At 41.5% G+C, this 115,343-nt stretch carries 107 protein-coding genes, 1 pseudogene and 1 riboswitch (2 of these 109 cut by a window edge); of the genes and pseudogenes, 52 read left to right on the top strand and 56 right to left on the bottom strand.

Features of this window, described 5'->3' with window-relative positions:
- The 11 genes from J3P37_RS05580 to J3P37_RS05530 all read right to left on the bottom strand — a co-directional run.
- Positions 1-285: the start of an O-antigen ligase family protein gene (locus tag J3P37_RS05580; protein ID WP_256010055.1), read on the bottom strand. It extends 558 nt beyond the left edge of the window; 285 of the gene's 843 nt are visible here — the first part of the coding sequence; it begins with the start codon at positions 283-285; its stop codon lies off the left edge, out of view.
- 404 nt (positions 286-689) lie between these two features.
- Positions 690-1,553: a glycosyltransferase gene (locus J3P37_RS05575; protein WP_256010054.1), complete on the bottom strand. Its 864-nt coding sequence runs from the start codon at positions 1,551-1,553 to the stop codon at positions 690-692.
- A 41-nt stretch (positions 1,554-1,594) separates the two neighbouring features.
- A complete protein-coding gene (locus J3P37_RS05570; protein ID WP_256010053.1) occupies positions 1,595-2,761 on the bottom strand; it encodes a DegT/DnrJ/EryC1/StrS family aminotransferase in 1,167 nt (388 codons plus the stop codon).
- The gene (locus tag J3P37_RS05565; protein WP_256010052.1) at positions 2,758-4,200 is read right to left on the bottom strand and encodes a lipopolysaccharide biosynthesis protein; all 1,443 of its coding nucleotides are present in this window, start codon (positions 4,198-4,200) and stop codon (positions 2,758-2,760) included. Before J3P37_RS05565 ends, J3P37_RS05570 begins: the two co-directional genes overlap by 4 nt.
- The gene (locus J3P37_RS05560) at positions 4,197-5,255 is read right to left on the bottom strand and encodes an SDR family oxidoreductase (RefSeq protein ID WP_256010051.1); all 1,059 of its coding nucleotides are present in this window, start codon (positions 5,253-5,255) and stop codon (positions 4,197-4,199) included. The genes J3P37_RS05565 and J3P37_RS05560 overlap by 4 nt, the downstream gene beginning before the upstream one ends.
- Positions 5,256-5,290: 35 nt before the next feature.
- Complete coding sequence (tviB, locus tag J3P37_RS05555; RefSeq protein WP_256010050.1) at positions 5,291-6,589, bottom strand: Vi polysaccharide biosynthesis UDP-N-acetylglucosamine C-6 dehydrogenase TviB; 1,299 nt, start codon at positions 6,587-6,589, stop codon at positions 5,291-5,293.
- 4 nt (positions 6,590-6,593) lie between these two features.
- Complete coding sequence (locus J3P37_RS05550; protein ID WP_256010049.1) at positions 6,594-7,124, bottom strand: UpxY family transcription antiterminator; 531 nt, start codon at positions 7,122-7,124, stop codon at positions 6,594-6,596.
- A 326-nt stretch (positions 7,125-7,450) separates the two neighbouring features.
- Complete coding sequence (locus J3P37_RS05545) at positions 7,451-9,697, bottom strand: GumC family protein (protein ID WP_256010048.1); 2,247 nt, start codon at positions 9,695-9,697, stop codon at positions 7,451-7,453.
- A 38-nt stretch (positions 9,698-9,735) separates the two neighbouring features.
- Positions 9,736-10,515 (bottom strand): polysaccharide biosynthesis/export family protein, encoded by a 780-nt coding sequence (locus J3P37_RS05540; protein WP_256010047.1) that lies wholly within the window; start codon positions 10,513-10,515, stop codon positions 9,736-9,738.
- Between the two features lie 570 nt (positions 10,516-11,085).
- Positions 11,086-11,451 carry an HTH domain-containing protein gene (locus tag J3P37_RS05535; protein ID WP_256010046.1) on the bottom strand — a complete coding sequence of 122 codons (366 nt, stop codon included), beginning with the start codon at positions 11,449-11,451 and terminating at the stop codon, positions 11,086-11,088.
- Positions 11,452-12,247: 796 nt separating this feature from the next.
- Entirely contained in the window at positions 12,248-15,616 is a 3,369-nt protein-coding gene (locus J3P37_RS05530) for a DEAD/DEAH box helicase (protein ID WP_256010045.1), read from the bottom strand.
- Between the two features lie 203 nt (positions 15,617-15,819).
- Between J3P37_RS05530 and J3P37_RS05525 the strand changes: the two genes are divergently transcribed.
- Positions 15,820-16,038 (top strand): hypothetical protein, encoded by a 219-nt coding sequence (locus J3P37_RS05525; protein WP_256010044.1) that lies wholly within the window; start codon positions 15,820-15,822, stop codon positions 16,036-16,038.
- 37 nt (positions 16,039-16,075) lie between these two features.
- On the opposite strand, the gene prmC is transcribed toward J3P37_RS05525, so the two are convergent.
- Positions 16,076-16,933, bottom strand: a complete 858-nt coding sequence (prmC, locus tag J3P37_RS05520; protein WP_256010043.1) for a peptide chain release factor N(5)-glutamine methyltransferase — start codon at positions 16,931-16,933, stop codon at positions 16,076-16,078.
- A gap of 133 nt (positions 16,934-17,066) precedes the next feature.
- On the opposite strand from prmC, the gene ribD reads away from it, so the two are divergent.
- The 5 genes from ribD to J3P37_RS05495 all read left to right on the top strand — a co-directional run bounded on the left by ribD (position 17,067) and on the right by J3P37_RS05495 (position 20,840).
- On the top strand, positions 17,067-18,095 hold the full coding sequence (gene ribD / locus J3P37_RS05515; RefSeq protein ID WP_439648953.1) for a bifunctional diaminohydroxyphosphoribosylaminopyrimidine deaminase/5-amino-6-(5-phosphoribosylamino)uracil reductase RibD: 1,029 nt from the start codon (positions 17,067-17,069) through the stop codon (positions 18,093-18,095).
- A 10-nt stretch (positions 18,096-18,105) separates the two neighbouring features.
- Positions 18,106-18,447 carry a cupin domain-containing protein gene (locus J3P37_RS05510; protein ID WP_256010041.1) on the top strand — a complete coding sequence of 114 codons (342 nt, stop codon included), beginning with the start codon at positions 18,106-18,108 and terminating at the stop codon, positions 18,445-18,447.
- A 321-nt stretch (positions 18,448-18,768) separates the two neighbouring features.
- Positions 18,769-19,059, top strand: a complete 291-nt coding sequence (locus J3P37_RS05505; protein WP_256010040.1) for a hypothetical protein — start codon at positions 18,769-18,771, stop codon at positions 19,057-19,059.
- A 14-nt stretch (positions 19,060-19,073) separates the two neighbouring features.
- Positions 19,074-20,234 carry an App1 family protein phosphatidate phosphatase gene (locus J3P37_RS23060; RefSeq protein WP_256010039.1) on the top strand — a complete coding sequence of 387 codons (1,161 nt, stop codon included), beginning with the start codon at positions 19,074-19,076 and terminating at the stop codon, positions 20,232-20,234.
- Positions 20,235-20,294: 60 nt separating this feature from the next.
- Positions 20,295-20,840, top strand: a complete 546-nt coding sequence (locus J3P37_RS05495; RefSeq protein WP_256010038.1) for an ExbD/TolR family protein — start codon at positions 20,295-20,297, stop codon at positions 20,838-20,840.
- A gap of 412 nt (positions 20,841-21,252) precedes the next feature.
- Here J3P37_RS05495 and J3P37_RS05490 read toward each other — a convergent pair whose 3' ends face one another.
- From J3P37_RS05490 to J3P37_RS05455, 8 genes and pseudogenes are all read right to left on the bottom strand, one after another.
- Positions 21,253-21,450: a cold-shock protein gene (locus J3P37_RS05490; RefSeq protein WP_256010037.1), complete on the bottom strand. Its 198-nt coding sequence runs from the start codon at positions 21,448-21,450 to the stop codon at positions 21,253-21,255.
- 226 nt (positions 21,451-21,676) lie between these two features.
- Positions 21,677-22,312, bottom strand: a complete 636-nt coding sequence (locus tag J3P37_RS05485; protein WP_256010036.1) for a peroxiredoxin — start codon at positions 22,310-22,312, stop codon at positions 21,677-21,679.
- Between the two features lie 87 nt (positions 22,313-22,399).
- On the bottom strand, positions 22,400-23,320 hold the full coding sequence (locus J3P37_RS05480) for a DUF72 domain-containing protein (RefSeq protein WP_256010035.1): 921 nt from the start codon (positions 23,318-23,320) through the stop codon (positions 22,400-22,402).
- Between the two features lie 115 nt (positions 23,321-23,435).
- Positions 23,436-23,780: a 50S ribosomal protein L20 gene (rplT, locus tag J3P37_RS05475; protein ID WP_256010034.1), complete on the bottom strand. Its 345-nt coding sequence runs from the start codon at positions 23,778-23,780 to the stop codon at positions 23,436-23,438.
- 125 nt (positions 23,781-23,905) lie between these two features.
- Positions 23,906-24,106, bottom strand: a complete 201-nt coding sequence (gene rpmI / locus J3P37_RS05470) for a 50S ribosomal protein L35 (RefSeq protein WP_256010033.1) — start codon at positions 24,104-24,106, stop codon at positions 23,906-23,908.
- Between the two features lie 24 nt (positions 24,107-24,130).
- Positions 24,131-24,700: a translation initiation factor IF-3 gene (gene infC / locus J3P37_RS05465; protein WP_256010032.1), complete on the bottom strand. Its 570-nt coding sequence runs from the start codon at positions 24,698-24,700 to the stop codon at positions 24,131-24,133.
- Between the two features lie 13 nt (positions 24,701-24,713).
- Complete coding sequence (gene thrS, locus J3P37_RS05460) at positions 24,714-26,639, bottom strand: threonine--tRNA ligase (protein WP_256010030.1); 1,926 nt, start codon at positions 26,637-26,639, stop codon at positions 24,714-24,716.
- Positions 26,640-26,803: 164 nt separating this feature from the next.
- Positions 26,804-27,794 (bottom strand): annotated as a pseudogene (locus J3P37_RS05455) (aldehyde dehydrogenase family protein); the annotation flags it as partial.
- 285 nt (positions 27,795-28,079) lie between these two features.
- Here J3P37_RS05455 and J3P37_RS05450 point away from each other — a divergent pair.
- Positions 28,080-29,054: a polyprenyl synthetase family protein gene (locus J3P37_RS05450; protein ID WP_256010029.1), complete on the top strand. Its 975-nt coding sequence runs from the start codon at positions 28,080-28,082 to the stop codon at positions 29,052-29,054.
- A 380-nt stretch (positions 29,055-29,434) separates the two neighbouring features.
- Here J3P37_RS05450 and rpmA read toward each other — a convergent pair whose 3' ends face one another.
- The gene (rpmA, locus tag J3P37_RS05445) at positions 29,435-29,704 is read right to left on the bottom strand and encodes a 50S ribosomal protein L27 (RefSeq protein ID WP_256010028.1); all 270 of its coding nucleotides are present in this window, start codon (positions 29,702-29,704) and stop codon (positions 29,435-29,437) included.
- Positions 29,705-29,781: 77 nt separating this feature from the next.
- Entirely contained in the window at positions 29,782-30,093 is a 312-nt protein-coding gene (gene rplU, locus J3P37_RS05440) for a 50S ribosomal protein L21 (RefSeq protein ID WP_256010027.1), read from the bottom strand.
- A 188-nt stretch (positions 30,094-30,281) separates the two neighbouring features.
- Here rplU and J3P37_RS05435 point away from each other — a divergent pair, with 188 nt between their 5' ends.
- A complete protein-coding gene (locus tag J3P37_RS05435; RefSeq protein WP_256010024.1) occupies positions 30,282-31,460 on the top strand; it encodes an acyltransferase family protein in 1,179 nt (392 codons plus the stop codon).
- A 328-nt stretch (positions 31,461-31,788) separates the two neighbouring features.
- Here the strand turns inward: J3P37_RS05435 and J3P37_RS05430 are convergent, their stop codons facing one another.
- From J3P37_RS05430 to J3P37_RS05420, 3 genes are all read right to left on the bottom strand, one after another.
- Complete coding sequence (locus J3P37_RS05430) at positions 31,789-32,109, bottom strand: 2Fe-2S iron-sulfur cluster-binding protein (protein WP_256010023.1); 321 nt, start codon at positions 32,107-32,109, stop codon at positions 31,789-31,791.
- A 3-nt stretch (positions 32,110-32,112) separates the two neighbouring features.
- The gene (locus J3P37_RS05425; RefSeq protein WP_256010022.1) at positions 32,113-33,123 is read right to left on the bottom strand and encodes an NAD(P)/FAD-dependent oxidoreductase; all 1,011 of its coding nucleotides are present in this window, start codon (positions 33,121-33,123) and stop codon (positions 32,113-32,115) included.
- A gap of 638 nt (positions 33,124-33,761) precedes the next feature.
- Positions 33,762-33,983: a hypothetical protein gene (locus tag J3P37_RS05420; protein WP_256010021.1), complete on the bottom strand. Its 222-nt coding sequence runs from the start codon at positions 33,981-33,983 to the stop codon at positions 33,762-33,764.
- Positions 33,984-34,277: 294 nt separating this feature from the next.
- On the opposite strand from J3P37_RS05420, the gene J3P37_RS05415 reads away from it, so the two are divergent.
- Positions 34,278-35,729 (top strand): MBOAT family O-acyltransferase, encoded by a 1,452-nt coding sequence (locus tag J3P37_RS05415; RefSeq protein WP_256010020.1) that lies wholly within the window; start codon positions 34,278-34,280, stop codon positions 35,727-35,729.
- 4 nt (positions 35,730-35,733) lie between these two features.
- Entirely contained in the window at positions 35,734-36,711 is a 978-nt protein-coding gene (locus J3P37_RS05410; protein WP_256010018.1) for a DUF1574 domain-containing protein, read from the top strand.
- Between the two features lie 197 nt (positions 36,712-36,908).
- Here the strand turns inward: J3P37_RS05410 and alaS are convergent, their stop codons facing one another.
- Entirely contained in the window at positions 36,909-39,542 is a 2,634-nt protein-coding gene (gene alaS, locus J3P37_RS05405) for an alanine--tRNA ligase (RefSeq protein WP_256010016.1), read from the bottom strand.
- A gap of 171 nt (positions 39,543-39,713) precedes the next feature.
- Here alaS and J3P37_RS05400 point away from each other — a divergent pair, with 171 nt between their 5' ends.
- From J3P37_RS05400 to J3P37_RS05385, 4 genes are all read left to right on the top strand, one after another.
- Positions 39,714-40,049: a MerR family transcriptional regulator gene (locus tag J3P37_RS05400; protein WP_256010015.1), complete on the top strand. Its 336-nt coding sequence runs from the start codon at positions 39,714-39,716 to the stop codon at positions 40,047-40,049.
- A gap of 26 nt (positions 40,050-40,075) precedes the next feature.
- Positions 40,076-40,954, top strand: a complete 879-nt coding sequence (locus J3P37_RS05395; RefSeq protein ID WP_256010014.1) for a diacylglycerol/lipid kinase family protein — start codon at positions 40,076-40,078, stop codon at positions 40,952-40,954.
- A gap of 275 nt (positions 40,955-41,229) precedes the next feature.
- On the top strand, positions 41,230-41,457 hold the full coding sequence (locus J3P37_RS05390; protein ID WP_256010013.1) for a hypothetical protein: 228 nt from the start codon (positions 41,230-41,232) through the stop codon (positions 41,455-41,457).
- Positions 41,458-41,468: 11 nt separating this feature from the next.
- Positions 41,469-42,641 (top strand): baeRF7 domain-containing protein, encoded by a 1,173-nt coding sequence (locus J3P37_RS05385; RefSeq protein WP_256010012.1) that lies wholly within the window; start codon positions 41,469-41,471, stop codon positions 42,639-42,641.
- A 104-nt stretch (positions 42,642-42,745) separates the two neighbouring features.
- On the opposite strand, the gene J3P37_RS05380 is transcribed toward J3P37_RS05385, so the two are convergent.
- Complete coding sequence (locus J3P37_RS05380) at positions 42,746-44,185, bottom strand: right-handed parallel beta-helix repeat-containing protein (protein WP_256010011.1); 1,440 nt, start codon at positions 44,183-44,185, stop codon at positions 42,746-42,748.
- Between the two features lie 492 nt (positions 44,186-44,677).
- On the opposite strand from J3P37_RS05380, the gene J3P37_RS05375 reads away from it, so the two are divergent.
- From J3P37_RS05375 to J3P37_RS05320, 12 genes are all read left to right on the top strand, one after another.
- Positions 44,678-45,448, top strand: coding sequence for a polysaccharide biosynthesis/export family protein (locus J3P37_RS05375; RefSeq protein WP_256010010.1), 771 nt, complete (start codon positions 44,678-44,680; stop codon positions 45,446-45,448).
- A 15-nt stretch (positions 45,449-45,463) separates the two neighbouring features.
- Positions 45,464-47,818: a GumC family protein gene (locus J3P37_RS05370; protein WP_256010009.1), complete on the top strand. Its 2,355-nt coding sequence runs from the start codon at positions 45,464-45,466 to the stop codon at positions 47,816-47,818.
- A gap of 62 nt (positions 47,819-47,880) precedes the next feature.
- Positions 47,881-49,233, top strand: coding sequence for a flippase (locus J3P37_RS05365; protein ID WP_256010008.1), 1,353 nt, complete (start codon positions 47,881-47,883; stop codon positions 49,231-49,233).
- Between the two features lie 65 nt (positions 49,234-49,298).
- The gene (locus tag J3P37_RS05360) at positions 49,299-50,201 is read left to right on the top strand and encodes a glycosyltransferase family 2 protein (RefSeq protein WP_256010007.1); all 903 of its coding nucleotides are present in this window, start codon (positions 49,299-49,301) and stop codon (positions 50,199-50,201) included.
- Between the two features lie 21 nt (positions 50,202-50,222).
- Positions 50,223-51,194 (top strand): GT-D fold domain-containing protein, encoded by a 972-nt coding sequence (locus J3P37_RS05355; RefSeq protein WP_256010006.1) that lies wholly within the window; start codon positions 50,223-50,225, stop codon positions 51,192-51,194.
- A 131-nt stretch (positions 51,195-51,325) separates the two neighbouring features.
- Positions 51,326-52,603, top strand: coding sequence for an O-antigen ligase family protein (locus J3P37_RS05350; RefSeq protein ID WP_256010005.1), 1,278 nt, complete (start codon positions 51,326-51,328; stop codon positions 52,601-52,603).
- A gap of 51 nt (positions 52,604-52,654) precedes the next feature.
- Positions 52,655-53,713, top strand: a complete 1,059-nt coding sequence (locus J3P37_RS05345) for a hypothetical protein (protein ID WP_256010004.1) — start codon at positions 52,655-52,657, stop codon at positions 53,711-53,713.
- Between the two features lie 25 nt (positions 53,714-53,738).
- Entirely contained in the window at positions 53,739-54,575 is an 837-nt protein-coding gene (locus J3P37_RS05340) for a glycosyltransferase family 2 protein (RefSeq protein ID WP_256010002.1), read from the top strand.
- A 25-nt stretch (positions 54,576-54,600) separates the two neighbouring features.
- A complete protein-coding gene (locus J3P37_RS05335; protein WP_256010001.1) occupies positions 54,601-55,503 on the top strand; it encodes a sugar transferase in 903 nt (300 codons plus the stop codon).
- A gap of 59 nt (positions 55,504-55,562) precedes the next feature.
- Entirely contained in the window at positions 55,563-56,759 is a 1,197-nt protein-coding gene (locus J3P37_RS05330; RefSeq protein ID WP_256010000.1) for a glycosyltransferase family 4 protein, read from the top strand.
- A gap of 32 nt (positions 56,760-56,791) precedes the next feature.
- Entirely contained in the window at positions 56,792-57,541 is a 750-nt protein-coding gene (locus J3P37_RS05325) for a WecB/TagA/CpsF family glycosyltransferase (RefSeq protein ID WP_256009999.1), read from the top strand.
- A gap of 251 nt (positions 57,542-57,792) precedes the next feature.
- Positions 57,793-59,181: an undecaprenyl-phosphate glucose phosphotransferase gene (locus tag J3P37_RS05320; protein ID WP_256009998.1), complete on the top strand. Its 1,389-nt coding sequence runs from the start codon at positions 57,793-57,795 to the stop codon at positions 59,179-59,181.
- Positions 59,182-59,185: 4 nt separating this feature from the next.
- On the opposite strand, the gene J3P37_RS05315 is transcribed toward J3P37_RS05320, so the two are convergent.
- Both J3P37_RS05315 and J3P37_RS05310 read right to left on the bottom strand, forming a co-directional pair.
- The gene (locus tag J3P37_RS05315) at positions 59,186-59,308 is read right to left on the bottom strand and encodes a hypothetical protein (protein WP_256009997.1); all 123 of its coding nucleotides are present in this window, start codon (positions 59,306-59,308) and stop codon (positions 59,186-59,188) included.
- A gap of 237 nt (positions 59,309-59,545) precedes the next feature.
- Positions 59,546-60,139, bottom strand: a complete 594-nt coding sequence (locus J3P37_RS05310; RefSeq protein ID WP_256009995.1) for a DUF4202 domain-containing protein — start codon at positions 60,137-60,139, stop codon at positions 59,546-59,548.
- Positions 60,140-60,334: 195 nt separating this feature from the next.
- Here J3P37_RS05310 and J3P37_RS05305 point away from each other — a divergent pair, with 195 nt between their 5' ends.
- Together J3P37_RS05305 and J3P37_RS05300 are read left to right on the top strand one after the other, a co-directional pair.
- Complete coding sequence (locus J3P37_RS05305; protein ID WP_256009993.1) at positions 60,335-61,900, top strand: malate:quinone oxidoreductase; 1,566 nt, start codon at positions 60,335-60,337, stop codon at positions 61,898-61,900.
- 455 nt (positions 61,901-62,355) lie between these two features.
- Positions 62,356-62,910, top strand: a complete 555-nt coding sequence (locus J3P37_RS05300) for a DUF6580 family putative transport protein (RefSeq protein ID WP_256009991.1) — start codon at positions 62,356-62,358, stop codon at positions 62,908-62,910.
- A 115-nt stretch (positions 62,911-63,025) separates the two neighbouring features.
- Here J3P37_RS05300 and J3P37_RS05295 read toward each other — a convergent pair whose 3' ends face one another.
- Positions 63,026-64,276 (bottom strand): glutamate-5-semialdehyde dehydrogenase, encoded by a 1,251-nt coding sequence (locus J3P37_RS05295; protein ID WP_256009989.1) that lies wholly within the window; start codon positions 64,274-64,276, stop codon positions 63,026-63,028.
- Between the two features lies 1 nt (position 64,277).
- Positions 64,278-65,366, bottom strand: coding sequence for a glutamate 5-kinase (gene proB, locus J3P37_RS05290; protein ID WP_256009988.1), 1,089 nt, complete (start codon positions 65,364-65,366; stop codon positions 64,278-64,280).
- Between the two features lie 168 nt (positions 65,367-65,534).
- Between proB and J3P37_RS05285 the strand changes: the two genes are divergently transcribed.
- Entirely contained in the window at positions 65,535-66,674 is a 1,140-nt protein-coding gene (locus J3P37_RS05285; RefSeq protein ID WP_305121123.1) for a putative sensor domain DACNV-containing protein, read from the top strand.
- 71 nt (positions 66,675-66,745) lie between these two features.
- Positions 66,746-67,489 (top strand): PRC-barrel domain-containing protein, encoded by a 744-nt coding sequence (locus J3P37_RS05280; RefSeq protein WP_256009987.1) that lies wholly within the window; start codon positions 66,746-66,748, stop codon positions 67,487-67,489.
- Positions 67,490-67,791: 302 nt separating this feature from the next.
- On the opposite strand, the gene J3P37_RS23055 is transcribed toward J3P37_RS05280, so the two are convergent.
- The 4 genes from J3P37_RS23055 to J3P37_RS05260 all read right to left on the bottom strand — a co-directional run bounded on the left by J3P37_RS23055 (position 67,792) and on the right by J3P37_RS05260 (position 74,105).
- Positions 67,792-68,592, bottom strand: coding sequence for a response regulator (locus tag J3P37_RS23055; RefSeq protein ID WP_369414053.1), 801 nt, complete (start codon positions 68,590-68,592; stop codon positions 67,792-67,794).
- Between the two features lie 119 nt (positions 68,593-68,711).
- The gene (locus J3P37_RS05270) at positions 68,712-71,453 is read right to left on the bottom strand and encodes a carboxypeptidase-like regulatory domain-containing protein (protein ID WP_256009986.1); all 2,742 of its coding nucleotides are present in this window, start codon (positions 71,451-71,453) and stop codon (positions 68,712-68,714) included.
- Positions 71,454-71,505: 52 nt separating this feature from the next.
- On the bottom strand, positions 71,506-73,413 hold the full coding sequence (locus tag J3P37_RS05265; protein ID WP_256009985.1) for a DUF294 nucleotidyltransferase-like domain-containing protein: 1,908 nt from the start codon (positions 73,411-73,413) through the stop codon (positions 71,506-71,508).
- The gene (locus J3P37_RS05260; RefSeq protein WP_256009984.1) at positions 73,410-74,105 is read right to left on the bottom strand and encodes a 3'-5' exonuclease; all 696 of its coding nucleotides are present in this window, start codon (positions 74,103-74,105) and stop codon (positions 73,410-73,412) included. The genes J3P37_RS05265 and J3P37_RS05260 overlap by 4 nt, the downstream gene beginning before the upstream one ends.
- A 559-nt stretch (positions 74,106-74,664) precedes the next feature.
- Between J3P37_RS05260 and J3P37_RS05255 the strand changes: the two genes are divergently transcribed.
- Together J3P37_RS05255 and J3P37_RS05250 are read left to right on the top strand one after the other, a co-directional pair.
- Positions 74,665-74,880: a hypothetical protein gene (locus J3P37_RS05255; RefSeq protein WP_256009982.1), complete on the top strand. Its 216-nt coding sequence runs from the start codon at positions 74,665-74,667 to the stop codon at positions 74,878-74,880.
- A 419-nt stretch (positions 74,881-75,299) separates the two neighbouring features.
- The gene (locus J3P37_RS05250; RefSeq protein ID WP_256009979.1) at positions 75,300-77,111 is read left to right on the top strand and encodes a beta-N-acetylhexosaminidase; all 1,812 of its coding nucleotides are present in this window, start codon (positions 75,300-75,302) and stop codon (positions 77,109-77,111) included.
- 84 nt (positions 77,112-77,195) lie between these two features.
- On the opposite strand, the gene J3P37_RS05245 is transcribed toward J3P37_RS05250, so the two are convergent.
- From J3P37_RS05245 to J3P37_RS05235, 3 genes are all read right to left on the bottom strand, one after another.
- Positions 77,196-78,251 (bottom strand): nucleoid-associated protein, encoded by a 1,056-nt coding sequence (locus tag J3P37_RS05245; protein ID WP_256009977.1) that lies wholly within the window; start codon positions 78,249-78,251, stop codon positions 77,196-77,198.
- An 86-nt stretch (positions 78,252-78,337) separates the two neighbouring features.
- Entirely contained in the window at positions 78,338-79,276 is a 939-nt protein-coding gene (locus J3P37_RS05240; protein ID WP_256009976.1) for a PRC-barrel domain-containing protein, read from the bottom strand.
- Between the two features lie 35 nt (positions 79,277-79,311).
- Positions 79,312-79,539 carry a hypothetical protein gene (locus J3P37_RS05235; protein ID WP_256009975.1) on the bottom strand — a complete coding sequence of 76 codons (228 nt, stop codon included), beginning with the start codon at positions 79,537-79,539 and terminating at the stop codon, positions 79,312-79,314.
- Between the two features lie 88 nt (positions 79,540-79,627).
- Between J3P37_RS05235 and J3P37_RS05230 the strand changes: the two genes are divergently transcribed.
- A complete protein-coding gene (locus J3P37_RS05230) occupies positions 79,628-80,092 on the top strand; it encodes a response regulator (RefSeq protein ID WP_256009974.1) in 465 nt (154 codons plus the stop codon).
- A 45-nt stretch (positions 80,093-80,137) separates the two neighbouring features.
- Here J3P37_RS05230 and J3P37_RS05225 read toward each other — a convergent pair whose 3' ends face one another.
- Genes J3P37_RS05225 through J3P37_RS05205 form a run of 5 tightly spaced genes read right to left on the bottom strand, consistent with a single transcriptional unit; the run spans position 80,138 to position 85,427 of the window.
- A complete protein-coding gene (locus tag J3P37_RS05225; RefSeq protein ID WP_256009973.1) occupies positions 80,138-80,530 on the bottom strand; it encodes a response regulator in 393 nt (130 codons plus the stop codon).
- 3 nt (positions 80,531-80,533) lie between these two features.
- Complete coding sequence (locus tag J3P37_RS05220) at positions 80,534-81,619, bottom strand: hybrid sensor histidine kinase/response regulator (RefSeq protein ID WP_256009972.1); 1,086 nt, start codon at positions 81,617-81,619, stop codon at positions 80,534-80,536.
- 41 nt (positions 81,620-81,660) lie between these two features.
- Entirely contained in the window at positions 81,661-83,820 is a 2,160-nt protein-coding gene (locus J3P37_RS05215; protein WP_256009971.1) for a sensor histidine kinase, read from the bottom strand.
- 7 nt (positions 83,821-83,827) lie between these two features.
- Complete coding sequence (locus J3P37_RS05210) at positions 83,828-84,595, bottom strand: methyltransferase domain-containing protein (protein WP_256009970.1); 768 nt, start codon at positions 84,593-84,595, stop codon at positions 83,828-83,830.
- 22 nt (positions 84,596-84,617) lie between these two features.
- Positions 84,618-85,427: a hypothetical protein gene (locus tag J3P37_RS05205; RefSeq protein ID WP_256009969.1), complete on the bottom strand. Its 810-nt coding sequence runs from the start codon at positions 85,425-85,427 to the stop codon at positions 84,618-84,620.
- Between the two features lie 225 nt (positions 85,428-85,652).
- Between J3P37_RS05205 and J3P37_RS05200 the strand changes: the two genes are divergently transcribed.
- Positions 85,653-86,180: a DUF8685 domain-containing protein gene (locus J3P37_RS05200; protein ID WP_256009968.1), complete on the top strand. Its 528-nt coding sequence runs from the start codon at positions 85,653-85,655 to the stop codon at positions 86,178-86,180.
- A gap of 51 nt (positions 86,181-86,231) precedes the next feature.
- Here the strand turns inward: J3P37_RS05200 and J3P37_RS05195 are convergent, their stop codons facing one another.
- The 4 genes from J3P37_RS05195 to J3P37_RS05180 all read right to left on the bottom strand — a co-directional run bounded on the left by J3P37_RS05195 (position 86,232) and on the right by J3P37_RS05180 (position 88,885).
- Complete coding sequence (locus J3P37_RS05195) at positions 86,232-86,561, bottom strand: YtxH domain-containing protein (RefSeq protein WP_256009967.1); 330 nt, start codon at positions 86,559-86,561, stop codon at positions 86,232-86,234.
- 37 nt (positions 86,562-86,598) lie between these two features.
- On the bottom strand, positions 86,599-87,288 hold the full coding sequence (locus tag J3P37_RS05190; protein WP_256009966.1) for a DsbA family protein: 690 nt from the start codon (positions 87,286-87,288) through the stop codon (positions 86,599-86,601).
- 4 nt (positions 87,289-87,292) lie between these two features.
- Positions 87,293-88,252, bottom strand: coding sequence for a manganese catalase family protein (locus J3P37_RS05185; RefSeq protein WP_256009965.1), 960 nt, complete (start codon positions 88,250-88,252; stop codon positions 87,293-87,295).
- Positions 88,253-88,321: 69 nt separating this feature from the next.
- Positions 88,322-88,885, bottom strand: a complete 564-nt coding sequence (locus J3P37_RS05180; RefSeq protein ID WP_256009964.1) for a YciE/YciF ferroxidase family protein — start codon at positions 88,883-88,885, stop codon at positions 88,322-88,324.
- A 396-nt stretch (positions 88,886-89,281) separates the two neighbouring features.
- On the opposite strand from J3P37_RS05180, the gene J3P37_RS05175 reads away from it, so the two are divergent.
- On the top strand, positions 89,282-90,589 hold the full coding sequence (locus tag J3P37_RS05175; protein ID WP_256009963.1) for an OmpA family protein: 1,308 nt from the start codon (positions 89,282-89,284) through the stop codon (positions 90,587-90,589).
- Positions 90,590-90,693: 104 nt separating this feature from the next.
- Here the strand turns inward: J3P37_RS05175 and J3P37_RS05170 are convergent, their stop codons facing one another.
- From J3P37_RS05170 to J3P37_RS05160, 3 genes are read right to left on the bottom strand one after another with little or no spacing between them, the layout of a single operon-like run.
- Positions 90,694-91,428 carry a DNA-formamidopyrimidine glycosylase family protein gene (locus J3P37_RS05170; protein WP_256009962.1) on the bottom strand — a complete coding sequence of 245 codons (735 nt, stop codon included), beginning with the start codon at positions 91,426-91,428 and terminating at the stop codon, positions 90,694-90,696.
- Between the two features lie 32 nt (positions 91,429-91,460).
- Positions 91,461-92,336: a polyphosphate kinase 2 family protein gene (locus tag J3P37_RS05165; protein ID WP_256009961.1), complete on the bottom strand. Its 876-nt coding sequence runs from the start codon at positions 92,334-92,336 to the stop codon at positions 91,461-91,463.
- 22 nt (positions 92,337-92,358) lie between these two features.
- Positions 92,359-94,131, bottom strand: coding sequence for an aromatic amino acid hydroxylase (locus J3P37_RS05160; RefSeq protein ID WP_256009960.1), 1,773 nt, complete (start codon positions 94,129-94,131; stop codon positions 92,359-92,361).
- Between the two features lie 197 nt (positions 94,132-94,328).
- Positions 94,329-94,422, top strand: a riboswitch (TPP riboswitch).
- A 59-nt stretch (positions 94,423-94,481) separates the two neighbouring features.
- Here J3P37_RS05160 and thiS point away from each other — a divergent pair.
- The 8 genes from thiS (at position 94,482) to moeB (ending at position 102,056) form a co-directional block, all read left to right on the top strand.
- A complete protein-coding gene (thiS, locus tag J3P37_RS05155) occupies positions 94,482-94,685 on the top strand; it encodes a sulfur carrier protein ThiS (RefSeq protein WP_256009959.1) in 204 nt (67 codons plus the stop codon).
- Between the two features lie 241 nt (positions 94,686-94,926).
- Positions 94,927-96,810, top strand: a complete 1,884-nt coding sequence (thiC, locus tag J3P37_RS05150) for a phosphomethylpyrimidine synthase ThiC (protein ID WP_256009958.1) — start codon at positions 94,927-94,929, stop codon at positions 96,808-96,810.
- 1 nt (position 96,811) lies between these two features.
- Positions 96,812-97,450, top strand: coding sequence for a thiamine phosphate synthase (locus J3P37_RS05145; RefSeq protein WP_256009957.1), 639 nt, complete (start codon positions 96,812-96,814; stop codon positions 97,448-97,450).
- Between the two features lie 9 nt (positions 97,451-97,459).
- Entirely contained in the window at positions 97,460-98,206 is a 747-nt protein-coding gene (locus J3P37_RS05140; RefSeq protein ID WP_256009956.1) for a hydroxymethylpyrimidine/phosphomethylpyrimidine kinase, read from the top strand.
- Positions 98,196-98,840, top strand: coding sequence for a thiamine phosphate synthase (locus J3P37_RS05135; RefSeq protein WP_256009954.1), 645 nt, complete (start codon positions 98,196-98,198; stop codon positions 98,838-98,840). Before J3P37_RS05140 ends, J3P37_RS05135 begins: the two co-directional genes overlap by 11 nt.
- 11 nt (positions 98,841-98,851) lie before the next feature.
- Positions 98,852-99,616, top strand: coding sequence for a thiazole synthase (locus tag J3P37_RS05130; RefSeq protein ID WP_256009953.1), 765 nt, complete (start codon positions 98,852-98,854; stop codon positions 99,614-99,616).
- Positions 99,609-100,727 carry a 2-iminoacetate synthase ThiH gene (gene thiH / locus J3P37_RS05125; RefSeq protein WP_256009952.1) on the top strand — a complete coding sequence of 373 codons (1,119 nt, stop codon included), beginning with the start codon at positions 99,609-99,611 and terminating at the stop codon, positions 100,725-100,727. The genes J3P37_RS05130 and thiH overlap by 8 nt, the downstream gene beginning before the upstream one ends.
- A 294-nt stretch (positions 100,728-101,021) precedes the next feature.
- Entirely contained in the window at positions 101,022-102,056 is a 1,035-nt protein-coding gene (moeB, locus tag J3P37_RS05120; RefSeq protein ID WP_256009951.1) for a HesA/MoeB/ThiF family protein, read from the top strand.
- 211 nt (positions 102,057-102,267) lie between these two features.
- Here moeB and J3P37_RS05115 read toward each other — a convergent pair whose 3' ends face one another.
- From J3P37_RS05115 to J3P37_RS05105, 3 genes are read right to left on the bottom strand one after another with little or no spacing between them, the layout of a single operon-like run.
- Positions 102,268-103,299, bottom strand: coding sequence for an aldo/keto reductase (locus J3P37_RS05115; protein WP_256009950.1), 1,032 nt, complete (start codon positions 103,297-103,299; stop codon positions 102,268-102,270).
- 29 nt (positions 103,300-103,328) lie between these two features.
- Positions 103,329-103,622, bottom strand: a complete 294-nt coding sequence (gene gatC / locus J3P37_RS05110; RefSeq protein ID WP_256009949.1) for an Asp-tRNA(Asn)/Glu-tRNA(Gln) amidotransferase subunit GatC — start codon at positions 103,620-103,622, stop codon at positions 103,329-103,331.
- Positions 103,612-104,349, bottom strand: a complete 738-nt coding sequence (locus J3P37_RS05105) for a lysophospholipid acyltransferase family protein (RefSeq protein WP_256009947.1) — start codon at positions 104,347-104,349, stop codon at positions 103,612-103,614. Before J3P37_RS05105 ends, gatC begins: the two co-directional genes overlap by 11 nt.
- 40 nt (positions 104,350-104,389) lie before the next feature.
- Between J3P37_RS05105 and trpS the strand changes: the two genes are divergently transcribed.
- The 3 genes from trpS to kdsB all read left to right on the top strand — a co-directional run bounded on the left by trpS (position 104,390) and on the right by kdsB (position 106,886).
- A complete protein-coding gene (trpS, locus tag J3P37_RS05100; protein ID WP_256009946.1) occupies positions 104,390-105,385 on the top strand; it encodes a tryptophan--tRNA ligase in 996 nt (331 codons plus the stop codon).
- A gap of 84 nt (positions 105,386-105,469) precedes the next feature.
- Positions 105,470-106,084: a deoxynucleoside kinase gene (locus J3P37_RS05095; protein ID WP_256009945.1), complete on the top strand. Its 615-nt coding sequence runs from the start codon at positions 105,470-105,472 to the stop codon at positions 106,082-106,084.
- A 16-nt stretch (positions 106,085-106,100) separates the two neighbouring features.
- Positions 106,101-106,886 (top strand): 3-deoxy-manno-octulosonate cytidylyltransferase, encoded by a 786-nt coding sequence (gene kdsB / locus J3P37_RS05090; RefSeq protein ID WP_256009944.1) that lies wholly within the window; start codon positions 106,101-106,103, stop codon positions 106,884-106,886.
- Between the two features lie 270 nt (positions 106,887-107,156).
- Here the strand turns inward: kdsB and J3P37_RS05085 are convergent, their stop codons facing one another.
- Entirely contained in the window at positions 107,157-109,790 is a 2,634-nt protein-coding gene (locus J3P37_RS05085; RefSeq protein WP_256009943.1) for a TonB-dependent receptor, read from the bottom strand.
- Between the two features lie 187 nt (positions 109,791-109,977).
- Between J3P37_RS05085 and J3P37_RS05080 the strand changes: the two genes are divergently transcribed.
- On the top strand, positions 109,978-110,169 hold the full coding sequence (locus J3P37_RS05080) for a hypothetical protein (RefSeq protein ID WP_256009942.1): 192 nt from the start codon (positions 109,978-109,980) through the stop codon (positions 110,167-110,169).
- Positions 110,170-110,314: 145 nt separating this feature from the next.
- On the opposite strand, the gene J3P37_RS05075 is transcribed toward J3P37_RS05080, so the two are convergent.
- Entirely contained in the window at positions 110,315-111,133 is an 819-nt protein-coding gene (locus J3P37_RS05075; protein ID WP_256009941.1) for an MBL fold metallo-hydrolase, read from the bottom strand.
- Between the two features lie 262 nt (positions 111,134-111,395).
- A complete protein-coding gene (locus J3P37_RS05070; RefSeq protein WP_256009940.1) occupies positions 111,396-111,644 on the bottom strand; it encodes a hypothetical protein in 249 nt (82 codons plus the stop codon).
- Positions 111,645-111,833: 189 nt separating this feature from the next.
- On the opposite strand from J3P37_RS05070, the gene J3P37_RS05065 reads away from it, so the two are divergent.
- The 5 genes from J3P37_RS05065 to J3P37_RS05045 form a co-directional block, all read left to right on the top strand.
- A complete protein-coding gene (locus J3P37_RS05065) occupies positions 111,834-112,400 on the top strand; it encodes an NADPH-dependent FMN reductase (RefSeq protein WP_256009939.1) in 567 nt (188 codons plus the stop codon).
- Positions 112,401-112,402: 2 nt separating this feature from the next.
- Positions 112,403-113,113: a pirin family protein gene (locus J3P37_RS05060; protein ID WP_256009937.1), complete on the top strand. Its 711-nt coding sequence runs from the start codon at positions 112,403-112,405 to the stop codon at positions 113,111-113,113.
- Positions 113,114-113,176: 63 nt separating this feature from the next.
- On the top strand, positions 113,177-113,764 hold the full coding sequence (locus J3P37_RS05055; RefSeq protein ID WP_256009936.1) for a Crp/Fnr family transcriptional regulator: 588 nt from the start codon (positions 113,177-113,179) through the stop codon (positions 113,762-113,764).
- 102 nt (positions 113,765-113,866) lie between these two features.
- A complete protein-coding gene (locus J3P37_RS05050; RefSeq protein ID WP_256009935.1) occupies positions 113,867-114,802 on the top strand; it encodes a ring-cleaving dioxygenase in 936 nt (311 codons plus the stop codon).
- Between the two features lies 1 nt (position 114,803).
- Positions 114,804-115,343 carry the 5' portion of an alpha/beta hydrolase gene (locus J3P37_RS05045; protein ID WP_256009934.1) on the top strand. 84 nt of this gene lie beyond the right edge of the window, so 540 of the gene's 624 nt are visible here — the first part of the coding sequence; it begins with the start codon at positions 114,804-114,806; its stop codon lies off the right edge, out of view.

Here is a 115,343-nt window from a genome sequence, read left to right as displayed (position 1 = left end):
CCAGAAAGTGCCAACTGACAACGCAAGAACAACCAGCACCGACCGACTCATTCCCCAGAATATCAGCAATACACAAAATATAAATACTAGCAGCTGAATAAGAAGATTCTTTCTAAAAACAGCGACAGACACTATCCCAAATGAGGTGAGGGCTGCTATTTGATAGCCGAAAGTAAAAATAAAAGCAGATATTCCAGAAGGACTTTGCAGGATTTTTACCGACTCACCTGTCAACAACGCTCTTAATTGATTAATCTGACTGGTATAAACATGATTAAGCAACATTATCATCGAAGAAAATATCAATAAAGCATAAAATATAAAAATGGCGAGTTTCATCCTATTCAAATTATCTCCTATGAAATAATTATAGAACAGGCTGCAACAGGTAATAATGATAATGACTACAAAAAACGATTTTACATCTTCGTATCCAACGAGATAATGAAAAATTGCTGCAATATAAAAGACCAATAATTCCCGTCTATAGGAAAAAGCAATTTGTTTAATCTTGCCGAATAAAAAAATTAAGGGTAAACCGAATAAAAGAGGAGTTGGGATTCTAAAGACAGATGTCATAAACACATTAAACGATAACGTGTATAAATACAAGAGAACGATCCCAAATATGGTTAGCTTTTTAAACATGGCTATAGGAATTAACCGTGAATTCCTGCTTATGTCAGAAATTACAATAGGGTAGACAACGTATGAAGAACACTATTCAGCCGAAAGTTTCGAATCTCGAAGAAGAAGTATTTTTTCATGTAGATTTTCAGCAATTCTCTTTTTTGAAAGGAAGAATACTTGAAATTATTTATCACTATTTTAAAATCACTAAGCATTTTTTTCTTTTTCACTTTTGAATTGATCATACTCCAGACACCACCGGCATGTATACGATAACAACTCATCACTTCGGGCAGAACAAATCCCTTACCCCCGGTAACAGCAGTTGCATAAAGCTTGAAGATCGCATCGGTTCCATTAGTGGTATAGTACCAGTCGTTTTTACTAATGTTTCTTACTTCCTCGGAGTTAACAACCATCATAGTGCCAATTCTGGTTTCATCTCTCCTGCCTATTAAGAAATCTTTATAGGTATAACTAAGCGGTTTGGGACATTGAGAAACATATATGGTTTTTTCAAAACTGTCAACTACTTCTGAATAGTGGAAGCATAATGTATAATCCAGGTTATTTTCGAGAAAATCGACCTGTTTTTGAATTTTGAGGGGGTCCGTCCAATAGTCGTCTCCGTCACAAAATGCAATGTATTTACCCTGTACTTCGGCAAAAACCCTGACCAGATTTCTTATAGATCCTATATTTTTATCTCCGGTAATCAGTTTGATCTGACCGGGAAATCTTTTTATATAATCGTTGATCACAGCTAAAGTATTATCTGTTGAACAATCTTCGCCTATTAGGATTTCATACTTAAAAGATGTCTTTTGATTCAAGAATCCTTCAATTGCCTTTGCTATATATTTTTCGTGATTATAGGTGATACAGCAAATACTAACTTTAATGTCGGAGGTATGGTTTTCCATTAAACAGATATGTTTGATTTTGAAATGATTGAGTTATAGCTCTAAGGATTCTTGTGCGCGTTGATTTCAAACACAACTTCTTTTTCAACCAATATTGGAGAACGACTGGTATTTAATTGTTGTGGTTTATAATAGTTTTGAACACGAAGCAACACTCTGCTAATCAATTCAAGATCTGAAAACGTGAGAGAATGATAAAGAGGCAGGCATACAATCCTATTTGCGATTGACTCGCAGATAGGAACAAACTGTTTATTAACATAAGGTAAACTTGATAAAGAGGGATAAAAGTATCGCCGTGCGTAAATCTTTTCCGCCGCTAATGCTTCAAGTGACTTAAGCATCAGATCTTCAGACTCAAACACTACCGGAAAATAGGCATAATTGTAGTCGAGATCATCATTTAACTTTGGATAGGTCGCTTCCAATTCCTCTAAATGCTTCCAATAATAAAATGATAAGGACTTCCTTTTTTCCAGTATTTCATCGACATAATTCAAATTACATAAACCCATGGCTGCATGGAATTCGCAGTTCTTTGCGTTTATACCCAGCTCAGCAAAACTTTCAGGCCCATTATGACCGAAATTTCTCATATAAGACATCTTCTTCAACAATTCCGGATCCATGGTGAAAACAGCCCCACCTTCTATCGTGTGAAAAAGTTTTGTCGCATGAAAGCTGGTTGTGCTGATATCCCCGTATTCAAATACAGATTTATTCTTGTAGGTGGTGCCGAAACAATGAGCCGCATCGTAGATCACTTTTAAATCATACCGGTCGGCAATCTCCTGAATGGCATCAATATCGCAAGGGTTACCGAATACATGTGTTGCTACTATTGCAGACGTTTGGGGTGTGATAGCAGCTTCAATTTTTGCTGGATCGATGTTAAATGTATCCTTGTCTATGTCGACATAAACAGGTGTGCATCCCTCCCATACAATGCTGCTGCTGGTTGCCACATAAGAAAAAGGTGTTGTGATAATTTCGCCTCTTAAATCAAGCGCCTTTATGGCGATTTGCAGTGCAATCGTTCCGTTCGAAACAAAAAGCAAATGCTGAATTTTAAGATAGCGTTTAAGTTTTAACTCGAATTCATTCACCAATGGGCCATTGTTGGTTAACCATTGCCGCTCCCAGATACTGTTCAAATAATCTTCATATTCATGAACATTAGGGAGATAGGGTTTAGTAACAGGTATCATTTTTTCAAGATTAGATGTTTAAAATCAGTTATAGCAGTAAGTCTGATCATGTTACTGCAGCTTAAGTAAGCTAAAAGATAGAGAAGGCTGATAATTAGAATGCGATCTATGTCAACAGAATTGAACTGTTTAACCATCTGTATGTCGACATACCTGCATAAGAGCCCGGTAATGGCAGACAATCCAATGGTTGGAAATATATCTCCAATTTGCTCGCTCACCGGATAACTTATTATTTTCCCGCTATAAACGGAGTTTATAAAATAGAACAGGAAGCTGCATCCAAGCTGAAAATACAATAGTCCGAAGATTTCGAATGGGATTACCATAAGTATTCCGGCAACGCTGATGGTCTTTTTAATAAACTCCAATTTTAGCAGCAGATCGCTCCTGCCCTTAACCTTTAAAATATTAAGGTTGTATGCATGCAGAGGATACATTATTCCTGCTATACATAGTATCTGAAAATATGGGACGGCGGGCAACCACTTTTCAGTCAGCAGAAATGCAAACAGCGGTTCGGCAATGACACATAACAGTACCAGGCAGGGTGCATTCCAGAACAATACCTGCTGGAGAACCCTTTTATATACAACTTTTAATTTTTCATTATCATGGGTTATAGAAGCAAACATGGGATACGTTACTTTGCCTAAGGCAATCGATATATTGGTAGATGGCAACTGGCTTAGCGACTCAGCACGAGAGTAAAACCCTAATTGTGTTGCCGAATAATACTTCCCTATGATTATGACAAAGGTGTTCCTATAGATATTTTCCAGAATTCCGGACAAAGTCATCTTATAACCAAAAGAAAAGTGCTTTTTGAAACTGTTTGTATTAAAGGTCAGCATTGGACGCCAGTCTGAGTAAATCCAGTACATCAGCGTTGATATAGAGGAGCTGCATAACATCATCCACACTAAACTCCAGACTCCATAACCCGCATAAGCCAGGGTTAAACCAGTTATCCCCCCTCCGATCACCGATGGAATGTTAATAAGTGTTTGAATCTTAAAATTCATCGCCTTCGTTAGCCTTGCACTTTGAACAGTGAAAAGTGCATTGATAATAAAGGAAATGCCGTAAACGCGGATAATATTTATTAGTTGTTCCTGTCTATAGAACAAAGCGATATAAGGGGTACTAAAAAAAAGTATCCCATAAATGATGATACTACCGAAAAGGTTAAAGAAAAAAACGGTTGAAAAATCTTCATTTGTTGGATTATCTGTTCGTATCAGTGATGAAGTTAATCCACTTTCTATCAGAGAATTCCCAATTGAAATAAACACCGAAAGCATGGCGATCAAACCAAACTCCGCCGGCGCCAATATTCTGGCAAGGAAAATAGATATTAAAATCCCTATCAGTTTGGAACTGAATTGTTCGGTAATAGACCATAGCAAGCCCGCGATTGTTTTTTCACGCAAAGTCATGAATAGGCACTTTGGTGTTCAGACGCAGCTACTGTGAACCGGTTGTCTGAAACGTATGATTTTACTGTTTCCTTAAGCCCCTCCTGGAAGGAGAACCGCGGCTTATAGTCCAAGAGCTGTATAGCCTTGTTTATTGAAGCCAGGGAATGCGGAATGTCGCCTGCTCTTTCCGGTCCATATAAGACAGGAACATCTGCTATCAATTCATCGGTTTCTGCAAGGTCCTCTTTCAGATACATGGCAAGTTCATTCAGGTTCGTTTGCTCGCCATAAGCCACATTATACACCTGGTTAACAGCCCGGTCATTTGTGGTAAGCGCAGCCTTTATATTCATCTGGACCACGTTGTCGATAAACGTGAAATCGCGGGAATACTCTCCGGTGCCATTGATCAGCGGACTCTCATGAGCTAAAAGCTTCAGTATGAACTTCGGTATAACAGCTGCGTAGGCGCCATTCGGGTTCTGACGGGGTCCAAATACATTAAAATAGCGCAGGCCAATTAATTTTAATCCGTAAGTACGTGCAAAAACATCGGCATAGATTTCATTAACATATTTAGTGACAGCATAGGGAGATAAAGGCTTGCCTATTTTATCTTCCTCTTTTGGCAGCTCTTTACTATCACCGTAAGTTGAAGAAGACGCTGCATAGACCATTCTGGCCACTCCTGCATCTCTTACGGCTATCAGCATATTTAAAAAGCCATTGATATTAACCTCATTTGTTGTAGACGGGTCCTCTATTGACCGGGGAACGGAACCTAAGGCGGCCTGATGCAGCACGATGTTGATTCCTTCACAGGCTTTTTTGCATGCAGACAGATCACGGATGTCACCCTCAAGCAGTTCAAATGAAGGATGATTAACAAACTGTGTTATATTCGCTTTAAAACCGGTTGAAAAGTTATCAAGCACCCGCACTTTAGCTGCACCATATTTCAACAGGTACTCTACCAGGTGCGATCCTATGAATCCGGCACCGCCGGTTACCAGGAAATTGAGGTTAGCCAGATCAACGCCGTTATGGTATGGAATGTTATACATGATAGTCATAAGAGATTTTTTTTTTAGATAATGAACAGATAATACTAAAGGCGCGCGTCTACAACGGAAGCCGGCAATACCGACTTGATATCATAAACAACCGCATTTGTTTTACACAAGCTCTGAATATCCAGGTCTTTGAATTCATGGTGAGCTACTGCAAGTAATATGGCGTCGTATTTTCTCTGTTTGGATTCTCCATTTTGGCAGATCACTCCGTATTCATGCTTTACCTGGGTGGCATCTGCCCATGGGTCATGAATACATACATTTATTTTGTATTCCTCAAGACGTTTAACTATATCTATCACTTTTGTATTTCTTACGTCAGGGCAGTTTTCTTTGAAGGTAAAACCTAGCACCAGGACATCACTATTGGCAACGTTTGTTCCTTTAGAAAGCATCCGTTTAACTAACTGATCAGCGACATATCCACCCATTCCATCATTCACCCGCCTGCCGGCAAGTATGATTTCCGGGTGATAACCCACTTCCTGCGCTTTTTGCGCCAGGTAATAGGGATCTACTCCTATGCAGTGCCCTCCGACCAAGCCAGGTTGAAATTTCAGGAAGTTCCATTTAGTGCCTGCTGCATCAAGCACGTCCTGCGTATCGATTCCCATTTTATTGAAAATCATAGCTAGTTCATTAACGAAAGCAATGTTTATATCTCTTTGAGCATTCTCGATAACTTTAGCAGCTTCGGCAACCTTAATAGAGGTAGCTTTATGAGTACCTGCCCCAATTACCGACCTGTATAGATTGTCTACTATAGCTGCAGCCTCAGGAGTTGAACCTGAAGTGATTTTAAGGATCTTGGAAACGGTGTGCAGCTTATCACCGGGATTGATCCGCTCAGGGGAATATCCGGCAAAAAAATCTGTATTAAATTTGAGGCCTGAGTGTTTTTCAAGGACCGGAACACATTCATCTTCGGTTACACCGGGATATACCGTTGATTCGTAAACTACAATGTCTCCTTTCTTTAACACCTTTCCGACAGTAGTGCTGGCCTTAAAAAGAGGAATCAGATCCGGGCGCTTATTTTTATCTACGGGTGTAGGTACGGTAATGATATAAACATTGCATTGTTTCAGTAACTCAGCATCGCTGGTACAGAACAAACCGGTCGGCTCCGTGCAATCCTGAGTAATGACATCTTTCAGATCTGCTTCAGAAACCTCCAGAGTATGATCATGGCCAGATTTTAACTGTTCCACCCTTTCTGAATGAATATCAAAGCCAAAGACCTTATATCTTTTAGAAAATTCGACAGCGAGAGGCAGGCCTACATAACCCAAGCCTACTACAGCGATCTTTACGTTTTCAACAATGTTCCTCATGGATTTAGTTGTTTATTAATGACAGGTTATATGCATCTACTTTGGTGACCAGTGCACAACTCAGGTTATCGAAAACCATCAGCACATTTTTTCCCTGAATTTCGATGATCTGTCCGGATTGATTAAGAAAAGCACCACTTTTAATACTTACACGGTCGCCAATACTTAAGTCTTGTAAGTTCACCACTTCAAGATCAGGTGCTTCTTGCAGGAAGTGCCTTACCTCATCTATCTCATTATCTCTTATTATTGCAGGCCTACCCATGTAATACACAAAGTTCAGCACCCCTAAGGTTTGCCTTACCTTATGCTCCTCTTTCCAGTTAATCTTTACAAAAACATACGAATTGAAAAGCGGTAGTTCAACCATCTTTTTTCTATCGGCCCACTGGCTCTCCACTTTTCGCACCGGACAGTAAGAATCAATTCCTTGTGCCTGCAAAAGCTGGTCAACCTTTTTCTCCCACCGTGGCCGGGTGTAAATTACCTGCCAGCGTTTCGTTAATGAAGGCCTTATGGGGATATTCTTTTCCATTTGTGAACGTGATTAGTTTATGATCAGGATACTATGCGGGCGGGCAGAGCTTCGCTACCTCACTTACATGACTAATTTTCTTTAATATTAATGTTGTTTTGACGCTAGCGTCTTTTGAAGTGTTTAGCCGGGTCTCTAAATGGCAGAGCTTCGCTATCTCACTTACATGATTATCTTTTTGGCTTCAGATCATTTGCAGATCTCGACCGTTAAATGCACCGCGAGCGGCTTAATTGTTGTGATTGGCTTTGTTGAGAACTGAGAGTAGAGCTCAGCTCTAACAAAGCGATTGTTGAATACAGGTAGATGATAAAATTTTGAGCCGTCTATGAATAAGCGTATTTGCCATATCCATAAGTATATTTATTTTCACTTTTTGCGTCGTTAAACACAACCAGAGGATTCCTTAAGCTCTTATTTTCATAGATATCATGCAGTATTTTCAGCTGATATTTATTGGTAAAATTGTAACGTACAAGGTATATGCTGGCATCAGAATGCAGTCCAAGACTGAATGCATCTGCCACCATACCTACCGGTGGAGTGTCGATAATGATATAATCGAATGATTTTCTTAGATTTTCAAATAAAAGATGTACCCTGTGAGTAGTTAGAAGCTCTGAAGGGTCCTCCGGAAGTGAACCGCATCCTATCACTGATAAGTTAGGAGAAACATTTGAAGAGAGGATAATATCATTCAGCAGAACATCGTCAGAAGTAAGATAATCAGAAAGCCCCGCCTCACATTTAAGCTTCAAACTGTTTAACAAGTCAGGCTTACGAAGATCAAACTCCAGCAATACTACTTTTTTATCCACCATAGAAAGAGTAATTCCAAGGTTAATGCTAAAGAATGTTTTACCCTCCCCTTTTGTACTTGATGTTACCAGGAGGACCTGGTTCTGGTTGTTTGGGTTCATAAAACTCAGATTGCTTCTGATATATCTGAACAGCTCGGAGATAGTTGTTCTACTGCCTCTCTGTATAACTACCGATCCTTTCATTCCCTTATGACTCAGCTCGCCCAGAATCCGCGCTCCGGGGATCATTTCGACTTCGGATGAGTTTTGGACCTTAGTGTTCAGCAGATCCTTGCAAAAGATAAACCCGGCTGGTAAAATAAATCCAAATATTACAGAGCATAAGTAGATGAGTTGCGTTTTTGGGGATTGGGGGACACTATTATACGACGGACGGTCAACCACTTGCGATGTAGGCACTGTTGCGGATAAAGATAATTCCGTCTCTTCCCTCTTCTGTAAGAGATAATGATACAAGCTTTGCTTCACGCTTTGTTCCCTGGTACGTTCCAGAAGCCCCCGCTCTATCACCGGAACGTTCCTTACCTTCGACTCAAAGAACGATGATCTTGCAAGGAGGTTGTTTCTTTCTAGAAGCAATCCCTTTCTGATGTTTCTTAAGTTTTCCATCATACTTGTTTTTAAGCTCGCAAGATGATCGTTTACGTTCAGCACCAAAGGGTTTTGAGAATTGGCAGAACGAAGTAATTGCTGCCGTTCCAGTTGAAGGTCATTATAACGGGTTGTCAGATCAACCAATGTCTGATCTTTTAAGCCCAGGGTGCTGGGAACCAAACCGAAACTCTGGTCTGTCTGACTTAAATAGTTCTCCAGCGATCTTACAATATTGAGTTGAACTCCAAGGTCGGCCAATTGCTGATTGGAACCGCCAGAATTTTCAAGATTAATTTGGGCATCAGCAGAAATATTAGTGACCCGGTTTACTCGTTTATAATTCTCTACATCCTGTTCTACCATCGCCAGATCCGCAGTAAGATATTTTAACCGGTTATCTATAAACTTAATGGTATTCCTGGCTATAACACTCTTATTATTGACATTTTGAAGATTGTATTCATCAATAAGTTTATTCAATATATCAATCCCTCTTTGAGGAATCTCGTCAACCAAACTTAGAATGATAGTATTTGCATCTTTGATAATAGGTGTAATACTTAATTTGGACAGGCTGTATGCTTCAGTAAGCCCTTTTAAACTGCGAAACTTTACCGATATTTTTGTCTTGTTATTTGAAAAGGCCGGGCCTTTTTCCACATGAACAACGTAAGCAGGATTGGTGATAGTTTGTCCATATCTATAGATAACTTTTTTAGCTGAATCCTGCCATAAAAAGGTCTTATCATCAATAGGTTTCAAAGTTATCTCCCGGGTATATGCAGAGCGGTTGAGTTTATGTATAACTACTTTTACAGGCAAATCTTCACCATACAACTCTTTCGTCATAAAAGGATGTTTGATAGAATATTTAGTCTCCATGGATAAGCTTTTTAACACATTGTAGACAAGGTCACGGGACCTTAGAACTTCTATTTCATTATCAACAGTTCTTGTTGTCTGAAACATTTGAAGATCACTGAATGCGGTCCCCTTTAACATACCGTCGCCTTTCTTATCATCCTGAATTAGAAGAGTACTTGTGATCTTATATTCAGGGGTAGCATAGCGCAGATAAAAGAATGCAAGAGTCACACTAATAGCCACTGTTATAATAAATATATACCAATACTTGAGGTATTTCATTATCTCATTCATAACAAATATTTTTATTTGGGATATTGTCAGTTAGTATACTAGCGTCTTAAAAAGGTTGTAGCAATAACAGCAGCCGCGGATATCGAAGCCACAATTAAAGGCATCAACCGGTTATTTCGGCTAATTTCCATGGATTTTGCTTTATCCGGCTCTACATATACTACGTCATTCTGCTTCAGATAGAAATAGGGTGAGCTCAGAACATCCTTTTTGTTTAGATTTACCCTGACCATCGTACGTTTTGCATTATTCTCCCGGATGATCAGCACATTCTCCCTTTTACCATAAGCAGTCATATCTCCAGCCATACCCAGAGCTTCGAGTAGAGTGATCTTATCGTTTGTAACAGTAAAAGTTGAGGGATTATTTACTTCCCCAATAACCGTCACCTTAAAATTCAGAAATTGAATATTGACGATGGGATTTTTAACATAGTTTTTCAACTCACGTGTCAGTTCTTGCTGAGCTTGTTCTATTGTAAATCCTTCCAGCTTTACATTACCAAGAACAGGAAAATTTATATTTCCGTTTTTGTTTACCCGGTAACCCACCAGCTCGTAATCACCGTTTCCTGCCGGTGTATTATAATTGGCGGCAAACAATACATTCGATTCAGCACTAGGCGAATTAACCGTAATATTTAACAAGTCGCTCGATTGAATCCTGGGTTCAATACTATTAATTATTATATCATTTCCAGCCCCTTTTTTAGTCATATCGCTGAAGTAAACCAGGTCCCTTTGAGGAGCACAGGCGGAGATAGAAAGTATGGAAAGAACTCCTATTTTTTTTAATGCTTTCAAGTAAATGTCTTTCATGTTTTTCAAATTGGCAGATTCAGAATTCGCTTTACTGAACACTCAAATGTATGTACATATGAGAAATAAAAACACTGATTTTTTAACTTGTAAATTGAAATGTATAAGCTTTACAAAGGGAATACGAACCTGTAAAAGCAATATTTACAGCGCAAAAAGAAATCGCCTTTTATATAGTACATGGCCATATTCCTGGCAACAAGAGAGTGTATAAGTGGAAGTAACAGCTTTGAAATATCCCGAAAAAAGTACTATTAGCGGTGTAGTTTTTGATAAAAAAAACGTCATGTCGAAATATTACAATATTGTAAAGATTTCTTAACACAACAAGAAACTATAGCTGGCAGAAACGGTGGTAAATCAATGATTAAAATTTGCAAGATTCAGCGTACGGAATGAGAAAAAAGAAGCCCCCTGGTCAGTAAGCTTATTCCACAAAAAAGCCTTTATCCGGGTCTTGGGTTTCCGGATAAAGGCTACATAATATCTGCTTAAACTGATTGGGAGTATATGTATATTCAATAGATCTGATTATAAATGGATCCAGTTTAACAGGATATTTTTGAAAGATTAATAACTTAACATTGATGATAGCGATGTATTTCGGCTTAAAAAGTCGTTGTGTTTCTCAAGCAGATCTATATACTTATCCCGCCAGTATTGCACTGAATTAAGCGAGGCTTCATCATTAATTTCTCCATCTCTGAAGTTATAGCCGCTGATCTTCCTGGCAGAGGTGTTCGCCAACTCTGGAAAATCCGTCGAAAAATCATGGTCCAGGACTTCTCCGATTTTGCTTATAATGTTTAGACTTAGATTTTCCTGCGTAAACCAGTTGTAAACTGATCTTCTACTGACGTTTAGTCGTCGGGAAAGTTCGCTGATACTAATGTTATCACGACGAATTACAAGTTCTACAATTTCTCCGTTATGCATATCGGTAAATTAAATGATTAAAGAAATGTTTTTAATAGCTTGTAAAAGAGTCCTCTCTCTCTTACAGTTAATCCTTGTTTGTTGATGTCTAATTAAAATAACCTATTGAAAGCTGAATGTAAAGACGTCCCTCCCCGGCGCATCTTTTTAATTCTCATTTTCTAATAAATGCTGTAATAAAAAAACACAGTTAATGTATTCAAATAAGTAAGCTGCTTACTAACATACGATATAGGAGAAAACAGATGTTTTGGAGAAATATGTAATTTTACTTTATTCATTTTCTAAAGGCTGTTATTGTCCGTATCCTGTTAGTTAACTCTGGAAAGCTAAGGGCACCCTGGGGGCCTTGCCTGGTCGTTGTAAAATGTTCTCATAGTTTGGTAGATTTGATTTTTATTACCGTAAATGTAATTAACTTTTAAGATACAAAGCAAAAATTTTACAAATTTGTAAAATATGTGAAGTTATTATACATTTATTAATGATACACGCATTCTAGTTTTAACAGATGTTTATAATATAGGTTAAGACAACACATCGTTAACACACAGCTAACTTTGTTCCTAAACTGCAAGTAAATTAATTTATGCTAGCTCTGCAACGTATGTTTTCTGAAAATCCTGTTGGTACAACGAATTACACGTGTTAAGAACTTCCAAAATTAAAACTTTGCCTAAACTTTCCTTAAAATTAAATTTAATATATTACAAATGCAACAGTTTGAAAAAATAGTGTGAAGTTTAAAATGATAAAAAAGCGGACAAAAGGATTGAAGTGGTCAGCAAAGAAATATTTATTTCAACGGATTTAACAGAAACATTAAATCTTCTCTGCTGAATAATTTAAGGTCAGACACTTCCCGGCTAAGCAAAACGTTGTGCAGATCTTTTTTACGCTGTTGTAATTGCAGCATTTTGTCTTCTATCGTACCCGGGCATATCAGGCGCACAGCAATTACTTTTTTGTCCTGCCCAATTCGGTAACTGCGATCGATTGCCTGGTTTTCAACAGCCGGATTCCACCAGGGATCAACCAGGAAAACATAATTCGCTTCAGTAAGATTTAAGCCTGTCCCTCCAGCTTTTAAACTGATCAGGAACACCCTTACTTCCTCATTATCTTGAAATCCGTTTACCGCTGCCTCCCGATCCCTTGTACTGCCCGTCAGATAAGAAAACCCGATCTCTCTGTTCAAAAGTTCTGTCCTTATAAGGTCGAGCATCGACACAAACTGGGAGAACACCAGTATTTTATGCGATACGGCCTTGTCCATTATCTGCTCTATCAATGTACTGATCTTTGAAGAAGAATAATCAGGCAGATTCTCTTCATTTAACAATAGCGGAGAATTGCATATCTGGCGCAAACGTGTCAATCCTTTCAAGACATGAATGGAACTCCTGGGTAGATCCTCGTTGCTTTGGGCGGAAATAAAGTCTCGGAATTCTTTTTCATAGGCATCATATACCTTTCGCTGTCCGGCGGACATTTCACAATAGAGAACCATTTCGGTCTTGTCAGGAAGTTCCAGAGCGACCTGAGCTTTCGTTCGTCTCAAAATAAACGGCCTGATCCGGTTCTGAAGCTCCTCTGTTCTCCTCCTGTCCTGGAATTTATCTATAGGTATCAAAAAGATATCTTTGAAATACCGTAAACTTCCCAATAAGCCAGGGCAGGCGAAAGATAACTGGCCATAAAGATCCAGGGTGTTATTTTCAAAAGGTGTACCGCTGATCACAATTTTATTCCTCGACTTTAACATAGCAGCCGCCCCGTAGCGCAGCGAATTCGGATTCTTTATGTTCTGCGATTCATCGAGGAATATATAATTAAATCTATAGCTCTTCAAAAATGCACTATCCGACAAGAGAGTTCCGTACGAGGTAAGGATCACCTCGTAGTTTTCAAACGAGCTCGTATCCTTTATGCGGCTTGAACCATAAAATGTAAGCACTCTGATTGAAGGAGCTAACTTTTCAATCTCCGCCTGCCAGTTAAAGATCAGCGAGGTAGGAACGACCAGTAAATTAGTATTTCTCCCTGCTTTTTGTCTTTGCAATAATATAAAAGCAATGATCTGTAGTGATTTACCCAATCCCATATCATCGGCCAGGCAGCCACCAAAGTTAAATTCATCAAGAAAATTCATCCAGTTTAATCCTTCTTTCTGGTAAGGACGAAGTACAGCATTTAGCCCTGTAGGCACTTCCACACTTTCGATCGACTTGAAGTTGCTCAATTTGGACCGGATTACAGCCAGTTCATCTTTAACGGCTTCATCCAGCACTCCATCCTCCCCCATCTCCTCTATAAGCTGGAAATTAATTTTGGGGATCTTCAGACTCGTCTCACCTCTGATCTCACCGGCCTGCAGGCAAGCGCTTAGTTTTTCAATCCACTCTGCCGGCAGTATACCAAAAGTTCCGTCATCCAGCTGAACATATTTATGTTTGTTCCTGACGGCTTTCTGAACCTGCTTTAAGGAGGCTTTCTTCTGCCCATACCTCAGCGTTAACTCTGCATTGAACCAGTCCAGACCACTTACTACGTTAATCGAAATCTTCGCTTTGTTAGGGTTTATTCTGCTACCTTTTAACTCATTGTACCCAAGAACGGTAATACCTTGTCCCAGCCATTCATCAAAAGCCGTCAAAAACCAATCTTCCTTCAGAAAACGGTCCTTGTGAAGGTAGAAATATAGCAGGCCGTCGTCAAGTTGTTCCTGGAAAAAGGGATGCTGCCTTATCAGCAGGGAAGTAAATTCGTCTTCATATTCGTTATTTCTCGTTATGGCGATGATGTCGCCCCTGCTACCCGGAGCATAAACCTGGCGCCGGCTCAAAACGGGCACTTCAACATCCCCATATTTCACTACCGGATTGATCAGCACATAGCTTTCCGAGTCTGACAGGTAAATGATCCTTTCAGGCTCCACTTCTTTCCCTGCACCTTCCGTTTTTGGCGCTTCCTGCTTAACCCAGGAGTACGAAATAGAAATACGGTCTTCAAGTTTATCGAGGATATCTTCCTTGAATCCAGTGAACTTCGACTTATGGATAATCAGGACCGAACCATTTTGCCTGAAAAAATCAAAGACATTAAGTAGCTGCAGATCTCCGACCAGGTGGAGCCTACCTCCCATCTGAATAAAGTAGCCATGCTTGAAAACCAGATCCTGGAGCAAATACAGCTGCTTGTCTATCTGTACTTCAACATGGATATGATACAAGCCCGACTTCTCACAAACCGATGCCCTTGCATCGGTAATAACGGAGCCTAAGGTAATGGGACTTAAGCTGGCTGCGTTTACTTTTTCGGAGATTTCCGGATCGTGCTGATAAAACTTAAGTGCAAGCGGGTTTTTAAAAACTGATTTCAAAGCATGAATGTCGGATTCCGACCTTTCCCGGGTGTGATTGTTCTGAAACCAGGTAACTCCTGTATAGAACTTCAGTTCTTCCTGTCCCTGTGTTTTCCAGATCTGCGTCTGAGGATCTACCAGGGTCAGTGGATTTTTCAGTTTTCCAGCCAGGCTGGTACCTCCCTCATAAATATCCATGTTAAGATGCCTGTAAAACCTGTGCTGCCGGACCACGACAAATGGTTGCAGCCCCAGCTTCAGCTTGAATTTCAAAGGGATGTCAGTATTATCCCTTACAAAAAGGTTTTCCTTTAGGATTGACGTAGACTCTTTAGTAACCGGAAATAAACCTTGCAGCCTGGGCTTGATAACGGCCCTGCTATCAATATATTCAACCTGGAAAAAATCATCCGGCTGCTCTTCGTGCTGCAAACCATAAGATTCTGCTAACTTCCTTATTTTTTCCTGCCTGAATGCATCATCAAAAAACAACAGGTAATCTTTATTTTTCCGGATTGAATGAAGGGTTAACACCTGGTATCGGCACAACTTTTCATGCATACTGTTGCAGGTGCAGGAAAGCCCGATACTACCTTCTTGCTGGCAAACGCTTACTAAGGTACCTGAGGACGCCGAATGACTAAACGTAGCAAGGTTCAGCTGCATGGACACCACTTCGATGTCGTAGAATTTAAGTGGCGCGTAAACAATTTCGGCCGAATGATTCTGAATAAGCACTTCATCTAAAGAAGAAACGCGTACATTATTAAGTATATAAGTTTTAGCTTCTTTCTGGCTCATCTGTTCTTCTTATCATTCGCCCCGGATACAAAATCAAAGGCAAATTAAAACTAAAAGATCCAAAGTTTTAATTATACATCTTCAGTTTTTTTTAAACTTTTAGCAGAGATTATCTGGATATAGCAGAATGTAGATAAGAGTTTATTGAATTAAATAAAACTTTTTCGTATTTCCTTTGCTTTATCAATTCTATCTAATGACCTATGAACTTAGTACCAGTAAAGTATACCTACAACGATTTTATGGAGTTGGCAATCTTCTCCGATCTGACAACTGCGCTAAAACGTAATGATCGTATCCTGACTTCGAGGGATTCAGAATTTCTAAGCGTAAAAGAACTTTTGGAAGACCATAACATATCTTTCACTGCAAAATCAAAACGCGAAATTCAAATCATTCCAAAAGAAGAGCAGGTTAAATAAATCAGGATAAATAATATTGCGTGAAAATAAAAGCCTGCTAGTTAAGCCAGGCTTTTATCATTCTATCTTTTCCGTTTATATCCTTTTTATGCTCCGTGTTAAATCCTTTACTATGAAGCATATTCTCTGCCTCCCTGCCCATCGCCTCATTGATCTCCAAAAACAACAATCCTTTTGAGCTGAGGTGCTTTGCAGCGAAGTCGGCTATTGAATTGTAAAATAGAAGTGGATTATCGTCTGGAACAAAGAGCGCAGTATGCGGCTCATGCTCTAAAACATTTTTATGCATCTGCCTTTTTTCTGAATCCGTAATGTAAGGAGGATTGCTTATAATAAGGTTGAATGTAAGAGGCAGCAAAGTAAAGCGGGGACTCAAAATATCCGCATGAAAAAAATGCACCTCTGTCTGGTTTAACACCGCATTATTTATAGCGACCTCTATTGCTTCATGGGAGATATCGCATGCACTCACTTCCGCCTCAGGCAGGTTCTTTTTAATAGCAATAGGTATACAGCCGCTGCCGGTGCCAATATCGATCACATTGATCCCGAGCTCAGGATCCCTTTTCACGCTATCCAGCGCCCAGAACACCAGTTCCTCAGTTTCCGGCCGGGGAATTAACACACTGGAATTTACCTTAAAACGCAACCCGTAAAAATCAGCTTCCCCAAGTACGTATTGCAGAGGCACTCCAAACCGAAGTTCATCCAGTATCCTGATGAGCGAAGTTTCCTCCTTGAGTGTTATTTCATGACTTTTATGAAGAAGAATGTAATTCTTGGTAAGGTCACATACATGCTGTACAGCCAGAAGGGCAAGCGATTTTGCCTCGTCCTTATCGTACATCGGTGGCAACTGGTCGGTATAAATACTCTCTATTGCGGAAATTGTCATAGTGTGATAAGTAATAAATGTCTGCTTTATTTTAGTACAAGCTTAAGTAATAATCGGAAATGGCATTTAAAAAACATATTTTTTTACACTTTTGTTTAACATTAAAGAAAAAGATTTGGATCCCGAAAAATATATGCGCCGCTGCCTCGACCTGGCTCAGCTTGGCGCCGGCAGCGTGAGTCCGAACCCGATGGTGGGAGCTGTGATCGTGCACAAGGGCTTAATTATTGGCGAGGCTTATCACGAAACCTATGGGCACCCTCATGCAGAGGCGAATGCCATCAATGCAGTGCTTTCTAAGTATGGAGCCGCGGCTGCGACACTGCTTAGCGAATCGACCTTGTACGTAAGTCTGGAACCTTGCGCTCATCAGGGAAAGACCCCGCCCTGTGCCGATCTTATTATCCGTCATAACATTCCAAAGGTTGTGATCGGCTGCGCGGACCCCTTCGAGCATGTAAACGGACGCGGTGTTCAGAAGCTGCGCCATGCGGGTATTGAAGTTGTTGAAAATGTATCGGAGCATGATTGCAGGCACATGAACAGGCGTTTTTTTACACGTATAAGTAAAGAACGGCCTTACATTATTCTCAAATGGGCACAAACTGCCGATGCTTATTTCGCACCCCTCAATGGAGAGCAAAAATGGATCAGCTCCGCCAGTTCAAAAATACTTTCTCATCGTTGGCGCACCGAAGAAGATGCCATTTTAATAGGAAAAAACACAGCGCATGTTGATAATCCCAGGCTTAACGCGCGGGAATGGGCTGGCCGAAATCCTAAACGGATAGTTATTGACAGAAACCTGGAACTCTCATCCAGTCTGAACTTATTCGACGGAAGCCAGGAAACAATCGTTTTTAACGCTATCAAAACAGAGATCAGCAACAACATTAAATACTTGCAGCTTGAAGATTTTGACCATTACCTGCCCCAATTGATCTGCTACCAGCTATATTTAATGGACGTGCAGTCGCTGATCGTCGAAGGAGGAGTTAAAACACTGGACTTGTTCATTAAAGCAGGTTTATGGGACGAAGCCAGGATATTCATCAGCGGCGACTATTGGAATGAAGGCCTTAAAGCACCAGAAGTTAAAGGCAGCCGGAGATCAGAAACTAAAGTTGGTGCAGATATCCTGCGAATATTTACTAATAACTAAATAGCTAGACATGCCTGTATTACATTATGGTACCGCGGAGGTACAAAAGCCAGCCGAAGGACTTGAACGAAGATTGGTGAGCCTGGAAAAGCTCATGACAGCGGTTCTGGATTTCAGTAACGGACCACAAGCGGAGCCCGATCCAATGCATTCTCACCCTCACGAACAAACCTGCTATATTGCAGCAGGAGAAGTCCTGTTCTTCATAGAAGACGAAGCTCCTGTCCATCTTAAAGCCGGAGACATGTTTTATGTTCCATCCGGAAAACAACACGCCATACAGCTGCTTACCCAAACAGCAAGGTTAGTAGATAGCTTTTCGCCGGTGCGGGAAGATTTTTTAATTTCTTAGTAACCACAGAGCGCAGAGACGACACGCGCTGTCCTTATTCCGTAGCTTGGGTCCAAGCGCGCCAGGGACTAAGGATTAAACAATAAAGAGAGTCTCTGACTCGTTAGGCAATAAACATAGCGCTTTATCGAGTCTGAGACTCTTTCTCATTTCTGAATCCTTAGTGATCCTGCGGAACACTTAAGACAGACGGAGCATATCGACTCCTTGCTAGCACACGCGTGCCGCGTGTGCTAAATTACCACCCATCTCAATTTCCCTCCATCGTTAACAAACCTTACTTGCAGAACTTTGTCTATTAGAAAAACTATTATAATACATATGCCTGCATTCAAAACCCATTTCCCTGTAAAAGGTGTACGCACAGACGTCACCGTTACCCAGGTAGAAGATAATCTTTTCGCAATAGAGCTCGAAAGCGCCAACGCTTTCGACGAAGACAAAGACCCTAAAAATGAAACAGTTGTAAGCCAAAAGGAACCCAACCTTATCGTGCAGAAAACTAAAACCAGCGGATGGGTTATTTTAGACGAAGGCTCCTTTGACCTTGACCACAACGACTTACAGGAACTTGGCAAGGCGATCGAAAACGATTATCCCGGATTACTTTAAACCAAAGGAGGCCTGTGAACTGGAAAAAGCTTTTTAAAGATTCGGTATCAAACATTGAAGAACAGTTTGACGACATCACCTTCAAACTTAGGCGACGACTCAAACTAAACGACCCAGTCCAGATCGTCCCTTACAGAAGCTACGGCACAACAAACCGTTTATATCTAAAAGGTCGCGTTTTGGAAGACAAACTTCTCAAAAGTGCCTCAGATAAGGACACCATCTTCACGAATCTCTTAAACATGTACAAGCGCTTCGAAAGCGACGAAGTTCCGGGCGCCTTATTAAAAGTATCTTTTCAGGACCAGACACATCAGGTCATAACCGACGAAGAGGGCTACTTCTTGTTAAATCTGGCCCCGTCGCAAGTTCTTCACCTGGATGATATCTGGCACAACATTGAAATCGAGCTGGAACACGCCCCCATTCCTTTTGAAACAAATATAAAAACCAGTGCAGAAGTGCTGATCCCTCCCTTCGATGCAGAATATGGAATTATCAGCGATATCGACGATACTATCGTAGAAACTTCAGCCACCAACGCACTGAGAATGGCCAGGACTGTTTTCCTGAATAATGCCAGGACCAGGCTTCCCTTTGCAGGCGTCTCCGAATTTTATAAATCCCTGCAACTGGGACGAAACGGAAAACGAAACAACCCTTTCTTTTACGTTTCCAGCAGTCCCTGGAACTTATACGATCTCCTGAAAGACTACCTGGACCTGAATGAAATACCCGCAGGACCCCTGCTGCTGAGAGATTTTGGGCTGGAAGAAAATAAATTTATCAGCAGCGGCCATATGGGCCATAAGTTTAAAGAGATCGAAAATATACTCCTCACCTATCCACACCTCAACTTTGTGCTAATCGGTGATAGCGGACAGGAAGATCCGACCATTTACCAGGAAGTTGCAAAACAATATCCCGGAAGAGTTCTGGCCATTTACATCCGCGATGTGCAGCTGGCACATAGAGAGAAGATCGCCCTTGAAATAGCCGAAAAGACGCGTACAGAAGACCTGGAAATGCTGATCATAGACAATGCCGCCCAGGCAGCGGAACATGCAGCAAAGATCGGACTTATATATACAGAAGCACTGCCTGCAATTGAAACGGAGAAAGAGCTGGATAAAGGTACTCTACCTGGTAAAGAAGAAGCAAGCTTGCTAGAGTAATTCAGAACCTTTATGGAAATTCGGTCCTGGCTGCATCAGGTTATTATAATCCTTAAAGCAATGGCCGAATTAAAATCATCCGGAGGAAGCCTTAGAGGCCGAAACCAATCCAGAAATGTATCGCTATCTCCAAGGGTAGACATGACTCCGATGGTCGATCTGATGTTCCTGCTCATCACTTTTTTCATGCTGACTACCACCTTATCTAAACCAGTGGCTATGCCCCTGGCAATGCCGGTTAATCCGGAAAGCGAACCAAACACCAGGGTCCCCGAAGACCGCACCATGACAATATATATTGGCAAAGAAAACAAACTGCACTGGCTGGTTGGCAACAGCGCTAAGCCGCTCGAAAGCTCCTCAAATGATGGATTTCAACGCAACACTATCCGGAACACTCTTCGCGCCAAAAATATTGAAGCAATTAAACGAACCGGGGATTCCAGCAAAGGATTGATCGTAATTATCAAACCCAGCGACAAATCAAACTATAAGAACCTGGTTGATCTGCTAGATGAATTGAATATAAGCCAGATCAAGAGCTATTACATTGTAGATCTGGTTCCGGGGGACACAGAGATCATGAAAAAAGCGAGGGTGTATTAAGGGGAGTATTGTTATGAAGCGTAAAAATTGGGAGATTGGACAGAAATTGCTGTCTAGCCTGTATCCGGTTTCTTGGCACATAAAGCTTTTCATAATCAACGTAGATTCTTGAAAGAAGCCTCCCAAGGATAAAGCGGAAATTTGGGGGATGTTCTTTCCTTCGTCATCCTGAACTTGTTTCAGGACCTCTTGCTTAAGCATGTCCTTTATAATCCTGGAGTTGCCGAATCCTGAACTTGATTCAGGATCGGCATGACGACCGTTTTAAAAAGTTTGGCATTAATGCGCTTAGCCGACCCGAACTTTCCACTTGATCCCCTCCCAACTTTTTCAGCTTGATTCGATGTTAAACAAAAAAACCTATAAGGATTTCAACTCCTTATAGGTTTTCGTGAGTAGGTTCAAATTGAACTTATGCTTTCTTCACATTTACAGCCTGTAAGCCTTTGCGACCTTCAGCAACTTCAAATTCAACACTGTCGTTATCACGAAGTGCGTTTACCCCACCCTGAATATCTTTAAAATGTACAAAGATTTCTTTTCCGTCTTCCTGCGTGATAAAGCCATAACCTTTTTCGGCATTGAACCATTTAACTTTTCCAGTTTTCATAAAATATTATAATAAAATTAGCATTAAATCACCGTTATAAAAGTATACTGAAAAAGAAAGGGTATTTATAATTCAGGTTATATTTAAAAACTGGAGATTTATATCAAACATAGATATTTTTTTTACAAAAGCAATTATTCATTGTATAAAAATTTCCTCCGGTTTGACAATGATTAAACTCAGATTTACGGTTGATATAAACAACCGTAAATCACAAGATTCTTATTTATTTATCCGGTTGAGGAGTAAAACGCAGATATGGTTTCACTATACGGTGCCCCTTCGGAAAACGCGCCGGAATATCTTCCGTCTTGATTGCCGGAGTAACTACCACATCTTCGCCTTCTTTCCAATCCGCAGGTGTTGCCACACTGTAATTTGCTGTTAACTGCAGAGAATCGATCACACGAAGGATCTCCTGGAAGTTACGACCCGTAGAGGCAGGATAAGATATGATCAGTTTAATCTTCTTATCAGGCGCAATGATAAAAAGCGACCTTACTGTAGCTGTTTCAGAAGCATTTGGGTGGATCATGCCATAGGCTTCAGAAATTTCCTTGTTTTCATCTGCAATAAGCGGGAAGTCGACTTCTACACCCTGGGTTTCGTTGATGTCCTGAATCCATCCCTGATGTTTATCGATAGGATCCACGCTCAGGGCTAAGACCTTTACATTTCGTTTTTTAAATTCGTTATTTAATGCAGCGGTCCTGCCTAATTCAGTAGTACATACCGGCGTGTAATCTGCAGGGTGTGAAAATAACACTGCCCAGCTATCACCAAGATATTCGTAAAAATCAATTTCACCTAAGGATGTTTGTGCTTTAAAGTTGGGGGCGGTATCGCCTAATCGTAAGCTCATAGTATAAATCTTTTTAAGTTTAAGAAAATATCTAACTCTACTAAAGTAATAGGTTTTATTCTTATTCTGGCATACAATTTATAAAACTTATGTAAAAAGTTGTGGGCTTTGATTTACAAAAATGGGAGCGGCCAAACTACCGGAAAGCTTTTCATTGAACTTCCTCACTGTGTAGTCGCCGAGGACAGGAGTATCCTTCTCGTCGTGCTGGTGTAGAAAAAAATAGACCTCCTGCAGCCCCTTGTCCACCCAGCTGCTAATTCTGTCAACCCATGCATCGATCCTGACATAATCTGTGGGATGCAGGCCGTTGCCCACGAAGCGAATGAAGGCCTGAGGTGTGGTTAGTTCCATATGTACGCAATCCCTTCTGCCGCTGGCATCTGTAATAATAGCGCCTTTTTTTAAGTCTTTCAACATGCCGAAGAAGTCGTTCCTGGCAGCGGCGTCTTCAAACCATGCACTATGCCGAACTTCCACGAAGATCTCAAAATCATGAGGCAGGTACTGCAGGTACGCTCTCAATACCTCAAAATTAGCAGGACCAAAATTATCAGCCAACTGCAAAAATGAAGCACCTAAATATGGTCCAAATTCATAAATACTTTCAAGATAACGGTTAGTATCCTCCTCCGCATTTTTTAAACGGCGTATATGGCTGATACCCCGCGTAAACTTGGGGCAGAACTTAAAATCGGTCCTTACCGCCTCTGCCTTTTCTCTCCAGGTTCTGATCTGCTCCTTTTTAGGCATGTTATAGAAAACAGCATTCAGCTCAATAGAGTTAAAATGCTTTACATACTCATCTAAAAAAGTAGCCTCTTTCGTTTTTGGAGGATAAATAAGGCCCACCCACTCTTTTCTTCCCCACTTTGCGCAACCTATATAGATCTGTGGTTGTGCAGGCTTACCCGCCTGTTTCAAAACCTCATTTGTAAATAGAGAATCGGCGGGAAGAGCAAACTGAACCTCTGGCAACTGCTCTTCGGGTATCTTTCCAAAATCCATAGATAAAATTAAGTAGTAATATTAAACAATACTAAAGAATATTAAAGCTACGAATACAAAGTGCACAAAAAAAGGGAACCGTTTTGGGTTCCCTTTTTAATTTTTTATTGCTGGTTTATTTTACTGCATCAACAATTGCTTTGAAAGCTGCAGGCTCATTCATCGCTAAATCAGCTAATACCTTACGGTTTAAACCGATTTCTTTAGCAGCTAACTTTCCAATTAATTGTGAGTAAGATAATCCGTTCTGACGAGCAGCAGCGTTAATACGCTGAATCCATAATGCTCTGAACTCTCTCTTTTTGGTTTTACGGTCACGGTAAGCATATTGCAAACCTTTTTCAACCGTGTTTTTAGCAATAGTGTAAACTTTGCTTCTTGATCCGTAATAACCCTTGGCTAATTTTAAGATCTTTTTTCTTCTGCGTCTTGACGCAACTGCGTTAACCGAACGTGGCATTTGTTTTGATTTTTGGCGGGCGGCGCTGCGTTTCTCAGCAAACTTACAACCGAAGGCCGGGTTAAAATTTAATTAATTGTCTGAATCCTTAATTTAATTCAGACATAACCTGAATAATGCAGGTCTTACTTTCCGATGCAAAGCATACGTTTTACGTTACCCATGTCACCATCTGATACCAGACTTGATTGACCTAAGGCACGCTTACGCTTAGTAGACATCTTAGTTAAGATGTGACTCATGAATGCATTCTTCCTCTTAACTTTACCTGTTCCAGTAAGCTTAAAACGCTTTTTAGCACTGGAATTGGTTTTCATTTTTGGCATAACCTATTTATTTTGACCTGTTAATTATTTCTTACCTGTTTTGGGACCAACGATTAAAAACATTCGTTTTCCCTCTAATTTCGGCAACTGCTCTACTTTTCCCACCTCTTCAAGTGCTTGTGCAAACTTCAGCAAAAGAATTTCCCCTTGCTCTTTATACACAATGGCACGGCCTTTAAAGTGAACATAAGCCCGAACCTTTTCACCATCTTCCAAAAAGCTGATCGCATGCTTCAGTTTAAACTGGAAATCGTGCTCATTGGTGTTAGGCCCAAAACGGATCTCCTTTATCACCGTTTGTTTAGCATTTGCTTTTATCTCTTTAAGCTTCTTCTTTTGCTCGTAGATAAACTTGTTATAGTCAATTACTTTACAAACCGGAGGATTCGCGTTTGGAGAGATTTCAACCAAATCAAGTTCCTGTTCTTCAGCTATTGCACGTGCTTCGCTCAAAGAAAACACACCTTGTTCAACATTCTCACCGACCAGACGTACCTGCGGTGCCCTGATGAACTCGTTAATATTGTGTTCAGCCTCTTTTTTCTTAAACGGAGGTCTTGGCCCTCTGTTAAAACCTGGTCTTCCTAATGCCAAATTTGTTTTTTATTTAAACGGTTATTTCTGTAATTAATTGACTCTTAAATTGTTCTGCTGTCATACTTCCTAAATCGCCCTGGCCATGTTTCCGTAGTGAAACTACTCCTTCCGCCATTTCTTTTTCACCAATGATCAGCATATACGGGATCTTTTTGACCTCCGCATCCCTGATTTTCCTGCCGATTTTTTCATCCCGCAAGTCAATCAGCCCGCGAATATCGGAATTATTAAGGGATTCCAAAACTTTTTTTGCATAATCTTCGTACTTTTCAGAAATAGGAAGAACGATAAATTGCTCCGGACTTAACCACAGAGGGAAGTTTCCGGCACAATGCTCTATCAGCACCGCTACGAAACGCTCGAGGGAACCAAAAGGCGCTCTGTGTATCATTACCGGACGATGTTTCTGGTTATCACTTCCGGTATACTCCAGTTCAAAGCGCTCAGGTAAGTTATAATCCACCTGGATAGTTCCAAGCTGCCATTTTCTGCCTAAGGCGTCCTTTACCATAAAGTCTAGTTTGGGCCCATAAAATGCAGCTTCTCCGAATTCAACCACTGTCGGCAGCCCTTTTTCAGCGGCTGCTTCAATAATGGCAGTCTCGGCAAGCCTCCAGTTTTCATCCGATCCAATATACTTAATAGTGTTTTCAGGATCACGCAAAGACACCTGTGCTATATAGTCATCAAAGCCCAGGGATTTGAAAACGTATAATACCAGGTCAATTACTTTTTTAAATTCTTCTTTTACCTGATCCGGACGGCAGAATAAATGCGCATCGTCCTGAGTAAAACCACGAACCCGGGTTAAACCATGCAGCTCCCCACTTTGCTCATAGCGGTAAACAGTACCAAATTCAGCAAAACGGACCGGCAGGTCCTTGTAAGAACGGGGTTTAGTCTTATAGATCTCGCAATGGTGAGGGCAGTTCATCGGCTTTAAGAAAAACTCCTCTCCTTCCTGCGGCGTCTTTATTGGCTGGAAAGAATCCGCACCATATTTATCATAATGGCCGGAAGTGATGTATAAGTTTTTATGGGCGATATGCGGGGTAATTACCTGCTCGTAACCTGCTTTTTCCTGGGCCTTCTGAAGGAACCTTACCAGTTTTTCCCGCAGAGCAGTTCCTTTAGGCAACCATAATGGCAGCCCCATTCCCACCTTCTCAGAAAAAGCAAACAACTCAAGCTCTTTTCCAAGCTTGCGGTGATCACGCTTTTTAGCTTCTTCGATCATCTTAAGATAATCTGTTAGCTCACTTTGTTTTGGAAAAGTTACGCCATAGATACGGGTCAGCTGCTTGCGGCTCTCATCGCCACGCCAGTAAGCCCCGGCCACGTTCATTAGTTTTACAGCTTTGACGAATCCTGTATTCGGGATATGCGGTCCCCGGCAGAGATCCGTAAACTTACCTTGTGTATAGAAAGTTATAGAACCATCAGGAAGATCCTTGATCAGGTCCAGTTTGTATTCATCGCCCTTTTCATTGAAGTAAGCTTCAGCATCTGCTTTGCTCACCGGTTTTCTCACAAACTCTGACTTCGTTTTTGCCAGCTCCATGATCTTATCCTCTATTTTCTTGAAATCGTCGGAAGAAAAGTCGCGGTCGCCGAAATCTACATCATAGTAGAAACCGGTCTCGATAGCGGGCCCGATACCGAACTTCGTTCCGGGATATAAAGCCTCTAGGGCTTCGGCCATGAGGTGAGCCGATGAATGCCAGAAAGTTGATTTGCCCTGGGTATCATTCCAGGTCAGCAATTTAACGGTCGAATCCGTTTCGATCGGACGTGCAGCATCCCAAACTTCGCCGTTCACTTCGGCAGCTAGTACGTTTCTTGCTAATCCTTCGGATATTGATAATGCAATTTGATAGGATGAAGTTCCTTTTTCATATTCACGAACAGAACCATCAGGAAGTGTAATATTAATCATCTACAACTATGATTTAATTAATGTTGAACAACCGGTACTATTCCGGCTGGCTGGCAAAAATAGGATTTTTTTTCAAGCCTGCAGTAGATTCTGTCAACTAAGGCACACGCAAACATGCCTCCGTGTCTCTCTGTATCCTCCGCGTTCTCTGTGTTGAAACTATACTACTCAATTTCAAACCTGATCCCCTGCGCCAGCGGAATACCCCTTCCATAATTGATAGTAGTCGTCTGCCTCCGCATATACACTTTCCAGGCATCCGACCCTGATTCCCTGCCTCCGCCCGTTTCACGTTAGCTATCCCACAATCAGAGCCCGCAGCCGATAAAAACAACTCTGTCTCTCTCATATTTAAAGACATAATTGAAGAAGCAAGCCCCTGGGAAACCGAATTCTGCATAGCTATCGCTTCCTCAATAGAGTCATACTTCATAATATAAAGTAGCAGCGCAAAAGTTTCCATATCTACAATAGGCAAACCACTGCTCACTTCTGCAATACAGGGTTTAACATAACAACCACTCTCAAAACCCTCACCTTCCAAAACACCTCCGTCAACAATAAATTTCCCTCCCTGCAGTTTACATGCTTCAATCGCATCAAGGTAGGTTTTCACCGCATCCTGGTCTATGAGCGGCCCCATATGAATATTTTCATCCAGGGGATCGCCCACTTTCAATTGCCGATAAGCATGGACAAGTTTTTCGCTAACTCTGAATATACGGAAGAATGAATGATCAGGCGACGCGTAGAAGTGCAGCGTTGACCTGCAGTCCCCACAGCGCCGAACACCGAGGCCTGCAAAGCCATATCCAGATCTGCATCAGCAGAAATCATTATAGCATTATTACTGCCGAGTTCAAGCAGGCTACGTCCCAGTCGATGTGCAACAAGCCCGGCCACACTCTTTCCCATAGCCGTTGATCCCGTGGCAGACACTAATGCGACCCGAGCGTCCTTCGCCAGCCACTCGCCAACATGCCTGTCGCCGTTAACAATCGACGAAATTCCTTCGGGCATGTTATTTTGCTTAAATACATCAGCTACGATCATCTGGCAGGCAACAGCAGTAAGAGGTGTTTTATGGGAAGGCTTCCACATGCATACATCGCCGCAAACCAGGGCAATCATAGCATTCCAGGCCCAAACCGAGATTCGGATGAATCCAACCATTTTTAGCTCCTGTCCCAACGCCCGGATTTATATGTTCCAGTTCTAAGCCTGTTAAAAAGTCCATTTTTTATCCTCAAAACTAAATTTAGCAAAAAATTTGCCCCAATAGCAAGGAACTCTTATGTTGGTGATGCGATAAACCTTTTTGTTAAAACACGGTTATTAAACCGTATAATTTCAAGTCCAAAGGTAATTAATCAATTAAATGAAGGCAGATAAAAGATATATCTTATAACTTCGCCTCATTAGTCTATTGGCAAATAATATATGTACTCAATCCCTCAATTACAAGATTTGATCAATAAGCAAATCGCAGAAAGCCGGTATCCTTCAGCTCCTGACGAGCTATACGAGCCAATACGCTATATCATGTCACTTGGCGGCAAGCGTATGCGACCTGTGCTCCTGTTAATGGCCTGCGATTTATTCGACGGCAGTATCATCAAAGCCCTGGATCCTGCAGTAGCCATTGAAGTGTTCCATAATTTCACATTGCTGCATGATGATATTATGGACAAAGCACCGCTTAGGAGAGGCAAGCAAACGGTGCACACGAAATGGAATGATAGCGTAGCTATTTTATCCGGAGATGTGATGCTGGTAAAAGCCTATGAACTTATAGCCAGGGTCGACGATAAAATTCTAAGGGAAGTATTGAGCATTTTCAACAATACGGCAACAGGTGTCTGCGAGGGCCAGCAAACCGACATGAACTTCGAGGCGCTTGATAGTGTTACCGTCCAGGAATACCTCGAAATGATCAGGCTTAAAACGGCCGTATTGCTAGCGGGCAGTTTGAAGATCGGAGCCCTGATCGGGAATGCATCACCCGAAGATGCTGAACATCTTTACACGTTTGGTGAAAACCTCGGTCTCGCTTTTCAGCTGCAGGATGACCTGCTGGATGTATATGGGAACCCAGAAAAGTTCGGAAAACAGGTAGGCGGCGATATTCTTGCCAATAAAAAAACCTTTTTGCTAATTAAAGCGCTCGAGCTTGCAGAGAACCTGGAAGAGGAAGAGCTTCATTACTGGCTAAATGAGGAGAACGCCGATCCTGAAACTAAAGTAAGGTCGGTAACCGATATCTATAACCGCCTGGGAGTGCGCCAGCTGGCTGACGAACAAATGAATGAATTTGCCGAGAAGGCCTTATCGGCACTCGAAAAAGTAAATGCCGGCGATGATAAGAAAAAAGCGCTGCGACACTTTGCCGAAGAGCTCCTGGTAAGGGAAAACTAGGACCTGTCACCCTTAAACTGGATCAAGCGGAAAAGTTGGGGGCGGCTAAGCGCATTAGTGCCAAACTTTTTAAAACGGTCGTCATGCTGATCCTGAATCAAGTTCAGGATTCGGCAACTCTTGGACTATAAAAGACATGCTTAAGCAAGAGGTCCTGAAACAAGTTCAGGATGACGAAAGAAAGAACATCCCCCAACTTTTCCACTTGATCCCTTAAACTGGAGACTAAGCGATTCTGTCCGCGAGAGTTAGCAGAGCGCTCTCCGGATCTATCAATGAAAAGAGTCTCTGACTCGCTAAAGCATCAAAATTTTCCTTCAAACAAGAAAAGCCCCGTTATCTAACGAGGCTTTCTTTATCTATTAAATTCTTAGTACTTACTATTCTGCAACAGCAGCTACCGGAAGAACCGATACGTAAGACTTGTTATCTGCTTTCTTTTTGAAAACGACTTGTCCGTCGATCAACGCAAATAAAGTATGATCTTTACCTAAACCAACGTTTTTATCCGGATGATGTTTAGTACCACGCTGACGTACGATAATGTTTCCTGCAATAGCATTCTGACCACCGAAAATCTTGATACCTAAACGTTTGCTATGCGACTCGCGACCGTTCTTCGAACTACCGGCTCCTTTTTTGTGTGCCATTTTATTTTATTTTTAAGGGAATATCCCAAAATGTTTAACAATCTGTTTTAAATAAGTCTGCTGAAACAGACCTCCTACTATAAAGAGATACCAGTGATCTCAATTTTAGTGAATTGCTGACGGTGACCGTTTTTCTTTTTATAACCTTTACGGCGTTTTTTCTTGAAAACGATTACTTTATCTCCCTTTAAATGAGACACGATCTTAGCGGAAACCTTAGCGCCTTGCAATGCCGGAGCACCTACCTGGATATCACTACCATTTGCTGCTAATAATACATTGTCAAATTCAATACTAGCGCCCTCATCACCTTGTAATCTGTGTACAAAGATCTGCTGGTCTTTTGCAACCTTAAATTGTTGCCCTGCTATATTTACTATTGCGTACATTATTATGTATTTTTTTAAATGAGGTGCAAATATAGAGTTTTACTTTTTCAAACACAACCGCTTGCTGAATAAATATTTAGAAAATTAGCATATCTTTCCTGTAAACCAACCTGTACATCCGTTTACAATCTGATTTTCACAGATCTAAGCCACCAAATTAAAAATTATTTTTAGAAAAAATCTCTCATATGGCTCACATCTACCGACCCAAAATAGAATCCATCCAATGTTTAAGAGCACTTGCAGTTGCCCTTGTGGTATACACTCATATCATGGACAGTCCTTATAGTAACAACTCTATCCAAAAAAGCTATATGTTCCTTGAAAACTGGGGCGCTATCGGGCTTGATCTTTTTTATATCATCAGCGGTTTCATCATGACCATGGTAAGCGCTGCCTACATTGAGTCGGGAAACTGGAAAGATTTCATCACAAAAAGGATATTGAGGGTAATTCCCCTGTACTGGATATTGTCGGTCCTCTCCCTCAGTCTTTCTGCGTTCAAAGGGACGGCCCTGCATGCAGAAAAAATATGGAAGACCATATTCTTCTTCCCGGTATCCGGAAGCGAGTTTATATTTCCTGTGATTCCGGTTGGATGGTCCTTATCCCTTGAAGTCTATTTCTATATGCTTATAGCGATCCTTTTGAAAACTGCCGGCAAGAATATGTATCATTATCTTGTGGGTATATTACTCCTGCTTGCCCTGGCAGGAAACTTTAGCAATCCGCACGATCAATTGCTCAAATTTCTGTTATCTCCGCTGTTAATCGAATTTGCTTTCGGTATCATGGCAGGCCTCATATTTAAACAAATTACGTCCGAAAATTCCCCTGCGGACATTAAAACCAAGATCAGTGTTGCCCTACTGACTGCTGGGGGATTCGCCCTCATGCTTTGCTCTATCTTTACTGATTGCCATACCATCAGTGACGCAGCCATGGTGTCAGAAAACAGCAAGCTTGCTTTTCTAAGAGTGCTTGTATGGGGTGTACCCTGCATGTTTTTCTTAACAGGATTTGTGCTACTAGAGCAGTTGTTTAACTTTAAGATTCCGCGGTTATTCAGCAAACTTGGCGACTCATCCTACTCCTGCTATCTGATCCATACTTTATTGCTGATCCCGCTTTCAATCAAATTGTTTTTGTATTCAGGTATCGGGAACAGCGATCTGTTCATAATTTTTACATTGGTCTTTACCCTTGGGGGAAGCGTGGTTTTCTATAATTTCTTTGAAAAGATACTGAACAGCATGGTAATCAAAGCCTTTCACGCCAAAAGAATTACATCTGAGATATTCAAACCTGAATCAAAGGGCGGATTTTTAATAAAAAAAATCGTGAATATTTTTAGAAATGCTTCCTAAGAACAATAACATTTGGTGAGGCCCATTATTTAACCCTTATCAGTTTTTAAATGACTTTGATCTAGATCAATCGGTTCGGAGAACCTACGATTAGGGCTTCGAGTATGGATATCTCGAAGAGCCTTTAAAATAGAGTTCTGAATCAGAGCCCTTTGATTAAGTGTCATATAAAAAGAATCGTGTCTGAGATATTTGGCGCTGGATCAAGGCGGTTCTTTCTGATGAAAAAGCTTTTTAGCTTTTTTAGAAAGGTTTCCTGGATAAATGCACGGAGCATCGTGCTGACATAAAATATTGTGATCATGTTATATAATTTATTAGGTTAAACTTACTCTGTCTCTCCCATAAGGCGGATGGACAGGCCGTCGATTTCTTCAGCCACCCTGATCTGACATGCCAGGCGGCTGTTAAAGCTTGCACCCGGATGGTTCTCAAGAGTAATCAATTCAGCATCTTGCGGCTCTGGTAGATTATTACCACCATCAATAACCTGGCAATGGCAATCAGCACATAAGGCCATTCCACCGCATGTAGCACGTAATTTATATTCATATATTTTAAGTGTTTCCATCAGATTGAGATCAACCGTATCTGGTATCTCAATGACACGTATACTTCCATCTCTATCTTCAACTCTGATTCGTATCATAAATTAAAATGTATTCACACCGTAAACTGTGGTGTATTTAAAACTTAGCTTCTGTTCCGGATAAACGTATTTGAACGCGCTCTGAGCCATTAAGGCTGCCTCATGAAAGCCGCAAAGAATCAATTTAAGTTTTCCCGGATAAGTATTGATATCGCCAATAGCATATATTCCCTCAATATTAGTTGAGTAATCAAGCGTATTTACGCTAATAGCGGATTTATCGATCTGCAGACCCCAGTCGGCAATAGGTCCTAACCTGGGCGTTAAACCGAACAGGGGAACCAGGTAGTCTGCTTCAACGGTTTGTATCAGTTTGTTCTTATCCAAAACTTGCACTTTCTGAAGCCGGCCGTTTCCCTGAATTGCGGTGACATTCGACTGCAGTAAGAGATTTATTTTACCCTGACCGGCTAAGTGAGCAACTTTTTCGGCTGAGTCGGGGGCTCCCCGGAAGGTGTCTCCCCTGTGTACCAGGGTTACCTGTTCAGCTAGCTCGGATAAATAGATAGTCCAGTCGAGAGCCGAATCACCTCCGCCCGCTATCACCACTTTTTTATCTCTGAACAGCCCGGGATCCTTTACCATATAAGTTACGCCCTTTCCTTCATAAGTTTCGAGATTATCAATTGGAGGTTTGCGGGGTTCAAAACAGCCCAAACCACCCGCTATCACCACAACCTTTGATCTTACAACAGTGTCCTCGTTTGTGCTGACAATATAGCTTCCGTCGTCAAGTTTTTCCAGGCCGGTAACCCTTTCTCCGAGGGAGAACCCGGGCTTAAAAGGTTCAATCTGTTCCATTAAACCGTCTACCAGTTGCTGCGCATTTATTACCGGAAAGCCCGGGATATCATAGATAGGTTTTTGAGGATATATTTCGGAAAGCTGCCCGCCCACCTGTTGGAGGACATCAATCAAATGACATCTCATTTTTAGGAGACCGGCTTCAAACACAGCGAATAAACCTACAGGCCCTGCGCCGATAATGCAAATGTCAGTTGTTATTTGTGCCATACTTTTGTTTATATTTACTACAAATGTTGGCACAAACGGACGTTAAGTCAAATGACCAATTGTAATCCCGAATAACTTTAAGTTATGCTAAGAAGCCATAGTTCAAAGCAGACTGAAGCTTGTTAAGCAAACTGTTAACAGCAAGGCAAGTGTCCTGGAGTTTGGTCTGGCCAGTGCTACCGCTTTGAGTATCCGGCAAACGCTAGTCCCTCTTTGCGCCGTTCCAGACAAGAAGATGGTCAACCGCTTTAACACCGATGTATAAGATCTTCCAGAGGGATGTGTGATCATTGTAACCGTTTTTTTGCGGGCCTTCAACATTAACCTGCTGGACGAACGGGTAGAGTATAATAACCGGGAATGGAGCCCGCTGAGATCATTATATTTCCGCAGTTGAGCAGTTGTGGGAGATATATGGTAAGCCGCAAAAACTCGTGCCGGTGCCAAAAGTACCTGGTTCCCGCGCTCAGAGGGTGGGGCCAAAAGGCAGGATCAAGTTAAAGCAACCGTCTTAACGGTCTAAGCGCTTCTTTCTTCATCACTTAACCTTTCTTCTTCTGACAGCGATCAGGAAAAGAATAGCGGCAGCGGCTAGCAGGACTATAACTACTTTCATGTTCAGTTCCTGTAACGCCGGGTTATGCCAGAACCTCGACGGCTTCTGAAGAGCTGATGCTATAATATTGCAGGGAATCGTATAAAGCCTGACATGCTATATAGTCTTCTTTAGCTTCAAGTGCCTTTAAAGTTTTCTCAACCATTGCAATTCTGCCATTTTTTATATCTGTATCTGCACCTATTCTAAAAACAATGTAATGTTTTGACTGCCGTACATCTTTTTCAGCTTCTATCCTCATCATCAGCTTTTGTTTATTGATTGGTTATACGGAGATCAAAAACAAAGGGTTGCTAAAATTTATAATTTTTAGAAAGTCGAATTCCCGGCACAACCTGGATACGCAGGCTCTAGTTTATCGGATAACCTGTAGTTCAGCCGGACTAACAGGCCGGCCATACTTCAGACAACCACACCTGACTGATTAACTTTCATTTCACAGGCGGAACCAACAGAAAATGTGACGTTTACACAATTTTACAAACTGCGTGCAAATTCTTCAGTGACTTTTCGAACTAGCTTTCGATAGGTAATTTAGTTGAAATTTACCAATGACCTTAAAGCTATGCTCTTCAACTCCTTACACTTTTTAATCTTCTTTATCATTATCACCACCACCTATTTTTTGTCGCCGCATGGGCATAGGTGGAAAATCCTGTTACTAAGCAGTTGTTATTTCTACATGACCTTTGTACCCCTTTATATATTGATACTGGGATTCACAATTGTTATAGATTATTTTGCCGGTATTCTCATTGAAAGATCCACTGGAAAGCGAAGAAAGAATTACTTGATATTGAGTATTGCAGCAAATGTGGGAGTTCTGGCAGTATTTAAGTACTATAACTTCATCGCGGATAACCTTTCTTTCTTACTTGGCAGTGCAGGCTTCCAGGAATCTGTACCATATCTATCAATTCTTCTTCCAATCGGGCTCTCTTTCCACACGTTTCAGGCCATGAGCTATACTATAGAGGTCTATCGCGGAAATCAAAAAGCAGAAAGGCACTTCGGTATCTATTCCTTATACGTAATGTTTTATCCGCAACTGGTTGCCGGACCAATTGAAAGACCACAAAACGTTCTTCATCAATTTCGTGAAAAGCACTCATTTAACTATGATAATGTAGTGGCCGGACTACGATTAATGCTTTGGGGATTTTTTAAAAAGGTCTTTATCGCAGACAGACTTGCTGTTTATGTAGATAGTGTTTATAATAATTCGGATAAGCATAGTGCAGTGTCACTGATTGTAGCAAGCGTGTTCTTTGCAATACAAATTTATTGTGATTTTTCGGGGTATTCAGACATCGCCCTGGGCACGGCAAGAGTAATGGGCTATAAGCTAATGTTGAATTTCAGGCGGCCTTACCTCGCCCGGTCAATAAAGGATTTTTGGTCTCGCTGGCACATTTCCCTGTCCACCTGGTTTAAAGATTATTTATACATCCCGCTAGGGGGGAACAGGGTAGCTTTCAACAGGATGTATCTAAATATCTTCATAGTATTTATGATCAGTGGATTGTGGCATGGAGCTAACTGGACATTCATTGTTTGGGGAGCCTTACATGGAGTCTATCAAATTGCCGGTATTAACTTCGACCGTCTAATGCAGCGATTTCCCAACCTGAAATTTACAGGATTTCTACCTTCAGCCTTTCAAACTTTATTGACCTTCGCTTTTGTAGCATTTGCATGGGTATTTTTCAGGGCAAGTTCGGTAAATGAAGCTTTCACTATCGTTCATAGCATATTTACCTGGAAAGCAGGTGACCTTTTTATCGGTTCAACTTCAAATATGCTATATGCGCTATTAGGTATTAGTGCCCTTTTTGTAACGGAAATCGCTGAGGAGTTTTATCCTGGGTCATTTACTTTACTTAACAACAGGTATAAATTAGTAAGACACCTCACGTATGCAGGCCTGATCATTTTGATTTTGCTGTTCGGCGTATTAAGTTCTTCTCAATTTATCTACTTCCAATTCTAATCTTATGAAAAAAACATTCCTCAATGCTGGCAAAAGTACTCTGTTGTTTTTATTGATTTTGTTTAGCGCCGATCGTGCGATCGGATATTATCTTGAAAAGATTTATTTTAAATTACAAAATGGAGAATTCTATCAAACGATTCATGCTCTAACGAAAGCGAAAGAAGACATTTTAATATTCGGAAGCTCCCGGGCCATGCATCATTACAAGTCACATATTATAGAAGAACACTTTCAGGTACCAACCTACAACCTCGGCAGAAGCGGAAAAAACATACTATATTCTTATGCGGTCTTTTCCCAGTTGCTCAGTACTTATAAACCTAAAGTCGTAATTCTTGATGTACAACCTTCAGAGTTCTCATGGAAGGCGGGACGGGAAGGCGAAGACGCAATGATCGATGCACTTTTACCATTTAAAGACTTCCCGGAAATTAACAAGAATATTTCAAAAATAAGGAAGAGTGAAATTCTTCTATCCAATTTGTTCAAAACTTATCCCTACAACACAGATGTTGCAGAAATCCTTGGCTATCACTATGGGTTTATTAACGACGAAAGCAATAATGGATATATAGCGCTAAAAGGAAACAAGATTTCAAAAAAAGTCAAAAGAATAGAAAAAAGTGAACAAGTCAGCAACGATCCGGAGCTAATAAGGGTTTTTAGGGGATTTATATCTCTTGCGAAGGCTAACAAAGTGGAACTGTATGTAGTGATCTCACCAACTACGCGAAGATTAAATGCCGGATCCATACATCTTATTAAAAAAATAACCCAGGAGGCTAAAATCCCATTATTCAATTACTCAGAGCTTCCAGAGTTTAACGATTATACGTTATTTTACGACGGAACGCATCTCAATGATCAAGGAGCAACCGAATTTACTAATGAAATAGTTAATAAACTAAGTCATTTGAAGTTATTCTCCGAAAAATTTTCAGCAAAACCAATCTCCGATTCGTTGGGCGTTAAATTATAGCACTTTAACGGATTCTGAGACTCCTTTTCATTACTAAACCCCTAGAGCCGCTGCCAGAGAATAGTATAAGACTAAGCACACGCGGCACGCGTGCGCTAGCATATGCCAGCAGGGTAACATAAAGCTAGCGCACACGTGCCTCGTGTGCTCAATGGGACCGGCTCTAGGGCCTACCTTACCTGATCTTACTTGATAAATTAACCCAGTAAGGTGCGTGCTTTTTTCAGAGCTGCATCAAGTCCGGCAGCATCTTTTCCACCTGCAGTGGCGTAAAATGGCTGACCGCCGCCGCCGCCTTTTATTTCTTTAGCAAGCTCTCTCACAATGTTACCCGCATGGAAACCTTTTTGATCAACTATACTCTCAGAGATCATTACAGTCAGACCTGGTTTACCCTCTGTTTCGGTGGCAATAACAAGGAATAAATTCTCAACAATGTCTTTAAGATTGTAAGCAAGGTTTTTTACCGCATCAGCACTCGCGAGATCCACACGCTCTGCAATGAAGTTGATTCCGTTTATTTGCTCAGCCTTTGCTGCTAACTCATGTTTCAGGTTGGCCGCTTTTTCGTAAACGCTTTTTTCGATCTCTTTTTTCAGCCTTGAATTTTCTTCCAGCAAGGTTTCGAGCGATTTTGTAAGGTCCCTTGGATTTTTCATTAAGCTCCTGATTTCGCTGATCAACCTGTTTTGCTCGTTGATATATGCTTCGGCGGCCTCGCCTGTAATGGCTTCAATACGGCGAACTCCGGCCGCTACTGCACCTTCGGAGATTATCTTGAAATAACCGATCTGTCCTGTGGATTTTACGTGTGTTCCTCCGCAAAGCTCCATTGAAAACTCGGGATCAAATGTAATCACCCTTACTACGTCGCCGTATTTTTCACCGAAAAGCGCAGTTACGCCCCGATTGATTGCTTCCTGATAAGGGACTGCCCGCTCCTCTTTCTTCGTTATGTTTTCACGGATCCGACGGTTCACTATGGTCTCAATACGGGCTATTTCTTCTTCGGTAACCTTTGCGAAGTGAGAGAAGTCGAAACGCAGGTAATCTGAATTTACCAGAGAGCCCTTTTGCTGTACATGATTGCCGATAACTTCTCTCAGTGCCGCTTGCAGTAAATGTGTAGCCGAGTGGTTATTCTCCGTCTGGACACGCTTGTGCAGGTCGATTGAACTTGTGAGAGGCTGCGAAAGATCCAATCCTTCCGGGATCTCATCCACAAAATGTACGATCAGTGCATTTTCTTTTTTAGTATCTGTAACGATAAGGACTTCAGGATTTGAGCCAGAGGTTTTTAATGTCCCGGTATCCCCTACCTGCCCCCCGCTTTCTGCATAAAAAGGAGTTTTGTCGAGAACGATCTGGAATTGTTCCTTTCCTTTAGCGCTGATCTTACGATATTTCAATACCCGCGATTCTGTTTCGGAGACATCATATCCGAGGAATTCATTTTCATCACCTTCGTTAACAATCACCCAGTCGCTGGTATCAATGGCGGTAGCAGCTCTTGAGCGACTTTTTTGCTGTTCAAGTGCCTGGTTAAAGCCCTCCATATCCACTGCAAGTCCTTTTTCACGGGCCATCAGCTCTGTCAGATCTATCGGAAAGCCGAAAGTATCGTACAGTTCAAACGCAAAGTCGCCAACTACATCTGTATTTTCGGTAGCGTATTTTTCAAAGCGCTGGATACCAGTAGCCAGTGTTCTTAAAAAAGACACCTCTTCTTCAAGGATCACTTTTTGCACGAAATCCTGCTGGGCTTTAAGTTCGGGGAATACGCCATCAAACTGGTCTGCAAGAACAGGCACTAGTTTATTGAAGAAAGGCTCTTTGAAGCCTAAAAAGGTGTAAGAGTACCGAACAGCGCGACGTAGAATCCTGCGGATAACATATCCTGCTTTATTATTTGAAGGTAGCTGGCCATCGGCTATCGCGAACGCGATGGCACGGATATGATCGGCCATAACACGCATTGCAATATCGGTTTTACTGTCACTCTCACCCAGGTTGTAAGCTATTCCGCTTTGTTGTGAAATAAACTGGATTAAAGGCTGGAAAGTATCAGTATCATAATTAGATGATTTCTGCTGTAGTACGCGAACCAAACGCTCAAGTCCCATCCCCGTATCCACATGCTGCGCTGGCAGCGGCTGCAGGGAACCGTTTTTAAGGCGGTTAAACTGCATAAATACGTTGTTCCAGATTTCAATCACTTGGGGATGGTCGTTGTTAACCAGGGCACTTCCGTCAACCGTCGCTCTTTCCTCATCGGAGCGGCAATCTACATGGATCTCTGAGCAAGGTCCGCAGGGGCCTGTGTCTCCCATTTCCCAAAAATTGTCTTTTTTATTTCCTAAAAGGATACGATCTTCCGCGATCCATTGCTTCCAGAAGTCAAAAGCTTCCTGATCTTTAGGCAAGCCTTCTTTCTCGTCGCCCTGAAAGACGGTCACATATAACCTGTCTTTAGGAATACCATATACGCTGGTTAGCAGCTCCCAGCTCCACTCGATAGCTTCTTTTTTGAAATAGTCACCAAAGCTCCAGTTTCCGAGCATTTCGAACATGGTATGGTGATAGGTGTCGATGCCTACTTCCTCCAGATCATTATGTTTACCGGATACACGCAAACAACGTTGAGTATCGGCCACCCTTGAATACTTCACAGGAGCTTCACCCAGGAAGATTTCTTTGAAGGGGTTCATCCCTGCGTTAATAAACATTAATGTAGGATCATTTTTAACCACAATAGGTGCGGATGGGACGATCTGATGACCTTTACTTGCAAAAAAATCTAAAAAAGCTTTCCGTATCTCTTTCGTTGTCATTTTCAATATTTGGGAATGCAAAGTTAGCAGGAGATTTGAACTTTTTACTTTGAAATTTACTTTGCCCCTTCCCCGTCCTCTCAAACTTAAACTTTCGACTCTTTGCTTTCAATCAACTGCTCTTAGCTTAAAACTTGCAACTTATAAATCCAATAATAACTATCTTTGTCTATGCCTTATAAAGAACGTGAAATAAATAAACTTTACTACACCATGGGTGAAGTGACGGAGATGTTCGATGTCAATGCATCGCAGATACGTTTTTATGAGCGTGAATTTGATATCCTGCAGCCAAAAAAGAACAAAAAGGGTAACCGGCTTTTCTCGCCAGACGATGTGGAGAACCTGAAGATCATTTTCCACCTGGTGAAAGATAAGGGCTACACATTGCAGGGAGCAAAAGATTACCTGAAAAGCAACAAATCGGAAGTAAAAGAAAACCAAAAGGTAATTGATTCGTTGGAACGCCTTAAACAGTTCTTGCTGGAAGTACGCGAACAGCTGTAATATTAAAGCACCTCAATTCATACTACGTGAAGGTATTGTTTGTAATCAATCCGAAATCGGGAAAACGTGATCCGGGTAACCTGGAAGCTACTATCTCTGAAGAATCGAGAAAACAAGGATTTGAATTTTTGATATACCGGCTGCATCGTGAGGGTGATGAAGAGAATATCTTAGCCGAGATTGAAGAATATTCGCCTGAAATTGTTGCTGTTGCAGGTGGCGACGGCACTGTAAATTTCCTGGCGAGACTTTTGAAAAACACGGGCATCGCACTGCTCATTATTCCGCTGGGTTCGGCTAATGGGATGGCGAAGGAACTGGGTATTGGTAATAAGATAGATCTGGCGCTGAGTCTGATATCAAACGGCGTTCGCAGAGCCATCGATGTGCTGACAATAAACGGCGAAATCTGCGTTCACCTTGCGGATGTAGGTTTAAACGCCCGGGTAGTGAAACGTTTCGACCAGGACCCGAAACGCGGAATATGGACCTACACCCGCCACTTGTTCAATGAAATCTTCCTGATTAAAAAATATCGTTTTTATATCCGCCAGGATGGAATTGACATTGTACGGAAAGCTGTGTCGCTTACATTCGCCAATGCTTCTAAATATGGTACCGGAGCTGTGATAAATCCCACAGGGAAAGTTGACGATGGTAAATTTGAGCTGGTGATCATTAAGCCCTTTCCCCGTATAAAGCTGCTCTCTATTGCACTGAAGATGTTTCTGGGCACTCTGCAGACATCAGAATATGTTGAAGTGATCAGTTGCAACCGTGCTAAGATCAGAACAGCAAAAAGCACCACCCTACAGGTCGATGGGGAGGTAATTGGTAAAACAAAGGAGATTGAAGTGGATATTATACCGCGTTCGCTGGTAGTTTTAGTACCCCAAAATCTGTAACCAGCTCACCCTCCCGTTCAGATAATTAAATTGTTAATTTTTTAAAAACTCTTTCAATTTTAAACAGTTAGAATTTTAGACTGGCATTCAATTGAGGCACCCTTATGGAATAACATCTACCTGAACAATTTATTCTATGATGACAATTAAGAATAAAACTCCCGAGACCCGGGTGTTAATGGATCTTAAAAGAAATTGGCTGGACTTTTGTATAAAAAGTTTACAGCGAAAGACAATTAATAATGTCCAATTATTTAATTAATTAATCAATATCTATGGGAAAAGACAGAAACGGGACCTATATTCCTCCCAAGGGCCGCCCGACCGGCTCGCCGAAAGAGACTGCAGGATTAAGAGATGCTTTTGCAGTTAATGATCTCGATAAAGACAATGAACTTGCAGACAAATACATGGATGCCCCGGATCAGCCAGCGGCAAACGTATATGTGAGACATAGCAATCGCCATACGAATAAAGGAGAAGATCATAGTGAGGACAATTAAATTCAAGAAATATGGAGATAATCACCAAAGAAGAATATACCGAGCTTGGCAGTTACCAGGCAAATAATTGTATCAGTATCTATATTCCAACTCATAGTTCGGGCCTGGCTGTTAACGAACGGTACGATCAGATCGTTTTCAAAAACAACCTGCAAAAAGCCAAAACCACCCTGATTGCAAAAGGGGTGGAACTAAGGGAAATCGAAGCTATCCTGGCTCCTGCCTTTGAACTACTTAATGATGAAGAATTTTGGAATAAGCAGTCGCAAGGTCTGGCTGTCTTTATGGCCAAAGGCTTTTTCAAATATTTCCAGGTGTCCCTGGAGGTTAAGGAAGAGTTATTGGTAAACAGCACTTTCCTTCTGACCCAATTGATGCCGCTGCTTGAACGAAGGCACCGTTTTTACATGCTTGTTTTCAGTAAAAACAGCTGTAAGTTCTATGAAGCCGACCAGTTTGAGATGAAGAAACTGGAAGTAGAGGGTTTGCCATACGGAATTAACGATGTTATTCATTTCGAAGAAAAAGACAAGAGGCAAACTCACCGAAGAGCCGGTGCCGGTGCCGGAGAGCGGGCTGTAGTAGGTGCCAGTTTTCATGGACATGGCAGCGGTCTTGCTGACGAAGAGGAATACTTGCTTCAGTATCTGAGAGAGGTAGACCAAACCCTCTGGACAGAAGTATTGCACAACCAGCATGTACCGCTTGTTTTGGCTGCTGTAGATTACGAGATCGCTGCATATAAGCAAATTTCAAATTATAAACATATTTCCGAAGTTTGCCTGCAGGGTAATTACGATCATGAAGACAGGCATAGCCTTTATCTAAAGGTAAGAGAAAAGTTGACGCCTTACTTTAAAGAATATTCAAAAACGGCGTTAAAAAACTTTTACGACAATTCTGCTAATGGCTTGTCTTCAACAATGCCCACCGAGGTTGTTCCTGCTGCTCATTACGCCCAGGTCTCTGATCTGTTTGTAGAGAAAAACAGCCATATTTGGGGCTCTTTTGATCACACAGAGAATAAAATTGTTATAAACGAAAACAAAAAAGACGATGATGAATGCCTTATTAACAAGGCGATTTTAAAAACGATAGTTAACGGAGGCGAAGTTCATATCCTTGAAAGGGAAAAAATGCCTACTGATAGTCCCATTGCAGCTTTTCTGAGGTTTGCGATGTAAGTTTTTTTTAAGCACACGCGGCACGCGAGCGCTAGCATAGCGATCTAAACAAAAGAAGCCCTGCAAAATTGCAGGGCTTCTTTTGATAAACCAGATATTATAAATTATTGAACTGACACTTTCGGAGTGCTAGCTACACTGTAGCTTACTCCCTTATTCGCCAGCGAATTGATGTTGCCTTTGATTACAATATTGCTGAAGGTATTCGTAATATAACCTAACCATGTATTCCCGGCTTTAAAAGCATTTCTCTCAATAGTGATGTTTTTGCTACCAGCTAAAGCCTGAAGTCGGATACAATGTGCGTTGGTATATAAAGTATTGGACACGATATTAATGTCAGATACAGCACGTGTTGCTCCATAGGTTCCTAAGATAATTGCAGAAGAATTTCCTTTCGACAATCGGGTGTCTACTATGTTGTTTGCGATCTTAACATTGTTGAGATTGTAACCGCCACCACCTAACATGATTCCGCAAACATTATCATTTTTGGTTTTAACATTATTGAAGGAGATCACTATACCGGTTCCATCTTCAGCCTTTCCGCCAGAGATTGCAATATTTCCCGCCGTTATCGTATTATAGCTTAAGGTATTGTATGATCCAAAGATCTCTAATCCACTTCTCTGATGCCCTTTTCCACCTTTCATAACGTTGTTGGTAATCTTTGTATTTTTGAAATATCCTGAGATTCCATTACCGCCAAGGTTGTTAGGATCGTTCAACTTATTATCAGAGATAACCGAGTTAACCACGTAAGCATTGGCACATTCGATGGCAAACTGAACGCCATATTTATTATTGAATGTATTTTTGGTGATCTTCACGTTTACGTTATCCTGACTCTGAAGCTGGATAGCAGGCGAGTTTGGGTTTTGTGAGCCCCAGTTTTCAAACACACAGTTAGTAACCACTACATCTTTAGTTCCGCGAAGTTCCAGTGAAGTACGTCCCGCCTCTGCAAATTTACAGCTAATAAAGCTTAGAGGGGTAACCTGGGCAGAATTCAATCCTTTAACCTGAACTGCGCCACCGTCGCGTCCACCTGCAAAGGTTACTTTTTCTGAATATACGTTTTTGACATTTTCACTTACATAAAAGGCCACCAGCTGGGCACCGGTATTTTTAGATTGGTTAGCATTGATTTTAAGATTTTTAAGCTTTATATTACTAACCTTTGATGGCACTTTGAAAACTCTCCTGTTTGCAGCAGATCCACCTGTAAGTATAATCTCAGTAGCATCGCCCTGACCCTCTATAGAGGTATTTGCTGGTAATACTATCTCATCAGATATTAAGAACTTACCTTTAGGAAGCACTAAGGTTTTACTCTTCGCCGCGTAGGCATTTACAAGCTTTTGAAGCTCTGTCCTGTTATCAGTAGTTCCATTGCCCTTCAGGGTCTTAGTTTCGGCCGAAGCTGTAGCTGAAACTACTTCTTCTATTGTAACAGGCTGGCTCGCCGACTGTTCGGCAAGAGGTTCAACTAAAGCGTCTTTTTTACAAGCAAAAGTACTAAGTACTAAAAACACTAATAACATTTTTTGATTCATTTTTCTCATAACTCATTCACACTTAGCATCCTTTACGCAAGAAGGGAAAAGGATGTTACATTTTTTAAAACTTAATTCTAACTCTTTTGTATAGGTCCCCTTACAATTGGGTGACTTTAGAATACTGTGCCAGGTTTTTAAAAACGGAACAAGCTATTGATTTACAACTATTTAAAAATACACTTCAAAATAACAATTCGCAAATGTGTAGAAATTTTCAGCAGTCTGACGAAACAATATCCGGATAAAAAGTATTTGTATGATGAGAAATTATCCGACAGTTTTGTGAATCAGTCGCGAAAAATTTCAAATTTTATTTTTTTCATAAAACAATTCGTAAAGTTATTAATTATACAGTGAGTTGATTCTTTTGATAAAAAAATAGAAAAATATTAACGAAATAAATGAATTTATACAAAAACAACAATTAACAACACAGACAATTTCTACCAAAACGCGAACATACACTTAATTCTATATATGAAACAAAAATTACAATTACCCTTTATAACGGGGCTGATACTTTTTATTACTTCGTGCGGATCTTATAACAGGGTCCCCTACTTTCAGGATGTAAATCAGAAAATTCCCTCTAAGGAGGCTATTGACAATTATACCTCTTTGACTGTTCAGCCTGAGGATATCCTGGGTATTAGCGTGAGCAGCCTTAACCCAGAAGCTTCGTCTATATTTAATTATAACCTTCATACCATCACAGGAACCAATCAAACAACAAATAACAATCCTGTTATAGGTTACCTGGTAGACAGGAAAGGCGAAATTCAGCTGCCGCTAATTGGAAACTATAAAGTTTCCGGCCAAACCACTTCAGAACTACGTGAGAACATCCGAAAAAAGCTACTTACCTATCTTAAGGAGCCTGTAGTAAATATTCGTATCCTCAATTTTAAAGTGTCTGTGATGGGAGATGTGGCCAGGCCAGGAGTTTACCAGGTGCAGAATGAAAGAATTACCATTCCTGAAGCTATCAGCTTGGCTGGCGACCTTAATATAACCGGACTTCGCGACAACGTTATGCTTATACGCGAAACAAATGGTACCAGGGAGTATATTCCTATAGATTTAACTTCAAAAAAACTATTTACCTCACCATATTATTATCTAAGAAGCAATGATGTTATTTATGTGCAGCCCGGAAAAAATAAATATGCAAGTGTAGATAACACTTATCGAAACATCGGCATCCTCTTATCTGCCATATCTATAGTTGTTGTACTATTAACCCGTTAGAAACACAATACCCCTATGAAAACTGAAAAAATACTTTTATCCCCTGTATCTGGACAATCGGATGATCATGAAGCCGGGAGCCTTAAGGACACAGTGGCAAAATATGTATACCACTGGCCTTTATTTGTATTGTTCCTCGCCTTATCTATTGGCGTTGCCTTCTTTTATCTCGAATATACTAAACCCACCTATTCAATAAAGGCAAAGCTCCTGATAAAAGATGAAAAAAATGCAAATAACTCTCAAGCTGCCCTGAAAGAGATGATCATGCCTTATCAGGGAGGCAAAAATGTGGAAAATGAAATTGAAATCATTGAATCGCGTGAGTTGATGCAAAGAGTTGTCAAGAAGCTTCAGCTGTGGGTTAAGTATGAAACTCCCGGAACTTTAGCCGAAGAGGATGTGTACTCAACCACTCCTTTCCGTTTTAGCCTGACACGGCCTACCGACTTGCTGACTGAAAGAACTTTCGATATTGAAATAAAAAATGCTGACAAGTTTATCATTAAGCATGCGGATGGAAAAAGCCAGGAATTTGCTTTCGGTCAAAACCTGAAAAACGACTTTGGTTCCTGGAAACTGAACAAAACAGAAAACTTAAAGGACTACGTCGGCAAAACGATAAAACTTACTATCGAAGATCCGGAAATGACAACCAGCAAATATCTTAAAGCTGTAAGTACATCTCAGCTAAATAAAAAGGCTTCCGTTGTGGAACTAAGTTTGAAAGATAAAGAAGTTAAGCGTGGCAAAGATGTTTTGAACAACCTGATCAGCGAGTATAATCTTCTTTCGCAAAATGAAAAACAAAAAGCGTCTGAGGGTGAACTGAAATTCATCGACGACAGGTTAGCTTCACTACGCGATGAATTGTATTCGGTAGAGAAAGATGTAGAGGGTTTCAGAAGCAGCCGTGGTTTAACCGACATTTCCTCTGAATCGAAGATCTATCTTGAAAATGTACGTTCTAACGATGCCAACCTGAACGAGGTAAATGTTCAGCTGAATATTATAAGAGGCATTGAAAGCTACCTTGCAAGTAACGACGCAAATAGCACGCCCTCGACTATGGGTATATCTGATCCTGGTTTAATTGCGCTGATCAATAAACTCAATGAACTTCAATTACAACGCGAAAGGCTATTGGCGACTACTCCTGAAGGTAACCCAATTTTCGGCACCTTAGATGGTCAGATCGCAACAACCAAATCGGCTATTCGTGAAAATATCAGAAGTATTAAAAACTCACTTACTTCGACCAGGAATCAACTGGAATCCTATAACTCGAAGTTTATGGCTTCTATTAAGGAACTTCCGAGCGACGAACGTCAATTGGTAAGCATTAAACGTCAGCAAAGCATTAAAGAAAATTTATATATATACCTGCTGCAAAAACGCGAAGAGGCAGCGCTTGGAAACACTTCAACCCTTGCCTTTAGCCAAACTGTTGATGAGGCCTATGTAGATGGTACTGAAAAACCTCTTGCTTATACTTTTGCATTACTGGCAGGCCTACTTATCCCTGCAGGTTTAGTATTCGGCAGAAACCTGATGAACAACAGGGTTACCTCGAGCAAGGACATTGAAATATTAACCAATGTACCTATTTCTACAGAATTATTTTATGAAGAATCCGACTCTCCTATCGTAATCCAGCCTAAAAGCGGTTATATGGTGGGTGAACAGTTCAGGTCGCTCAGGACTGACCTCCAGTATCTGCACAATAAAAAAGATAAAGGCCGGGTTACCCTGATCACTTCCAGTATTGCAAGCGAAGGAAAAAGTTTTGTAACCAGTAACCTGGGTGTAACATTAGCTGCATCAGGAAGAAAGACCATTATCCTTGAACTTGACATGCGTAAGCCAAAAATTGCACAAAACTTTAATTTGCATGAGAGCAAGGGTTTGAGCGACTATCTGCAAGGTCGCGCAGACAAACATGAAATTATCCAGCCATCAGATATCCATCCCGGATTGTCTGTGATTGGGACTGGTTCTTTGCCTGACAATCCTTCTGAATTGCTTGAGCAGATCGAACTCGACGAACTAATTGCATGGTTACGTACCGAATACGATGATATTCTGATCGATACACCTCCTATTTACCTGGTAACCGATGCCCTGATACTATCCAGATTATCAGATGCCTCACTCTACCTGGTAAGGCAGGATTATACATACAAGGTTCACCTTGAGTTTATAGAGCAACTGCGTAAGGAACAGAAAATGCCTAAAATGAAGATCGTGTTTAATGGTGTTCATATGAAGGGCGAGCATCGTTACGGATACGGTTATTATGTTGACAACCAAAAAACATCTTTCAAATCCGTTATGAAAGATATGTCAAGAAGACTCGCTATTTCGAATTGAATTATGAATAATGAATTATGAGTTATGAATTCATAACTCATAATTCATAACTATTCTAACATATGAGTGCTAGAAAAACAAGTCCGGTAAAAAACTTAGCCAGGAACTTTTTTTCCTTGAGTCTGGTTCAATTCGCCAATAACTTTTTGCCCTTACTGGCTGTACCTATAATCGCCCGCATCATCGGGCCCGACAAATTCGGAGTAATTAATTTCGCAGGAGCTATAGTTACGTATTTCAGCCTGCTGATAAATTACGGGTTCGACCTTACAGCTACCAGGGCAATTGCGGCTAATAGTGAAGATGAAGAAGAAAGGAGCCGGATATTTAGTAAGATCCTTTTTGCAAAAGCTTTATTACTGCTGCTTTCGGCAGGTATATTCGTTATCACTCTTTTCTATATCCCGCAAATGGCCTCAGAAAAGAAGCTCTTTATTTATACCTACCTCGCCTGTTTCTCCATGGTAATCACACCTAACTGGCTTTACCAGGGAATGCAGGAGCTGCATCAAATGGCAATTTTTAACTTCATTGCCAAGCTGCTTTTTACGATCTCGTTAATCTTCTTTATCAGACAGCAGGAGGATTATATCCTTCAGCCTCTGTTAACCAGCTTATCTCAAATTGTGGTAGGAATAGGTTCATTCTTATGGGCCATAAAACGTTATAAAATTAAAATTCAGCCCATTGCAATACCGAACATCTTTAAGCTTTTATGGACTGAAAAAATGATTTTTTTCTCCATGATCGTGGTGACACTATATACCACCACAAATACTATTATCCTTGGCCTGGTTCAAACCAACAAAGATGTTGCATTCTACACTGCGGGCTGGAAGCTGATCATGATCCTTCAGACTTTCGTTTCGCTTCCGCTGAGACTGTCCCTGTTTCCATTTATCGGCGAAAGCTTTGGAAAGGGAAAACAAGAGGGCGTATCTAAAGTAAAGCAGCTGGCTCCCTTTATTACGATATTCACACTTATAGCCGGTATAGGCATATGGGTTTTGGCCCCCTGGCTTATTCTTGCTTTGTATGGACCTCAGTTTTCTGAAGCTACAGTAGTGTTGCGAATTTTATGTTTTGTACCGCTGATACTGGCTTTAGGAGATCTTTTCGGTATTCAAACAATGATCAACCTGAAAATGGACAAGCCTTTTTTCAGGATTACTCTGATGGGTGCCGCAACAGGCTTAGTGCTGAACTACTTTTTATCCCGTGAAATGGGGGCCACTGGCACAGCCTGGGCCTGGCTGATCACCGAGCTGATCATCACCACAACCATGTGGATATTCCTGTACTTTCAGCAGATTCACCTTATTGATCTTAATTATTTTAAGTACAAATACTTATCAGACGTGGCAAGGCCCTTTGTATATATGCTGAAACAAAAAGTCATCAAAAGCTCAACCTAAAAAAACTTTTAAATATAACCTGGAACTTTTAATTCATCTACCAAAATATTAAATAGAAAATGCCTATGAAAACTATCGCCGCTGTTGTGGTAACATACAATCGACTCGCCTTATTAAAAGATTGTATTGAGGCCCTAAGACACCAGACTTATAAATTAGATGCTATATTCGTAATCAATAATAGCAGTACCGACGGTACTGAAGAGTGGTTAAACACACAATCCGACCTTCATGTGATCAAACAGGAAAATGGCGGAGGCGCTCTGGGATTTTACAGGGGAATGAAAGAAGCCTACAACAAAGGTTACGACTGGATCTGGATGATGGATGATGATGTGGAGCCACTGATCACTTGCCTGGAAGAGATGTTAAGCTCGAATGCTGAACATCATAACGAGTTCGATGTTCTCCAACCCGACAGGAAATTTTACAACTCGGATTCTGAATGGCGTTACGGTTCTAAATTCAATTTCAGCAACCCTTTCAAACCAGAAGCTATAAACCCCATCCGGTCTTCCGACTTCAGAGACGAGAAGATCAAACAGATCGTGTCCTTTCCCTTTGAAGGCCCTATGTTTTCCCGGCACGTAATTGAAAAAGTAGGATTCGCAGATAAAAGGTATTTTATTCTGTATGACGATACAGATTATTCGGCCCGGGTATTCAATGCAGGGTTTAAAGTGGGATTTGTTAAAAGTGCCATCATGACCAAAAAGATAAATAATCCGGCAATGGGTATATCCGTAGACTGGAAGCTTTATTACCAGATCCGGAATCAGATAATCATAGACCGTAAGTTTGGCAACCCTTTTATCACCGTGTCGAGAGCTTTATTCAGCAATGTTAAACGGGTTGGAGCCGTGGTAAAACTTTCTTTAAGAAAAAAAACCTTTGCAGATTTTCCGAAACATGTTTCAGCCATCGGAAAAGCGGTGAGGGATGGATTCAACTTTCAACTGGCCGAGTAAGTTCGGGTAATTTTTACTAAAATGATTGCGATAAATACCCCTACCATATACGCTCTTAAGTTAGCTAGAAAGGTTTACGGCAAACTCTTTGCCGAAAACACCATTGCTACCGACAAACCCTTTTATCCAGACCAGGCGGCCGGATCTCTGATTGAACAAAAACTGCGGGCCTCCAGGCCTTTAATGGTAGCACGGCTAGGCGCTGTGGAGCTTTCATGTATCGCCAATTACGTGAGTGTAAAAAACCATAAAGCAAATTTCGTTAACTACATTAAATTTAAATCAGAAGCCTTCTGGTGGGACAAAAACACCATTAATCTGATGGCTAACAATGCCGGCTTTTTTCCCTCTACCCCACAGATGCTTGAAAAGTTTGCTGAGATGATGATCCAGGATATGAAGCAGGTTGATATACTCGGATCATGGCTGTGGCATGAACGATTATTTGAGAAAGAGCTGGCCCGGGCCGAAAAAATAAGCTTGTTCGACCTGGAACCCTACAATCATGAAAGACCCTGGAGCGCCGCCCTTGAAGGCAAAAAAGTTCTGGTTATTCATCCCTTTGTACAAAGCATTAAAGAACAGTACAAAAAGAGGGACAAGTTGTTCCCTAATGAAAACATACTTCCACAATTTGAATTGAAAACAATAAGAGCTATACAATCCATTGCTAATAACGAGACAGGATTCAAGGACTGGTTTGAGGCACTGGATCATATGAAAGAGCAGATAACAGCTACCGACTTTGATGTTGCCATCATTGGTTGTGGTGCGTATGGTTTTCCGCTTGCTGCTTATGTAAAAAGATTGGGTAAAAAAGCTGTTCATCTGGGCGGAGCAACCCAAACTCTTTTCGGAATAAAGGGAAAAAGGTGGGAAGAAAAAAAGGAACACCAGATCGTTGCATCAATGATGAACGAGCACTGGACCAGGCCACAAAGTACCGAAACTCCACAAGGTATTAAAAGTATTGAAGGTGGATGCTATTGGTAACCCTCGTCATCCTGAACTTGTTTCAGGATCTCTTGTTGAAGCAAGGGCTTCATACATACTCAAGAGATGCCGAAAGAATTCGGCATGACGGCCCACGACTTTGCTATTGGTAATTATATTTAATTATTTACATGTTGAGATCATCAGTAAAACTATTTAACTATCGTATATACCTCAAAGAATTTTTGACGATCTTCTTTTGTTACCTTTTCTTTGAGCAATGCTTATCATGGATCTTTACCCAAAATGCTTACCTTAACAATGTTACTGTTAAGGCTATTTGCATTGGAATCTATGCATATGTTTTAACCGACTTTAAGAGTCTGAAAGTATCCGAAAAGATCTTTGTCGGCTTATTTACTATTTTGATGGCCAAACTCGTATTTGAATCATTGACCTACTTTAAGGCTCCTTTCAAATACTTCGAGGTCTTTACGGTGATCTTCCCCGTGATCTATACTATTTTCATAAAGAGTCTTTTCAGAAAGCTGAATGCCGATATACTAGAATTCGTAGCGGGCTTTTACCTGATCATGTACCTGGTGTTCATGGCCCTTTTTGGACACGAGTTTTCCTTCAGTTTGAGTTTTACGTCCTATAATACAGGACCTTTCTCCGGCGACAGCAGAATAATACATGCTCATTCTATTTACATGATGATTATTCCATTCTTATGGTATCTGCATAGATTCATTACCACGCAAAGAGCAAATGCATTTTTTCTGTTTGTGCTGTGCTTTACAATTATTGTAATCCATCAACACAGATCTGTGTGGAGTTGCGCAATCTTCGCATCTCTTGTGTTTTTCATTTTACTGGTTAGAACTAATAGAAAGGCAATGAGTGGATTGAGCGCTTTCCTTGTTATAAGCGTTTCTATGCTGCTTTTTGCCGTTACAATCATATCAAGCACGTCTCCTGAACTGGTTAGTTTTTTTTCAGACAGGTTCAGTGAGATTCTCAATCCGGCCAAAGAAGGGAGCACAGGTGGTTTTCGTTTAGAACAAACTGCTATCTATCTGGGTTATATCGTTGAGAAACCGTTTATGGGATGGACGTTTGAAGGCTATCAGATGGAAAACCCCTATGTAGACTGGTGGGAATCGGGCACTGGGCACCACTTTCACCAGGGATTTATTGAAATCCTGTTCTACCATGGGATCGCCGGCTTGCTGTTAAAATATTCATTCCTGTTCTACCTGATCTATAAGGCATTCAGTAAAAACCTGCGGAAAGAAGCCGTAGTGCTAATACCTTTTTGTATCAGTGGGTTACTATTCTCCTTTAATTATACGTTACCTCTTATTTTTTGGGGTCATGTAGGCATGTGCCTTTATTACCTGGAGAAGAAAGATATGGTTTATTACTATGAAAAAGGCTCAGACGAATTAATCCTTAAGGAAGATTGATTCGTCAATAATTTAACAATAAAACAAAAGATTAACTGTAAAACGTATCCTATGAATCACATCTGTACCTGGCTATGCGCCGATAAAAAAGGCGAAGAAAGTTTATTTCCGCAGTCTGGCCAAAAGTCTTCCAGCCAGGCTCATCAAAATATTTACTGGCGCTGCCTGATTGTTTTTTTCATCACCAGCAAGCGTTTCAACAGAAATGAAAAGCATGTGCTTTTTACGAACGTCCAACATCTGCCGAAAATAGACGGAAGGTCCGTAAGAGATATATTAGCAGATCTGGAAGTTGAAATAATTCACACGGATTTCAAATACAAAACACCTAAGGGATATTATGGACTATTTCAAAATCAGTTCTACGAGTTTTCTATTCTCGAGCATATCTCGCAAAACAATCCAAACGCAGATCATAAATACCTGATCCTGGATTCTGACTGCGTATTTATCAAACCGGCTCAGCGTTTGTTCGCTGAGGCAGAGAAGAATGGATTTATATCGTTTGAAATTGATAGCCCGGTTAATTACGACATTAATGGCTTATCGCGACTGGAGATGAAGACCCTGTTCGAGGAGCTGCTGGAAAAGCCCGTTAACGATATCCCTTCCTACCACCTTGGCGAATTCCTCCTATGCAGCGTAGAGAACATAAAAAAGATTTTTGCCGATTTCCAGGAGCTATGGCCTAAACTACTTGAAAGACATGCTCTGGGTTTAAAGAAGCTGAACGAAGAGGCCCATACTCTGAGTTACCTGTACTATAAAAATGGGCTTCATGCCTCCCAGGATAATTCGTTTATTAAAAGAATATGGACAAATCCCCTATTTTATAGAAACGTGAAGCCTGAGGATGTAGACCTTACCATTTGGCATTTGCCGGCGGAAAAAACCTATGGCATCGCAGGTATGTATAATTACCTGATCAATGAATGCAAGGACTATGGACAAGATATGCCTTCAACCGAATTTGTTGAACGCCTGAAAGATTTTGCCGGGATTCCTGCCCTGCCTGTTGTGCGTCAGTTTAACTACTATACCACAAGCTGCTATAAGGCAATTATCAAAAAAATAAAGAATGTAAATTTCAAACTGAGGCCGGTTGGATGACCTGCCGCTCATAAATCTGCTTACTATGAAACTTGGAATTTTACTCACCACCTTTAACCGAAAACAAAAGACACTAAGCTGCCTGAACAGTATATATCGGCAAAAACTACCCGCCAACGTTAGCTTTGATATTCACCTTACAGATGATGGATCGGCTGACAGGACTGCAGAGGCCGTTAAATTTCATTATCCGGCAGTACATGTATATCATGGAACCGGATCCTTGTTTTGGGCAGGGGGCATGCGCAATTCCTGGAGAAAAGCACTTGCTGGCGATTACGACTATTACCTGCTTCTGAATGATGACACCGTTTTGAAAGACGGCGCGTTAACCACCTTGTTACAATACAACGAAAACAGTGCATCGCCGGCAATTTGTGTTGGCGCTACCTGTGATGAAAACGGGAAGATCACCTACGGTGGAAAGAAGTTACGGTCTCGCCTGTTCCTTAAAAGCCAGACCATCCATAGCGACAGTGACTTTCTCGACTGCGACCTGGGAAACGCCAACATCATGCTGGTTCCCGCGGAAGTAGTGCGGAAAATTGGTATCCTGTCCGACTCATTTACGCATGGAATAGCAGATTACGACTATACCCTAAAAGCTAAGAAAGCAGGCTTTAAAGTGGTGACAGCCCCTGGTTTTCTGGGCACCTGTATTCATGACCACGGTAAAAACTGGAAAACATCGGATGTTTCCCTGAAAGACCGCATAAAGTATTTGATGAGCCCCAAAGGTCTCGCCTATCACGAATACCTGGGTTTTATCAAATACCACTTTCCGCTGTATTACCCGGCCGCTTTTTGCAAGTTATGGCTTAAAACCTTTTTCCCGGTAATCTGGACGACTTTTAAAAAGTAAATCTTCACGTTTTTAAAGGTTATTTATGGATTATTACCCCGTTATATTATTTTGTTATAAGAGGCTTGATCATTTAAAAGAGACAGTAGAACACCTCAGTAAAAACTTTCTGGCCGGCTCAACCGATCTGTATATTTACTCGGACGCTGCCGGAAAGCCCTCTGATGAACAGGATATCCTGGATGTGAGAGCTTACCTTAAGACCATCAGCGGTTTTAAAACCGTATCTGTTATTAAAGCCGAAAAAAATAAAGGCCTTGCCCGCTCCATTATTGAGGGGGTGACTGATGTCCTTAAAGTTCACGAAGCTGCCATTGTGCTGGAAGACGACCTGATCACCAGCACGAACTTTCTTAGTTATATGAACGACTCTCTGAGATTTTACAGGGATAATCATAAGGTATTTTCGATTTCAGGTTATTCCTTCCCGATAAATCTGCCGTCGCAGTATCATTTCGACAACTATTTTACACAAAGAGCCTCCTCCTGGGGATGGGCTACCTGGCGCGACAGATGGGAACATGTTGACTGGACAGTGTCTGATTATCATGAATTTTCGAAAAGCACGCGAATTCAAAAAGATTTTAACCGTATGGGAAGCGACCTGTCAGGAATGCTGATTCGCCAGATGAACGGCAAAATAAATTCCTGGGCAATCCGATGGTGTTACCACCAGTTCAAAACAAAAACATTCACCGCATTCCCGGTAATATCCAAGATTCAAAATATCGGTTTCGGTACCGCAGCAACGCACACCAGCGCGGTAATGAAATCCCGTTTTGCAACAGAATTGGACGGATCGAATAAAGACAACTTCCATTTTAATGGGGAAGTGTCGATCAGCCCGGCTATTATAAAACAATTTGTGAGCAGATACAGCATTTTAACCAGGCTTAAATATAAAGCCATGGGCTATCTGTTTAATTAATACTAATTCTCCGCCCTTAATAAATGGAAGTATATATCTCCAAGCATAAAAACGCTGACATGAAAATACTTTTTGTGCATACGGCCTACACCGAACGAGGCGGTGAAGATTCAGTCTTCCACAATGAGTATGAACTTTTGTCGTCGCATACCGACATACATAAAGTAAGCTTCAGTAATGGCGGCAACAAATTCAAAACAGCATTGAAGTTCTTACTGGCACCCTGGAACTTCAGCGCTGCTGCCCGCTTGAAAAAGCTGATCATTCAACATAAGCCAGATGTTGTACACATTCATAACTGGTATTTTGGCGGCTCTCCCCTCCTTATCCGGGTGGTAAAAAAACTGGGAGTTCCCCTGGTGCTCACGCTGCACAATTACCGCCTTCTATGTCCTTCGGGTACCTTATTTCATAAAGGACGTATCTTTGAGGAAAGTTTAAAACCCGGTTTCCCATGGAAAGCCGTAGTAAACAAAGTTTACAGAAACTCAGCTGTCCAAACATTCTGGCTGGCTTTTACGGTATACTTTCACAAGTTGCTTAAAACATGGAACGCCGTAGACCAGTATATTGCCCTCACCCCCTTTGCCCGCAACCTCTTTTTGAATTCGGCATTAAACCTCAGGGCCGACCAGATAAGTGTTAAACCAAACTTCGTAGAAGATAAAGGTTACAACCTAAAAAACCGGAGCACGCAATTTCTATATGTCGGCCGCCTAACTCAGGATAAGGGTATAGAGGTTTTACTAAAGGCTTTTGCGGGTACAGAGCACCAGTTACAGATCATCGGAGACGGCCCACTTAAGGGAAAAGTTCTAAAAGCGGAAAAAGAAAATCCCAACATCAAATACCTCGGATTAAGATCAAACAATCAGATCATCAGCATCTTAAAAAGATCGACAGCACTCATCTTCCCTTCTATGTGGTATGAGGGCATGCCCATGACCATTCATGAAGCCTTTTCGACGGGTACCCCTGTAATTTCAAGTAAACTGGGCGCCATGGAAACATTGATCAAGGATCACCATAATGGATTATTCTTTGAAGCAGGCAATCACAATGACCTGAGAGATAAGCTGGACCACTGGAACTCGCTGGAGTCGAAGGACAATTTCTTTTTTAATGCCCGGGAAACTTATGAAGATAAATATACTCCTAATATTAACCTGAGCACGCAATTGGCTATTTATAATTCAGCTATTATTAAAGCCCGCCATGTACATAAGGAGGAGGAATACGCCCGTCCTGTGGCTTAAATTTCAATTATCAATGATAAAAACGATTACATATGAAACAAGATATTACAAATAAGGCTCAAACTGAAGTGTTAGACTTTCCTGTATATAATCAAGGACTAGAGCAGCTTGATTTAAGCAAAAAAACACTGATCAATACGATCAATCAATACTCATATATTGTAACTAAAAAAGACGATGCCTTCAAAAAAGCTCTGGCAGAGTCGGATATCTTACTGCCCGACGGTATAGGGATCACTTTGGCGTCTAAATTTCTTACGGGCCGGAGTATTCAAAAGATTGCCGGGGCAGATCTTCACAAACATCTTCTGGAAAAATTAGACAGAGAGAAAGGCAGCTGTTTTTATCTTGGGGCCTCAGAAAGCACCCTTGAAAAAATCAAAGCAAGGGTAAATAAAGAATACCCTGGAATCAGCGTGGGATCATATTCGCCGCCCTTTAAGAAAGAATTCACAGAAGCAGACAACAACCGTATGATTGAAATGGTGAACAGATTTTCACCCGATGTCCTATTTGTAGGAATGACTGCTCCTAAACAGGAGAAATGGGCGCATGCGCATAAGGCCAGCCTCAATGCAACGATTATATGTTCTATTGGTGCTGTCTTTGATTTTTATGCAGGAACCGTAAAAAGGCCTCACCAGTTCTGGATAAAGATGGGATTGGAATGGTTTGTTCGACTTTTTAACGAACCGAAGCGAATGTGGAAAAGATATTTATATTATGGCCCGCTATTTGCATACATCCTGGTAAATAAGAAATTTCAACAAATCCAGAAATAATGTATACTTTTGGCAAAAAACAAAACAAAATGATAACATTTTATTTATGAAATAACGAAAAAAATAAAATACTCTATCTACCTTATTCTACCTGTATTCGAACATCTACTTTTAAAATCTACATCTATGAAAAGCAAACTATTTACTCAACTATCAGTCGCGATTCCGAAGTGAGGTAAGCTATAACATCCCGGTTGAAGCTTAGGCTTTAAATCAAAATTGTTAAACTTTTTACCTAACAAGGAATTATTATGCAAAGTCGCTACCTATACTCTCTGCGCCTCTTGTTAGGAGGCACTGATTTACTTATACTCAATTTTTCTTTTTTTCTTGCCTTTTACATGGGCAATAATCTGGACAAAGCCCTGTTTTTTGATCATTATCGTCAATATCTGATCAATATTAATATTTTATGGCTGCTGAGTTCTAATATGCTCACACTGTACTCGAAAAAGACTATCATGAGTCTGGAAAATGTGTACCGGGCGAGCTGGAAAAGTATGTTCTTACATATGGTGTTTTGGGTATTTTTCCTTTCCTTTTCCAAAGACCAGCAGATCTCAAGGGTGTTCCTCGGTTTATTTTATACATTTTTTGCAGTTAATCTCCTGATCAGCCGGTTTTTACTTACTGTAATTGAGAATATACTGAGTAAACATTTCAAAATAAGAAAGCCCGTTGCTGTTATGGGCAGGAACAATACAAGCCTCAGATTAGCTACCTTCTTTGAAAAAGACACACACTATAACTTTGAAGGTTTCCTTGATCAGGACGACTATATGTTTGTAGATAACAATGGACAATTGCTCCCCGCGGCCTGCGAACAGATAAAAAGAGCTGCAGATAATGGCATCAAAGAAGTCTATGTCTCACTTACAGCCGATAAGTTGTCGGAAGCCGGAAGCCTGATGCAGGAGGCAGAACGTCAGTGTGTGCGATTAAAATTCGTGCCCGACTTCAGCCAATCAATAGCTTCTCCTTTTACTATCAATTATATGGGAGAGTTCCCGGTGATCAGTATGCGGAAAGAGCCGCTGGAGCAAATGCATAGCCGCTTTCGCAAGCGCCTGGCCGACATTTTGTTCAGTTCAGCAGTGATCATTTTTGTTTTGAGCTGGTTATACCCTATCCTGGCTATCATCATTAAGCTGCAAAGTCCTGGTCCCGTATTGTTCAAGCAACTAAGGAGCGGCCGGAACAATGAAATGTTCTGGTGCTACAAGTTTAGAAGCATGAAAATGAACAAGGACAGTGATGCGAAGCAAGCTACTAAAAATGACGACCGTGTAACCCGTATCGGACGCTTCATGCGAAAAACAAGCCTGGATGAGCTGCCCCAGTTTTTTAATGTATTACTGGGTAATATGAGCGTTGTTGGTCCACGTCCCCATATGCTAAAACATACTGAACAATATCGTGCAATTATCGATAAGTATATGGTGAGACATTACCTGAAACCCGGGATCACCGGATGGGCGCAGGTAAATGGATTCAGAGGCGAGACCATAAATCTGGAGCTGATGGAAAAACGTGTCGAGCACGACATCTGGTACCTGGAGAACTGGTCGGCAATGCTTGATGTTAAAATAGTTTTTTTAACTATAATTAACATGCTAAAGGGAGAAGAAAGCGCGTACTGATCAGCTAAAAATCTTCATCGTCTTTATCAACCGGTTTTGCATACACTACAGTATACACCATATAGATAAGACTTAAGATCAATAAGACAGAAAGAAAGCTGAACATTGGCGATGTGATTAGATACATAGTGTTTTAAATAGATACTTGCTTGTACGGAAAAGGAAAACTCTGGTTACATTTTTTTTCTTCTTAAGTATCATATAGTAGAGCTGTTTAAAAAGCTTAACAAGTATACACAAATTCGAGAATTAATTTCTCAGTGATTTTGTCACAGAGAACACGACACACACGGCACGCGTACGCCAGCAAGTAAACGTATACTAGCGCACACGTGCCGCGTGTGCTCTCGACAATTACTGCAAACTACTCAGTAAGTCCCAGCGCTTCTTTAATCAGACTGAAACCTTTATCAGAATATTTAAGTCCTAGAGCGGCATGATGTCCGGCTTCGCTCATTTTCGCCCAGGTTTTCTGAAGTATCCTGACCACCTTTGCATCTTCGTGTTTTCCAATAAACTCCTCATATTGAAACTCAAGAAAAACCAGGCACAAGGCATCTTCTATTGTCTGCACACGCGGATCAGTCTTGATCTGCTGTTTTAAAACAATAGTCTTTACTTCTTCAATCTCGGTTTCTGAATAGCCTGCTTCAAAAAGCAATTGTGCTGCTTTCTGGGCATGGTAGCGTCCTAAATTAGACCTCCAGTTCAGGTAACCTGCCTTGTTTTGAGGGTAGGTATCGCGGGGCACTTCCCATCTGCCGATATGCTGACAGCGGGAAGCCAGTAAAAGTGCTTCACCAGCTTCAGGCTGAAGTTTCTGAACCCAGTCGTAAAGCTTTATGGCATAGAAGTATTCGGCCGGATAAAGCACTCCCTCCCATGTAATTTTATTAGGATCCTTTTTATTGTATGCATCGAAGAGTTCGAAAGCGTTTAATAGTCTGTTTTGTGCCATTTTTGTCTGTTCTTTTATAAATCTACCGGCTTATTTTCAAAAACAATAATAATACTTTTTTATCTTTGCGGCTCCGCACCCAGTCATATTTAACTGGGGAATATTCTGTAGATGTATTAATCAGATTATGCGAAGAATGATGATATTACAAATACATGCTATACCTTTTACATTCCTGATAAAAGCGCACGGTATTTGTTTATACAAGCTTTGAAAGCTCAAAAAACAACAATGACAAAGAAACACGATAAAATTTCTCACGACGGCCCGGATGTGGTATTGATTGGGGCTGGTATTATGAGCGCTACTCTTGGCGTGATGCTTAAAGAACTCGATCCTGCTGTTAAGATTGATATTTACGAAAGACTCGACGTTGCGGCAGCAGAAAGCTCGGATGCATGGAATAATGCGGGTACCGGGCATGCAGCTTTCTGTGAACTTAACTATACTCCTGAACTGGAAAACGGATCAATTAATATCAGCAAGGCAATAAAAGTTGCCGAGTCGTTTGAAGAGTCAAGACAATTCTGGTCTTACCTGGTGGATAAAGGTGTTTTGGATAAACCGGAAACGTTCATCAAATCTATTCCCCATATTAGTTTTGTATGGGGGAATGAAAACGTTGATTTTCTTAGGAAACGTTATGCTGCATTAACTCAAAACCCTTTATTCAAAGGGATGGAATTTTCTGATAATATAGAAGAACTTAAGGAATGGATTCCCCTGGTAATGGAGGGACGCGATCCCTTGACTAAAGTTGCCGCTACCAGGATGCTTATCGGAACTGATGTAAACTTCGGTTCACTTACGCGCTGCATGTTTAAGCAACTAAAGGCCATGTCTGGAGTTAACCTGTATTTCAATGAAGAAGTTGAAAAATTGAAGCAGGATAAAAATGGCGTTTGGAACCTAAAAATGAAGAACCTAACTTCCGGTGAAAAAACTATGGTGAAGGCTAAGTTTGTGTTCATCGGAGCGGGAGGTGGATCTTTACCATTGCTTATCAAGTCGGGCATTCCGGAGGGTAAGGGATATGGAGGTTTTCCGGTAAGCGGGCAGTGGCTCAAATGCACCAATCCGGCTATTATAGAAAAACATCATTCAAAAGTATATGGGAAGGCTTCTGTAGGCTCTCCTCCTATGTCTGTTCCTCATTTGGATTCACGCTTTATTAACGGCAAAAAAGCATTGCTTTTTGGTCCTTACGCCGGATTCACTACAAAATTCTTAAAAGAAGGCTCTGCTCTTGACCTCTTCAAATCAGTTAAGATCAGCAATATCAGGCCCATGCTTGCTGCAGGGCTTGACAATATGGCTCTGACTAAATACCTTATCGAACAAGTGAGACAATCGCCTGAAGAGCGAGTTGAAGCTTTACGTGAATATTTCCCTGAAGCGAAAATGGAGGACTGGGAGCTGGAAATAGCAGGACAACGTGTTCAAGTGATCAAAAAAGACGAAAAACATGGGGGAATCCTCGAATTCGGCACAGAGGTAGTCAGTGCTGCCGATGGCTCCATTGCAGCCTTGTTAGGAGCTTCTCCTGGAGCCTCAACAGCAATCTCGATCATGCTCAACCTGCTTCAACGCTGTTTTAAAGAAAAATTCAGTTCAGAGGAATGGCAGGAAAAGATCAAACAAATGGTTCCTTCTCATGGAAAACCACTAAGTACCAATCCGGAGCTTTGTAAAGAGATCCGTACCTGGACCGGAGATGTTCTTAAGTTAAACAAGGAACATGAGGCCGAGGTGGCCTTGTAAAATCCAGACTGATAATATTAAACGTTTAAAGGGCGCTATTTCATATAGCGCCTTTTTTGTTGGGAATGATCTTATCTGGATAGGAGTTGTATTCCTAAAAAGACCGCCAATAATAGAGCAAGCAGTTCAATCAGAACCACAAACCTTGCAACGCCGGATACAAAAGTAGTTGTTTTCATAGTTTATATTGTTTTAAATTAGGCAGTCTGAGATTGACAACATACATGATATAAACATTTAGCTGTCAATTAATTATAAAACACTTAAGCCCCGATTTGTTTTGTTTTTTTTGTGAAATCTCCGGGGGCTTAGCTTTCCCTCGTTTTTCTCCCGATAGTGGACTGGACCAAGGTAGCAGCTCAAAGAAGGCAAATTTAGATATCTCCTGATCCACCTTTACTGACTAATATTTAGAAAATAGCTTAAACAATAGAGTTTTTTTTTAATTTTGTATTATGATCAAACAAGTGCAATCTACTCGTTTTTTAGTGTTATGCTTACTGGTTGTGGTTGCTGCGGCTACCCGTGCCCTTCCATTACTGCTACCTAATATCTGGAATTTCACTGCGGTTGGCGCACTGGCCATATTTGCGGGTTCACAATTTAACAACAAGAGTCTGGCCTTTATAATACCTCTGGCGGCGATGGCTTTGTCGGATGTATTTATAGGAAATGGTTTTAACCTGGCGGTTTATACAGGCTTTGTAGCCATGGTGGCCTGCGGCGTTTTTATCAGAAATAAGGTAAACCCGGCTAACATAGCATTGGCTTCTATTGCAGGAGCTGTAGTGTTCTTTCTGATCACCAATTTTGCTTTCCTTTACTCATGGTACCCACGTAACGTTCATGGTATTGTTGAGTCGTATATCATGGGATTACCTTTCTTAAGAAATATGCTGATTGCTGATGTTATTTACGGAGTGTTATTGTTTGGAGGTTTTTATTTCCTCGAAAAACGTTTCCCGTCTCTTGCTAGTATTCATGTAAGAGACACAGCAACGAATAACTAAATAAAGACATTATTGCCTCGTTAAAGCCTTTGCAAAGTATTTTTGCAAAGGCTTTTGTTTTTAAGGCGGTTCTTATCAGAAGTTATGTAGGAGCACGTAAAGTTAATTATTTAATTTACGCCGGTCTTACCTGTCCGTTCCCTCTCACAATCCACTTATAACTTGTCAGTTCTTCGAGGCCCATCGGGCCGCGGGCATGAAGCTTTTGGGTGCTGATACCAATCTCTGCGCCAAGGCCAAACTGTGCCCCATCCGTAAATGCAGTCGAACTATTGGCGTAAACCGCTGCAGCATCTACTGAATTCAAAAACCGCTCAATATTTTGTTCATCTTCCGATATAATCGCTTCGCTGTGTTTAGAGCTGTGGCCGGCGATATGATCAAGCGCTTCGTCCAGGCTATCAACTGTCTTGATAGCCATTTTATAATCGAGAAACTCGGTACCAAAATGTTCTTCCCTTGCCTCGCTTAAAAGCTCTTGAGGATAGCTTCCTTTAAGCACTGCATGAGAACGCGCATCCGCAAAAAGCTGCACATTTGATTCAACGAGTGGTGCCACAAGTTGCCTGAGATTAACAAGCTGATTTTGATTAACAAGGAGGCAATCCAGGGAATTACACACACTTACCCTGCGAGTCTTTGAGTTATTGATAATAGCCCTTCCCTTCTCAAGGCTGGCATTAGCATCTACATATGTATGAACTATCCCAGCGCCGGTCTCAATTACAGGAACTTTTGCATTCTGGCGCACAAAGTTGATCAGTTGCTGACTACCCCGTGGAATAATTACATCCACATATTCTATAGCCGTCAACAGGGCCTCGGTAGCTTTCCTGTCCGAAGGCAATAAGGTAGCTGAATTTACATCCACCCCATGTTTTTTCAGCACATCGTGGATCAATGCAATAATAGCCTCGTTTGAATAAGAAGCATCGCTCCCACCCTTCAAAACAGAAGCATTTCCCGTTTTTAAGCATAAAGCAAAAACATCGAAGGTAACATTCGGCCGGGCCTCATAAATAACCCCCACCACGCCCAGAGGTACACTTACTTTTTTAAGGTTTAGCCCGTTTGCGAGTTCCTTTTCAAGCAATAGCCGGCCTAAAGGCGAATCAAGACGGGCGACGTTTTCGATATCTTTTGCAATATCCGAAATACGGCTTTCGCTAAGTTTCAGCCTGTCAAACTTTGGATCTGAAGAATCCATCCTGGCCAGATCTTTTTCATTTTCGGCTATAAGCATGGGAGCATTCGCAACAGCGGCTCTGGCAAGATCAATTAATATAGCGTTAATACGGTCTGCACTTAATATAGCAAGCGCCCTGCTTGCTTTTTGAGTATTTTGAAAGATTGTTGTAAGATCCATCTTAATAGGTGTCAGGATTTAAAAATAAATAATCATAATGAACCAACGCTTTTTGCTTGCTCTGCCCTAAGCGTTCGGCAGCTTTGTCGGAACCATATTCGGCGATGCCCAGGCCCACAAGTTTCTCTTTTTCATCAACGAGCTTAATGATGTCGCCCTTTTGAAATTCTTCAATAATAGCTGTCACCCCTACGGGAAGCAGACTACTTGCTTTTGAAGAGTTGAGCGCTGCTTTGGCCCCTTCATTTATTTTTACAATACCTTTTGCATAATTCTCAGAGTGAGCTATCCAGCGTTTTTTGTTTGAAGCATTCCGGGTTGGAATGAAGCGGGTGTTTACCACTTCTTCTTTCAAAAGCTTGAGCAAAATATTCTCCGTTTTACCATTGGCTATATGTACCGCTATACCTAACTGGGCCACCTTATGCGCCATATGGAACTTAGTCATCATGCCGCCCCGGCCAAACTGAGATTTTTGAGCTGATATAAATGATGAGAATCCAGTTACTGAATCGCCGATTTCCTCTATCACTTTTGATTCCGGATTCTTCGGATCACCGTTATAAATGCCGTTTACATTTGAAAGAATTATCAAAGCATCTGCATTTAACATAGACGCTATCAAACCAGCCAGTTCGTCGTTGTCAGTGAACATTAACTCTGTGACCGAAATAACATCATTTTCGTTTACCACAGGAATAACGTTATGCTGGAATAAGATGCTGAAACAGTTCTTCATGTTCAGGTAATGAAGCCTGTCACGAAAATCTTCTTTGGTAACAAGCACCTGCGCACAAATGAGTCCCTGCTTTTCAAATAAAGCAGAATAGGTATTGATCAGCTTCACCTGCCCTATCGAAGCAAAAAGCTGCCTGGTAGCCACTGCATCAAACTTGTCAGATACACTAAGTACGCTTCTGCCCGAAGCAACAGCCCCTGACGACACCAGGATCACTTCCTTACCCTGCTTTTTTATTGCTGAAATCTGCTCCACCAAATGTGCTATTCGTTCAAGATCCGGCAGGCCGTTTTCCTTTGTTAATACATTGGAACCTATTTTAATTACTATACGATTATACGATAAGGACATAAGACAGGTAAAATTAAACAAAATTGGCTAATGAGAAACTCCAGCCGTGACTTGAAATGTAAAATGGAGGTAATTAAAATCACAAAATTGCTGGCTCCCAGCAGCTATTCACATTAACAGATCGTTGCCTGTTAATATTTCCCTATTTTAGCTTTACAAAATATTATTATGCCTGAATCAGCTTATCAGGCTGCACGCACAGTATCGGCAGCAGTTGCAACGCATTTTCTAAATCATCTCGAGGGTCTTAAAGAGTCAGTAGGCCTTGATCCGGCGCCTCAACCCGATGTGAAGACTATTGAGGCTATCATAGATGCAGGTTTTTGGGCAAGTCTTCTTAAAGAAGAGGGGCATTCGCCCAAAATATCCCTGGCATTCCTTCCTCCTGAGAAAGCTGGCTCTCCACTTATATTCGAACGCCGGCTGCCCCTGAGGTCACGGGTACTTAAAAAAATTGCGCCGGGGGTCGAACGAGCCGGCATTCATATTGGTGTCTGGCAGGAAAATGATGAATTATATTTATGGGGAACAACCCGCTCTGTTCCGCCATTGTGTTTTATTCTCGAGGTTTTTGAGCCGGGCCTTTTAGTAGTAAAGCACCGGCGAAAAGGAGGCTTTGGAAAGTTTGTAAATGTAGCAATCCTTGAAGGTGACCAGGTAAAAATTGTTCTGGAAGAGACTGCAGACATACCTGACTGCCCGGATCTTTTGACTTCCCTTTTGGGCCTCACTTCATCTACTCCATGGACCGATTCGGTGAACGTCCTTGTACAACTGGCAGCCTCGATGCGCGCGCATGGGCGCGGGGGAACATTACTGATCGTCCCACCCGATTCAGACAAATGGCGAGGCTCCATCGTTCATCCCATATCTTATCCGGTGGAGCCGCCCTTTAGCGGCCTCAGCGAGCTGGTTCAGAAGAGCGAACAAGAAAGCGATAAAACTCTATGGCAGAATGCTCTCAACCGGGAAATCGAACATATGGCCGGGCTCACAGCGGTAGACGGGGCCACCATCATGACAAATAAACATGAGCTTCTCGCTTTCGGAGCAAAGATCCAGCGTGCAAAAGGCAGCCAGCAAATAGAGCAGGTTATTACCACAGAACCTATTATTGGAGGTGAAGCCTCTGTAATACATCCCAGTCAGAACGGCGGAACCAGGCATCTTTCAGCCGCCCAGTTCGTGCACGACCAGAGGGATTCTATTGCCCTGGTAGCTTCCCAGGACGGCAAGTTCACCATATTTGCATGGTCGCCATGCGAAGGAATGGTGCATGCGCACAGGGTTGATTCACTATTGTTATAGTTATTTTAAATAGTAGCAAGGTCAACAATCAGCAGAATATTATTGTTATAGAACAATATAGAAAAAATATTATGCTGGAAAATCAACACTTGACCCGCCTTGAAGAACTAGGAGGTAAAGACATCGAAACCATTGAAGCACCACATGATTTGCGAAATTACATGGTAAAAAGCGAAGAGGAAGTTGAAATTGGCAGGGTAACAGATCTCTTATATGACACACAATCGAGAAAGGTTCGTTACCTGGTTATCCGGCTGAACGATCAGGAAGGGCTTGCCTCAAGGGAGATCCTTGCTCCGGTTGGCATGGTCGACTGTTATGAACCTGGAAATTTCCTTATAATATCTGCATTAAATACGAAACTGATCAACTCTCTCCCTGACTATATACCCGGCGAAGTGAATCCGGGAGTGGAGAATATGGTCCGGCTTGCATACGCTGGCCAAACGGAAGATGCGGATTGTTCTGGTCTTACAGGCAATGAAATATTAGCGGAAGGTGAACATTTTTACAGTCACTCTCACTTCACCCTGAATGAGATCTTTGAAAAAAGAGATGCTGAAAGCTTTAAAACTGTGAGCGGAGTTTTTGATGACAGTCTGGAGGCTCAGAATTCGATAAGCGAACTGTTAAGCAACGGCTTCAGTAAAGACACCATCGAAGTTTCTTCCCCTCGTTCAGAGAAAGAAGAACCGGCTATGGAGGTTTCCGGCAGCGGATCTGTTGTTTCGGTAAAGATCAGCACAGAAACGGAAGCACTGCGGGTTTCAGAAATTCTTGATAAGAATGGGAGTGTTTCGGTATATGAGCACTAGAGCGGAGTTTTAAGTAATAAGGGATAAGTTCTAAGCGGAGAAACTGGAGAGTCAAAGTTTAAAGTGCGGCCGCTGTCCTTAGTCTGTAGCCGGGGCTTAGGCGCGCCCAGGGACTAAGGATCAACCGATAAAAGAGAGTCTCCAACTCCTTAGGCGTTTTGTATAGCGCTTTAACGGAGTCCAAGACTCCTTTTTATTTTTGAATTCTTAGAGCTCCTCCGAAACTCCTAAGGACAGACAATGAGAGTGCGTTTAAGCACGCTAAGCTCTAAGCTTCGCCAGGCCACTCTTTATCAGAAGGCTTATAAGCCGGCAGAATTTAACCCTACTTCCTGAACCACCCCTTTGATCTTTTTCTGACCGTCGTTTTCATCTACCCGGATAAAATACTTGAGTTGTTTTTCCTGACCATTTGCCCCGGCGTAAAGAAGGGCAAACTCAAAGGTTGCCTTATCGTTTGAACCCATCAGGCGTTTCCTGTCTTCAGGTTTCAGACTCGCCAGGATCAGGTCCAGGTTAAACGCATCCTTTTCCGGATTAAGGTCCAGCAAATGATAGGCTTCAGGCGATGCATAAGTTTGCTGCGTATCTACATTATGTTCCCAGCCTGCAATCTTAGCAAGTCGGAGGGAGTCTTCCAGTATTTCAACCTTTTTCGACAATAGGAGATTCAGCTCTTTTTCCTTTTCATATAAGGCGCTTATTTCAAGCTGTTGTTTTGTAGTGGCCTGTCTTGACTCATACAGCTCATACAAAGATTTCACCTTTAATAAAAGAATATTTGTGTCAACAGGTTTGGTGATATAATCCCTCGCACCCTGTTTGTATCCCTGAATGATCAGGTTGGTGTCGGTAGAATTTGCTGAAAGGAAAATGATAGCAGTGTCCTTAGCTTTTTTATATCCTTTAATATTTTCGGCTACTTCAAAACCATCAATACCAGGCATCTGTACATCGAGAATCACCAGGATATAAGATCTTGTCAGGATCTTTTTGAGTGCCTCTTCACCTGAAAAGGCCGAATCAACGGCAAAGCCGTGATGTTCGAGAACTTTTTTCAGTGAGAATACATTTTCAGGGATATCATCAACAATTAAAATCATGTTCAGCTTAAGTAATGACCCGAAAATTAAAAAGAATAGAATTTGTCAGCAAGTTTCTCTCAAAGAAATTACGCAAACCTTATTTACTAGCAAAATCCTTACGGGACAACCTCTATTCTTTATTTTACAGTGAAGCGCTGAACAAAACGACCGAGTCGGCCTTCATTGTCAATTCCCTCGATAACGGCGCGATAGGTACCTTTCCCGTCCGAATTATAAAATTCAAAACTTGCATTCCCTATTTCATCAGGTAAAAGCGCCGGGTTCCAGTAAATAGTTGTACGCAGATCTTTAACCTTTGCGGAAGCCGGAACATCATATTTTGGAGAATAGAACTGACGCACTTTGGAGTATCCCTGAGGAGTGAACGTAAGCTTATTTGATTCCGGAAACAATTCCTTTATCTGATCTGCTTTTAAAGCCACTGTTTTCACTTCTCTTTTATTGAACACGACGACACCGTTTGTGTTATTTCTGCGATTTATGCCACTTAAGCCATCCTTGTAAAACACCTCAATAGATTCAATCTCACGAGGGTTAAGTGTAGCAAGGAAACTCACATCCACAGGCATATCCTGAATATAGACCTGTACAGGCGTTCTATCGCCCTGGTTGTATGACCTGGTGAGATACAAATTGTTATCAATATAGGTCAATCCCATAGCCAGCCCGGGTAAACACTGGATCAGGTTATTGCAACCCGACAAGCGCTCTCCCGAAATTTCCTGGTCGGCCATCATACTTAAACCTGAGAGAGCCGGGTAGTCAGCGTGACTTGGCTTCTTCTCGGCTCTCGCTTTAATAACAACTTCCTGTAGGGTACGAAAATCAAAGTACTGACTTTTGCTGTTTTCCAGATACACGCTGAGCGCGCTGTCAATATTCAGCACATCTTCTGCAGCATTTATATTTTCTTTGACAGAAGGGAAAGCGGTGCCGTCTACCATAAACATCATATTTTTGGAGTTGACATTGTTGACAGCGCTTAATGTCACCTTGGACGAATCGTTAAAGGAAATGTTGGTAAAACGGAATTGACCCTCGGCATCAGTTATAGCGCTTGCCGAAAAGCTTTTATCGGGTATGATCAAACGTACATTGCCCTTATACACCGGCATGCCGTTCTTCATTCTCAGCTTCCCAGAGATCTCTATTCCCTGCTCGGGGACGAACGATAATGCAGGATAGCTGCTTGTCATTATTTCTGGGTAAGAGAAAGTACGGTAACCCTGAGTCAGCAGTAAGACATCCAGGTCCTGAAGTTTTTTACTGTTCGTTTTATTGAAGTAGTAGTTAGGCTTTTCGATATAACCTTTAAGATCTGAGTTTAAGAGCAGGCTGGTCAATATGGTTGTCTCAGCATTTTCATCGAAAGGAACTTTTGATTCGTTGACGACAGCTACTGAAAAATTCCCCTGTGATGGAAGGCTTCCGGCTTTGAGGTTAAAGTCCATCTTCACCTTTTGTTTGGCCAGATATGAGGCCTTATCGGTTTTTACAATTCCTGAAAGCTCAGTGGGTTTATGAATGAATATAAGACGCTCGCTTAGTGGCTCCACTGCCGATGACATCAGGGTTAATTGAGTGATTCCTGAAGGGAACTTGTCTTTTTCAATTTTGGCTGTGAACACCTGGTTTTGTAAGCGTGCCTGTGCTGCATAACAAACAATCCCTGAACTTTTACCAATAATGTAAAAGGTCTTTCCCTTAAATTTTTCAAAGAACTTATTGTTAGCTGCAATCCTGATGTTTACAGACCCGGTATCGCTATTGTTTACGATCATGGCTATTCCTTCCTCCCTGACAACCGGAAGGGGAAACACTCCTTTAGAACCATCCGGAAAAACAACATTGGCTTTATAGCTTTTATTCAATTGAGGTACAATGGTTAAAACCCCCATGCCGGCGTGCCCTGAAGCAAAGTCACTTATCGTATTACCTGCATTATCGACAATAGTACCCTTTACATCTATTCCGAGGCCGTTGGCTCTTATCGCTTTGAATGCAAGCTTTGAAGGCAGCCCGTCGATCAGCATCCCTCCTTCAGGGAAAAACTGGACATCCTTCTTCTCGGAAACGGATAGCAGCGGAAAAGTGGTGCTGATGTTCTTCTCACTAGTAAGTTCCATTACTGTTACCAAAGCAGCCTTATCAGGATCACCTTTCGAACGTTCAATATTGAGGTTCAAGACCCCTTTCGCATCAGTTGTGCCTCGTCCTTTACTAACTACATCATATCCGTCCATTAATTTCCAGCTTACCTTTCTATCAATATAGGGACGGCCTTTTGGATCTTTAAACGAAATATTTGTACCCAGTTTAGAAGATTTTGCTGTTGAAGTAAACGAGATGTGTGTTACCAGCTGTTTTTCTATCGCATCTCCTACCACAAGGTTTTTATAGAAAAAATAATCGTCTTTAAAATTGAACATCCAGTTAGTGTAGGCTCTTACACGGTAATTCCCTTGTTTAAATGACAAATGTGCCAGAACCAGACTTCCACTTGCCGAACCGCTATTTACAGGCAGCTTCAACGATTTAACCACTGAATCTTTACCAGCGAGAACATCCACATATATAATCTTACTTAAAGGCGAAGGAAGATGGTTATCTACGGTTAAATAGGCCTTAAACCACACGGTGTCGCCCAGGGCATAATAAGGTTTATCAAAATGCAGGTAGGCTTTTTCAATTGGCCGGTCGGTTGAAAACTTCACCGTTTTTTCAATTATGGCATTCAGACCCACACTATCGCGTTGTGAAAAAGCAGTAAAGGGCAGAACAAAAAACAATATAACAGAAGAAAGCAAAAACCGCATATAACACATAAAAAACAATCGTAGTCCGCTAAATATATTCATAATAGCCATCAAGATGAGCATGAACAGCTAACTTTTAACATCTTTTTACATTCTATCCAAACAGGTTATTGGTAAATTCGAGTTTTATTTTTGACTGGAAGTTCTCGATCGTGCGGAAGATCTCGATCAGCGTAACCCGTTCAATTTTGGTGAGGCTGCTTGGGTCAATATAGTTGTCGGGCTCAGTATTATCATGGATCAGCTGTGCTGCCTGCTTTTTCAGACGGAGGCTCATCAGATAATAATACGACTGCATAAGGGCCATATATTCTACATCCGAAAACACCTCAAGCGCCTTCAGAGCTTTTAAACGTTCACCAGTATTCACCTTAAAAACCCTGTTCTTTAAGGCATACACCCTGACGAGGTCAACTATTGGGGTCATCGTTTTTTTGACATCAAAAACCTCCTGCTTTCCAATGGTTATGGTCTTGATATTCTTAAAGAAGGTTAGTGGCGGCTCGTACTGCAATGCATTTTTAACCATATTGACAAAAAGTTTTTCCATAGGCTTTTGGAGTTCTTCATCAAGGAACTCTTTCAGCTCGCTCATGATCTTTTCCTCCCCATAGATAAACCTGCAATCGAAAAATGTAGAGAACTTGATCACCGTTTCCGGAAGGGATTCCTGCATCCAGCTGAGATAGTTGCGTTTCCAATGCGACAGAGAGTGTGTCCAATTTGGATTGCTGGCCATAAATCCTCCTGTGCAATAACTAAAGCCAATGTAATTAAGGCGGTCGGAAACGATAGTGGCAAAGTTTAAGAAATATTCCCTTACAAGCTCGCGGTGTTCATTGGCCTTATCCTCATAAATGATCGCATTGTCCTGGTCGGTTTTTAAGGTCTGTTCCTTTCTGCCCTCACTTCCCAAAACCATAAATACGAATTTCGCCGGTGGCTGTCCGATCTCTTCGATAACGTTTTCAATCACCTTTACCGCTATGGTATCGGCTACTGTGGTAATGACATCGTTAGCGATCTCCGCATTAACTCCCCTGCCCAAAAGCTGAGTCACAAATTGCGGCACCATCTCCCATTTGGTCTTGAGTTCTTCCGTAGAAAGTGCCAGTTTCACCGACTGAATGAAAACCAGCGGCGACTGAGCCTGCTCGCTCAATAACCTGTTCCGGGTGATAAAACCCTTGAACTTTCCATTATCTTCAATAAGCAGATAACGAGTCTTGGTACGGAACATCATCAGCAAGGCCTCATACATATAGGCCTGACCGCTGATCGATATTATTGGATTATCCATTATCTCAGACACCGGCAGGGAAGCATCCTGCATCCGGGCGACTATCTTATCCCGCAGCGTAATGTCAGTTACATAACCTATGATCTGTTCCTGATGATCCTTAACAAACAAGCAGCTCAGTTTCTTGTCGGCCATAAGCCGGGCAACCTGGTAAACTGGAGTCTCGGGGTAACACGAGATGATTTCGCGTGGTTCTAAACTTTCAATCTTTCGGGAATACAACTGTTCGGAAGCAATATAACTTTCCTCGAATGATGCGGGATTTTTGGCGAAATGAGCAAAGTCTTCATTAAACATCCGCCTGCCAAATTCCCTCGTAAAGTAATGGAAGAACTCTTCATAAGCCTGACAAAGGGCCCTGAAGTCTTTTCTCGGAAGGGAGAACACCAACGTCCCTTTTTTCGCAATCACCGTCCGCAAAGACTTTTTACGGTTTAATAAAACGGAGACACCTCCATAACAATAACCCTCCTGGTGATGTTCGACGAGGCGTTTATTGTGGGCACTATCATAGAAAAAGGATTCATACTCACCCTCAACAATGATGTCCACTCCTTTCATTTTGGTTATTTCCTGCTGGTAAATAAGGATATCCTTATTGTACTTGACTTCAACCAGCAGTTCAGATACGGTATGAAGTACTTTTTCAGGAAGTAAATTAAAGGGTTTTACTTTTTTTAATATGTCGAAGCGTGAATTCATATCCAAAAAGCTGCTATTACTATACAAAGAAATAAAAAAAACGCCCAGGCGGACTTCTTATCACCTGCCAGTTTGATACTAAGATCCGGTTTTTGCTGCGCAACAGCGTCTTCGGTAAGGTCTCCCCTTTTCAACATTTCAAAAAAGCAGTCGGCTGTTGCTTTAGCATCCACAATAGCATTATGCGGATTAAGAAGTGCTGTATTAAACAACGTATCATATAACTGTCCGAGCTTTAAAAAACTCGCTTGCGGATTGCGAACAAATGGGGTACTTGCCAGCATGGTACAGAAGGCAGGAAGATTGAGTTTAGGTATGGGATTTTCTACGTCTGCCCTCAAAAAATCAGCGGCAAGAACATGATAATCGAGCTCTATAAAATGTCCAACGACTAATGGTTTATAGGCATTGAGATCATCTGCTAAAAGCTGCATCACATAAGCCCGGTCTTCCCCTTTCTGATCAAGAAGATCACGGGTAATTCCATGAATTTTTATGGAGCCTTTTGTAATTTTGAAATCATCATTTTTAATATAATGGTCCTCGCGTTTCAGTTCCCTGCCATCCCTGGTATACACAAGCCAGGAAACCTGAACAGCATATGGCCAATTCCCCTCTTTCGAATAAGGCTCATTCCATTTTTTCGGCAAGCCGGAACCCTCTGTATCAATAAACAATAAATATTGGTTCACAAGTCAAATAGTGGTACGCAAGAATATCCTTACATATCCTCAAAGATAGAATTCAGGCAACAGAATATGATATTTTCATTCGGATTATTTACCGGCAACTAGTGACTGAGAAGCTGGGATTCTGAGGTTTTCTTCCCCACAACGTAGAAAATTTTAAAGCATTTCGCGCACTGGTATCTTTTCAGGGATGATCCAAATCCCAATAATCTGAAGATGACCGGCTTCTTAACCCTCTCAAAATCGCGCGATTTGCAGCCAGAACACTGTCTCTTATGAATATCATTGAATCGAATCATAATAAATCATATTGTTTCATACAAGATACGCAAATATGAAACCACTTTGAAAGAAATTTAATAATGAATGAGCCAAACAATTAAAATTGTGTCAGCATGTGAACATCTGTGTACAAAATATTTCAGGAATAAAAAGCCCTTTAAAACACAACGGGACATTATTTGTTAATTTATTAACAATAGCAATTATTTATTTATCATTTTACAATAAAACTTCATATTCGTTGTAAAATAATTTATATATTTAAACAAAATATTCAACCATGAAAATTTTCAATATCGAAATAAACAATCAGCATTATATTGTCGAACAACCAAGTAAGGATTATGACATTTTCTATGTCAACCGGAAAAAAGGCACGTTCTGCATCGCAAAAGATAAAGACAAGAAGTGGATCATTGAAACACAGGTAAATCCTACTTTGGACCTGCCCGTAGAACTGATCGGCCAGTATATTGATGCGCAGCTGTCAGCATAAAATTAGCTAAGAATATTTTCAAGCCGAAGGAATCCCTCTAATCAACTTTTCTGATACGGCTGGTGATGCCCAGGGTAATCGTGTATCAATAGATAATTAAAAAGACTCGTCAGGAATTAGATAATATTCTAATTTTGAACGGGCCTTTTTTTTTAAGGTTTTTAAAAACGTAGCCGAGCAACACGGATCAAGTGGAAAAGTTGGGGCGGCTAAGCGCATTAGTGCCAAACTTTTTAAAACGGTCGTCATGCCGATCCTGAATCAAGTTCAGGATTCGGCAACTCCAGGATTATAAAGGACATGCTTAAGCAAGAGGTCCTGAAACAAGTTCAGGATGACGAAGGAAAGAACATCCCCCAACTTTTCCGCTTGATCCAGCAACACCGCCCACTATTAATACCGATATTTTTACACCATATATGAAGAGAATAATAATTTTAGTTTCGCTTTTCTTTGGAGCTTTAGCAAACCTGAGTGCTCAGAACAAAAACTCGCTTGGTATAATTCCAGCCCCTGCCATCATGAACATTGGTAAAGGAAGCTATAGTATACCTGCAAAATTAGGAGTACAGTATGCAGGGTTCAGCAATGTTGACAACTTCAACAAATTACTAAAAGAAGTGCCGTTTATAGATATAAACCAAAAGCAAGGTTTAAGATTAGTTTTAGATAAGAAAAATGCAGCCAAAGAGGAAGCATACAGTTTAATTGTTGCGAAGGAAGGTGTAACCATTAAGTCATCTTCAGAGCGGGGAACTTTCTACGGCATTCAAACCTTGTTACAGATTGTGAACTCGTCATCAACCCAGATCCCATTCCTCGAAATAACTGATTATCCTAGATTTGCCTACAGAGGTTTACATCTGGACGTTGGTCGCCATATGTTTCCCGTGAGTTTTATTAAGGAATATATTGACATGATGGCCTATTATAAGCTGAATACTTTTCACTGGCATTTGACCGAAGATCAGGGCTGGAGAATAGAGATCAAGAAATACCCTAAGCTAACTTCTATTGGAGGATTCAGAGACCAAACTTTGATAGGTTACTTAAGAGATAAGCCAAAACAATACGACAATGAACGGTACGGTGGTTTTTATACGCAGGAAGAAGTCAAAGAGGTAGTCGCCTATGCAGCTTCAAAATATATTACTGTGGTACCAGAAATTGAAATGCCTGGTCATGCTTTGGCTGCCTTGTCTGCTTATCCGGAATTAGCCTGTGGCAAAAACCCAGGGCCATTTAAAGCTACTTATGAATGGGGTGTTTTCGATGATGTTTTCTGTGCCGGGAAAGAGAATACTTTCAAATTTCTGCAAAATGTTCTGGACGAAGTATTGCCTTTATTTCCCTCAACGTACATACATATTGGGGGAGATGAATGTCCAAAAACCAAATGGAAGACCTGCGAATTCTGCCAAAAAAGGATAAAGAAAGAAAAACTGAAAGACGAACACGAGTTACAATCTTATTTCATTCAAAGAATAGAAAAATATTTAAATAAAAAAGGAAGAAGAATTATCGGATGGGATGAGATCCTGGAAGGCGGATTGGCTCCGGATGCAACTGTAATGAGCTGGAGAGGAACCAAAGGTGGTATTGCAGCAGCAAGGCTGTCCCACGATGTCATTATGACGCCTGGCCCTTATCTCTACTTCGACAAAAGGGAAAGTAAATCTGCTGAAGAGCCATTAACAATTGGCGGTCTTTTGCCTTTATCGAAAGTTTATGCTTATAACCCGGTCCCTGAAGAACTGACGGCTGACGAAAAGAAATATATTATTGGCGTGCAGGCAAATATGTGGACAGAATATATGAAGACCCCGGGCAAAGTAAATTATTTGGTATACCCTCGTATTTTCGCACTATCTGAAATAGCATGGACCCCCCTTGAAAATAAGAAATGGGAAGACTTTTCGGAAAAGAGGGTACCGCTGCATCTCGGTAACCTGGATAAAAATGGAGTGATTTACCGGGTGCCGGAACCCATAGGCGCAAAAGACACTACACTGCTTGGCGAGAGTTTCAACCTGCAGTATACAGTACCGGTAGAGGGAGCTTCTATTTATTACACCATAGATGGAAAGATCCCCAATGACTTTGATCGTGAATATAAGGATGGTATTAAAATACAAGTACCCAAAGGAGAAGAAAGAACCCTGAAAAGCGTGGTTATAACTCCGTCGGGAAGAAGAAGTGTTGTGGTAACAACGATTTTGAAAAACCAATAACCTGTATTCGGATTCGAGGCACACGCGGGCACGCGTGCGCCAGCAGGTTGGGTCATAAAGTTTTTTATGTGGATGAAACCTCTATTACTGTTCCTCCTTGAAGAACACCTTATAATAGTTCATGGTTTTACCATCATCATAACCCTTCTCTATCAGCTCCCGGTCGCCGTGGATATAAATATGAAAGTTTTTATCAAGTTTAAGTACGCTTTTAAAGGTCCTGGCCTGTTTCTTTACAGCAGCATCCGAGATATCGAACGAGTCAGCAATTACAGTATCAAACTCTTCCTCGTAACTCTTTTTATAGTTCTTAAACGATTCGATCCCTTTTTCGTTGCCAATAACCTCATTCGAAAACTCCTCCATATCGAAGGTTTCTTTTTCCTTGAAGTACTTCATTGACCGGTTTAAGAGATCGATCTTATCTGCCTTATTCATTTCAAAATCTTCGTCGAGCTTTTCAGTAACAAAGCTTTTGTAAATACTTAGGGTATTTTGCGTCTGGTTAAAATTATCGTTCCTAACCTTTAGCTTTAAAAATTCATCCTTCCAGTAAACGGCCTCAGCACTGCGATTAGTTTGATCTATAACAGCAACCTTGTATCCTTCCTCTTTTTCAGTATTAAATATTAGACAGCCCTTATCTAACTTCTGAATATTAATTGCTTCTTCTTCGTATTCAAGCTTAAAGCCTGCCTGTTCGGGATACACCTTAAGATACGTTTCTTTCGTCTCAGACTTGAAAATACCGATAGCGTCCATCATCTCACCTTCTATCTGCACATTATTAAAACCTACGATATAAAGTTCGCCCGACTTGATTTTGGGGTGGCCGGATATATTGTATAAGTGTTTCGCCAGCTGCTGGCTGTTTTCATGAAAACTCTGAGCATCCTCAAACATTCGCGAAACGAAGTGAAATACCTCGTTCAGATTGAGATCATCATTTGGATGAAAAAGGCGGAACACTTCATTGACCTTTTCAAATGGATTCAGAAAATACTGCATCAGCAATTTTGCCAGCAGCTCATCTTCGATCTGCAAAGGCTCGTCAGACAAAACATAAAACTCATCCTGTAACTTATTGCCAACCTTGTGTACAGAGATTTGTGCAAGTGAAGCTTCAAAAGAAAATATCATTGTAAAATAAAAGCGCTAAGTACGCTTATTTATTTAAAAGCTACACTAAAAACTTATACACGCGCAATGGACCAGTGCAGGGATGCTTAAATACCGTTTGTTTTGCTGTTATTTTCCGGATTGCTGATTATTCTGCTGCGATATTTTTGATTCCGTCTTTCAGTATTTTCGGCCAGATATTTCGAACGATACGCTTTAAACTCGTCATCAATATTTATAGCTCCGTGCCGGTCGAGTATTTCAGCGGCCCTCTCGGCCTCCGCCATCGACAGATGATCAACTGCAACAACGGAGTAGAACTTTGCTTCTTCAGAATTTAACCAGTTAGATTCCTCCCAACTAAACAAGCGACTAAAGAAACCGCTCATACTGTTATTTTCGTCTCCATGTTCAAAGTCGTTACGATCCCGGTAGGTAATTTCAATATTCTTGTTGTCAAAACCACTTTCCTTGAGGTAAGCTACAGCCGACTGCGCTTCACTGGTATACTCAAATAGTCCAACAACCACCTGTTTCTTAACCTGGCTTTCGGCAGAGGTACTGGCATGCGCATAGCCGGGCATCTGGCTGTAAGTGCCCGAGGTCACAGGTGTGACTGGGGTCTCAGAAGAGGGCGACGCTGCCTGCCTGCTCTTTAGCGTATTTCCCGATGCAAACACAGAAGCAGTAATATCTTCCACATTAGAAGTAATTTTGCCTTTCTCGTATGATGGTAAGGAACTTATTTCGTTTGCGAGCAGCCCAGGGCAAATTACATTTTTATAAACCTCGTCCAGTTCAGTAATATTGAGCGGCAGCAATACCTTTCTTACTTGCAGGTACAACTCGTTGCCATCCATATCTAAGATCAGGTATTTTATTTTCTTTGACTGGGTATCAAGAATAAGATCATTTACTTTTCCAAGAAGCTGACCTTTTTCATTTTTCACAAGCCAGCCCCTGATATCAGACTGGCCCTCGGAAATTTCATAGTCGCTTTTACCTAACTCTTTGAGATGGTTGTTAATGGGATTATTGTCAGACATAGTTTATTTTTTTATGATATCTTACTGAAGTATAATTACATAGCCGGACTTACCGTCCCACCGTAATAATAATTATACAACAAATAAAGTACCACTGCCAGAATAAGAATAATGATTAGCCAAAGCCACCATGAACTTTTACGTTTTCGCTGTACATGAATTTCTGCCATAATATTTCCATAATTGTGCATTTTGATAACAAGCATCGAAGCGCTAAGTTTGCAATTTATGGATATTGGAATAAATGAAAAGATAAAGTACATTTATATAACATTTTGTCCGGTTTTTCGTAATACACTTGGCTCATCTATGAATCGCATTTGTAAATGGTAATGATTAAATGAATTAATTATGTCGAAGGATAAAATAACAGTTTTGTACGTAGATGATGAACACAACAATCTGATGTCTTTCAAGGCAACTTTCAGGTTGAAGTACAATGTTTTGATAGCTCTAAGTGGTGATGAAGCTATGGAGATCCTTAAACAAAAGCATGTAGATGTTATTATTACGGATCAGAGAATGCCAAACATGACTGGTGTTCAATTTTTAGAAAAAGTTCTGGAAACTACTCCAGACCCTATGCGAATTCTTTTAACTGGTTATGCAGATATGGGAGCCGTGGTAGATGCTGTAAATAAGGGAAAGATCTTTCATTATCTTGCTAAGCCCTGGAATGAAGAAGAGCTTACCCAATCTATCGAACGTGCTTACGAGGTTTATAAGGAAAAGAAAGAAATTGTCGAAATGAATAGCAAACTGGCCGTTTCTAACGACCAGCTTGAGTTCCTGGTAAGACAAAGCCTGCTTTCGTAAAGGCTTTGTCAAAAGTCTGCTTGCGTAAAGGCTTTGAAAAAAGCCTTAGCGTTCTAAAAGCGTTATGATCGTTTCGGAAGTGATAGGTTTGTCCAGCAACTTTTTTACCACCTGGTAACTGACGATCTTTTCCATATCAGTTTTGTTCATTGAAGAAGTGAGCGCCACAATCGTGTATCGCTCCTTTACATCTTCGGGAAGATCCTCAAATGCTTCTACAAATGCGAAACCACTCATCATTGGCATTAAAACATCCAGTATAACCACCGTAGGAAGCGTAGCTGCCTCAAGCGAACTGGCCTGTATATACTCTAAAGCATCACTAGCCTGTGTAAAACACCTGACCGTTTCGCACAGGCCGGTATGCACGATCATTTTCTCTGCAATGAAACAATCCAGGGCAGAATCGTCAATAACAATAAAATTGTATTTGCTCATTTATTATTTACTTGGAATTGTAACCTTAAAAATTGTGCCCTCTCCTACTACAGAATTCACCTCAATGTTGCCGTTTAATTTTAGCAGGGCATCTTTTACATTGTACAGGCCAAATCCAGAACCTGCCTCCTGAGATGTAGCGCGGAAGAACAAGTTAAATATTTCTGATCGATATTTATCGTCGATACCGATACCATTATCTTTAACATAGAAAGTGGCGATCCCCTTGTCAACTTCCATTTCTAAGCTGACGGATTTATTCGGGCTATCTTTCCTTTGGTATTTAAAGGCATTCGACAGCAAATTATTCAGCACCAGTTTCACGGAAATTTCATCACTTCTAAACCCTTCGTTCTGATTAACAGTTGCAGAAAAGCTGACGTTTTTAGCATTGGTATACATACTATACATGTCACCGAGATCGGCGGCAATGGTATTCAGGTCGATTTCGGAAATCTTTAGATCGCCCCTTTGTATGTTATAATAATCGTGAACGCTCAAGATAAAGGTATCCAGCTTTTTAACAGAGTTCTCCATTAAAAAAAGCATCTCTTTCATATCTTCGATAGTATCAAGATGTTTCACTACCCTGATAGCTCCAAGTATACCCGATAAGGGACCTCGGATATCGTGGCTTACGCTATATGCAAATTTATCCAGCTCGGTATAGGCTTTCTGTAATTCTGTATTTTTTATTGCAAGCATGGAATTTGCCAGGTAAAATTTATTAGACTCTTCAATGGCAGCGCGAATGTCTTCATTTCCCCATGGTTTTTTGACATATCTGTAAATATTCCCACGATTTATCGCGTCAATAACCGACTCTATATCGGTATATCCAGTCAGTAATATCCGGATAGGATGCGGATGATCCAGACGGATCTCTTCAAAGAACTCTACCCCTGTTTTGTCCGGCATCCGCTGATCACAGAAGATAATTCTGATATCAGGATGCTGTTCAAGTATTTTCTTTGCTTCCGTTGTGTTATTGGCTATGAAAATAGCATAATCTATCCTAAAAGAGGCTTTAAATCCTATCAGGTTATTTTGCTCATCATCGACGTATAATATTTTTATTTTCTCTGGCATGGTGCCTTTCTGGTTGATAGATTCCAATTATATGCCTTAATCTAGACCGCTGCACTAATCCTGTGCAATACGGGCAATTCTATAATAAATTCAGTTCCTTTTCCGGGTTCTGTGTTTATGTGAATGATACCATTATGTTTTTTGATGGTATTATAGGCAATCGACATTCCTAATCCGGTTCCCTCACCGACCTCTTTGGTAGTAAAAAAAGGTTCAAATATCTTTTTAGTCGTATTGTCGTCCATACCGACACCATTGTCAGAAATCGAGATGAACACGTTGTCTTCTTCTTTCCGCGTCGATATTTTCAGTTCTCCACCGCCTGCTCCATTATGCTTTTTACCGATCGCATGTATAGCATTTGAAATTATATTCAGGAATACCTGGTTTAATTTACCAGGATAGCACTCCACGAGCGGTAATTCATCCAGATCTTTCACTACTTTAATGTTATCTTGCAGCAAATTGTTTGCAATCACCATGGTTGACTCAAGACAATCATTGATGTCGGCAAGTTTGAGATCGTCCTCATCCAGGCGGGAGAACACACGCAGACCTTTGACGATCTCGGCAGTCCGGCCAGCCCCTTCCCTGATACCCTTAAGTAAGTGAGAAATTTCGATCTTCAGGTAATCCAGGTCGATCTCCTCTTTATATTCTTCAATTTTCTTTTGTTTATCGGCTACCGGTGCATCCGACATTCCTGTTTCCTCAATAGCTTCCAGTGCGTCAAATAGTATATCAACATCCCGCTGAAGAGGATTTACATTCGAGGTCACAAAGTTTATCGGGTTATTGATCTCGTGAGCAATACCGGCGGTAAGCTGACCCAGCGAAGCCATCTTCTCAGACTCTACCAGTTGCGTCTGCGCCTGCTTCAAATCGTCGAGCGTTTTATAAAGTTCAGTATTCGCTTCTTTTAATTCAAACGTCCTTTCACTCACTTTGGCTTCCAAAACCACATTCTGTTCACGGATGATCCGCTCGTTTTCAGTTGCTATCCGGAGAGCTTCGGCCTGAGAAGCTTCTTTTTCTTTCTTAAGTACGTTGATTTTGTCTGCAAGTCCGAAAGACAGAAGCGCCATCTCAATGGCAGAAGCTCCCTGCATGGTGTAACTCGTGTAATTATTGAACGGCAGGATCCCATAATCTTTCAGCGCAAAAATGATGGCGCCAATAAAAAAGATTGACCAGGAAACAAAAACAAACTTAGCAGGGCCGTACCCATCTCGCATTACAATTGCCGAAACGGCAATAATAGCTATGGAGAAAGCCGTGGTTGATACCTGCATTACCTGGAATCCAGCCTGGATCTCTCCAATCAGGGTGAGTCCTATTGCTATAAACAAAAAGACGATAATGGCCGAAAGAACTTTATCAGACTTCGGTGCTTTTTGTGCAGTTAACACAAAACTCTTAGTGAACATCAAAGCAGCTATGCCCCCAACACTGGCAAATATGACAATGCTTTTTTGTTCGAAATCCGGATAGTTTCCGAAAAGAAACTGAAACGTAAATCCTTTGATTCCCAGCTGCGTAAGGCCAACCGAAGCTACGTAAATTACATAATAAATATAACTCTTGTCTTTAACAGAGAAATAAACAAAGAGGTTATACAAGAACATGATAAGCACCGCTCCCCAGTAAATTCCTGAAAGAAGGTTTTCTGTTGTCAGGGTCTGCCAGAGGGTATCCGGCTTGTTCACTGATATGGGAATGATCAGTTGTTCGGCGCCTTTGATCCTCAAATAATACGTCTTACTACTATTTTGAGGCACATTGATGTCAAAAATATAGTCAGGATGTTTGTATTTCCTGGTATTGAATTTCTTAACCTCACCCAATAATATGCTTGAATAAGTATTGCCAGTATCAGGCACAAACAGCTCCACTTCATCCAGCATGGGATATGCCACATCCAGCAGAAGCCGCTGGCTGCTGGTTTTATTCGTTATCGTGAACTTCAGCCACGTACTTACAGGTGAGATTCCCAAATTTGGCACCTCCGAGTTATTAGGTTTAAATGCGTTAGAATTCAGCACCTGCCCGAAAGTCAGTTCCTTATCAGCCTGCAAAACCGAAAGCTGCTTACCCACCATAATCCTGTCTGTAGAATCGGTGATAAAAATATCGGCCTTTACGTTCAAACTGAACAATAACAGTAAAATACCAAAGCCTAAGGAAAATAACGATTTAATCATTTTGATACTATTTGATACAGGAGGCTACAACGAGGTTTATTGAGCAAGAAAAGTAAGATCTATCGTTGGAAGACTGCATTGCATGGTAAAAGTCATTACGCTCTGCCTCTGTAATATATCCGAGTTCAGCCGCCTCTTTAACGATCCGGTCAATCCAGAAATATTCATTGGCCTCTTCAAGGCTATTTACTACAAATGGATGAATTTCAAACTGGATGTTCCTGAAATTAAGGGTCTGCAGATAGGTCGTTAATTTGCGCGCTGCAAAACCGTTTTTCACCTTAACATCGGTAAGATAGGCATTGATCTTTTTGCCCGTATCCACAAACTCAGTATAAAAAGACAGGCTATGCCAGTCTGTTTCAATAATTGCAAGCGGAGCTCCATCAGCCAGTATGCGGTGGATATCTGCAAACACTTTCTCGGGATTGTGAAGATGCTGAATCAGTCGTTCGCTCCTTAAACCAGCAATTGCTCCGTTTTGGAATGGCAAAGGAAAAGCTTCAGATAAGATAAATTCTGTGTTGGTAGCGGCAGCCTGTGATTGAGCACGACCTTGCTCAAGCATTACAGGATCATGATCAACACCGATCACTTTCACCTGTTCCCCTAGCATTTTTGACAACTCGATCACATCGTTACCTGCCCCGCATCCCAGGTCAACAATAGAACCACTGTCTATATCCTGAAAAAAAGTATAAGAATGGTCTTTTAGGCTTTTCAGCAACCTAACCGTGTTTTGCAAATAAGTAATATCGTAATGTTTATCAGCCATAAGTAATTGTATCTGTTTGTATTTAAAGGAAATTTATATTTTCCTGGTCAATTTTATATTTAAGGTAATTCGTTTTTGCAGACTCAATAGTATCATTCAAACTCCACTCACTCAGATGCGGAATACCTGTCTGATAATGTATTGTAATTTCTTTTTTTCGAAGTTCTTCAACCCGGATCACATCAGGAAGTTCCCTTATTTTAAGAATAGCCTCTTTGTCTTCCTCATGTGCCTTACTTAGCACAGGTACATCTCTTAATAACATGGTGGTGGCAACCAGGTCTAGTTTCGGATAATAAAATGTTCCCTGGTTTCCGATACTGGTTTCATGATCCATACCACAACTCTCCACCGGCTTAATGGTGTAAGGGGCGCATAATGCAAAAAGAGTACTTAAACCGATCTGGTGTGAGATTGCAACTGCCGCCCTGATCAAAAAAATACTGCCGATTCCATAACCCGCAATCTCTCTTGAATTCCACAAACCACACAGCTCACCGGTTCCATGCATGGCATGTTTATATACCAGGTCAAAAATAGCAGGATCCAATGCCCCGGTCGCCTCTTCAATAGGCAAAGGCTGACTCCCCCCCGCTACATGTACACGTGCGCCTCCATAAACTTTTTTGCCATCCAGCGATTCCACGATAAGAACAAAGGCCGCCGGATTCGTAGTCCACTCATTTTTCGATGAAGTTACCTTTGTTATCCCTATACTGGTTAATACATGGGCATGCCCTTCTAAGAACAATCTGCAAGCTTCAGGATCGTCAATCGCCCTGAACACCCGTAATCTCACTTCGGGCTTTTCCTTACTTAAACCAGTTTCCATTAATATCTTTGCGTTTTAATTATAAATCAAATTATCAAATTTGTCGACAAACCCCTCATCTCCGGGCATAAAATTTTCGCAAGACCCTCAAAAAAGTCCTTGTACGCAAGCATCTCAAAAAGGTTAGGAATAAACGCCCTTACGGGGGCACTCGACGGTGATAAATATATAAAATAATGAAACTTAAAAGAGAAAAATATATTTTAGCCTGCAAATTCGTAAAACATGCAAGACAATATAGGAATCGGCTCGCGGGTTAAACATGATACTTATGGCAAGGGAGTTGTTATTAATGTACGCTCTAATGCTTTGCTGGTAACCTTTATTGAAAGTGGATACAAGGAGCTTCCAATAACAGAGCCTTTGGAAGTTCTGGATGACATGGCGCCTGATACAGATATGGTTAGTGCCTGGGAAGTGGAACAGACCCTTAAAAAATTATTGCAACGATGGTCTGATGTTTCTGAAGTGGTACCCTTAGGTGATAAATGGAAGAATGGAAAGATGATTCTTCAACCAGGCAGCACCGGCCTAGCAATAAAAGAAATTCCGATCGATCAGTTTTTTAATAAAATTGTAATGGTGCGCGACAGGTTAAGGGTGCTTGAACAAAGAGTGAACAGCAGTAATATTGATAATGAGGAGAAAATTAACCTTCAGCAGTATATAACGCGTATTTACGGTAGTTTAACAACGTTCAACGTGTTGTTTAAATATAAAGAAGATCAGTTTGTGGGTGAAAAAGGATCGTAATAAAACTTCTGACAGGCTTACACCAGAATAAACCTGTCAGAAGTTCATCACTTATACTGTTGGGTTTGGATCAGCAGAGCCTGTACTTTGAACCTTGCTTTTTACAGCATCAACTGCCTGATCTTTCAAATCCGCCAGTTTATCCATTCCCTGCCTTGCTTTTTCTTTTAAATTAGCTCCTGCTCCTCCTAAACCGTCAACAATAGTGCTCCTTGTTTCAGTTCCGCTTGCAGGAGCCAGAAGAATACCCAGTATAGCGCCTGCTGCTAAGCCAATAGCTGCCGCGGCAATAATTTTTCCATTGCCATTACTAGCATGTTCGCTGGTTACATCTTTAAACAATGATTCAGCATCCTGAATTAAATCTTTATAGTTCTTCATTTGAATGTGTTTAAATTCGTCGTTAAAAGTGTAACACTTATATTTCAGAATAGTTCTTCTCAGGTTGAGGATTTATTAATTGCAACAAAACTTTTTCTAAGGCATCGTAGGGTCTGAAGCCAGTGATCATCAATCCCCTTCCCGATTTATTGAAAATTAAGGTGGGAAATCGTCCGATCTTATGTATCTTCACCTGATTCAGGTCGTTCCTGAAAGCATCCCTGGCTTCCTGGCAATTGTATTGGCGTTTAAACAGGGATGCATCAAAATCTGGATAAAGCTCTGAAAGTTGTTCGGCCACTTCAGCAAGCACCTCCGGGCGCGCGATATTTCTTCCCTCTGCCATCACAGCTTTTCTAATCAGGTACAAGTATCTTTCAGCAGCAGCTGCAGACTGAAGTCCTGCAGTTTTCACTGCAATACAAGCGGGATACGACGATGAGGGCGGATCGTCGATCCAAATATTATCGTTTACCTCACAGCTTGTAAGCTGTTGGATTTCATACCAAAGAGGACCCATCTGCAGGGGACGACTTATTGCATTCATGGGATCGCTGAAAGTTTTCCAGTCAGGAATTAGCCCTCCCATGCAGTAAGTCCGGTCAAAAAATTCAGAGTATTCTTTTATCAAGCGCTGCCACTGTTCCTCAAAAGCCCAGCTCCAGCAGCAAAGCGGATCGGTGTAATAAACTACTTGTACCCGATCCGCATCATTAACTAAGTCCACCGGTTTACTTCTTTTTAACAACTTTAACCGTGTCGGCATATGCACTCCACTGTATATCAGTTTCGGGAGTTGCACTTTTTACTTCTGTGCTGCGCTCCTTACCCAGAGCCTGGTTTGTTTTTGAAACCGATTTTTCGGTACGGTCGGTACCTTCCGGCTTCAGGTCGATCAAACCGTTAGTTTCCTTCACTTGCTGCAAGGGATCTGCCTCATACTGCCAGGCTTCGCCTAATTGAGTGCTGGTTCCATCATTCCATGGACCGCGAGCCTCAGCACCAAAAGACATATTGTAATATCTGTTACTATACCTCGGGTCGCTTTGCAGGATTCCGGGAGGAAAGTTTGGCTGAATGGTGTTTAAGGCAGCTTCAAACTGTTGATAGTGTGCTACCTCGCGAGTCATAAGGAAACGAAGAGTTTCTTTAACATACGGATCGTCGGTGAATTTTAAAAGATATTCATAAACGATCTTAGCCCTCGATTCAGCTGCTATATTTGAACGGAGATCAACTGTAAGATCACCATTTGCATTCACGTAGGCTGCTGTCCAGGGCACGCCGTTGCTGTCAGTCAGCATTGGTCCTCCGCCAGAAAGCACCCCAAATTGCGGGTTCACCATTGCTTCATGGATGAATCCTTCTTTAGCCGTAGTTCCGTTGAGCATCTGCATGATCTCTTCACTATCAGCTGCGTCTTTAAGCTCGCCGTTAACGCCACTTAAAAGCATCTGAATAGTTGCTCCAACTATTTCAAGATGGCTAAATTCTTCCGTAGCAATATCCATCAGCAGATCATATTTATCCGGATATGGATTTTTACAGCCGAAGGCCTGTACAAAGTACTGCATAGCGGCTTTCAACTCGCCGTTGCCCCCTCCAAATTGCTCTAAAAGCAGCCGGGCAAAACGAGGATCTGGTTTTGACACCCGGGCGTTAAATTGTAGTTCTTTTACGTGGTAAAACATGTTCTTTAATTAGGTAGATGAAAGAAAAAATATTTACCGGCATCTGAAGTCCGGTAAATATTCCATTGATTACTTAGTTTCGTCTTTAGCAGCTTCATTCACAAAGCCTTCTGCAATTTCAGTCAGCAGAACGTCGGTTTTCTTCTCTTCTTCAAGTGTCTGCTCCAGTAACGTTTGTGCTTCTGTAAAGCCCAGTACACCAGCAAGTGTTTTAAGAGTACCATAAGACGCAATCTCATAATGTTCTACCTTTTGGGCTGCCGAAATCAGGGCAACGTCCCTAACCTCTGTACCATCTTCCGTTTCTTCTATCAAACCCTCGGCTTCTTTAGCAAGACCTTCCATGGCATCACATTTCTTTGCCGTAGCCTTTTCGCCTACAGCCTCAAACACCTGGTTTAGGCGTTCTATCTGACCTTCTGTTTCTACACGGTGCGTATCAAAGGCACTCTTCAATTCGTCGGATGTAGCTGCTTTCACAAAAGTCTTCAGACTTTTAACTAATTGTTTCTCGGCCCAAAGCAGATCTTTCAATCCGTCAACAAATAATTCTTTCAGAGCGCTTTCCTGTTCTACTGTACGTTGTTTCGTGTTACCGCTCTTTTTCGCGGTGCTTGTTTTTGTATTTGGCATTTTTATTAATAATTAGCTTGTTTAACTATCAATCAACGCCTGTACTTTTTATTTGTTTACAATCTTTTTTTTGAATATATTTTTAAAGAAAAACAATACTCGCAATCCTAATCGGAGCTAAGTGCCAAAATATTAAAGACCTGTCTTCTGACTTTCCTATTTCACGTTTTTTTTTCTTAAATTGAATTCGTTAACAAACAGCAGTTTACGAATACAGCATTGTAGGATATTAACCTAACGTTTCTTGACTATAATTTTTATAACAAGCAATAATCTCAAAAAAATGAACAAAAAAAATAAGCTTATAATAGGTTCAAACAAATAATTGTAAACCCGGTTATACAACGGAGCATTTATTTCACCAAAACATTTAAAAAGATTTAAATTGCAAGATCTATGAATACAAATATACCTGACACAGAACTTAAAAATTCTATTTCGTTAAAAAAAGTCCTCTTAGGAGGCCTGATCTTCTTGTCATCATCCCAACTTATGGGACAAAGCCTCACGGGGGCTGACAGTACTAAAAATTACAGAGTCAGAGACTTCAGGACCTGGTCTATAGGAGTTACCGCGGGTGTTGCTACGCCACACACGCTATTCTGGTCGAATAAAAACAACGACTATACCACACCAACCGAAAGTTTTGGGTATGGTGTGTATATTAAAAAACAATTAATCCCTTCGTTTGGATTGCAGGCAGACTTTTTCGCTGGTAAGGTAAGAGGTATAGACGCGATATCTCCTTCGGGAACTCTACCGGATTCACGTTATTCAACCAGGATAAAAAATGGAGGAAGTTTAACAGCGACCTATACTATCGCTAACTTCAAAATGCATAAAGAATTTGGCCTTTTAGGTCCATACCTTAATTCAGGTATAGGATTTATGTCATTTGATCCGACTTCGGAAAACTCGGGTAATACCACCGATGGCACCAAGGATGGTTTCTACATTCCGGTTGGTCTTGGATTTAAGATCGGTCTTACAAGGGGAATTAACCTGGATATGGGCTATAAGGTAAGTTTCATGAAAACCGACAGGTTTGATGGCTACGACTATGGAACCTCTTACGACAGGTTCACTTACGGGTATGCCGGACTTGAATTTGCCATCGGGAAAAGAAGCAAGTATCAATTGGCTGCATACAACCCCGGAGGCAGAAGTGCAGAATACGACGACACGGAACTTAGAAGAGCTGTAGCCCGACTAGATAGCCTTCAGAAAGAAGACAGGGCCAGGTACGACCGCGAGTTAGGAGACGAAGATAATGACGGTGTGGCCAATAAGTTTGATAAATGTCCAGGAACTCCTGCCGGCGTGAAAGTCGACGGATCAGGCTGCCCACTTCCTGAGTTTGCTCAAAAGGTCTTAAAGGATGCCTTTAACAATCTTGAGTTTGAATTTGGAAAGTCAAGGATACTGCCAAGCTCATACCCTACTCTCGATAAGCTTGCGCAGTTAATAGTAGACCATGGTTTCAGCTTAAAGATATCCGGACATACAGATAACATAGGATCTGATAAGTTCAACCTGAAGTTATCTAAAGACCGTGCCGAAGCAGTGAAAACTTACCTGGTAGGTAAAGGAGCAACAGTTTCAAACATCGAGGCAACAGGTTATGGCGAATTCCAGCCAATAACCACTAACGATACGCCGGAAGGCCGCAAACAAAACAGACGAGTAGAGTTTACGCTTTACTAAAGCAGAAATTGTTTCTAAATAGAAAAAGGGCGCCCGAAAGGCGCCCTTTTTCTATTTAAGCTTTTCGATAATTCAGACGTTTTATTTTCGAGCTTATAATCTACTTATGCAAACAACCTCTGGCAAAGGTTGCAGTAGTAAGTCCTTCTGTTGGTACGGCCGAGATATTCCTTTATGAAGGGAACATCGTCGCGTGGACAGGTCTTTTTGGTGTGGGCTAACCAGTGCTGTTTTAAGGTGAACTCTTTTTTCCATCTTAAAAAGTCGTAGCTATAGTTTGCGGCTTCGAACACCAGAGCTTCCAGGGCTTGCTGCGGCAGAGCGCCAATGGTGTTGAGGGGATGGACCTGGATTCTGAACAGTACTTCGTTCTTTATGATGTTTCCGGAACCGGCAAAAATATTCTGATCGAGCAGGGCATCGCAAACCAGCAATTTGGGCTGAGACTTAAGTTTTTCGATTGCTTTTGCCGGATCCCAGTGTATGCTTAGCACGTCTGCCGACCAGTCGTAAACTTCATCCAGATCTTCTTCTATCACTTTTATTGAACAGGCGTAGAAGTTTATCTCTCCATCTTCAAATATCAGCGATAGCCTGGCGGGGTTTGTTTTTCGCTCGTTTATCCGGTAAGTACCGAACAACATGAAGTGGATTCGAAGGGAGAACCCTTCAAAGCAGATGAGAAAGTGTTTACCCCAGCTTTTAAAGTCAATTACAGTTTTATTGAGGAGCAGATTTAGATCAAGCGCCTGCGAATTACCCTCTGCGGCCAGAATGGTCTTTCCTTTGAATTGGGTCAGAGCTTCTTTGAGTATTACAATGGAGGGTCCTTCAGGCATATTATGTTTTTTTCAGGATACTTGTATTCCGGTCATTTATCTTCTGATAACAGCTGTCGTTTACTTTCTTCCAGAGCTGCAACTTCATCTGGCGGTAAAACCGGAAAGTTAAGGTTCATCGATTGCAGCTTATCAACGATGATTTGACAGATCGCCAGGCGACCAAACCACTTTTTATCAGCCGGGATGATGTACCAGGGTGATGAATCGGTACTCGTCTTTGAAAAAGCGTCCTCGTATGCCTGCATGTATTTTTCCCATTGTTCACGTTCAACAATATCTCCCGCAGAGAACTTCCAGTTTTTTGCAGGATCCTCTATACGTTTCAGGAAGCGCTCTTTTTGTTCCTTTTTAGAAATGTTCAGGAAAAATTTCAGAACAACTGTGCCGTTCGCAGTCAGATGTTCTTCGAAATTACGAATGCTGTTATAACGGCTTTCCCAAAAAGCTTCATTAATTTCGGCCAAAGGTAAATGGCTCTCATTTGCTGCAAACTTAGGATGAACCTTACATATCAGGACATTTTCATAATGCGAGCGGTTGTGGATACCTATTCGTCCTCTCTCCGGCAGGGCTTTATAATGGCGCCACAGGAAATCATGATCCAGCTCTTCCGAAGTTGGCTGTTTGAAACTATAAACCTGGCAGCCTTGCGGATTCAAACCACTCATCACATGTTTAATGGCGCTGTCTTTACCGGCAGCGTCCATAGCCTGAAATATGATGAGTAAAGATTTACGGTCATCTGCATACAGCTTTTCCTGCAGTTCAGACAGTTCACGCTTTAAATGATTAAGAAGTTCCAGGGATTCTTCTTTTTCCAGATTGACCGTTGGCTTTGTACTGAAATCCTTTAAATCTATCTTTCTTCCGGCCTCTGCTTTAAACGCATCTGTATCTATCCTCATATTGAAGTCTTAATGTTAAATATTAAACCAGTTCGTGCACAGGGTGACTGACGAGATTAAAGCCATCGCGGATCAGTTTGCTGAGCTGTGGTTCCGTATACTCTTTGTGTATCAGTGCTGCCCTGATCTCAGAAGTAAGGTTAAAAAACAGGTTCCTTTTTTCAAGTAATTCCAGGATCTCCAGACTGCAAAGCCAGTCTTCAGGAAAATCTTTCTTTAGTGAATACCAAACCTCCGCTAATTGATAATATCCGTTTTCAGCTTCCCTTATCCGGCGAACCGTTGCAAAGAGGTGATGGTAAGCGAGCGTCTTTTCATCATAAACCGGAAGTGGTGGTGGCGGAACGGCTGGTTTGACGGTATTTTCATAAGCATCTTTGTCCGCAGCTCCGTTGAAAACAGATACAATCTTCTCACCGACTGCCATATCGAATGGCCCCCAATCCTGCGAATATAACAAAGAGCCGTCAGCTGCGTGCATTTCGCAAAAACTGAAAGTTAGAAGCAGTATTTTGGAATAATTTCTCGTTATTGAAGCAAGTTTTCCGGAAAGTGTAATGCCACTTTCAAAGGCAAGCTCAACTACGTGATCTTCCCTAATACCGGCTATCTCTAAGTCGCGGTCATTAAAATCTTCCAGAGGTTCAGAATAATTTTTAAGACGGCCCACAGGCGAAGAATAGCCTGCTTTGTGATAATCTTTTCCGTGGCCAGGAAGTTGACTGCCTTCTAAACTTAAAGCACAGGGTCCCTTGGCTTTTATAAATGCAGGTTCATCATTGCTGTCACAAATCAGGTTTTCAAACAATCCACTTACCTGCAGTCCTGAACTGAAGACCACGGTACAGACGTTACCTGAGGTTATGGCTTTCAGCACACCTTCCTTTCCTCCGCGCCTGAATGCCATTCCTGACGCAAATTCTTCGAGAACCTCTGTCAGCCTTGCAAATGAAGGAGTAACAAAAAGCTGGGGTTGTTCCTTTGTGATGTCGAAAGGATAGTTTATCGCGTCAATACTGTACCATAACTTTGGTATGCCTGCATCCATGCAGGAAGCGCTTTCGCCGATGGAGGACAGCAAACCAGCTCCAAATATTTTAGGATTTTCCAGCGTACCGATCAGGCCATATTCTACTGTCCACCAGTGAAGCCGGCTCAGCAAAGCCATTTCTGAAGGCTCAGCAATAGCGGCCTGGCATTGTGTCACTCGCTCTTCGGCAGCCTTTATGTCATCTCCGGAGGCACCGGGTGTCTCTTTAAGAACAGATAATTCCCTGATCGCTTCATACAATCTGAAGTCTTCAGCCGAATACATTGCTTTTGCTCCTATGGAACCAAAATAACTAAGATATTCATGATAGGCCTTATCAGCGATGATGGGTGCATGTCCGGCAGATTCATGAATAATGTCGGGCGCCGGAGTATATTGAATGTGTTCCAACTGACGGATATCTGCAGCGATAACAAGAACCCGGTGCGCCTGAAAATCCATAAAGGCAGCCGGGGGAATAAAACCATCGACCGTTACAGCTCCCCATCCGATCCTGCCAAGGGCGTCATTCATTTCCTGCAGATCAGGAATTCGCTCGATGGTCAATCCGGCGGCCTTTAAACCAGGAATGTAGGGGTAATATGCTGTATCCTTTAAGTGAGCATAGTTCTGACGCATAATATAACGCCATACAGCCTGATCAACGGGTGTATAATGTTCATATTGCTGCTCCACAACATATTGTTTTAGGTATGATGGGAGTGCAGCGACCTGAAGATTATTGAAATCATTTAAAGGTTGCATACTGAAGCATTTCAAATTCCTAATAGAACAGAACGCCCAGGTAATTGTGTGCTTAAATGCTAAAAACGTCGTAAGTACCTCTGTATAATGCGGAATATTAAAAGGTAGCTTTTCGTACTTGGTAACCGGGTTGATCGTTCCCGTCTGATGTTTCGAAAGTTTTCGTCTTTTTAACGCAGAATATTTTACCTATGTTTGTAATACTTTAGGGGTGTCCGGATACGGACTGAGATAATACCCTTTGAACCTGATGCAGTTAGTACTGCCGAAGGGAAAAGTGCGAGGCACTCCAGTGCCTTTCTATGTCCTTTTCTATAAGGCATTCCTGAAGTATTTCTAAAAAAACAGGAATGGAAATTACAATCAACCAGCAGCAACACAGCATCCCTGACGATTATTCTGTCAGTGAGCTACTAACATTTTTGATGCCCGGTACCGAAGCCGGCATTGCAGTGGCAATTAATCACAACATTATTTCACGCTCAGAATGGCAGAGTCATAAACTCCATGCCGACGATAATGTGATGCTTATAAAAGCCACACAGGGGGGATAAACGGGAGTTAATGAAATCGAAAGAAGCCGTCTGTCCGTAGCCTGAAGCCCGGACCAGTGTTACGGGGACTACGGATTGGTCAATGGGTAGGAGTCTCTGGCTCCCTAAACGCCTTACTTGACGCCCAGCGAGTCATAGACTCTTTTTTATTGATTAATCCATAGAAACCCTGCGGAATTCTATGGACAGGATAAAATTTAATTACTCCAGACAAACCAATAGCATACTAAAAACAATTCTAATGAAAATCGAAAAAACACCTACCGATCAGACGATCACCCGTACGCCATTTGCGGCATCGAAAAAAATCTACGTAAAAGGCATCATGCATGATATTTCAGTAGCGATGCGAGAAATCAGTCTTAATGACACTAAGCTCTTCGGAAAGCCGGGAGAGACAGAAAAGAACGCCCCGGTTACGGTATACGACACCAGTGGCCCTTATACGGACCCTTCAGTAAATATCGACGTTAAAGCGGGCTTACCTAAACTACGAGAGCAATGGATACTAAACCGTGGCGATGTCGAACAATTATCGGAAATATCTTCAGCATATGGACAGCAGCGTTTGGCAGATGCGAGCTTAGACGATCTCCGTTTTGCCCATATCAGTAAACCTTTACGGGCTAAAAGCGGCATGAATGTATCTCAAATGCACTATGCAAAAAAAGGTCTTATCACTCCAGAAATGGAATATATAGCTATACGCGAGAACCAGCGTATCGACTTGCTGAAAGAGCAGTTAAACGGACAATATAACACGCTTTCGAAACAACATGCCGGACACAGCTTCGGTGCCAACACACCGAAAAACTATATCACACCAGAATTTGTAAGACAGGAAGTGGCATCGGGACGAGCGGTGATCCCGTCCAATATCAACCATCCGGAACTCGAGCCCATGATCATCGGAAGAAACTTCCTGGTTAAGATCAACGCCAACATTGGAAACTCCGCAGTTACATCGACCATAGAAGAGGAAGTGGAGAAGGCTGTTTGGGCCTGTCGCTGGGGCGCAGATACGATCATGGATCTGTCGACCGGAAAAAACATTCATGAAACAAGGGAATGGATCATACGCAATTCGCCGGTACCAATTGGGACCGTTCCTATCTACCAGGCATTGGAAAAAGTAAACGGCAAAGCAGAGGAACTCACCTGGGAATTATTCAGGGATACGTTAATCGAACAAGCCGAGCAGGGCGTGGACTATTTCACAATTCACGCAGGGGTATTGTTGCGTTATGTTCCGCTAACTGCTAAGCGACTAACAGGTATTGTGTCGAGGGGCGGATCGATCATGGCAAAGTGGTGTCTCGCACACCACAAAGAGAACTTCCTTTATACTCACTTTGAAGAGATCTGTGAAATTATGAAAGCCTATGATGTATCATTCTCTTTAGGCGATGGACTCCGTCCTGGTAGCATTGCAGATGCAAATGATGCCGCACAATTTGCCGAACTTGAAACATTAGGTGAGCTCACAAAGATCGCCTGGAAGCACGACGTCCAGACGATCATTGAAGGTCCTGGTCATGTGCCGATGCACCTGATAAAAGAGAATATGGAAAAGCAACTAGAGCATTGTCAGGAAGCACCGTTCTACACTTTGGGACCGCTCACAACTGATATTGCGCCGGGCTACGACCATATCACATCAGCCATTGGAGCCGCAATGATAGGATGGTTTGGTACATCAATGCTATGTTATGTCACCCCCAAGGAACACCTCGGCCTTCCGAATAAAAAAGACGTAAAAGATGGAGTGATTACGTACAAGATTGCAGCACATGCAGCCGACCTTGCAAAAGGACATCCGGGCGCGCAATACCGGGACAATGCATTAAGCAAAGCAAGATTTGAATTCCGGTGGGAAGATCAGTTTAACCTGTCCCTTGACCCGGATACGGCGCGTGAGTTTCACGACGAAACCTTACCGGCAGAGGGCGCTAAAGTAGCGCACTTTTGCTCGATGTGCGGGCCAAATTTCTGCTCCATGAAGATCACACAAGACGTAAGAAAATACGCTGATGAGGCCGGAATAAGTGAGGAAGAAATTATAGCTATAGGAATGAAAGAAAAGTCAGAAGAGTTCACAAAAAAAGGAAGCGAAATCTATTTCTAACATGAAACTAATTGTTATAAGTCACCAGGAAAATATTGCGAATGAAGCGGAGATAGTTAATCAACTATTCGACAATCACATGGAATATTTTCACCTGAGAAAACCCGGAAAAACCATTGACGATACGAAACAATTTCTTGATTTGATCAGGCCGGAATATCATTCAAAGATAGCACTTCACCAACACCATAGTCTTGCAAAAGACTATGGTATAAATCGTTTACACATTACTGAGGAGGGCAGGGCAGGTATCGGGAGTATGGATTTGACAAAGCTCAAATCGGAAGGTTTTGTATTGAGCACATCTGTACATAACATTTCATCTTTAAGCACCATCAACGCCATTTTTAACTATTCTTTTTTAAGTCCGGTTTTTGACAGTATTTCAAAAAAGGGCTATAAAGGTATTTTTGATCCAAATTTTGACTTCCAAAGGGTCTATTTACCTATACAAGTAATTGCATTAGGAGGAATTAAAATACAGAATTACAACATCTTATTAAAACATGGGTTCCACGGAATTGCGGTGCTCGGTGCCTTGTGGAATCGCCCAAAAAATGCTGTAAGGGAATTTAAAGCTCTTAAAGCTGATATAGATAAAATCTATAGCCCTAAGCGGCACATGCAAACTTCCGCTTAATTCAAGACTATGATAAAAAAACGTCCTTTTGTGCTCAGTGTTGCAGGTTTCGATCCCAGCGCGGGTGCCGGTATCCTGGCAGATATAAAAACTTTTGAACAGCATGAAGTGTATGGCTTCGCCGTCTGTACTGCATTGACGCAGCAAAACGATTCTGAACTCACGGCAGTCGACTGGATCGGTGCAGAGCAGATCATAAATCAAATAAAACCATTGATTGCGAAATTCGCAATTTCTGGCATAAAGGTGGGGATTGTCAAGGACTTACAAACTTTGAATGAAGTAATAGTTTTTATAAGGTCAAAATTTCCGTTAATAAAGATCGTCCTCGATCCCGTTCTCCATGCCAGTGCCGGATTTACCTTTCATACATCTTTCAATGCAAATCAACTGGCTGACGTGTTAAGGCTTATAACACTACTTACTCCCAATTACCACGAGTTCCTTGCGCTTGAAAAAATGCTCGGAAATAAACGTCTGACTGAATTTACAAACGTGCTTCTTAAAGGCGGTCATCACCCGGAAAAACAAGGCACAGACGTTCTGTTTTATAAAGGACAAGAATTAGAAATTAAAGCTAAAACCACGGATGTTTATCCCAAACACGGATCCGGTTGTGTACTGTCATCAGCCATATTATCAAACCTTGCTAAAGGCATCGACTTGGCAGAAAGCTGCCAACTTTCCAAGACTTATATTGAAACATTTTTAAACACTAACACATCACTTCTAGGATACCATAAACATGATAGATAGGCTTCACTTCATCTCGCAAAAGACAACAACAAATGACCATCTTGATGGTATCGAGAATGCTCTTATTTCAGGCTGCAAGTGGATTCAGCTACGGGTAAAAAACGAATCGGATTCAACGGTTCTTTCGTACGCTTATGAAGCAAAAAAAGTCTGCGACAAATACCGGGCAAAGCTTATTATAAATGACTATCCTCATATTGGAAAGGAAGTATCAGCATACGGAATTCATCTCGGATTGTCTGATATGTCTATTGAAGAAGCAAAAAAAATAGCCGGTAACAAATTGATTATAGGCGGCACTGCAAACACCCTTGAAGATATCCTTGGAAGAGTAAAATCCGGAGCAGACTACGTTGGCTTAGGGCCTTTTAGATATACACCTACCAAAGAAAAATTGAGCCCGGTATTAGGGTTTGAAGGATACACATCCATTGTGAATAACCTAAAGATCTTAAATATCAAAATCCCTCTGATAGCGATCGGGGGCATTACGCTCCAGGACGTCAGTCAACTGAGAGGCCTGGGAGTCCACGGCGTCGCCGTATCCGCAGCTATCACTTTTGCAGACGATCAAAAAACAACCATAGAGGAATTCTACACAGCACTTGAAAGAACTGAAATGATAAATAATTAAAACTAATTACTATGTTAAAGATAGCAGACAAAACATTTCATTCCCGTTTGTTCACCGGGACAGGGAAGTTCAATTCGGCAATACAAATGGAAGAAGCTTTACTCGCATCAGGAACTGAGTTGGTGACAGTTGCGTTGAAACGAGTAGATATGAATGACCGGAATGATGATCTTCTCATTCATCTCAAACATCCGAATATGAATTTATTGCCAAACACTTCTGGTGTGCGAACAGCCAAAGAAGCAATCTTTGCTGCACAACTAGCCCGGGAAGCGCTGGAAACAAACTGGCTTAAACTTGAAATCCACCCGGATCCAAAATACCTGATGCCTGATCCGATAGAGACTTTACGAGCCACTGAAGAACTTGTAAAGTTGGGTTTTATTATCCTTCCCTATATACACGCCGATCCGGTTTTATGTAAACGACTGGAAGAAGCAGGAGCATCTGCAGTGATGCCTTTGGGCTCTCCCATTGGCAGCAACAAAGGATTAAAAACAATCGACTTTTTAGAGATTATTATTGAACAAAGTACTATCCCGGTAGTGGTCGATGCTGGTATAGGTTCACCGTCCGACGCAGCAAAGGCTTTTGAAATTGGAGCGGATGCAGTACTTGTTAACACTGCTATTGCTGTTGCCGGCGATCCGGTACAAATGGCCAGAGCCTTCAGGTTAGCGTGTGAAGCAGGAAGAATGGCCTACGATGCTCGCCTGGCCAAACCATTCAATCACGCAGTAGCAACCAGTCCTTTAACCGCCTTTTTAGATGAGTAACTTTTCTGATATTTTTGAAAGATATAACTGGGATGATGTTAGACATCAGATCTATAGTAAAACCAGTGCGGACGTTGAGCTGGCTTTAAATTCATCGAAAAGAAATCTCGACGATTTCATGGCTCTTGTTTCTCCGGCAGCCGTCCCTTACCTCGAGCCTATGGCTCAATTAAGTCAACAGGCCACGCAAAAACGTTTCGGAAAAACCATCCAGATGTACATACCATTGTATCTCTCAAACGAGTGCAATAACATATGTACTTATTGCGGCTTCAGCCTCGATAACAAAGTAAAACGCAGGACCCTGAATCCGATAGAAATTATGCAGGAAGCTGCCGCCATAAAACAGCTCGGTTACGATCATGTACTACTGGTTAGCGGCGAAGCTAATCAAACCGTTCATGTGGATTATTTCAGGCAGGCATTGAACATGCTGCGCCCGCATTTCTCTCATATCTCAATGGAAGTACAACCGCTGGACGAAGAAGATTACCTGGAGCTTATTCCCTGCGGGTTAAATACCGTATTGATCTACCAGGAAACGTATCATAAAGAGGACTATAAAAAGCATCACCCAAAAGGAAAAAAATCAAACTTTCAGTACCGGCTTGAAACACCCGACAGGCTTGGACGAGCAGGTATTCATAAAATGGGGCTTGGAGTACTGATCGGACTGGAAGACTGGCGAACGGATTCCTTTTTTACCGCTCTGCACCTGAACTATCTCGAAAAAACTTACTGGAAAACACGCTACAGCTTGTCTTTTCCCCGCTTAAGGCCGTTTTCGGGTGGCTTAGAGCCGAAAGTTGAAATGAGCGACCGGGAGTTGGTACAACTCATCTGTGCCTATCGCTTATGTAATGAGGAAGTTGAAATATCTCTTTCTACACGCGAATCTGAACAATTCAGAAATAATGTTATTAAATTAGGCATCACCTCCATCAGTGCGGGCTCAAAGACCAATCCTGGTGGCTATGTGGTTGAACCAGAATCGCTGGAACAGTTTGAAATTTCAGATGAACGCAGTCCAGCAGTGATTGCTGAAATGATCAGGAAGCAAGGCTACGAGGCGGTTTGGAAGGATTGGGACAGAGTGATTATGGAAGGGTAAATGAGCTATGAATTATGAATGTCCTGCGGGGGCTGTCCGTAGTGTTGTGGGATGGGAAGCGGGCAAGCAGACTACGGATTATTCAATAAATGAGAGTCTCCGACTCGACCACACGCCCAAACATAGCGCTTTAACGAGTCAGAGACTCTTTTTCATTGGTGAATCCTTAAAGCCGCTTCGCGAACTCTAAGGACAGTATTCGACACAGAAAACACGGAGAAATATTATTACTCTGTGGCTCTCTGTGGTTAAAACTTTATATAAAAATCGCTGTGCCCTCTGTGGTTAAAGAACATGCAAAAAGAAGAACTAAAACGATATCAGCGCCAGATAATCCTTTCAGAAATAGGTCTGGAGGGACAAAAAAGACTTAAAACAGCAAAAGTGCTTGTTATTGGAGCGGGAGGACTGGGATGTCCGCTCCTACAATACCTCGCGGCTGCTGGTGTTGGAAATATTGGCATTGTAGACGATGACAAGGTAGATGAAAGCAACCTGCACCGGCAGATCCTTTATTCGAGTGCCGACATTGGAAAAAGCAAAGCAGAAGTGGCTGCTGAGAAACTCAGAAGCCTTAATCCTTTTGTTAATATCAGCTCCTACCCTGTCCGTTTACAAGCTGATAATGCTGAAGATCTGTTTTCAGGCTACGAACTTGTGGTTGATGGGTCCGACAACTTTGCTACCCGGTATCTCGTGAACGACACTTGCGTCAGACTAGGCAAGCCTCTGGTATTTGGCTCCATTTTCGGATTTGAAGGCCAGGTATCGGTATTTAACTACCGGAACGGCCCCACCTTTCGCTGCGTGTTTCCCGAAGCCGGAGAGAGTCCCAATTGCGCCGAAAACGGTGTATTAGGAGTGCTTCCAGGAATCATAGGATCGTTCATGGCTAATGAAGCACTTAAGATCATCCTGAGCACTGGTGAATCTTTATCCGGAAAACTGCTGATCATGAACGTTCTGGAAAATACATTTAACCTGTTTAAGGTATCAAGGCTTGCTCCGGTTACGACAACTGAACGTCCGGAGTCTGCACCTAACACTACAGACGATAAAAACAGGCTATTACCAGAAGACTTGGACCTTTTCCTGGAAAACAATCAGGATTCTGTTTTACTGGTAGATGTACGGGAACCCATCGAGTTTGAAGCCGATGGCAGCCTGAATGGAATAAACATCCCTTTATCTGAAATACCGGACGAGATCGAAAAACTTGTGGCTTCCGGTAAAAAAATCTTATTCTATTGCAACAGCGGAAAAAGAAGCAAGCAGGCTTTCTCTATTTTCAAAAATCTTGAACCTGGAAGCGAGGCATTTTGGATATAAAACGCCGGGGAAGCGGAATCAATTAAAGTTCAAATAAAGCTTACCTGAGCCGCATGCTTAACACACTCCAATCGCATTTCTAGCGGTCAAGGTGCGGTTAAAGTGGGGTTGAGCTGCCCTCAAGCTGCGTAAAATTTACAGTCCCTATATAAGTTCTTCCTTAAGGAATTACAAGCAGTGCTTAGAGTTCAGCAATGTGCTCTTTCAGCTCCTACAGGTAAGAATATTCCTTCTCAATAAGTCCTTTTTCTTTCAAAGCTGCCCAGAAGGCAGCCGGAATTTCCTTATACGCCATTTCTATATTCTCCTTCACTCGTTTCGGGTTTGTAGTGCTTAACGCAATACTGCTTACTCCTGGAGCATGCAAACCGAAGTAAACACAAGCTTCCGCAGGTTTAACGCCAAAATCATGGCAGGTATTAAAGAACTCCTCTCTCCACTTGAACAAATGCTGATTCTCAGGAAGCAGCGGATCGATAAGTTTATAATTATAGAAATCTCCTCCGATCAGGAAGCCGGCATTGAAAACAGCTGAATTGATGATCTGTATACCTTCTGCTTTTAGCTGTTCCATGAAAGCAAGCAGATCTGCCGGATGGTCATGAATAGTCATGCTGTTGGCAATCATTACCCAGTCGAGTTTCACATCTGCGGCTATTTCTTCAATGGCTTTCCAATTTTTCGCTCCTACTCCTACCGACTCCACTTTGCCTTGTTCCTTCAGCAAAGCAAGAGCTTTATATGCCTCCAGTATATCGTTGTATAATTCTTTACGATGTTCTTCAGACTTCGCAGTAGCGAGGTACTCATCAGGATCGTGCACTGAAACCATTTGCGGGGCGTACTGTCCTAACAGCTCATTTCCCTGGTAAAAACAATCGAGGATGCCCTGATAGCTGATCTTTTGCACCGCATCATGCTGAATATCTTTCCATACTCCTATCTCAAAAGTAGGTTCGGGGGTGGTCAATTCAGTGCGATACCAGCCTAATTTATTGCTTATGATCACATCCGAATGAGGAACATTTAGTTGTTTCAGACATTTTGCCAGCGATTCGAGTGCCAGTCCCGCTCCATACTTCCCCGCTGAGTCAAAAACCACAGGGCCGTTTGAATGGGCAAAACATTCTTTTACAATTTCCAATTTTATCGCGTCATCAAGGGCCACAAACAAGTTACCCAAACCGCTCGTACCGAAAATCACTGGCGGCAAAATGGAGGTAGTATCTGGATTAGAAGTCATTACTATGGGTTTATAAAGATTAACGCGCCTTAGCCCTTATCAATCACTTTCGACACTTTAAAATAAGTACCGTCATGAAGTGGCGCATTTAACAGGGCAGCTTCGGCAGTGATCTCTTGTTTCACCACATCTTCACGCAACACATTGATCTCATCGGTAAGGTATATCAGCGGCTCTACATCAGTTGTATCAAGTTCATTCAACTTCTCCATAAAATGAAGGATGTTGTTCATATCCTTTAGCAAAGATTCTTTTTCGGATTCGTTTACTTCTAGCCGTGCTAAATGAGCAATTCTTACAATGGTTTCGTTATCAAGATTCATATTGCGCTAAATCGGCGTGTATTATGTTATAAATATTGTCCCGAAGGAGATCAGCGTCGGCAATATCCATTCCGCTGGTTTCCACAGGAGCGTGAACGCAAATATGGCAAATTCCCGGACTACTTCCATATTTTGTTCCATCATCCCACATTTTCTTCCAGGAATCGCCTATTGTTACCGGTATTATAGCCACTTTTTTTTCTATCGCCAGACGAAAGGGCCCGTTCTTAAATTCATGCATTACCGGCGGATAGTCCTCTCCTATCTTTCCTTCGGGAAATATAGCCAAACTTATACCTTGTTCGAGGTATTCGGCTGCCCTCTTAAACGCTTTAAATGACGCAATCTTGCTGTCGCGATTTACAGGTATATCGATCGTTTTAAAGAACAAGGCTGTAACCGGGTTTTCGAGCAGATCCTGTTTCCCAAGGAAGGCAAATTTGGTTTTGATCAGCAGCGACAACACCGTAGGGTCAAGGTTTGAGGAGTGATTGGCGCAGATCACATAGGTTTTGGACCAGTCAATACACTGCTTAAATTTAAACCGGTAAAAGATACCGGTAAGCAATGATGGCAATATGGCAAACATATACCTGAAGGAGTTCAAGGTACTGTATCTGGCTGGCTTTCGCGTAAAGTAGTATAAAAAGGGATAAAAAATTGTGAAGGACAGCACCACGCAAGCTGTATACAGCAGGAGGTGTATTCTCTTTAAAAATCTTTTCATTCAATCCAAAAATATAAAAATTCCTTACTTTCGTCACTTTATGGAAACAGTTGTAAGCGGTATACGAAGCACCGGTAAGCTCCATTTGGGAAATTACTATGGAGCTGTTCAGAATTTTGTAAAAATGCAGCATGAATATAATTGCTTTTTTTTCATTGCTGATTATCACTCATTAACAACCCATCCTACCCCGGAAAATCTCCACGGAAATGTAAAACAGGTATTAATTGAATATCTGGCAGCCGGTATTGACCCGGAAAGAGCTACTATTTACGTACAGTCGGATGTTCCGCAGATAGCAGAGCTTTACCTTTACCTTAATATGAACGCTTATCTGGGCGAACTGGAAAGAAGCGCTTCCTTCAAAGATAAGGTCAGAGCACATCCGGATAACGTTAACGCCGGCCTGCTGACCTACCCTGTCTTAATGGCTGCTGATATTATTATACACAAAGCCACAAAAGTGCCGGTGGGAAAAGACCAGGAACAACACCTGGAAATGGCGAGAACTTTTGGCAACCGTTTCAACAGGTTATATAAAACCGAATATTTTCCGGAGCCTTATGCCTTCAGCTTTAGCGACAAACTAGTTAAAGTGCCAGGTTTAGATGGAAAAGGGAAGATGGGAAAATCTGAGGGTGAAGGCAATGCGGTGTACCTTTCGGACAGCGAAGAGGTAATACGTAAAAAAGTGATGCGTGCAGTAAGCGACAGCGGACCTACCGAAGAAGACCAGGAAAAACCCGAAGCTATTCAGAACCTTTTTGACCTGATGAAGATCGTTTCCACGGAAGACACATTTATGCACTTTGATAGTCTGTACAATAAATGCCAGATCCGGTATGGCGACTTTAAAAAGCAATTGGCTGAAGATATGGTGATTGCCACAGCACCGATGCGCGAGCGTATCAATGAGATTGCTGCAGATACTTCCTACCTTCGCAAGGTTTCCCAGCTGGGTGCTGAGAAAGCGAGAGAAAGCGCATCAAAAACAATAAAAGAAGTGCGTGAAATAATCGGATTTAAACATTTTTAGGTCTTTTTCATAATATAGAAAGTATGCACATTGCCATATTAACTAGATTTAAGAATTTTTAATCCCTTACATAAAGATCATATCATGCACATTGCCATTGTAGGAAATATTGGAGCAGGTAAAACTACCCTGACTGAATTGTTAGCCAAGCATTTAGCGTTTGAACCACATTTCGAGGCGGTTGAGCATAACCCGTACCTGGAAGATTTTTATAATGACATGAAGCGCTGGAGCTTCAATCTGCAGATCTACTTTCTTAACAGTCGTTTCAACCAGATCAGGGAAATAACGAGCAATAATAAAAACATTGTGCAGGACAGGACGATATATGAGGATGCTTACATTTTCGCTGAGAATCTTCATGACATGGGACTGATGACCTCCAGGGATTATGAAAACTACCGGGCGATATTTGATAACATGACTTCATTTATCAAAGCTCCGGATTTATTGATCTATTTGAAAGCTTCAGTACCTACCCTCGTTAATAATATCCAGCGGAGAGGACGTGAATATGAAGCCGGGATAAGACTGGATTATTTGTCAAAGCTGAACGATAAATACCAAAAATGGATCGGTGGATATAAGGAGGGAAAACTTTTGATCCTGGACAAGGATAAGCTTGATTTTGCAAACAATCCGGAAGACCTGGGTTTTATAATCCAGAGCATTGAGCGGGAAATAAACGGTCTGTTTTAAAAATAAAGTAAAAAGGATGAACACTGCCAGCAATACTCCAGAGCTCTCAAGAGAGAACATTCCAAGTCGGATTTTAGGCGTAATACCAGCACGCTATGCATCAACTCGTTTCCCCGGAAAGCCGCTCGTGGATATCGATGGCAAAAGCATGATCCAAAGGGTGTATGAACAGGCTATGAAAGCCGAAAAGCTTGATGAAGTAGTTGTTGCTACAGACGACGAACGTATTCTCCTGCACGTGCATGCCTTTGGTGGAAGAGCAGTTCTTACTGCCGATACGCATCAAAGCGGCACAGATCGTTGTGCAGAGGTATCAAAAAAGCTACCCGGCTTTGATGTGATCATAAATATTCAGGGAGATGAACCATTCATCGATCCGAGGCAGATAGATATCGTTTCTGCCTGTTTTGCTTCAGTAGAAACGAACCTGGCCACCTTGGTAAAACCCATCCTTACCGAAGAAGAGTTAAATAACCCGAATTCGCCAAAGGTAGTTTTGAACAAGTTCTCAGAAGCTATATTTTTCAGCCGGGCCACTATTCCGTATGTTCGGGGCAGAGAGCCTCAGGATTGGCTTAAAAACCATATTTTTTACAAACACATTGGTATTTATGGTTACCGTATAGATACCTTACTGGCTATTACTCAGCTGCCGGTATCAATACTCGAAAGCACAGAAGCGCTCGAGCAGCTCCGCTGGATAGAAAATGGGTATAAAATTAAGGCTGCAGTTACAGATATTGAAACGGTAGCGATTGATACACCGGAGGATCTTGCCAAAGTTTTACTTCAAAAGCAATAAAGATGTTGAAGGCGAAGAATCGCCATTCGTTTCTTCGTCATCCTGAACTTGTTTCAGACCCCTTGAGCTAAACATAGTCCAAGAGGTGCCGAAATGAATTCGGCAGGACGATCCGCGCTCAAACATTCGTTTCTTCGTCATCCTGAACTTGTTTCAGGACCCCTTGAGCTAAACATAGTTCAAGAGGTGCCGAAATGAATTCGGCAGGACGACCGCCCGAACTTGATTCAGGATCGCATGACGAGAAGCCGTTTAGCACCATATCTGTACTTAGCCGAACTTCCTCAGACGTAAATTAAAGGAACACATAAAATAACGCCCCAGGCGGTTTACCTGGCTGTCGACAATTTCATTATCGAAAACATCTCTGGATATCCCTGTATTTTCATTGAAGAGGTCAAATCCATGCAGTCTTAATGATCCCCGGTTCCCTTTTAGGAAACGGTATTCCATAAATACGTTGAGAATGGTTGGGTTGGCCATATCAGCACTGTTAAAGCCTTTGTTTATGGTTTTGGAGAAGTCGTAACCTACGGTCAGGTCTTTAAAGAAATAATTTCGTCCGTTCAGTCCCATTACCAGGCGGTCGGTCTGACGATCGCTAAACGACGAAAGAGTATACTGTGTTTTGTTTATGGAGTACCTGGTGCTGATCTCTGTGTCTACAATATCTTTGATATCTACTCTGAACAGTAATCCCTGATCTAAGGTTATGTTCTTTCCGGTGTTGCGCTCGCCGTTTGAAAAGGCAATATTGTTGCTGTAATTGGCGCCACCCTGGTAAGTTAATGTGAATTTTCGTTCGTCAAAGGGCTTTGAAAAGGAATAGTTCCCACGCAGATTGTAAAAACCATCGGTGTTCAGGTAATTAGTTACCTGACGAGCCCTTACCGGATCGAGAGTTCTGCTGGTTACTATTTTATTTGCAGTTTGACTAAAAGATAAACTTCCGAGCAGGATATAACCGGAACTCCAGTCTGATTGATTGTATTCTACATTTAGACCATGAGTAAATTCAGGTTTCAGGTCAGGGTTACCTATAACGATGTTCTGAAGATTGGTACTATCAGTAATAGGCTGTAACTGAGTAAAGCCGGGCTGACTACTTCGTCCGTTATAGTTTGCGGTCAGGCTTTTTTGCTTGCTGAAACGATAGACAAGCCGGGCGTTTGGAATCCAGTTAAAGGTTTCTTTTTCAGTGTTGAGGTTACGGCTTATATCCTGCCCCTTGAGTTTTGCTGGTTGAGCGCTTAATCCAAAAGAATAATTGTATTTCTCATGTAATTTGCGATAATTCAGTCCAAGCCGGTTGGTAACGAATTGATATTGGTAATTGTTACTCTGGTTCTGATTAAACTGGTAATTATTTGTTATCGTGTCAAGCTCATTTAACTCGCGGCTGGATTTTGTTTCCGTACGGTTCCAGTTATAATTTAATTCCAGATAAGCAGCCTTTCCCAGAGGCTCAATGTATGAGAAGTTTGCTATGGTACGGAAGTTATCATTGAAGCTTTCTGAAAGCTGGTACTGTTTCCTGCTGCTGGTAAAACCAAGCGTATCCGTATCATTATAGTTATTTCTTGAATCCCTGTCGCTCTCACCTTTAGAATAATTTATACTGCTCCAGATACTGAAGTTACGGCCCTTTCTTAAGAATTTATGATTATAGAAGACATTTGTACCTGCATTGCCCGAAAGCGAATTATTAAAAGATTCGCTGTTACGAATAGAAATTGCTTTATTAATAAGCGTATTGTTTAAACCTATAGAGCCGTTTTCTGAATTACTATAAGATAGATTTGGTGATATCTTAAGAAAATTCAAAGTATCTAGGTTCAATTCGAGGTTACCCCAAAAATTGTGGTTGTCGCTCCTGCTGCTATTGTTAGTGTCATCGTTTACAAAGCGTGTAAGGGAGTCGGTATAAAAAGTTTGTCCATAACGGCTGCTTATGGTTTTATTATCACGGTTTCGAAACTGATAACCACCATCTGCAGAGATCTTTTCGCTCCACTGATTGCGATAGTTGAAGCTTGCGTCCCTATTGTTAGTGATACCATCGCCACCGCCACCACGCATATTGGTATTATTAAGAGATGCGTCGAATGAAAGCTGGCGGTCACCTTTAAAAGTATTCCCCCGTATACTGGAAATATACCGGTCTTCATTTCCCATTCCGCCTGTTCCGCGGATGAAGTACCCTTTTTTCTTATCTGGTTGAATATTTATGTTCAATACTTTTTCAGGCTCGCCTGTTTTTATCCCGGTAAGCTTTGCCTGATCGCCATAGTCATCAATTATCTGAAGGTTCTGAACAACATCAGCTGGTAAATTTTGGATTGCAGTAGCCACATCGGAGCCAAAGAAGTCTTTACCATTCACTCTAATCTTAGTGATGGGCTTACCCTGGGTGGTTACATTGCCATCTTTATCGACCGTTACGCCAGGGAGTTTTTTGATCACTTCCTCTACAGCATCACCTTCCCTAACTTTATAAGCTGCCGCGCTAAACTGAATTGTATCTTCCATTACCCTTACCGGCGTAATACCCGAGACTACTACCTCCTTTAAAGCATTAGAGCTTTCACTGAGCTTGACCACCGGCAGCTGAAGTACTTTTTCGTTGTTATGTTTATGCTTACTGACGTGATTTTTAAAACCGAGAAATGCAACCTTTAAATTAAAAGCCGCATATTTTACATTATTAAAAATATAGGTTCCATCGGGTCTTACAGAGCTGGATAAGCTGTCTACGCCAGATACCAGTTTAACAATCGCGCCAGGCAAAGAAGCCCCTGAGGTGTCTTGTACTAATCCTCGAACCGTATATGGTGTGCTTTGGGCGAAAGAATTCTTTGCCAAAAACAGTATGAGTAGTGCTGGAAGAATTTGGAAATTCCTCATGAATGTAGAGCGATTTATAAGTGTGTGTATGAGTGTGTTGCGGCAAAGATAATTATTTCGGTCAAATGTTTGAAGATTAAAAATCTGCCGCTGAAATGTTAACATATTTCCTCTGATATATATTTTAAAAAAAAAACTAAAACAAAGTTGTAAATGGTGCGTTGTCTTGTCACTCAATCAATAAACAATGCCGAAAAAAACTATCCAACACGATCTTGATTCAAAAATCAACGTATTTTTAAAAGAGTTACCAGATGCTACTCGTAGTCCTCAATCTGTTTATCAAAAGGAACTGTCGGTTAACGACAAAAAAATAGTTTTGATTGCTCAGCAGATAAAAGGATCGAACGGTATGACCTGGAATGTAAATGTTTGTTAACAATTGAATTGTAAAAAGATTTGGATGATTAAGTAACACTAAAACCACAAAAATACCTGAAAACCAATCTGAGATCAAAAATGCCATGATTGGTTAGAAAAGCTCTGAAGATAAAACTTCAGGGCTTTTTTATTATCTGTTGCGATTAAAATAGTGCGGTTTGAACGCCGGCGATTTGCCTCTCTCTTCTTTTGCCTGGCTCCCCTATATGATACACTTCGGTTTCTTCATACCTGGAAGCCACAATCACTTTCGTGTGATCGGCACATCTACTAAATAATTCATAAACCAATTGCGGACAGTTATTATCTTTTGATAAATGGGATAATAACAGATGGCTCATATGCTGAGGTTTGTAATCTTTAAAGAGCTTTAAAGCCTGCGCATTGGACAAATGCCCGTGACCACCTGATATGCGTCTTTTTAAAAACCAGGGATACCGTCCGTTTTCAAGCATTTCCTCATCATAATTAGCCTCCAAAAAGGCTGCATGACACTGCTGAAAATGATCAATAAGATGTTCGCAAGGGCTACCTATATCTGTAAAAACCCCGACTTTAATATCATTAAATGCAATTATAAAACTATGCGGGTCGGCAGCGTCATGAAACTTCGGAAAAGCAGAGATCTTGAGCTGTCCTACACGGATGTTCTGATAGGCTTCAAATGACCGTAACAGCTCTTTATCAATACTTAGGCCTCCGTTAAGGTAAGTGCGCTCAGTAATATAAACCGGAAGTCTGTGCTTTTTAGCCAGAGTGGCGATTCCCCTTATATGGTCTGAGTGTTCATGAGAAACTACAATTGCCTTAACTTTAGACATGCACAAGCCCAGACGCTTCATCCGTTTTTCTGTCTCGCGGCAGGAAATACCGGCATCTACCAGAATAGCTTCAGATTCATTGCCAATATAATAACAGTTGCCATTACTGCCCGAATTAAGAGAGGCGATCAAAAGAGACATAACGTGCCAGTTTGCGGATTGGTAATATTTGCCTATGTCTAGAGACAGGGGTCGCTATTTCAATTTTCATTCTCCTCCTTTTCTTTCCTGATTGAAGGCATGAAATTACATATAAGAATTTACCATCCGAAAAAAAACTCAAAAAAGAATGCCTGAAACGTATATACGGTTCCAACTACAACACAGAGGACACAGAGTGTTTCTTCCAGTTCTCTGTGATTCCTCTGTGTACTCTGTGGTTTATAAGCAGCTCATGCCTGTGCTATGAAACACTGTCATGGCCTTCCAACTTTACAAGCTTGTTGTAAATACCAAGCAGTAAAAATGGTGCTACCCATTGCCCAACAAATAAGCTCTTAGGTTTTTTACCTATTACTTGCAACACTAGGGATGCCCCAATAGCTACACCTGCAGTCCATAAAAACAGATCTGAGGGTAATTTCGCTGTTTGTTCTTCAATGGTCCGTGCCACTGGTCCTTCTGTGTGTTCAGGATTGAAATTAGTTGTCATGTTTTTCCAGTTTTTAGATGTACGTATTAACTACTTGAACACCATAAACAAGAAAAGAGTTTTTATTCATAAAAAATGTCTGGATTAAGGGTTTCTTATCATAGATCAATATTTTGCCGCCTTACGTCTTATAAATTTACGGCAGCAACAAACAACCTGCAATTAGGAAAGTTCCAAAACACATCCTGTATGACAGACACAAACATAAAATTTACCGGCATTTCCGGAAGCCTTCGAAAAGGCTCATTCAATACCATGCTTTTAAAAGCTGCCCAGGATCTACTTCCTCAAGCTGTTAGTATGACAATCGCTTCTATTGCCGAGCTTCCTCTGTATAACTCTGATCTGGACTTGCCGATTGCCAATGAAAGACCTGAATCCGTCCGGATATTCAGGGAATTACTTCATGATGCTGACGCTATATTAATTTCAAGCCCGGAATATAACTATTCTATCCCAGGAGGTTTGAAAAATGCTATTGACTGGGCATCCCGCGGAAGCGACTCGCCTTTACTGAACAAACCAGTCGCCATAGTGGGTGCAACACCAGGCTTGCTAGGCACAGTGAGAATGCAACTGGCTTTTCTGCCCGTTTTTCAATTTTTGAATATGCAGCCGGTTTATAAGCCGGAGGTTCTGATATCTCAGGCTAATACAAAATTCGATGAAGATGGAACGCTCATTGATAAAAAAGCCGAAGAGCTGCTTGTACAGAAATTAGAAGCATTGAAAGAAATGGTTCTTATTAAAAAATAACTATGGATTTTAAATTATTTAAGGCAGACGATCGCGGCATAAAAGATGCCGGCTGGCTGCTAAGCAACTTTTCCTTCAGCTTTTCAAACTATACCCAGCCAAATAAAGCAGGCTTTGGCTTATTAAAAGTTTTCAACGACGATTTTGTAGAGCCCGGCAGAGGGTTTGGCATCCACCCCCACTATAATATGGAGATCATTTCCATCATGCTAAATGGCAAAATGAACCACAAAGATTCGTTAGGCTATACAGAAGTGGTTGAAAAAGATTGGGTGCAGATCATGAGTGCCGGTACGGGCATCCGGCATGAAGAATACAATGTAGGAGAAGAGGAAGTAAACTTTCTTCAGATCTGGATAGAACCAAAATTGCAAAATATCAATCCAAGATATCAGCGGAGGTCTTTCCCTGAGGCGAGCAGAAAAAACTCCTTGAAAACCATTGTCAGCAATGAAGAAGGAACAGAACACTGCTGGATCAACCAAAACGCTAAACTGTCGCTTGGGTATTTTGATGAAGGCAAGGATCTGAGCTACACCTTAAATCCCCTCAATAAATGCCTTTATATATTTGTTATCGAAGGCGAGCTTGAACTGGCAGGGCAGGCTCTTCAGCAAAGGGATGCCATAGGGATCTGGAATACACAGGCTATTGAAATACGGAATGTCCAGCAAAGCAAGTTTCTGATCATCGAAGCTCCTATCAATCATTAAATAAGCAAAAAGACTATTTCGGGTACTTAAACAAGATATTGTGAAAAATATTTATGTTTGAAAATGTTCCAGGAAATAGATAAACATCTTACACGCTGTTCCAGTTTTACAGAAGATCAACTCGAGCTTTTCCATTCGCGCTTGAAAACCAAAAACATCCATAAAAAGATGTTTTTGTTGCGTCAGGGGGAGATCTGTAAGTTTGAGGCCTACATTGTAAAGGGCTGTGTCAAGAAATATTATATCGACGACAACGGCGATGAAGTTATCCTGCAATTTGCTGTGGAGGATTGGTGGATCAGTGACATTGGCAGCTTCTCTGAGCAAAAACCATCGAATCTGTTTATCGAAGCATTAGAAGACACCGAGCTACTGGTGATCGACTATGAAAGCAAAGAGCATCTTTATCATGCAATTCCGCAGATGGAAAGAGTTTTTCGCCTGATGCTTCAGCGTTCGTACGTGGTGCTTGAAAGTCGCCTCTACGCTACCGTATCCCACACAGCCGAAGCGAGATACCTGGATTTCATTAAAAGATATCCTAGTATACCTCAGCGGGTTCCTCAGCTTCAAATTGCTTCATATCTGGGCATAACGCCTGAATCCCTCAGCCGCATCCGGTCGAACCTGCACAAAAAGAAAGTTATCTAAAGTTCTTATCCTACATCAAGGCACAGCTTCCCCTACCCTCTTACTTTTGATGTATCAAACGGGCTAACAAGGCCTATCTGTTAACATTAAAACATAGAAAAAATGGAAGATAAAATTTTAGGACTTCACCATATCACAGCGATAGCAGGTGGAGCAAAAAGGAACTTTGATTTCTATACCCGAGTACTTGGTTTACGCCTGGTTAAAAAAACAGTAAATTTTGACGATCCTTATACTTACCACTTTTATTATGGTGATAAGGTTGGGACTCCGGGCACTATCCTTACTTTTTTCCCATGGGAAGGAATAGGTACCGGAAGAAGGGGCACACGCCAGGTGACTGAAATAGGATATTCAGTTCCTGAAAACAGCCTTGACTTCTGGTTAAAACGTTTTGAGCAAAACAATATCACTTACAACAAGACGTCTGAGAAATTCGGAGAACAATATCTTACGTTTCTGGATCCCGACGGTTTAAAATTCGAATTGATCGTACCAAAAAACACCGATTCAAGAACTCCATGGGAAACTGATCAAGTAGCTGCAGATGTAGCCACGAGAGGATTCCACAATGTGACCATCACCACCAACAAATTGCAGCCCACCGCTGATGTACTAACAGAAATATTTGGCTACAAGTTGTTGGAACAGCACGTAAATCGCTACCGGTTCATTACCGATGCATCTGAAAATGCAGCTATCGTGGATGTTGTGGAAGCACAAGGCGAAGGTATCGGACATGTAGCGGGCGGGTCGGTTCATCATGTGGCCTTCCGGGTAAAGGATGATCAGGTGCTGATGCGGTTCAGGGATAAAATAGTGGAGAAAGGCCATCATATCACCGAAAAAATCGACCGTAACTATTTCTACTCTTTATATTTCAGGGAGCCCGGTGGAGTATTATTCGAACTGGCTACCGACAATCCGGGATTTGCGATTGACGAAAGTGTCGAAGAGCTGGGAAGCGGCTTAAAACTGCCTGCTCAATATGAAACTCGCAGGGAGGATATTAGTAGTAAATTACCAAAACTTGATTAACATGTATACACACAGCAAACAGGTTATTACAGCAGGAAAGCCCCTGGCTGAAGCTGATAAAGTAGTTATCATGATCCACGGGCGGGGTGCAAGGGCTGAAAACATCATATCACTTGTGCAGCATCTCAACTTAAGTGATGCTGCCGTCCTGGCTCCCCAGGCTACAAATTTCAGCTGGTATCCTTACAGTTTTCTGGCTCCGGAGCAGGAGAATCAACCTGCTTTGGACTCAGCTTTAGAGCAGATTGGATCTATAATAAAGGACCTGCAGATGCAAGAATTTTCCTCAGAAAAAATTTACCTGCTGGGATTCTCCCAGGGTGCTTGTCTTTCGCTGGAATATGCTGCTAGAAATGCTGCAAGGTATGGGGGCATCATTGCCTTTACCGGCGGTCTGATCGGCGAGGCATTAAACTTAAAGAGCTATCAAGGCGATTTTCTTCAAACACCGGTACTGGTAACAACCGGAGATCCTGACATGCATGTGCCCCTCACAAGGGTTGAAGAGAGTGTTGCCATACTGAGTAACATGGGGGCGGTG

The organism is Desertivirga xinjiangensis (assembly GCF_024436435.1).
GTDB lineage: Bacteria > Bacteroidota > Bacteroidia > Sphingobacteriales > Sphingobacteriaceae > Desertivirga > Desertivirga xinjiangensis.
Note: the sequence above shows the minus strand (reverse complement) of the source record. Positions and strands in the feature narration are given on the sequence as shown.

Excerpts from the sequence above, each read along its gene's own strand:
- J3P37_RS05390 (WP_256010013.1), top strand. The coding sequence starts at position 41,230 with ATGGGAAAAGACAGAAACGGGACCTATATTCCTCCCAAGGGCCGCCCG.
- J3P37_RS05350 (WP_256010005.1), top strand. The coding sequence starts at position 51,326 with ATGTTGAGATCATCAGTAAAACTATTTAACTATCGTATATACCTCAAA.
- J3P37_RS05240 (WP_256009976.1), bottom strand. The coding sequence starts at position 79,276 with ATGTCTGACAATAATCCCATTAACAACCATCTCAAAGAGTTAGGTAAA.
- J3P37_RS05545 (WP_256010048.1), bottom strand. The coding sequence starts at position 9,697 with ATGAATGAGATAATGAAATACCTCAAGTATTGGTATATATTTATTATA.
- trpS (WP_256009946.1), top strand. The coding sequence starts at position 104,390 with ATGGAAACAGTTGTAAGCGGTATACGAAGCACCGGTAAGCTCCATTTG.
- J3P37_RS05490 (WP_256010037.1), bottom strand. The coding sequence starts at position 21,450 with ATGAAAACTGGAAAAGTTAAATGGTTCAATGCCGAAAAAGGTTATGGC.
- J3P37_RS05060 (WP_256009937.1), top strand. The coding sequence starts at position 112,403 with ATGGATTTTAAATTATTTAAGGCAGACGATCGCGGCATAAAAGATGCC.
- J3P37_RS05480 (WP_256010035.1), bottom strand. The coding sequence starts at position 23,320 with ATGGATTTTGGAAAGATACCCGAAGAGCAGTTGCCAGAGGTTCAGTTT.
- J3P37_RS05425 (WP_256010022.1), bottom strand. The coding sequence starts at position 33,123 with ATGGCACAAATAACAACTGACATTTGCATTATCGGCGCAGGGCCTGTA.
- J3P37_RS05215 (WP_256009971.1), bottom strand. The coding sequence starts at position 83,820 with ATGATTAAATCGTTATTTTCCTTAGGCTTTGGTATTTTACTGTTATTG.
- J3P37_RS05170 (WP_256009962.1), bottom strand. The coding sequence starts at position 91,428 with ATGCCTGAAGGACCCTCCATTGTAATACTCAAAGAAGCTCTGACCCAA.
- J3P37_RS05085 (WP_256009943.1), bottom strand. The coding sequence starts at position 109,790 with ATGAGGAATTTCCAAATTCTTCCAGCACTACTCATACTGTTTTTGGCA.
- J3P37_RS05070 (WP_256009940.1), bottom strand. The coding sequence starts at position 111,644 with ATGACAACTAATTTCAATCCTGAACACACAGAAGGACCAGTGGCACGG.
- J3P37_RS05280 (WP_256009987.1), top strand. The coding sequence starts at position 66,746 with ATGCTGGAAAATCAACACTTGACCCGCCTTGAAGAACTAGGAGGTAAA.
- J3P37_RS05295 (WP_256009989.1), bottom strand. The coding sequence starts at position 64,276 with ATGGATCTTACAACAATCTTTCAAAATACTCAAAAAGCAAGCAGGGCG.
- J3P37_RS05235 (WP_256009975.1), bottom strand. The coding sequence starts at position 79,539 with ATGTACTTTATCTTTTCATTTATTCCAATATCCATAAATTGCAAACTT.
- J3P37_RS05450 (WP_256010029.1), top strand. The coding sequence starts at position 28,080 with ATGTACTCAATCCCTCAATTACAAGATTTGATCAATAAGCAAATCGCA.
- J3P37_RS05550 (WP_256010049.1), bottom strand. The coding sequence starts at position 7,124 with ATGGAAAAGAATATCCCCATAAGGCCTTCATTAACGAAACGCTGGCAG.
- J3P37_RS05365 (WP_256010008.1), top strand. The coding sequence starts at position 47,881 with ATGAGTGCTAGAAAAACAAGTCCGGTAAAAAACTTAGCCAGGAACTTT.
- J3P37_RS05080 (WP_256009942.1), top strand. The coding sequence starts at position 109,978 with ATGCCGAAAAAAACTATCCAACACGATCTTGATTCAAAAATCAACGTA.
- J3P37_RS05135 (WP_256009954.1), top strand. The coding sequence starts at position 98,196 with ATGATAGATAGGCTTCACTTCATCTCGCAAAAGACAACAACAAATGAC.
- J3P37_RS05535 (WP_256010046.1), bottom strand. The coding sequence starts at position 11,451 with ATGCATAACGGAGAAATTGTAGAACTTGTAATTCGTCGTGATAACATT.
- J3P37_RS05185 (WP_256009965.1), bottom strand. The coding sequence starts at position 88,252 with ATGTTTTACCACGTAAAAGAACTACAATTTAACGCCCGGGTGTCAAAA.
- J3P37_RS05330 (WP_256010000.1), top strand. The coding sequence starts at position 55,563 with ATGAAAATACTTTTTGTGCATACGGCCTACACCGAACGAGGCGGTGAA.
- J3P37_RS05370 (WP_256010009.1), top strand. The coding sequence starts at position 45,464 with ATGAAAACTGAAAAAATACTTTTATCCCCTGTATCTGGACAATCGGAT.
- J3P37_RS05540 (WP_256010047.1), bottom strand. The coding sequence starts at position 10,515 with ATGAAAGACATTTACTTGAAAGCATTAAAAAAAATAGGAGTTCTTTCC.
- J3P37_RS05320 (WP_256009998.1), top strand. The coding sequence starts at position 57,793 with ATGCAAAGTCGCTACCTATACTCTCTGCGCCTCTTGTTAGGAGGCACT.
- gatC (WP_256009949.1), bottom strand. The coding sequence starts at position 103,622 with ATGAATCTTGATAACGAAACCATTGTAAGAATTGCTCATTTAGCACGG.
- rplU (WP_256010027.1), bottom strand. The coding sequence starts at position 30,093 with ATGTACGCAATAGTAAATATAGCAGGGCAACAATTTAAGGTTGCAAAA.
- alaS (WP_256010016.1), bottom strand. The coding sequence starts at position 39,542 with ATGACAACGAAAGAGATACGGAAAGCTTTTTTAGATTTTTTTGCAAGT.
- kdsB (WP_256009944.1), top strand. The coding sequence starts at position 106,101 with ATGAACACTGCCAGCAATACTCCAGAGCTCTCAAGAGAGAACATTCCA.
- J3P37_RS05175 (WP_256009963.1), top strand. The coding sequence starts at position 89,282 with ATGAATACAAATATACCTGACACAGAACTTAAAAATTCTATTTCGTTA.
- moeB (WP_256009951.1), top strand. The coding sequence starts at position 101,022 with ATGCAAAAAGAAGAACTAAAACGATATCAGCGCCAGATAATCCTTTCA.
- J3P37_RS05210 (WP_256009970.1), bottom strand. The coding sequence starts at position 84,595 with ATGGCTGATAAACATTACGATATTACTTATTTGCAAAACACGGTTAGG.
- J3P37_RS05575 (WP_256010054.1), bottom strand. The coding sequence starts at position 1,553 with ATGGAAAACCATACCTCCGACATTAAAGTTAGTATTTGCTGTATCACC.
- J3P37_RS05230 (WP_256009974.1), top strand. The coding sequence starts at position 79,628 with ATGTCGAAGGATAAAATAACAGTTTTGTACGTAGATGATGAACACAAC.
- J3P37_RS05105 (WP_256009947.1), bottom strand. The coding sequence starts at position 104,349 with ATGAAAAGATTTTTAAAGAGAATACACCTCCTGCTGTATACAGCTTGC.
- J3P37_RS05225 (WP_256009973.1), bottom strand. The coding sequence starts at position 80,530 with ATGAGCAAATACAATTTTATTGTTATTGACGATTCTGCCCTGGATTGT.
- J3P37_RS05145 (WP_256009957.1), top strand. The coding sequence starts at position 96,812 with ATGAAACTAATTGTTATAAGTCACCAGGAAAATATTGCGAATGAAGCG.
- J3P37_RS05420 (WP_256010021.1), bottom strand. The coding sequence starts at position 33,983 with ATGATGAGGATAGAAGCTGAAAAAGATGTACGGCAGTCAAAACATTAC.
- J3P37_RS05335 (WP_256010001.1), top strand. The coding sequence starts at position 54,601 with ATGGATTATTACCCCGTTATATTATTTTGTTATAAGAGGCTTGATCAT.
- proB (WP_256009988.1), bottom strand. The coding sequence starts at position 65,366 with ATGTCCTTATCGTATAATCGTATAGTAATTAAAATAGGTTCCAATGTA.
- J3P37_RS05095 (WP_256009945.1), top strand. The coding sequence starts at position 105,470 with ATGCACATTGCCATTGTAGGAAATATTGGAGCAGGTAAAACTACCCTG.
- prmC (WP_256010043.1), bottom strand. The coding sequence starts at position 16,933 with ATGACAATTTCCGCAATAGAGAGTATTTATACCGACCAGTTGCCACCG.
- J3P37_RS05565 (WP_256010052.1), bottom strand. The coding sequence starts at position 4,200 with ATGACTTTGCGTGAAAAAACAATCGCGGGCTTGCTATGGTCTATTACC.
- J3P37_RS05570 (WP_256010053.1), bottom strand. The coding sequence starts at position 2,761 with ATGATACCTGTTACTAAACCCTATCTCCCTAATGTTCATGAATATGAA.
- J3P37_RS05510 (WP_256010041.1), top strand. The coding sequence starts at position 18,106 with ATGCCTGTATTACATTATGGTACCGCGGAGGTACAAAAGCCAGCCGAA.
- J3P37_RS05360 (WP_256010007.1), top strand. The coding sequence starts at position 49,299 with ATGAAAACTATCGCCGCTGTTGTGGTAACATACAATCGACTCGCCTTA.
- J3P37_RS05050 (WP_256009935.1), top strand. The coding sequence starts at position 113,867 with ATGGAAGATAAAATTTTAGGACTTCACCATATCACAGCGATAGCAGGT.
- J3P37_RS23055 (WP_369414053.1), bottom strand. The coding sequence starts at position 68,592 with ATGATTTTAATTGTTGATGATATCCCTGAAAATGTATTCTCACTGAAA.
- J3P37_RS05345 (WP_256010004.1), top strand. The coding sequence starts at position 52,655 with ATGAATCACATCTGTACCTGGCTATGCGCCGATAAAAAAGGCGAAGAA.
- J3P37_RS05375 (WP_256010010.1), top strand. The coding sequence starts at position 44,678 with ATGAAACAAAAATTACAATTACCCTTTATAACGGGGCTGATACTTTTT.
- J3P37_RS05220 (WP_256009972.1), bottom strand. The coding sequence starts at position 81,619 with ATGCCAGAGAAAATAAAAATATTATACGTCGATGATGAGCAAAATAAC.
- J3P37_RS05055 (WP_256009936.1), top strand. The coding sequence starts at position 113,177 with ATGTTCCAGGAAATAGATAAACATCTTACACGCTGTTCCAGTTTTACA.
- J3P37_RS05245 (WP_256009977.1), bottom strand. The coding sequence starts at position 78,251 with ATGATATTTTCTTTTGAAGCTTCACTTGCACAAATCTCTGTACACAAG.
- thiS (WP_256009959.1), top strand. The coding sequence starts at position 94,482 with ATGGAAATTACAATCAACCAGCAGCAACACAGCATCCCTGACGATTAT.
- J3P37_RS05160 (WP_256009960.1), bottom strand. The coding sequence starts at position 94,131 with ATGCAACCTTTAAATGATTTCAATAATCTTCAGGTCGCTGCACTCCCA.
- J3P37_RS05385 (WP_256010012.1), top strand. The coding sequence starts at position 41,469 with ATGGAGATAATCACCAAAGAAGAATATACCGAGCTTGGCAGTTACCAG.
- tviB (WP_256010050.1), bottom strand. The coding sequence starts at position 6,589 with ATGAGGAACATTGTTGAAAACGTAAAGATCGCTGTAGTAGGCTTGGGT.
- J3P37_RS05530 (WP_256010045.1), bottom strand. The coding sequence starts at position 15,616 with ATGAGCCAGAAAGAAGCTAAAACTTATATACTTAATAATGTACGCGTT.
- J3P37_RS05430 (WP_256010023.1), bottom strand. The coding sequence starts at position 32,109 with ATGATACGAATCAGAGTTGAAGATAGAGATGGAAGTATACGTGTCATT.
- J3P37_RS05200 (WP_256009968.1), top strand. The coding sequence starts at position 85,653 with ATGCAAGACAATATAGGAATCGGCTCGCGGGTTAAACATGATACTTAT.
- J3P37_RS05310 (WP_256009995.1), bottom strand. The coding sequence starts at position 60,139 with ATGGCACAAAACAGACTATTAAACGCTTTCGAACTCTTCGATGCATAC.
- ribD (WP_439648953.1), top strand. The coding sequence starts at position 17,067 with ATGCGCCGCTGCCTCGACCTGGCTCAGCTTGGCGCCGGCAGCGTGAGT.
- J3P37_RS05250 (WP_256009979.1), top strand. The coding sequence starts at position 75,300 with ATGAAGAGAATAATAATTTTAGTTTCGCTTTTCTTTGGAGCTTTAGCA.
- J3P37_RS05255 (WP_256009982.1), top strand. The coding sequence starts at position 74,665 with ATGAAAATTTTCAATATCGAAATAAACAATCAGCATTATATTGTCGAA.
- J3P37_RS05065 (WP_256009939.1), top strand. The coding sequence starts at position 111,834 with ATGACAGACACAAACATAAAATTTACCGGCATTTCCGGAAGCCTTCGA.
- J3P37_RS05270 (WP_256009986.1), bottom strand. The coding sequence starts at position 71,453 with ATGAATATATTTAGCGGACTACGATTGTTTTTTATGTGTTATATGCGG.
- J3P37_RS05560 (WP_256010051.1), bottom strand. The coding sequence starts at position 5,255 with ATGACTATCATGTATAACATTCCATACCATAACGGCGTTGATCTGGCT.
- J3P37_RS05300 (WP_256009991.1), top strand. The coding sequence starts at position 62,356 with ATGATCAAACAAGTGCAATCTACTCGTTTTTTAGTGTTATGCTTACTG.
- J3P37_RS05495 (WP_256010038.1), top strand. The coding sequence starts at position 20,295 with ATGGCCGAATTAAAATCATCCGGAGGAAGCCTTAGAGGCCGAAACCAA.
- J3P37_RS05140 (WP_256009956.1), top strand. The coding sequence starts at position 97,460 with ATGATAAAAAAACGTCCTTTTGTGCTCAGTGTTGCAGGTTTCGATCCC.
- J3P37_RS05410 (WP_256010018.1), top strand. The coding sequence starts at position 35,734 with ATGAAAAAAACATTCCTCAATGCTGGCAAAAGTACTCTGTTGTTTTTA.
- J3P37_RS05340 (WP_256010002.1), top strand. The coding sequence starts at position 53,739 with ATGAAACTTGGAATTTTACTCACCACCTTTAACCGAAAACAAAAGACA.
- J3P37_RS05195 (WP_256009967.1), bottom strand. The coding sequence starts at position 86,561 with ATGAAGAACTATAAAGATTTAATTCAGGATGCTGAATCATTGTTTAAA.
- J3P37_RS05205 (WP_256009969.1), bottom strand. The coding sequence starts at position 85,427 with ATGGAAACTGGTTTAAGTAAGGAAAAGCCCGAAGTGAGATTACGGGTG.
- J3P37_RS05400 (WP_256010015.1), top strand. The coding sequence starts at position 39,714 with ATGCCTTATAAAGAACGTGAAATAAATAAACTTTACTACACCATGGGT.
- J3P37_RS05285 (WP_305121123.1), top strand. The coding sequence starts at position 65,535 with ATGCCTGAATCAGCTTATCAGGCTGCACGCACAGTATCGGCAGCAGTT.
- J3P37_RS05325 (WP_256009999.1), top strand. The coding sequence starts at position 56,792 with ATGAAACAAGATATTACAAATAAGGCTCAAACTGAAGTGTTAGACTTT.
- rpmA (WP_256010028.1), bottom strand. The coding sequence starts at position 29,704 with ATGGCACACAAAAAAGGAGCCGGTAGTTCGAAGAACGGTCGCGAGTCG.
- J3P37_RS05180 (WP_256009964.1), bottom strand. The coding sequence starts at position 88,885 with ATGCCAAATACAAAAACAAGCACCGCGAAAAAGAGCGGTAACACGAAA.
- J3P37_RS05075 (WP_256009941.1), bottom strand. The coding sequence starts at position 111,133 with ATGTCTCTTTTGATCGCCTCTCTTAATTCGGGCAGTAATGGCAACTGT.
- J3P37_RS05265 (WP_256009985.1), bottom strand. The coding sequence starts at position 73,413 with ATGAATTCACGCTTCGACATATTAAAAAAAGTAAAACCCTTTAATTTA.
- rplT (WP_256010034.1), bottom strand. The coding sequence starts at position 23,780 with ATGCCACGTTCGGTTAACGCAGTTGCGTCAAGACGCAGAAGAAAAAAG.
- J3P37_RS05505 (WP_256010040.1), top strand. The coding sequence starts at position 18,769 with ATGCCTGCATTCAAAACCCATTTCCCTGTAAAAGGTGTACGCACAGAC.
- thiC (WP_256009958.1), top strand. The coding sequence starts at position 94,927 with ATGAAAATCGAAAAAACACCTACCGATCAGACGATCACCCGTACGCCA.
- thrS (WP_256010030.1), bottom strand. The coding sequence starts at position 26,639 with ATGATTAATATTACACTTCCTGATGGTTCTGTTCGTGAATATGAAAAA.
- J3P37_RS05355 (WP_256010006.1), top strand. The coding sequence starts at position 50,223 with ATGATTGCGATAAATACCCCTACCATATACGCTCTTAAGTTAGCTAGA.
- rpmI (WP_256010033.1), bottom strand. The coding sequence starts at position 24,106 with ATGCCAAAAATGAAAACCAATTCCAGTGCTAAAAAGCGTTTTAAGCTT.
- J3P37_RS05525 (WP_256010044.1), top strand. The coding sequence starts at position 15,820 with ATGAACTTAGTACCAGTAAAGTATACCTACAACGATTTTATGGAGTTG.
- J3P37_RS05435 (WP_256010024.1), top strand. The coding sequence starts at position 30,282 with ATGGCTCACATCTACCGACCCAAAATAGAATCCATCCAATGTTTAAGA.
- J3P37_RS05380 (WP_256010011.1), bottom strand. The coding sequence starts at position 44,185 with ATGTTATTAGTGTTTTTAGTACTTAGTACTTTTGCTTGTAAAAAAGAC.
- J3P37_RS05315 (WP_256009997.1), bottom strand. The coding sequence starts at position 59,308 with ATGTATCTAATCACATCGCCAATGTTCAGCTTTCTTTCTGTCTTATTG.
- J3P37_RS05485 (WP_256010036.1), bottom strand. The coding sequence starts at position 22,312 with ATGAGCTTACGATTAGGCGATACCGCCCCCAACTTTAAAGCACAAACA.
- J3P37_RS05115 (WP_256009950.1), bottom strand. The coding sequence starts at position 103,299 with ATGACTTCTAATCCAGATACTACCTCCATTTTGCCGCCAGTGATTTTC.
- J3P37_RS05130 (WP_256009953.1), top strand. The coding sequence starts at position 98,852 with ATGTTAAAGATAGCAGACAAAACATTTCATTCCCGTTTGTTCACCGGG.
- thiH (WP_256009952.1), top strand. The coding sequence starts at position 99,609 with ATGAGTAACTTTTCTGATATTTTTGAAAGATATAACTGGGATGATGTT.
- J3P37_RS05165 (WP_256009961.1), bottom strand. The coding sequence starts at position 92,336 with ATGAGGATAGATACAGATGCGTTTAAAGCAGAGGCCGGAAGAAAGATA.